Below are 115,343 nucleotides of genomic sequence, written 5' to 3'. Positions count from 1 at the left end.
GCGAGGGCGCAGGCCCGTCGCCCGTGCGCGGGCACAGCAACGTACAGGGCAACCGGACATGCGGCATCGACCACCGCCCCACCACCGAATTCCTCGACCGGCTGGCCCATGTCTGCGAATTCGATCCGCCGCGCGAACACGGCCTCGACACCGTCTCCGCGATCGATGCGATGCACGCGGGGAAGGTAAAGGTTTTCGTCGGAATGGGAGGCAACTTCGCCATTGCCGCGCCCGACACCGCCTACACCTTCGACGCGCTGCGCACATGCGACCTCACAGTCCAGGTCAGCACGAAACTCAACCGTAGCCACCTGGTGCACGGCACCCGCGCGGTGATCCTGCCGTGTCTGGGCCGCACCGAGAAGGACGAGCAACGCGGCGGAATCCAGGAGACCTCGGTCGAGGACTCGATGAGCATGGTGCACCTGTCGAGGGGCATGCGGAAGCCGGCCTCCCCCCACCTGATGTCCGAACCGGCGATCATCGCAGGTATCGCGCGGGCCGCTCTACCCGACAGCGCGACCCCGTGGCAGTACTACGTCGAGGACTACGACCGGATCCGCGACACGATGGCCCATGTACTCGACGGATTCGAGGATTTCAACCGGCGCGTCCGGCTGCCGCTCGGCTTCCGGATCCGCCAGCCCGCGCGAGAACTGGTGTTCCTCACCCCGTCCGGGCGCGCGGAATTCTCCACCGCCGCACTGCCCGACCTGACCAGGGAGCCAGGAACACTGACATTGACGACAATGCGCTCGCATGACCAGTGGAACACCACCATCTACTCCGACAACGATCGCTATCGGGGAGTGAAGAACCTGCGCACTCTGATCTTCATGAACGCGGAGGACATGCGCGAGCGCGGACTCGACCAATTCGACGAGGTCGACATCACCAGCATCGCACGCGATGGCAGCACCCGGTCGGTGCACAATTACAAGGTCATCCCCTACCCCATTCCGCTGGGATGCACCGCCGGCTATATGCCGGAGCTGAACGTGCTGTGCGCGATCGGCGACTACAGCACCCAGAGCGACCAGCCGATCATGAAAAATCTGACGGTCACCGTGCAGCGTTCGAACCGACTGTCCGACAAAGAACTTTCGTAACGAGGTCAGGCATCAGCACGGAAGGAATTCCTTTGCGGAATTTGGCCGAGATTCGATGAATTGACCGCAGCACCGAATTCGTCCACCGATACTAGACGGCGTATATCACGATCTCTCTCGATCGACTCGAGGACCCGCCGACATGCATACCGATCACGCCGGGCTACAAGAAAAATCTGGTCGATATACACGCAGGTCGGAGCGTCGCCGCGACACGGCGGACGAGACCGATAACAATGCAGCCCATGACTGCCACGGTCAGCGGGTTGAGAAATCGGCGGGCAGACCGGGATCACAATGCGTCGCCGCAGCAAGGATTTCGGCCAGATATCGAGGGACTGCGAGCGGTCGCGGTACTGGCCGTTCTTCTATTCCACGCGGGTGCACCCGGGGTCGCAGGCGGTTTCGTCGGTGTGGACGTCTTTTTCGTCATTTCCGGCTATCTCATCACCGGAATCCTCTACCGCGAAGCGGCGGCCACCGGCACTGTCGACCTGATCCGGTTCTATGGTGCGCGGGCACGGCGACTGCTGCCCGCCGCGGGTATCGTGCTGGTGGCCACCGCGATCGCCACAGCGGTGCTGCTGCCGCCACTGCAAGCCCGCCAAGTCCTCGGCGACGGAATTGCGAGCGCAGTGTATGCCGGGAACTATCGGCTCGCGCTGCACGGCACCGATTACCTTGCCGGTGACGCTCCGGCGTCGCCATTCCAGCACTTCTGGTCACTCGGTGTCGAAGAGCAGTTCTATCTGCTGTGGCCTGCGCTGATCATCGCGACGGCCTGGTTCGTGCGGCGGCGCCGAGCCGGCTCGGGCTCGCCGCTGCCCTATCTGATCGTCCTCGCGGTCGTCGCCGCGCTCTCCTTCACGATCTCACTGATCTGGACCAGGACGCTGCCGCCGTGGGCGTTCTTCTCATTGCCTGCACGGGCGTGGGAGCTGGCCATTGGCGGCGTGCTGGCACTCTCGGCCGCCGTGTGGCGCCGGATACCGAAATCAGTAGCCGCTCTCGCCGGATGGGGCGGGCTGATCGGGATCGGCGCGGCATGCGTTCACCTGGACGAGAAAGGACCGTATCCGGGCACCGCGGCACTGGCGCCTGTCCTGGGCGCGGCCCTGGTGATCGTATCCGGGTGTGCCGAAACACGATTCGGTGCAGGTCGAATGCTGGCCGTGCCCTGGATACGGGCGGTGGGCAAAGTTTCGTACTCGTGGTATCTCTGGCACTGGCCGGTGTTGGTGCTGGCTCCGTATGTCCTCGACCACCCGCTCGGGCCGGTCGGCTCGCTCGGAGCGGTCGGCATGGCCGGCGGACTCGCGATGCTCACCCAGTGGTTGGTCGAGGATCCGGTTCGCTTCGCCGCCCCGGTACGGCGTTCGGCCACACTCAGCCTCGCTTGTGGCGGCGCGAGCACCGCGGTCGCCCTGTCCGCCGCGCTGGTCCTGCTCGTGCTCGTGCCCACTCCGGTCGGCCACGGCACGGCGGCGCAGGCCCTCGCTCTCTCGGTACCCCATGCACCGGCCGCTCCCGCCACCGACTCTCGTGACGAGGCGATCCGGCAGTTGATGGCACAAACACATTCCGCGGTAGCGACGTCGGCCGAAATCGGTGCTGTTCCTTCGAATCTCACGCCATCGCTCGCCGCCGCACCCGGCGACAAGGCAGACGTGTTCGTCAATGGGTGTGTGCGGTCTTGGCGCGACGTGGGCCAGGACGAGTGCGCCTCCGGTGATCCGGACTCGGCCACCACGGTCGCGTTGGTCGGCGACTCCCATGCCGCGATGTGGGATCCGGCGTTCGAGCAGGTCGCCGTCCAGCGACACTGGCGGCTGGAAACCATGGCCAAGGTCACCTGCCCACTGCTCGATTTGCCCATTACCAGCCCTTATCTGGGCCGGAAATACGCCGAATGTGAGCAATGGCGCGGCCAAGTCCTCGCTCGGCTGGGCATCGAACGCCCGCGGCTGATCGTGGTGAGTATGTCCAGGCGCTACGGGGGCGACTTCGGCTTCGTGTCCTATGACCGGGCATGGATCGACAGCCTCAACCGCTTGGTAGCTCACCTGCGGACGACCGGATCAGCCGTCCTCGTCCTCGGCGGGATTCCCGATCCGCATGCCACGGTGCCGACGTGCCTGTCCGCGCACATCGATGACGCGTCGGCGTGCGCTCCCACGCGGTCCGAGGCGGTGAACGACGTGGGCATCGCGGCCGAGCGGGCAGCGGCCACCGTCGACGGCGCACAGTATGCCGACCTGACCTCGCTGTTCTGCACCGAAGCGCGCTGCCCCCTCATAGTCGGAAACAACCTGGTGTACCGCGACGACAACCACCTCACCGTCAGCTACGCCCGGACACTCGCACCGGTCATCGGCATGCTCGCCGACCGCGCGCTCGCCATGACCGAGCCGTAGCACCGTGCGTCCGGCGCGACCTGTCGCCAACCCGAATTACCCCGCACCATGGTGGTCAGTGCGGCGGAACCGGGAGCATCTCCATCGTCTGCCAACCGTCGACGGGAACCGTGGCGATGATGAGCTTCGGTGTATCGACTAACGCTTGCGGCCATTCTCGCTGGATCTTGCGGATGAGTGGCGAGGCGAGGTGGTCCTCGACCCCGGCCTCCCGATGCCCTTCCAGCAGAAAGAAGACGCAGGGGTCGTCAACGCTTCGCGACCACCAGCACCAAGCGTTGCTCTCCTCGGCACGAGTCGCTTCGGTGAATTCCTCGACCAAGTCCAGCCACCGCGTGGCCCACTCCGGGCGAACATGAAATCGGATGGCGATCGTCAGCACGATGCTCCTTCGGCGTTGGCACGGACAAACCAGGCGTCGAGCCGATCGCTGAGCGCCACGGATTCGTCGGCAACCGCGGCGACATATGCGTCCGGCCTGATCAGCAGAAAGCCTGGTTGCGCACGAAGATCGGCCGCGACATCCGCGTCGTGCCCACGCAGGTCCGGTTGGTCGAGGGCGACCGCGACATGACGGATGGTGAAAACAGCGCGCCACGGACCCAATCGCTCGGCCAAGACGGCCGTGTCGATGCCGAGATCGGTCACGACCAGGGTGAGCTTGCCGAGGTCGAGAAGTTCGTACAGGCGGGCCGACACCGGTGGACGGTCACCGAGGACAACGACCTCGATATCGGGTATTCGGTCGCCGCTGCGCAACCTGCCGACGCGCCCGCCACCGTGGGCGATCGGGCTGTCGCGGTAGTTTGCGCTCACCTCCCCCAGTACCGCGGTCGCCATATTCTGCACTCGGTCGGTGCCAAGGGCGATCGGTGCGATATGGGTGAGCAGGTGGTAGACGATCGGGTTGGTGGAGTTGAACACCTTTGTCGCGGTCTCGGTAGCGCGGACCAGTTTGCCGATGAGCGGGAGTCGCTCGGTCTGATAGGTATCCAGCAGCGAAGGCTTGGCGTCGCCGGTGCGCACCAACGCAAGTTTCCAGCAGAGATTGATCATGTCCTGGATGCCGGTGTTCATGCCCTGCCCGCCTGCGGGACTGTGCACGTGGGCGGCGTCCCCGCCGAGGAATACGTTGCCGACACGCAAGGTCGCCAAGTGGCGGCTGTTGATGACGAACCAGGAACTCCAGTTCATGTCACGCAACCGGGCCGGCATGGACACGACGCCATCGCAAACACTCTGCAGGTCCTGCAGTGTCGGTGCGTCAGAATCGCGCGACAGCATGTCGGGCGCAGTGGCCATGAAGCGACAGCGATGCTCGGTGATCGGGAAGATCGCCACGAACCCTTTGGCGGACAAAAAGATCGATATCTCGTCCTTCGGTATGTCACCGTCGAGGTGCAGATCAGCCAGAAGATAGCTCTGTGCCAACGAGGTGCCCGCGAACGGAAGCCCGAGAGCGTGCCGGATGCTACTGTGCGCGCCGTCGGCACCGATGAGATAGGCCGCATCGAGTGTCTCCCGAGTGCCGTTGCTGTTCTCGAGCACGGCACGGACCCCGCCGTGCGGGTCGGACGCGTCCTGGGTGAAGGAGATGAGTTCGACACCGCGTTCGACGTCGACGCCCTGCCGGTGGAGTTGCTCGGACAGCAGGCGTTCGGTCTCCGACTGCGGCAGCAGGAGAATGGCTTTGAAGCGCCCCGGTATGCGCTCGAACTCGACCGTCGCCAGCTTTCTGTCTCGACCATAGATCGAGGTTGCGGTGCATTGCTTACCTGCCCGCAGCATCGACTCGCCCACCCCACGTGGTTGCAGCAATTCCACCGTGCGAGCCTGTACCGCCAGCGCCTTGGACGTGGTCGACGGTGCGGGCGACCGATCGATGACGCGGATATCCACGCCCAGTCTCGACAACTCGACGGCCGCGGTCAGCCCGGTCGGCCCGGCACCGACGATCAGGACGGGACGAGCGGGTCTCGATTGATTCATGGTCAGGCTCCCTGCCGGTAATCAACAGCCGGTGGCTTCGACGGTAGCGAGCGGAGCCGGACCTCGTCTTCCGCCGGCACGGTCCGACGGCCCACGAGCGCTCCTGCTCGACCGCTCCGCAACGGTCAAGGCAGTGGACAGCTCGGTCGCCGGGCGATTCCTGTTTGTATCAGGAGACGAACTGCTGTCCGCCGTCGATGTCGTACGTCGCGCCGGTGAGTGCCGTATTACTCATGATGTGGACGGCGAGCGCGGCGACATCGGCCGGTCCGACGACCCGACCGATCGGTAGCGTTGTTCGTAGTTCATTGCGGCGCTCTTCGAGCCGATCTCCGAGCAGCGATGCCGACAACGGGGTGTCGACGAATCCGGCGGCGATCAGGTTGACGCGAACGGGCGCGAGTTCGAGTGCGAGTGCCGCTGTGAACGGCGGCAGCGCGGCGGTGGCGGCGGAAACGATCCCGAGGCCGTGACCGATGCGTCGCCCGCCGGTGCCGCCCATGAGTAGCAGCGTGCCGCCGGGCCTCATCTTGCCGACGGCATTGCGCGCGACCTCGAGCGCCAGCACCACGTGCCCACTGAGTACCTCGCGCACTTGGGCTGAGTCCATCTCGAGCAGCGGTGCGTATTTCGGGCCACCGGCCGTGACCATCACATGGTCGATCTGTTCTGGCAGGTCCTGGAAAAACCGTTGCAGCGAACCCGGGTCATTGGCGTCGAACGCCGCGAAGCGCTGCGCGCCGAGCTCCAGCGCCGCGCGCTCGAGCCGATCGGGATTGCGGCCGACGAGAATGACCTCGGCGCCTTCGGCCCGGGCGCGGCGAGCTGTCTCGAGTCCGATTCCCGCACTGCCGCCGATGACGACGACGGACTGTCCGACCAGATCCGGTTCGTGTCGGGTGGAAACCGAAGAGGTTGCCCTGGTCATGATTCCTCCGATGGATGAGTGCCAGCGGCTGATCACCGGCCGGCGGCGACGCTTGCGAGTAGATATCTCACATTGCCCTGTTCATCCTCATCCCGACAGGCGCGCCATCAGCGTGTCCACCGGTCCGACCTGCCGCTACTCAGGGCAACAGATCGAGAGTCGACCTCTGAAATCGATGGTAGGCGCGGTGGACGGTGACCGCCTAACGACATTGCCGCTACCTGCGTGTCCTAAACGGGCAGCAGGGACTTTCTGTCTGATTCGCGGTGATCTCACGCGAGCGACAGACACGATGCCGCGAATGCGGCAGTTGCGCCGAGCCGCGACGTGGTGGAAGTCCTGGCTTACGCCCACTTCCACCACGTCGCGGCGAGGCATCGAGAATCCGTGTTCAGTCGTTCACGGCCACGTCGGGAGCCTTTTCCGGAGGTGCTGCTTTGGACAACGGATCCGCAATGTCCTCGAGTGCACGGCCTTCGGCGTTCACGCCGAAGAACCAGGCGACCAAACCACCGAAGACCATGGCCACGGCGCCGATGATGTAACCCACCGTGAGCGGGAACCGGTCGGGGTTCGGGTTGTCGGCGCCTCCCACCAGGTGACCGAAGAGGAACGGCGCGATGACGCCACCCGTGCCCTGAGATATGGCGAAGAAGAACGAGATAGCTTGACCGCGCAGTTCGAGTGGGAAGATCTCACTCACGGTGAGATAGGCCGAGGACGCACCGGCCGAAGCGAAGAAGAAGATCGCACACCAAACGGCGGTCTGGGTGGTGGCGTTGAGCATGCCCGCCGAGAACATCCATGCGGAGATGAACAGCAGCACCCCGGATCCGACGTATGTCGCGCAGATCATCTTCCGCCGACCAATGGTGTCGAAGAGCGGACCAAGTACCAACGGGCCAATCAGATTACCCAAGGCGAACGGGAAGAAATAGTAGCCGGTGTGATCGGATGGCACGTCGTAGAAATTGATCAGTACCAGGCCAACGGTAAAGAAGATCGCGTTGTACAAGAAGGCCTGGGTGGCCATCATCGTGAATCCGAGGAAGGAACGGGATGGATATTGTCCGAAGAACACCCGGGCCATCTGCCGATAGGAAAGCCGCACCTCTTCGACGATGTCGAGCGCCTTTCCCTCGTCCACCGGGGGCAGTTCGACGCCCTGACTGCGAACCTGCGCTTCGATTTCGTCGACGGTTCGTTCGGCTTCGGCTGCCCGACCGTGCGTCAGAAGCCAGCGGGGGCTTTCGGGGATGTGCCGACGCAGGAAGATGATGATGAGCCCGAGCACTGGACCGATGAAGAACCCGAGTCGCCATCCCCAATGGGCCGGAATGAGGTCCTCATTGAACAGGAACAGGCTGGCTACCGCACCCAGCGCCGCCCCGCCCCAGTAGGTGCCATTGATCGCGATGTCGACCCGGCCCCGATATTTCGACGGCATGATCTCGTCGATCGCCGAATTGATCGCCGCGTATTCCCCACCGATCCCGGTGCCTGCGATGAAACGGAACAGGTACAGCGACCAACTATTCCAGGCGAAACCCGCCAATCCACTGCCGATCAAATAGATCGCCAAGGTCAGGATGAACAGCTTCTTCCGGCCGAGTTTGTCGGTGAGTCGACCGAACACGAGTGCGCCGACGACCTGACCGGCCAGGTACCAAGACGCCGTGGCGCCGACCTGACCACTCGTCAGGTGCAGACTGTCGATGCTCTGCAGGGCGCCGCCCATGCTACTGACGATCTGGATCTCGATCCCGTCCAGGATCCAGGACACGCCGAGACCTACCACGATGAGCCAGTGGAATTTCGTCCACGGAAGCCGGTCCATCCGAGCGGGGACCAGACTTCGAATGACTTCAGGTTGCATTGCTGTCAATTTGCGATCACCTCAGTTGTCGAAAAATGCTATTTCATCCATGCGCCTATGGGTATCGGATACGACCGTATCGATATTCAAGCCCTATTCTTGATCCTCTCCGCTGCGGCCAGATTTTCGCTCGGACGGGTCCATCGAATTACGGGTGGCGGTTCGATTCAGCTGCGCTGTGCCGCCGGGCTCAGAGAATTCCGCCACTCCGGCGGCCGTGTCGTGCGTATTCCCTCTTCGGGTGCGCCGCCCCATCCACCTCTCGGCGGTCTCGATCGGGGCAATTTCGCCCCAGGCCAGGCACCGCCTCGGCAGGACGCGCTGCGCGCTGCGGACCGGTGCCGCCGGGCTCGGTCCGGAGGGACCTGCCCCGGACTCGAGTCGCGACATGCGCACTGATATCGCCTCTCACCGGTGCTGTGGACCGAGGTTGCGTTCGGGTTACCTGGACGTTGGCTCGCTGTGAATTGTGCCACCGTTTGACGGCACGATACAAGTGTGTCGAGCAGTAACATCTACACCGAGAGCGGGTGGGCGGAGGGCCACGAGATCCGTGAGTTGTGCGAACTGCCGAACTCGAACGACTTGTGATGAAAGGGCTTGTGGCGTACACATGCCGCGCAATCCGTCCGGATTCGGGCGCACTGCGCCCGTGCGCGAGATGATCGAATGCGAGCGGACCCATCCCGTCGAATCTGCGGCTACCGCGCGGCTGAGGACGCTGCCCGTTGCCTCCAGGCCGAGTCCGCAGCCACGCCGAGCGAGAGAGATCCAACAGTCGGCTGGAACAGCAAGTGGTACGGCGGACGGTGGTGATGCGGCCGCTCGAGCCGCCGCTACGAGATCTCCGCCGCCGAGTACAATTTCGATCGACGCGGCAGCCGGCGGATAGACCGCGGGCCGATCACAGGCCCGTAGTCACACCGAGTTCCGTTGCCAGCGTGCGGCCGTCCTCGTCGGCGAGGGCTGCGGCCTGTAGACGTGCCAAACGTCCGGCTGCGTCCGGTTTCCCGGCGAGTTCTTCGGCCGCGCTCATGAGCTCGGCGAAGCTGTCGCTGCCATGCTCGTACGTCGCGCCGTAACCCTTCAGCACCCGTTGACATTCGACGATTTCGCACGCCAGGTCCGCGTCGACGGCGGCGACGGACAGCGCCCTCGCCATCCACTCCTCGATGGCCGCCTGTTCCCGCACGAAGCGCAGCGAGCGTGGGCGCAGCGGGCGCATGCGCGCCATGACCGACAGCGCCGTATTACCGGTGATCGAACTGGTGTTGACGATCATGCCCTTGTGCGTCACCTTGCGCACCAGTCGCTGGAATGCGGTCGACCGGCGTAGTGTCGCGCCGAGCCAGGTCGGCAAGGTGTCGGTGATCTCGTCGATTTGCGGGTGCAGGTACTCGCGAACCTGGATGAGCTGATCGGGCTCGGCGCGGGCCTCCGCACGGATACGGGACATGCGATGCTGCCGGATCTTCTGCTGCGCGACCTGGATCGTGTCCTGGTAGCACATCCATAGGGCGAGGTGCCGGGCGCCCTCGGTGGTCAGCCGGGCCGCGCCGTCGGTGTCCGGGTCGACGGCGGCGAACTTACCGACCCGCTCCAAGTACCGCCGCGCGTACGCCGGATTCTGGTACACCGCGGTCCGGACGAGGCCGTGCAAAATCATCGACCGCGCCGCGGCGGGCAGGTCTGCGACATCGGCGGCGAGCGGTCGAAGTTTCCGGCCGACGAGAGCACCCGGATCGGTGGCCGCGATCTCGTTGCGGCGCTTCTCCTCTCGCGCTTTGCGCTCCTGCGCCGACAACGGCCTCGGTGTCAGGGTGAGTTCCACCGGCTGGGATGTGCGCGAGGGATCGGCCGGGCGGGCGGCGGCAGCGAAGCCGCCGGCGAACGCCTTCAGCGACTGGTCGACGCCTTTGCCGAAGTCACGGATGGGCCGCTCGAACTGCTCCCTGGTGAAGGGCAGCGCACCCGATCCGGCCAGCGCCCCGAACAGTGCGGCACTGATCACGCTGCGCGCGTCCTCGGCCATCGCCATGAACTCGGCGGAGATCAACCGCTTCGATCCAGTTCGGGCAGCGGAAAGCAGCGCCTCGTTGTCGACCCGACCGTCGCCGAGCGCCATACGCTCGTTGATCGAATACACCCGGTGCGTCGACGTGATCAGGGTGGTCCGGTCCGGGGTGGCGAAGCCGCGCTGGACGGCGCGCCCGGCCTCCATCAGCTCAGAGGCGATGACGACATCCACCTCACCCGGTGTGGGGAACACGCTGAGAATGGGCTCGGTACGTCGGGTGCCGGCGGCCTCGCGGGATTCGGTCCCGACCGGCGTCGGGGGGAAGAGTTCGACGTAGTACACGGTGGAACCGGTGCGCTGGGCGACACCAGGCACCGATGTGGTCTGCGCGAAGTAACCGGCCTGCTCCGCGACGGCCACGACCCAGTCGGCGAGGACGCCGCCCCCCTCGCCGCCCATCGCCAGGATCGCCAGCGTCAGTGGGCGTTGCCCGTCATACCAACTCGACATCACAGACCTCCAACTCGGCCGCGCGGCGCTCGATTCCCCACACGAGCAGTCCGATCCACCAGGTGCGCAGTCGCGCCAGCAGGCGGTCCTTGCGGGTGGGGTTGTAGACCACATCGGTGCGATAGAACGACGGGCACAGCACGGCGGCGTGCGCGTTCGCGCCGCAAACCCCGCAGCCGACGCAGCTGTCCAGCACGGTCGCGATGGGGTCGGTGCGCATCGGGTCGGGGTTGTCGCTGATGGTCAGCGACGGGCAACCGGAGACCCGGATACAGGCGTGGTCACCGGTACAGGTCTCAGGGTCGACGCCGAAGCGTTCCCGGACGACCCGTTTTCCGTCCTTCAGCGCCTTCGTGCGCTTCGTCTTCTCCCGACGTTGCGCGTTGAGCTGGCACTCACTCTGCATCACCAGGACCTTGGGCCCCGGTTCGTCGGTGGTGAGCGCCTCGATGAACGTATCTCGGACTGTGGTGACGTCGTAGGTGTGGTCGATCGTCTTGGCCCACTTCACCCCGATGGCGCGGACCGCCTTCTCGATCGGGTGCCTGGTAGATCGCATGGGGAGGTCGGCGTGCGAGGACAGGATGTCCTGCCCGCCGGTGGCCGCGGCATAGTCGTTGTCCACGACGACCGTCAACTGGTCGTTCTTGTTGAACACCGCATTGCCGATTCCGCTGGTCAGCCCGTTATGCCAGAAGCCGCCATCGCCCATCACCGCGATCGTTCTCCGGTCGGCGCCGGTTGAGTTCAGCGCGGCCGCACCGGCCGACCCGAGCCCGTAACCCATGGTCGTGGCTCCGAGGTTGAACGGTTCGTTGATCGCGAAAAGATGGCAGCCGATATCCGCGCTGATATGGTGCTGACCGGTTTCGCGTTCGGCGAGCTTGAGCCCGGCGAAGATCGGCCGTTCCGGGCAGCCGGTACACAGACCGGGCGGGCGCGGCTGCACGATCTGTGGCTCGACTCGGGCGGCGAACGGGCTGGTCGGATCGTCGACCGGGCGCAGCAGTGCGGGTTCGGCGGTGATGACCTCCGGCAGGTACTCGCCGAGAAAGGCGTGCAGTCCGCGAGTGACGACCAGGGAGGTGTACTCACCCCCCGCAGCCAGCAAGTCCTTGCCGTGCAATGCGGTTCGCACATCCGCGCGACGCAGGATGGTGTTGATGTTCTGTTCGATGTAGTCGGGCTGGCCCTCCTCGACCAACAGCACGGCGCGCTTGTCCCGGCAGAAGTCGATGACTTCGGAGTCGATCACCGGGTAGGCCACATTCATCACGTACATCGGCACCTGGGTGCGGCCGAACGCATCCGAGCAGCCAAGCAACTCCATCGAACGGTTGACCGTGTTGTAGAGACCGCCCTGAACGATGATTCCGACATCGGCGAGATCGTTGCCGAACACCTCGTTGAGCTTGCGCTCGGTGATGTACTTCACCGCCGCCGGCCAGCGGTCTTCGATCTTTTCTCGCTCATGCTGGAAGCTGGCCGGCGGCAATACGATTCGACTGACGTCCCGTTTCGGCTGCTGCGCCGCCTCGGTCACCGTCATCGGCGGCCGCTGGTTGTCCTTGGCCTCGAACCCACCGTGCAGGTGGCATGAGCGTAACCGCAGTAGCAGGAAGACCGGGGTGTTGCTGGCTTCGGAGAGTTCGAATCCTGCCTCGACCGCGTCGACGATCGCCGCGACGTTCGGCCGCGGATCCAGCAACCACATCTGGGATTTCATGGCGAACGCGTGTGAACGTTCCTGCATGATGCTGGAGCCCTCGCCGTAGTCCTCCCCGAGGATCACCAGCGCACCGCCGGTCACGCCGCCGCTCGACAGGTTGGCCAGCGCGTCGGCGGCCACATTCGTACCGACCGTCGACTTGAAGGTGATCGCGCCGCGCAGCGGATAGTGTACCGACGCGGCCAGCATCGCCGCGGCCGTGGCCTCGGAGGCACTGTTCTCGAAATAGACGCCGAGTTCGTCGAGGACTTCCTTGGCGTCGCCGAGCACATCCATCAGATGGGAGATCGGGGCGCCCTGGTAGCCGCCGACGTAGGCGACTCCCGACTGCAACAGCGCCTTGGTGACCGCCAGAATGCCCTCGACGTGCAAGGTGCTCCCCGCGCCCTGCCGTAGCTTGCCGACCTCGTTGGCGAATGACCGTTCGGCCATGGTTGTCCTCCTTGCGGTGGCTTATTTCTCGATCTGGCCGAGCACGCGCGCTGGGATTCGGGAGCCGACGACGATTGGCAGCGCGGGCCCCCGCGTCGGCGCCGACGGTCTCCGCACGCCGAACCCGGTCGGCGACAACTGCTCGATGGGCCTCGTCACGCAGCCGATGGACACCGGAGTGTGACCTTCGTTGCCCTCAGGCGCGCCGGTATCCCTCGAGGATCGAGTCGTCGACGTCCGGCAGGTTGACGACGATATTGTCGGGCGTGCGGCAGGTCAGCCACACCAACTTCTCCGTGGTGCTCATATTCACTTCGACGTGCGGCATGAACGGCGGCACGAACACGAAGTCGCCTTCGCTCATATCGACGTATTCCTCGTAGTTCTCGCCGAAGTAGATGCGCGCCACCCCGGTGAGCACATAGCCGCCGGTCTCCGCCTCGCCGTGGTGGTGCGGCAGCGACCGGTAGCCGGGATCGTTGGTCACCTTGCCGTACCAGATCCTGGTGGCCGGCGTGTGCTGCGGGCTGACGCCCGATATCCGGACGGCGCCGCCGGACTGGGCGGTTCCGGTGTCTTCCTGTCCGGCCCGGGTGACGATGGGAACTACCCGGGTGTTGGCAACGTCGGTCATCGGGTTTCCTTTCCGTTCCGCTCTGCGGAGTTGATCTCGGTGCGATGCGGGGTGATGCGGTTGCGAAGCAAGCCGATTCCTTCGATCTCCGTCTCCACCACGTCATCTGCGCGCAGGAACCGGGGCGGTTCGGCGGCGATGCCGACGCCGCCCGGCGTTCCGGTCAGCACGACGTCACCGGGTCGGAGCGTGGTGAATTCGGAGATGTAGGACAGCAGATGTGCCGGAGCGAAGACTAGGTCGTCGGTGGATCCGACCTGTTCGATCTCGCCATTGACCCGGCAGGTGATGCGCAAACCGGCGGTGGGATCGATCTCGTCGGGCGTGACCAGGTCCGGACCGAGCGGCGTGGTCGCGTCGAATGCCTTGCCCTGCAACCACTGCGAGGTCCGGCGCTGCCAGCCGCGCACGGAGAAGTCGTTGGCGACGGTATACCCGGCAATGCCCGCCGACGCGGTTTCGGGATCGGCATCGCTGAGCACCGCTCCGACGACCACCGCGAGCTCGGCTTCCCAGTCGAGCCGCACGGCATCGGCGGGGCCCGGAAGAGCGATGTCGGCGTCCCACGCGGTGAGGGTGTCTGCGAATTTCGCGAAGAGGGTGGGGAATTGCGGGCTCGACGCGCCCATCTCGGCGATGTGGGCCCGATAGTTGTGGCCGCAGCACACGATCTTGGCCGGCGCGGTCACCAAGGGCGCCGACCGTCCCTCACTCGCGGGCTGGCGGGCGGCGAGCGTCGGCCCGGACCGCCAGTTCGGCGCGGTGACCAGTGTGCCGACATCCCGAGCAAGGGTCGCGCGCCACCTCCCGTCGAGTTGCACTTCGGCGCGACTGCCGCCGTCGTCGGAAAGAACTGTGCGCAAACGCATCGCAGGTGCACTCCAGGGGTCGATCAGGAACGCGTAATATAGCGCTCAATTGACGGCAGTCAGGATATCACCATATTCTGCACGGACCAACCCTTCGAAGAATCGGCTCGCCATGTGCGGGTCCGCTCGAGAAAGAGGCGCCATGACCATTGAACGGATCAACCCGCCCACCCTGGCGAAGCCTTCGGGATTCGCGCATGCCACGCGCTATCGCGACATCGTTCACCTGGCCGGTCAGACGGCCCTCACGGCCGAGGGGATGATCGTCGAAGGTGGACTCCTCGCACAGTTCCGTCAGGCGTTGTCCAACGTGCTCACCGCACTCCAGGCGGCCGGCGGCAAGCCCGAGAACCTCCTCAGCGTTACGATCTACCTGTTGGACATTCCGGAGTATCAGGCCAACGGCAAGGAGATCGGCCGCATCTGGCGCGAGCTGGCCGGTACCGAATATCCGGCGATGGCCGGCATCGGCGTCACGTCGCTGTGGCAGCCCGACGCGTTGGTCGAGATCCAAGCCGTAGCCGCGCTGACCGCCGCGTCGGACTGAGCCTGGTCCAGGTTCCGGTACGACAGCCGAGTCCGTTCGCAACCGCTGTCGGCCGACCAGGTCGGTGAGCGCGTGACCGGGATCGATACGGCGCAGCCCGGCAGCGCCGCCGGCCATCGGATGTCGGCCCGAGACGCCGTGCCAGGGCCGCATACGCCGATATCAACGGAATATGTCCATCAACCTCAATACCGCGCCCTACCCCTGACATCCCGGGCTGGTCCGATGAACCAACATCCCGACCATGCGACGGTCGTCGACAAAATGCGATGCCAATGGGAGCCTTCCTGGTTCCACAGTTCCGAAAGCGCTCACCCTATGCTCACACCTTCCGCCTACACGGATACCTTTTGCCGGGACAATCTCCCGCCCGCCACAGATTGGCCCGATTTCGTCTTCGACCTGCCCGGGCTGCACTACCCGGACCGGCTCAACTGCGCGACCGCCCTGCTCGATACCACGGTGGCCACCCACGGGCGGGAGCAACCGTGCCTGCACACCGCCGACCAAACGTGGACCTACGGCGACCTGCTGGACCGCGCGAACCAGATCGCGCACGTGCTCACCAGCGACTTCGGCCTGGTTCCCGGTAATCGGGTGCTGCTGCGTGCCCCCAACACCGCGTGGCTGATCGCCTGCTGGTTCGGGATAGTGAAAGCGGGCGGGGTGGTGGTGACAACCATGCCGCTGCTGCGCGCACCCGAGTTGACGAAGCTGATCGAGTTGACGCGCCCCCTGCTCGCACTCTGCGACAGCCGGCTGCTCGACGAATTGTCCGCCGCCGATCCCGCATTGCCGGTTGTCCCGGTCGGCGGGCCGACCGCCGATGATCTCACCGCCCGCGCCGCGACCAAACCCACATTGTTCACCGATGTCGAGACCGCCGCCGACGATGTCGTACTCCTCGCGCCGACCTCCGGCACAACGGGCATTCCCAAGGCGACGATGCATTTTCACCGCGACGTGCTCGCCAATGCCGACACGTTCTCGGAGTATGTGGTGGCGCCGCGGCGCGATGACGTCTTCATCGGAACACCGCCACTGGCGTTCACCTTCGGCCTCGGCGGGCTGATGGTTTTCCCGCTCCGCGTCGGGGCATCGGTGGTGCTGCCCGAGAAGACCGACCCGGACACGCTCGTCGACGCTATCGAAAAGTACGCGGTCACGGTGCTGTTCACCGCGCCGACCACCTACAAGGCGCTGCTCAAACGTGATGACCTCGAACGGGTGAAGTCCCTGCGCCGCTGTGTCTCGGCGGGCGAACACCTCCCGGAGGTCGTGTACACGAACTTCCACGAACGCACCGGCCTGCGGATCATCAACGGGATCGGTGGCACCGAGTTGCTGCATGTCTTCATCTCCGCTGCGGACGACGATATCCGGCCCGGTTCCACCGGCCGAGTGGTTCCGGGCTACCGCGCCGAGATCCAGGATGAGCAGGGACACCCGGTCCCGGATGGCACACCCGGGCTGCTGGCGGTCAAGGGCCCGACCGGATGCCGGTACCTCGCGGATCCGCGTCAGCGCGACTACGTCCGCAACGGCTGGAACATGACCGGGGACAGCTACACCCGTGACGCCGACGGATACTTCTGGTATCACTCGCGCAGCGACGACATGATCGTCTCGGCCGGATACAACATCGGCGCCCCGGAAGTCGAGGCCGTCCTCGACCAACACCCGGACGTGGTCGAAAGTGGCGTTATCGGGATACCGGACGCCGATCGCGGCATGATCGTGCACGCCGCGGTCGTGCTCCGGGCCGGCGTGCGTCCCGATCCGGACAAGGCTCGCGAATTGCAGGGCTTCTTCAAAGCCACCGCGGCACCCTACAAATATCCCCGCAGCATCGAGTTCGTCGACAGCCTGCCGCGCAATCAGAGCGGCAAGGTGCAACGGTTCAAGATCCGCGAACGCTGGAGTGCCACGCGATGACCCGGGCCGTTATCGAACGCCTGGTCGACTGGCAGGACACCGACGCGGCCGGGCACTATCACCACGGCACCGTTATTCGCTGGGTCGAGGCCGCGGAGGCCGCGCTGCTGAACCGCTTCGGCCTCCAGTGGCTCTTCGGTCAGATCCCGCGGGTTCGCTACGAGGTCGACTATGTCGACCGGTTGTGGTTCGGCGACACCGCGTCGATCGAATTGACCGTGGGCAAGTTGGGCACTTCATCGGTGCGCTACGACTTCGTCGTCACCAGGATTCCGGCGGCCGGACAGGCCGAACCGAGTCCCGCGACAATCGCGGCGCGGGGCACTTTGATCGCGGTCTATGCACCCGACCCCACCGCCGGCGCCCAACCATGGCCGACGAATGTCGCTGCCGCGCTCCAGGAAACGTGGACGCCGCACACCGGATGAAAGACCGGTGCTCACCCGACCGAAATTCCACCGAATTCCATCCCACAAGCGTGAGGCTCCCATGCGCATCGCAGTAATGGGCGGAGGACCCGCGGGTCTGTATTTCTCCGCCCTCATGAAACAGCTCGACCCCACCCACGACATCACGATCTGGGAGCGCAATGCGCCCGGCGACACCTTCGGGTTCGGTGTCGTGTTCTCCGACGAAACCCTCGGCGGTATCGAACACGCCGACGAGCACATCTACCGGACGATGGCCGACCAGTTCGCCCGCTGGAGCGATATCGACATCCACTTCCGCGGTGCGGTCCGCACCTCCGGCGGGCAGGGCTTCGCGGCGATGAGCCGCAAGGAACTGCTGCACATACTTCAGCGGCGATGCGCCGATCTCGGCGTGACGATTCATTTCAGTACGGCCGCACCGGATGTCGAGGACCTCGCGGCCACGCATGATCTCGTCCTCGCCGCCGATGGAATCAATTCCGCTGTGCGCTCCCGATTCAGTGAGATCTTCGGTCCGAACCTGGATCCCCGGCCCAACAAATACATGTGGCTGGGCACCGATCGGGTGTCCGAGGCATTCGAGTTCTTCGTCAAGCACACACCGTACGGAATCATGCAGGTCCATGCGTACCCATTCAGCGCGGGCCAGAGCACGTTCATCGTCGAGATGCACGAATCGGTATGGCGCAGCGCAGGTCTGCACGATTTCGCCGACCGGGACTACGCCCCCGGGGAGAGCGACGAGAAGTCGATCGCGCTGCTGGCGGAGATATTCGCCGATGAACTGGACGGGCACACGCTGCACGCCAACAACTCCAAATGGATCAACTTCACCACCGTCCGCAACGAAACCTGGCGGCACGGCAACATCGTGCTCATCGGGGATGCGGCGCACACGGCACACTTCTCCATCGGGTCGGGTACCAAACTGGCCATGGAGGACGCGCTCGCGCTCGTCGCGTGCCTGCACGAAAACCAGTCCGTTGCCACGGGACTCGAAGCCTACGAAACCGAGCGACGGCCGGTGGTCGAATCGGTGCAACGCGCCGCGCAGGCCAGCCTGGAATGGTTCGAATCCATCGCCCAGTACACCGATCAACATCCCGACCAATTCGCCTTCAACCTGCTCACCCGCAGCCGCCGAATCACCTACGACAACCTGAGGCTGCGCGACGACAGTTTCGTCGACGCGATCGACGGATGGTACCTGTCGGCGCAGGCCGCCGATGTCGAGTCCGCTCGCCCACCGATGTTCTATCCACTACGGCTCAAAGATGTCGAATTGCCCAACCGCATCCTGGTCTCGCCCATGGACATGTATTCCGCAGTCGACGGGGTGCCAACGGATTTCCACCTGGTTCACCTGGGCAGCAAGGCGCTCGGTGGCGCGGGCCTGGTGATGACGGAAATGGTGTGCGTATCGGCCGAAGGCCGCATCACGCTGGGATGCGCTGGTCTCTACACCGAGGAACAGGAGCAGTCCTGGGCCCGCATCGTCGATTTCGTCCATACCAGGACGCGCTCGAAGATCGGTGTGCAACTCGGACACTCCGGTCGCAAGGGTGCCACCAAACTGATGTGGGAAGGTATCGATGAGCCCTTGGAGACCGGTGAGTGGGAGACCGTCGCCCCGTCGGCCATTCCGTACGGGCCCGACAGCCGCACGCCCCGTGAGATCACGGTCGCCGAGCTGGACGAAATTACTGCGCAATTCGTCGAATCGGCCAGGGCAGCAGCACGCGCCGGTTTCGATCTACTCGAATTACACTGCGCTCACGGGTATCTGCTGTCGTCGTTCCTGTCACCGCTGACCAACCAGCGCACGGATGAATACGGCGGGTCACTGCAGAACCGGTTGCGTTTCCCGCTGCGAGTCTTCGACGCGATCAAACAGGTCTGGCCCGCGGACCGCCCCCTATCGGTGCGGATTTCGGCTATGGACTGGGCGGCAGGTGGCAATACGATCGACGACGCCGTCGAGATCGCGCGCGCCTTCGCCGAACACGGCGTGGACGTCTTGCACGTATCGTCCGGGCAGGTGGTCAAGCACGAGAAGCCCGCCTACGGTAGGAGCTATCAGACGCCGTTCGCGGACCGGATCCGACAGGAGATCGGCGTGCAGCACGGCATCGCGGTTGTCGCCGTCGGTGCGATCTCCTCCTACGACGACGTCAACTCGGTGTTGTTGGCCGGCCGCGCCGACCTGGTCGCCATCGGCCGCGGGCACCTGTGGGATCCGCAGTGGACGCTGCACGCCGCGGTGGAGCAGGGTTACCGCGGCGAGGCCGCCGAGTGGCCGGCCCCCTTCCGCGCCGGTAATCGGAAGCCACCGACCGGCCGCACCGACGGCCCGCCGCCGCGCCTGCAGTTGGTGCGCGACACCGCCCACCCGAGCGCGCCGAGCCAGCGGTGGCAGCCGAGGAAAGCCGTCGCCAGCCGCTGAGTCGGACCGAGAACCGCTGAGGGGTCACCCGGATCGCCGTCGCGACATGGCCCCCAGCGGTTTCGGCCATGGACGCAGGAGTTCTACGTGCGCTTCCCATGGATCACGGTGAGAGCGTGTTGCTGCGCGAGCGAATTCAGTGCCTCGTTCAGTTGGTCGAACAGCGCGCCCGCAGCCTCCCCGTTCCAGGCCGGTGGTAGCAGCGTCAGCGGGATGCCGGGATCGCGGTAAGGGAGCCGTCGCCATTGGGTGAGCATCGGAACGTAGATCTGGAACGCCTCCAGCGGTGTCATCCGGCCGGCCGTCGTCTGATAGAGCACCGGACGGTAGGTCGTCAAGAAGTCCGCGTACAGCGCGGTGAGTTCGTCCAGGTCCCACCACATGTGGATCTTCGAGCGTAGATCACCGAACGCGATGTGCTGGCCGGTGAACATGTCCACGTAGGTGGACAGACCGAGTCGTTCCAGTGTGTGCCGCGCCTCCCTGGCCAGGTTTCCCGGCGCCACCCAGACGCCGGGGGCGGCCGTCCCGAAGCCGAGGCGCGTCAGACTCGACCGCAGCGCGTGCCGCTTGTCGCGCTCGGACTCCGGGACCGAGAAGACCGCCACCACCCAGCCGTCCTCCTCTATCGCGCGGGCACGGTGGAAGATGCGCACGTCGCCCTCGGCGAGCACCTCCAACGTCGGATCGGACAGCGAGTAGCCGGCGGCGCCGGCGTGGCGCCCGCTGGTGAGCACGCCGCGGCGCTTCAGACGGGAGATCGAGGATCGCACGGCCTGCCCCTCGGACCCGAGGTCGGCCATCAGCGCCACGAGAGAGGCGACCGAGAGCCAATTGCCTTCTGCCCGTGCGCACACGCCGAATAGCGTGATGATCAACTGAGCGAGGCGAGTGTCCCGGCCGACTTGCGACGCTGCGAGCTCTGTCGTCATATTTGCACCATACGTCACGGTAGTCGTACCGAGGAAAGGCCACTCATCGGCCGCGAGCGCGGTACACGATCGTAGTCTTGGAACCGCAAGCGCAGCTCCAGTGTTCGATCGAACGTGTACCGCGATCGCCGAAACCAATCAGGTGCTACTCGACCGTCACCGCCTGCCTTCTTGTCGCTTGCACGGGAGAGCGATGCCGCGGTACCGCGATCGCCACCAGCGCACCGAGGACCGCCACCGCGGCAAACACGTAGAAGTTCACCTCGAAGCCCAACTTCCGCGCTGCGATCAAACCGCCGAGCGTCGGACCGGTGATCGCGCCGATACGCCCGATGCCGAGCGACCAAGCCAGTGCCGTCGGCGCCAGATGCTGCGGATAGTGCGTGGCACAGAACCCTCCGTTGAGTATCTGGGTACCGACACTGCCCAGCCCGGCAAGTGCGACCAGCCCGAACAACACTCCCTGCGGCATGTGCAGCGCGAGCATGAAGACCGCTACCGCTGCCAGCAAGAAGCAGGCCACGACCACGCGCTTGATCCCGACCCGATCCGCGATGAAAGATGCTCCGATCGCGCCGAGCACAGCACCGGCATTGAGTACCAGAAGGAAAGCCAGCGACGAGCCGAGTGCGTATCCGGCGCTGCGCATGATCTGCGGCAACCAGGTGTTCAACCCGTAGACCAGCAGCAGTCCACAGAAGTTCAGGCCGGCGAAGAGCAGGGTCGACAGCAGCCAACGCGCCCGGAACAGCTGCACGAACGCATGTTCCGAGCCGTCACCGGCTGCGGAATCGCGCGGCGTGGATTCCACCACGTCGTCGTACACCACGCCGTAGCGGGCCGCCGTCGCTCGTGCCTCGGCTGTTCGGCCGTGCGCGGCGAGATAGGAGATCGACTCGGGTAGCAGCCGATACGCCAGCGGGAGGAGGGTGATGAGGGGAAGCGCGCCGATGGCGTAGAGGACTCGGAAATCGGTCTCGGGCAGCAGTGCGATTGCCGTAATCGCCGCGATCACTCCGCCGACGGAGTATCCGCTGAACATCACCGCGTTCGCGATCTGGCGACGCGATCTGGGTGCGAACTCGACGGTGAGTGCGATGCACGTGGGAACGACACCGCCCAGACCGATGCCGGTCAGAAACCGCAGCGCACCGAACACGATCTCGTTCGGCGCCGCCGCCGTGGCGAGCATGCAGGCCGAAAACCAGGCGATGGAACCGAGCAGGATGCGCCTGCGACCGAGTCGCTCGGTGACCGCCCCTACCGTCAGCGTCCCCAGCAGCATTCCCACGAGTGCCGCACTGCCGATCACGCCCGCGGTGGACGCATCGAGATCCCACCTGTCGTACGCGATCAGGGTGGGCAGGGTCGAGCCGTATACCACCAGGTCGTACCCATCGAACAAGATGGTGGCGAAGCACAGCGCGAGTATCGGAAAGCCGGTGCGGCGCTTGGTGTTGTCGTTCATGATTTCCCTGAGATCGAAGAGTTCGCCTGATCGGTCGATCGTCGCGATGAAGGCGGGGGTCTGGCTGCGGGCTGACGGCGACTACGCGGCGACGGCGCCGAAGGCGAACGGGTGGAGCTGGATGCGGATAGTATTGCGCATCCTTTACCAACGTAAGGGATACGCAATAGACATTTAACACAGCAACCGTTCGGCGCGCGGTGGAATCCGAGAATTCCCGCAGGCGACATTGCGTGACGACAGCCCACGTCAGCCATGTCGGCTATCGCTGGATGTGCACGTTCGACGATCCCGGAGGCTCCGGGACTTCGTCGACAGGATGGCGAAGGTCAACGCTGGAGTCGACAACACCCCCAGAGCGGCGATCAGCTCGACGCCAACCCCCGCCGCCACCGCCATAACATTGACGATATTTTACGATCGTGAAGAATGCGTGATAAGCGCGGGGCTTTCTGCCCGACCCGCCACGACCGAACGGAGCCGAACCATGGGCCCTGAGCTCAGCAAAAACCTTCTCGACAGCGACCGTCGCCGGGGCACACGGCCCGGCGTCCGCACCCTGCACGACAGGCTGGAGCGCTGATGATCGACACCACGCAGACCTCCGCGACCTTAACCGCCGCCCTCGCGCTGACCCCGACGGAGCCGCAACACTTCGACCTCGCCTTCACCGCCACGACCCAACCGTGCCCATGGCCCAAGGCATACGGCGGTGACCTGGTCGCTCAGGCGGCAGCAGCGGCGATGCGGTCGGTGACCGACGGCAAGACCCTGCACTCGATGCACAGCTACTTCTTGCGTCCGGCGGACATCGGAGCGAACATTCGCTACGAGGTCGAGTTACTGCGGGACGGACGCGGCTACAGCACGCGGCAGGTCCGCGGTTTCCAGAATGGCAAGCCGATCTACACCTGTCTGGCCAACTTCGCCGCCGGCGAACCCGGCGAAACGTTCACGGCCGAGTTCGACCGGACCATCCCCAGGCCGGACGAGTTGCCCAGTGCGGAGGAATACCTAGCGGACCGTACCGGTGGATCGATGACCGAGGAGTCGAAGGCCTACTGGTCCCGCGGTCGCAGCTTCGACATGCGGCATGTGCCCGGCCCCGTCTATCTCGCCGTCGAGGGGGAGCAGGTCGCGCACCAGGCGGTATGGGTGAAGCCGTTCGATCCGTTGCGGCGCGTCGACGGTCTGACCGACGCCCAGCGGGACCAAGCCGCGCTCGCCTATGTCTGTGATTACACGATCCTGGAACCAGTGCTGCGCGTCCTCGACCTACCCTGGGCCAAGCCCGACTTGGTCACCGCCAGCCTCGACCACGCCATGTGGTTCCACCGTCCGGGACCGGTCGACGATTGGCTGCTCTATGTCCAGGAGGCGGTCACCGCCGACGCGGGCCGCGGCCTGGCTTCCGGCCGCTTCTTCACTCGCGACCAACGACACCTCGCCACGGTGCTCCAGGAGGGAATGATCCGCACCCCCTGAGCCGTTGACGGGATCGACCCGGCGGAGGCGAACCCCGCCGGGTCGATGGTTCGGAGTCCACGCCGCGGATCAGCCGATGATGGCGTTCATGATCGTGCCCGCACTGGTCGCCACCGCGCCGCCCGCCATGGCGCCCGCGACCATCTTGGGCGACTGAAGGCCGCCGCCATTCCACTTCTCCCACGCGAATCGGCCGCCGCCATAGGTGATCGCGGTGATACCGGACAGCTGAACCATCCAGGTGAAATACCGGCCCATCTGCTCCAGCTTGTCGGCTAGCGGCGGCGCTTCCGCAGTCGGATCTTCGAACTGCGCGATCACAGTGTCGTGTAGCGCGGCGAGAATCATGCTCACGTTCGTACTCCTTTTCGCATGCTCAGGTGATGCCGGAGGCAGTTCGAGCGAAAGATCGCGCAGCCGGGAATTCGGCGCGCCACGGGTACTGCGACGCTATCTACGGACTCGACAGTCTCGTGTCATGGGCGTCTCCTGCTTTCCACATGGACCCTGGGAAAACTCGTGACAGGCTCGATTGAACCTCATCAGGGGGGAGTAATCCCGGCGACACACCGCTGTCCCCCACGACTCGACGCACAGCCGCAGACACTGCCACTCCGATCGCCCGAAATGCGCCGCACCGAGGCAGGGTCTGACCGAGAGGCAACCGATCGCGACACACCGAGGTTTCGCCGGACTAGCATTAGAGAGGAAACTTATAGTGCAAAGTCGATAGTCGGGACGGCTCAGGTGACGCGCGGGCAGCACACGCGGCGCCACTCAGGAGGGAACCGGATGCCGAACAGCAATGTACAGGTGACTACCGGGTCACCGCCGAGAATCGATACGAGCGCCGCCCACGAGGCACGTGTCTTCGACTACTGGCTCGGCGGCAAGGACAACTATCCCGCCGATCGCGCACTCGGTGACGCAATCGCCACGCATATTCCCGCCATCCGCGGTATGGCCCGCGCCAATCGCGCATTCCTCGGCCGGGCGATTCGTCACCTGGTCGACGCGGCAGGGGTCGACCAGTTCCTCGACATCGGAACCGGTATGCCGTCCGCGGGCAACACCCATGAGATCGCCCAGCGCGTCGATCCGTCCGCACGCGTCGTCTACGTCGACAACGATCCCGTGGTGCTCGCGCACGCGCGCGCCTTGATGGCGAGCCATCCCCGCGGCGAAACCGCGTTCATCCAAGCAGACTTGAACGATCCGCGTTCCATCCTGGGCAACGCCACCCTGACCAGCACGCTCGACCTCGACCGGCCGATCGCGATCATGCTGGTAGCGATCATGATGTACTTCCGCGACGGCGACGATCCGCACGGCATCATCCGCACACTCCTGAACGCGGTACCCTCCGGCAGCTATCTGGTGATCACCCATCCCACCGCCGATTTCGACGAGCGTGTCATGGCGCGGGTCGTGGCCACCATCGAGCAGGCGGGTATCGTCTTCCGGCCGCGCACTCGTGCAGAGACCGAATCCCTGTTCGCCGGAACGGACATCGTCGAGCCGGGTGTCGTGCCGGTGACCGCTTGGCGTCCGGACTCTTGCGACCGCGTCGATCCGGATCCGGCCTGGTTTTGGGCAGGTGTCGGCCGGAAGCCTTGATCGTCGCGCCGTGGGCGATCCGCCGAACCGTCGATCGTCCTGCTGATCGGCGGTGTCGGCGCCGTCGTCGAGCAGCGGACCGGACCGACCGATCCAGACCAACAAGACCTTTCAGTCGGCGACTTTCACGACGAGTTTGCCGAAGTTGCGGCCCTCGAGCATGCCGATGAACGCCTCGGGCGCGGCGGCCAAACCGCCCACCACGTCCTCGAGATAGCGAACACGGCCGGCGGCGACCCATTCACCCATCTCGCGCAGGAAGTCCGGATACAGATCGTCGACGAACTCGGACTGGATGAATCCACGCACGGTCAGACTCTTGGTGAGAATGCGGCCGTAGTAGGCGGGGAGCCGATCCGGCCCTTCGGGCGCCCCCGACGCGTTGTAATTGGCGATCAGGCCACAGACCGGCACGCGCGCATAGGTATTCAGCAGCGGATAGACCGCGTCGGCCACCGCGCCGCCGACATTCTCGAAGTAAACATCGATGCCGTCGGGAACAGCCGCCGTCAACTGCTGCACGAAATCAGGGGCGTGATGGTCGAGCGCGCTGTCGAAGCCGAGCTCGTTCAGGTAGGCGACCTTGCGCGGCCCGCCCGCGATACCGACGGCGCGCGCGCCCTTGATCTTGGCGACCTGTCCGACGGTCGACCCCACCGGTCCGGTGGCGGCGGCGACCACCAGCGTCTCACCCGGCTGCGGTCGGCCGATCTCGCGCAGGCCCGCGTACGCGGTGAATCCCGGCATACCGAGGACGCCGAGCGCCGTCGAGACCGGAGCCGCTCCGGGGTCGAGCTTGCGCACACGGCGAGCCGACACGACATCATGGGTCTGCCACCCCGAATAGGCCAGCACCACATCGCCTTTCGCCAGCGCGGCGGCACGGGATTCGAGCACTTCGGCGACGGTCGCCCCGACCATCACGGCACCGACCTCGACCGGTTCGGCGTAGGACTTCGCCGAACTCATCCGGCCGCGCATGTAGGGATCGAGTGACAAGTACAGCGTGCGCAGCAGAACCTCGCCCTCGACCGGAGCCGGAAGCCTGGTGGTCTCGATACGGAAGTTCTCCGGGGTAGGCGCACCCACCGGCCGGGAAGCAAGCACGATTCGCGTCGACTCGACCATGCAGGTCACCCTAGCCGGTGCGGCGGGCACATACCGCACCCCGCACTCGCTCGCGCGTTGGGCGATCACCAGGGCGACGCCATCGGCCCGAGAACCAGGCCCGCCGTCGTCCCCAGCGTCCGACCGGTCACCCGACCGCTATCGCGGCGGACAAGAACGACAAGCGTCGGCGATATCCGCGCCGAGGCCGATTGTTCGCTGCGGGCGTCTACAGGACCCCGGGCATCGCTTCCTGCCGCGCGCGTAGAAGGCGCGAGATCGACTCGCGCGCGACACATCTGACCGAGGACGAGCCAGCGGATCGGCATGAGTGTCCGGGACATCGAGATGAGTTGTCCGAGCATTGGCATGCTCGCCCGACGTTCGTAGCGTCGAGGACATGACCTTGGAAATCGGTGCCATTCTGCCCACCTCGACCCCTGACCCCGCGCATCCCATACTCGGCGACGTGCGGGCGAGCGCCCGGTTCGCCGAGCAGATCGGGCTCGACTCGGTGTGGTCCACCGATCATCTCGTCGCCAGCGCACCGATCCTGGACAGCACCGTGGTGCTGGCGACCGCCGCCGCCGCAACCGAGCACATCCGCATCGGCTACAGCGTCCTGCTGCTGGCGCTGCGCCCCACCGCCTGGGCCGCCAAACAGATCGCCGCCTTGCAGTACGTCTCCGGTAATCGCCTTCTGCTCGGCGTCGGCACCGGCAATCCGGCGCACGGGGATATCGGGTGGCGGGCAGCCGGGGCATCGTTCGCCGAGCGCGGCCGTCGGACGGACGACGCACTGCGGGTACTGCCCGACCTCGTCGCAGGGCTGCCGACGGCATTGTCGGACGGGACCGAGGTCACCCTGTCGCCCGGGGCGCTCATGCCGCCGATCCTGGTGGCGGGCGACGGACCCCGGGCACGGCGTCGGGCCGCCGCCTACGGTTCCGGTTGGGTTGCCATCGGCCTGGAGCCACAACAGGTACCCGCGTGCGTGGTCGAACTGGCGGCGCTGGCCGACGAGTACGGGCGACGCCCAGCTGCTGTCACGATCGTCGCACCCCCGCTGGCGACCGATCCCGGCCACGCGGCCGAACGGCTGGCCGCGTATGCGGACGCGGGCGTCGCGCGAGTCATCCTCGCTCCGACCGGCGCGGACTGGCGTGCCGACTACGAATTCGCGGCTGAGGTCAAAGCGCAGCTCTGAACGCGCCGATCACACGCTGCACAACAGCCCGATGCCGAGGGCCAGCAGTGTCATAGCGATCACCGAATCCAGCACCCGCCAGGCGAGCGGATTGACGAACAGCGGTCGCAGCAGCCGAGCGCCGAAACCCAGGGTGGTGAACCAGAGCGCGCTGGCCAGCATCGCCCCCGCGCCGAGAAACCAGCGATCCGGGCTCGCATAAGTGTTGGCGAAGGAGCCGAGCAGTACCACGGTGTCCAGGTAGACGTGCGGATTGAGCCACGTCAGCGCCAGGCAGGTGACCACGGTCGCATCGAATGCGACGGTGGCCCTGGCGGATTCCGCGATCAACGTGGCGGAGGTAAACACCCGCCGCGCGGCGAGCGCCGCGTACCCGATCAGAAATGCCGCCCCCGCGTAGTGCGCCACGGCGACAACTTGCGGAGCAGATTCGACGATGAGACCGAACCCGCCGACCCCGGCCGCGATCAGCACGATGTCCGACACCACGCACACCGTGACCACCGCGGGGACATGCCTGCCGCTGATTCCCTGGCGCAGCACGAAGATATTCTGTGCACCTATCGCCACGATCAGCGAGAGGCCGAAGCCCAAACCGGACGCAGCCGCGACCGCCGCGGAAGAAACACTCACGCGCATGGACGTTAAAGCTGGGTAGATACCCAGACAAGCTGAAGGTTATTCCCAATCATTACGATTTCTAAGCTTCGTCATTACCAATACTTACTGTGGGCGTTCGACTCGACCGGCTGCGCACTCGATGTCGCGATCACCGACGGGACCTTCGAGCCGGCCGCGCGCTCAGTGAAGCTTGGTTGCGGCCACGCCCATGCCACGCGGGCAATACCATCCAGGGAGCAGCCGTCCGATTCGTGTCCGCCCGAGAAGCGTCCTCTGACACACGTACCGCACGTAGTCCCCACCAGCCCGAGTGCACACCGCCGATGCCGCACGGCCCGCCGGCGGTCCCACTCATGAGTGGGACCGCCGTGGCCGAACCAGTCAGTGCCCGAGTCGATCCTCAGACCCCGACCTCGAAAGAGATACTGCCACATCGGCTCCGCCACGTCGCATCGGTGCACGCACATCTCTGCGTACATGCGCTTTGTACGTGTGTACGCACTGCCCGCCAGTGACAATCACGAAATCGGGAAGTGAAAAACGCCCCCTGGTGACGACATGGCTTCGAAAGGCGGCCGCCGATGCCGAAGTGCTGCGCCGATGAAATCGGGACGCGCCCAATTAGTTTCGGCAGCAACCACATTCACAAATAACCCAGGCGGTGGACGCGCGGCGCGGCCGCGCATCCGTCCACATCACCCTGCCGTCTGCGATCGATTCCGCATGACGCGCCACCGACCCGACCCCTGTGCCGGATGCTGGCTTCCACCGACCTGGCGGTCCGCACCGAGGCGTCGAGGGTCGTCGGGCGCAGTAGTCACACTCCCGGCCAGCGGACGACGACTCAGGCGATCCCCTCGCCCGAGCGCATTTCCGAGAGCAACTCCCTGAGGAATTCCACGCTCCTGGCGGGCGACAACGCCTCCACACTGAGCCTGTTCATCACCGACATGTACAACTCGACATCGCGGCGCTTGTCCAGATAGAGCGAGCTGGTGAGTTGCTCGGTGTAGACGATGTCGAGCAGCTCGGTTTCCGGAAAGCGGAGGATACTGAAGGGTCCACCCGCGGCGGAGTGTCCTCCGGCCGAGTACGGCAGCACCTGGATTCGGACATTGGCACGTTCGGCCACCTGGACCAGATGCTCGATCTGCTCCCGGAGCACCACCATCCCGCCGACCGGCCTGCGCAGCGCGTTCTCGTCGATGACCGCCCATAGGGTCGGAGCGGCCGCGCGGCTGAGAATCTGCTGGCGGCGCATCCGGATGGCGACCCGACGCTCGGTCTCGTCGGTGTTACCGAGCTGGATCACCGCGCGAGCGTAATCGGCGGTCTGCAGCAGACCTGGAACGAATTGCGCCTCGTAAGTACGGATGGTGGTCGCGGCTTGTTCGAGTCCGATATAGGTTTCGAACCAGGCCGGGAGCAAGTCGCTGTAGTGCTGCCACCAACCCGGGTCGTTCGCACGACGAGCCAGCTCGAGGTAGGTGTCGCGTTCAGCGGGGTCGACAACGCCGTAGAGGCTCAATAGATCGTTCAGGTCGCGTTCTTTGAATCCGGTCCGCCCCAGCTCCAGGCGGCTGATCTTGGCGTGCGATCCGCGGATGGCATCACCCGCCGCCTCCCTGGTGATCCCACTACCCTCGCGCAACTGACGCAGCCGACTGCCGAGCGCTATCCGGAGCACGGTCGGACCACGCTCGGCCGCAAGGAATCCCGCATTCCCACTGTTGTCTTCGTCGTTGGTCATGGATGCCTCCGGCCGATAGGGGGGGTAGACCGCGGAGCGCAGTGCCTCCACCATCACAGATCACCTGACGTCGGTAGTCGATCCTACTCGGCCGCGAACGCAGCTCGACGACGACGCGAGCGCGAGTCGAATTATGATTCCGCAATCATGGATTCACAAGAGCGACAACGCAATAACTTCGGGCAATCCTGGGCGGGTCCGCAGCCGACTGCGTAGAGTCGCCCCCGATGATGGCCGAGCGGGGACAGGAGCAGTCATGGCTTCGGCAGACGAGGCGACTCGGCTCCCGGGTGTGGACCCGGACACCCCCAGCATCGCGCGCGTTTATGGCTACGCCCTCGGTGGCGCGGACTGGTTCGACGTGGACCGCAGGGCGTACGAGCACCTGAAGAAGGTCGTCCCGCACCAGGACGCCGTCGGTGCGGCCAACCGGCGTTGGCTCGAGCGCGTGGTGCGGTACGCCACCATAACGGCGGGCATCGACCAGATCCTCGATCTGGGTAGCGGTCTGCCCACCAACACGAACACCCACGAGGTCGCGCAGGAACTCGGTGCCGAGGTCGTCGTTGTCTACGTGGACAACGACCCGATGTGCGTCGCCCGGGGCCGAGAACTACTCGAGGCGAACGAGCACACGCACTTCCTGGATCTCGACTTCACCCGGCCTGCCGAGGTGATGGACCATCCCGACCTCAACGCTCACCTGGATCTGAGCAAGCCCCTCTTGCTCATGCAGTGCGGAACACTGCATCACGTCGATGACGACCGAAATCCCGCGGGAATCATGCACGAATATGTCGAGCGCCTCGCGCCGGGCTCCTACGCGATGGTCAGTCACTTCTTCGACCCGGCCGACGAGAACGAGCACATGCACGCCCTGGCCCGGCAAGCCGAGCAAACCCTGCTCGAGGAGGGCCTCGGCACCGGGCGGTGGCGCACCCGCGAGGAGATCGAGACGTTCTTCGACGGCCTGGAACTGGTCGCGCCGGGAGTGGTGGAATTGCACGACTGGTGGCCGAGCGGCCCCGCTCTGCGCACACCCTGGCCGGACGAGCGTCTCATCGTCGGAGGCGTCGGCCGCAAATCCTGATCCGCACCAAGAAGGGAGTTCGATATGGTGTCGAACGACACGCAGATCACCGACGAGGACATCCGAGCCACATTGTCCGACATCCTCGCCTGCACCAACATCGACCTCGCGACCTCCAAGGACGGCATCAACTGGTCCTCGAACGCGTTCTTCGCGGAACTGGACGAAGATCCCTTCCGCCTCACCCTCGTGCTCGAATCCGGCGGCAAGACGCTCGATAGCCTACGAGCGAATCCGAACATCGGCGTCAAAGTCGTCCCCGCGGGATTCCGCAACCCGTTCGCGCAAGGACTCGGAACTGCGGTGGTGCGCGAGGACCACAGCGAGCGGGATGAGACATTTCGGACACTTCTTCGCAAAGAGCCACAGATCGAACCGTTCCTGTCCACCCCCATCGAGGCACTGATCGTGCACATCGACTGGTGGCGGGTCACGCACGTGCAGCGCGGGCTACTGCCGGGACGAGTGCTGCACCGGCCGAACAAGCCGTGAGCCGGCGTGCCGGGTCCACCCAATGAATACCGGACGGTATTCACTGCGCGGTGTTGGTCGAAATCGCCGGCAGTCGATCACATGAAATCATTTCCAGCCGAGCGCATCCGACATTCATTGCTGTGGAAATCGGTGGACTCTAGGCTGGTGAGCCAACCGCACAGAGAGGTCCTCCATGTCCGATCCCACCCCCCGGACCGGTGTCCGCGCACCGGTCGGTGTGGACACGACACGAGCGAGCATCGCCCGCGTCTACGACGCCACCCTCGGTGGCAAAGACAACTACGAGGTCGACCGCTACGTCCGTGACAAGGTTGCCGAGGTCGCACCGCGCCAGAGCGACGTGGCCAGGATGAATCGACGCTGGCTGCACCGCGTGGTGCGATATCTGGCCGGCACGGTCGGTATCGACCAGTTCCTCGATATCGGCGCCGGTCTACCGACCGTGGGCAACACTCACGAGATCGCCCAGCAGCAGCAACCGGATGCGCGTGTGGTGTACGTCGACAACGATCCGGTCTGCAACATCCATGGCCGAGTGCTGCTGGAACGCAACGAGTACACCCGCTTCGTGCCCGGCGACCTGACCGAGCCGAGCACCCTGTTGTCGCATGCCGAAGTCACCCAGCATCTGGACCTCTCCCGCCCGCTGGCGCTGATCCTCTGCGGCATCCTGCACCACGTCGACGACGCACTCGATCCGGCGGGCATCATGCGCAAATACATCGACGCGCTGCCCGCCGGATCGTACGTCGCGATCACGCATTTCCACGACCCCTCCGACGGCTCCGAGGCCCACGACATGGCCATTGAGTTGCAACGACGCTTCACCGAAATGGGTTTGGGCTCCGGCTGGTACCGGACCCGTGCGGAGATCGCCTCGTATTTCGGTGATCTGGAACTGATCGAGCCCGGCTTGGTCGAACTCGACGACTGGTGGCCGATGGGACCCGCACTCCATCCGCGACTGACCGAAGAACGGCTACTACTGGGCGGCCTCGGCTACAAACCCGTTCCCGGCGTGGTGACCTCACTGCACCGCAGGACCGGAAGCAAGGACGGCCGACTCGGTTCCCGCAACGGCGGCTCGGCGAAAAGGTGACGCGATGATTTACGACGACCTGAACGGACCGCACCTGCGGGAGAACCGGTGGCGCTTTCTGGAAGTGCCGCTCGGCGTGGACCAGACCTGGCGCTACGCCGATCCCGCAGCTCAGACCGATATCGATGATGGCACCGTGTCGGTCCGAATCGACGCCTTCACCCGATCGAACTCGGATGTTCAGATCCTGGACAACCCGAAGCACCTACTGGTGTCGGTCGAGGAATTCGACCTCACCGGTGGACCGCGGACCTTCGCGGTGGAGATGGCGGCGCAGAACATCGGCGCCACCGGCGAAGACTACCGGGACGGTTTCGCCGCGTTCAACGTCCTCGATATGAACAGCGCCCAGGTTTTCGACCTGATCGCGACCAGCAAGCACGCCTACGCGATCCACGAACGTCTGTTCGTGCCCGGTGTGGTCGACAAGGAACTCGCGTTCACGCATGTCGTGCACGCGCCGCTCGCGGGCGTCGACATCAAGCCCGCCCAGTTCCACCGCTACGCGGTCAGCATCGACCGGGGCACCGGCGCCGTCGGCTGGTCTGTCGACGACTTCCCGGTCTACACCACGCACGCACCGAACCTGCCGGAGAAGATTCAGATCGGATTCGGCATCATCACCCTGCATCCGATCGAAGACGGACACAGCACCTCGCTGCGCGGACAGGGCCTACACGCTCGATGGCGTCAATTCACCGTCGACTAGCCGGTACCCGGCCGATCGAGGTCACGGACGTCCCCGGGATCCGGTCGAGCGGCCCACCATCTTACGACGCGGTCGGCCACGGTCAGTCGATCCTCAGCTGGTCATCGACGATCGCAGTGATGACGCCGAAGCACGCCACGACTCAACTAGTTTCGTCGACGTGGTCAGCGTCCGCGCCCGGATACACGCGCCTGGCCAATCGCCGTTCTTCGGAAGAAGCATGGCGCCCAGCGAAATTCGCCTGGGCGCCATCCGCCCCATCGACATGGGGAACTACAGTCCGCGGATACGGGGCCGCCGAGCGACCTCGCCCATCCGCACCTCGGTTGAATATATTCGACGTCACCACGCAGGCGCGGACCAGATGCCACCGTTCTCGTGTTCGGCGAGGCGGCGGCCGCTGGCGGCACGGCTCAGATCATTTCCTTCCGTGGCCACTCGGCACTGCGGGCCTGGGAGAAATCTTCTGACGTATCGTCACTTTCGGCCAGATCCCATTCGAACTCACTCATGTCGTCACGACGGCGCGGATCCCACACCATTGCCGCGGCCGCCCCGACCAACAACGTAACGACAATGGCCGCTACGACTCCATACAGCACGTTTCCAGCCTCCTGAGAACCGAATCGATGACGCGGCTATGGCGGATATGCAACGCGCACAGCTCCTTTCACGCCGCACGCATAGTAGACCCCGGGCGCGGATCAGGACGCTCAGGTCGCCGACTTTCCCGGGCCGGCGGTGTGGATTCGCGCCGAGCGATCGTGCGCACCGATTCCGCGGAAACCCCACCGCGAATCCCCAGCGTCGCCTACGCTCATCCGATGTCCCGGTGGCCCCGGGACATGCAGCGCGGCAACGGTACGCCCAAGCCGACCGCGATCGCTGGTGGTAGCGGTGAGGTTCGATCGTTCGATGAACCTCACCGTCACACCTGAATCGCAGCAATTCCTGCGGACATCGGCCCGGAATCACCCGCATCTGGCATCCTCCGGGCTACCGTCTTGAGTCATGGACGACATCGAACTGCAGCCACCGACCGTCGCCTCCGCCAAGCAGACCGGACTGGTCCTGGACATCGCCGCCCTCGACATCCACAACCCCCTCGCCGGTCCCGGCGAGATCACCTACCCGTACATCCGCTGCACCGACCACCGAGTTCTGCGCCTACCCCAACCACTGCACCGGTGGGCGACCGACACCATCGCGCTCAACCACGCCCAACGCGCCACCGGCGCGACGCCGCTGTTTCCTGGACAGATCGAATTCGGCATCCTCGACGGCACGATGTACGCCGAACTGCTCTGACCGCCACACGCCGCGTCCAGCTCCGACCGCTCCGGCCGGACTGTCGCCGCCAGTGGATGTCCCGGTCCCTGCTCCGCGAGATGACCAGCACCAGGTGAACTGGCGCGCCGACGCACGCTCGGCTGCCGACGCCACGATGCCGCCCGAACGGCCGGGCCAAGTCTTCGCGACGGCCGGCGTCACGCGGATGTCCGCGTGATCAGCAAAGCCGGGTGACACTGCTCGATCGCACGACGTGATGGTCTGGGGCGGCACACTGCGACGGTGGACGCGCCGTGTCACCAATGACGGTCGGTCGATCTGTGACTACTCGTCGAGCGGGTGCCAGAGCAGATGTCGGTGCCGCGCATCACGACACAGACCCGAGACAGATTTTCCTGGAGACCGTGTGCGCACCGGGACTGTCGCGAGCCGCGATCAACGGCGCGCGTGGTGAACTCGTGACCTGAGGGGACCGGACCTGCCTCGGTAGCGAACGCACCGGCGGCACGACACACTGGAGGCCGTGAATCGCATGTCATTCCACCGACGCGTCCGCGCCCTGGACGGCCTGCCGTGACCGAACTCGCCCGCGGTGAGAACCGCCCCGCGCCCGGCGATCGGCTCACGGTCACCGTCACGTGCTCCGCTCCCGTCGATGTGTCGGCCTTACTACTCAGCCCGGAAGGGCGTGTGCGGTCCGATGCCGATTTCGTATTCTTCAACCAGCCGACAGCGCCCGGCGTCATCTATCGGCACGGCCGCGGTGCCGGTGACGTGGTGGACATCCAGACCGGCGCGCTGCCTGCCGACGTCGACCGGGTCGTTGTCACCGCGAGCCTGGACGGCAGTGGGCCCGCCACTTTCGCCGGCGTCGGCTCGCTGCGCGCGAGCATCGCGGCCGAGGCCGGCACGCTGACTTTCCCGATTACCGGGCTCAGCACCGAGGCCGCCGTGGTATGCGTGGAGATCTACCGCCGCGGCGGCGGATGGAAGATCCGCGCAGTCGGGCAGGGTTACGACAATGGTCTTGCCGGAATCGCGACCGCGTTCGGCGTGAATATCGATGACGAACCCGCCGCACCACCACTGCCGCCCGTCGCCCCGACTCCCCCGTCGAACTATCGAGCGTCCGGTCCGGCGCCCTCGCCACCGTCGTATCCTTCGCCACCGGCCTACCACTCGGCGCCCGCCGTGCCACCTTCACCACCAATGCCCTCACCTGAGCAAGGAGCGCTGCCGATGCACAGCGAACTATTCGCCCCGAGCCACGCCGAAGTCACCGGTGTCGGCATCCAGAAGCAGGGCGGCAAGATGATCAAGGTCGCCGTCAATGGCGAGATCATGGCGCGCGCCGGGTCGATGGTCGCCTACCAGGGGGATCTGCAATTCCAGGCGCTCGGTTCGGGCGGCATCGGGCGGGCGATCCAGCAGCGACTCACCGGCGAGGGCGTTCCACTCATGAAGGTGTCCGGCCGGGGCGATCTGTTCGTCGCCAACGGCGCCGCCGACGTACACACCATCGATCTCGACGGCACCGACGGCCTGACCATCAATGGCGCCAACGTCCTCGCCTTCGATTCCACGCTGACGTACAACATCCGGATGGTGCAGGGCGCTGCCGGATTCGCCAGCAACGCCGGGCTGTTCAACTGCGTCTTCACCGGCCGAGGGCGCATCGCGATCACCACCCACGGCACACCGGTCGTTCTCAACGTCGACCAGCCCACCTATGCCGACCCGCAGGCGGCGGTAGCCTGGTCGTCGAGTCTGCAGACCGGGATCAAACGCAACGATTCCTTCGGACTCGGCAGGCTTATGGGGCGCAGCACCGGCGAGAGCATGACGCTGTCGTTCTCCGGCCACGGATTCGTCATCGTGCAACCTTCGGAACTGCCGCCGGGGGGCTTCCTCGGCGGCACCGGCGGCGGACAAGAGGCCGGCCAGAGCGGCGGGGTACTCGGCGGGTTGTTCGGATAGCGGAGGCGATCGTGGTCACGCTTGCCGCGACGCGAGTTCCACGACGGTGATGTCCGACGGTGCGCCCACGCGTACCGGCGGGCCCCACGCCCCGGCGCCCCGGGTGACGTACAACTGTGTGTCACCGTACCGCTCCAGCCCGGCGACCGTCGGATTCACCAGGCCCACAAGATAATTGACCGGCCAGAGCTGGCCGCCGTGCGTATGCCCGGACAGTTGCAGGTCGACGCCGTGGCGGACCGCCGCGTCGATGAGTACGGGCTGGTGCGCCAAGAGGACAGCGGCACGCGAGCGGTCCCGGTCGCCGAGCGCCGCGACGAAGTCGGGCCCCTGCCCGGTCCGCTCGCCCTGCACATCGTTCACGCCCGCCAGGTCGAATCCGGGTAACTCCGTGCGGGCGTTCGCGAGCAGGTGCATGCCGAGTTCTCGAACGTGGTCGATCCACCCGTCGGCGCCGGAGAAATACTCGTGGTTACCGGTCACGAAGAACGCACCGTGGCGTGCGCGCAGGCGCGCCAGCGGTTCGACGGCGGAGCGCAGGTGCTCGACGGTGCCATCCACCAAGTCGCCGACGACGGCGATCAGGTCGGGCTGGGTGTCGTTGATGGTGCGGACCACCCGCTCAGCGAAACCGCGGCCGAGAACGGGGCCGAGATGGACGTCGCTGACGACTGCGATGCGGAACCCGTCCGCACGACGGGGCAGTTTCGCCAGCGGCACCACGACGTGCTCGACACTCGGTCCGTCGAGAACGCCGTAGGCTCCAGCACCGACAGTCGTCGACGCGACAGCCACGGCCGCGCCGCCGACGACGCGGGAAACGAAGATTCTGCGTGGAATTCGCAGGATTGGAGGCGCAGCCGTCGCAGGTTGCGGCGCACTATCCATGTCCAGCAGAGAGTTCGGTGTCGGCACGAATTCGGCGGACGCGGCAACAGCGACCGTCTCGGACACCGATTTCGCACCGAACCGCAGCAGCACGAGCCGAATCGGCTCAACCACCAGTAGCGCCAGCAGCAGATACCCGAAAAAAGCGGCCCACAGATAACCCGGCCAGGCGATGATGCGGACCAACGGGAAGGGCGCCGAGGCCAATTCGGCGACACTCGCGCCGATCAGTAGCAGCGGGCCCGCCACGACGACGGCGGTGCCAGCCCGCCGCGCGCGGGACTGCGCCACGGTGGCGTCCCGTACGAGTCGCCGCCACACGTACCAATGCAGCCCGACGAACAGCACCGACATGACGATCACGACAGCTACGACAGTCACGACGAGAACACTCACTACGACCACGGCCGCACGCTTCGTGCACAGTCCGACTTCGCGGCGCCGACGCGCGACACGCCATCGATTGCGCGCGCCGCGTCGAGTTCACGCAACCCGCTCAACTCATCCGGTCGATGACGCCGCGCAGATACGCGGCCTGACCCGCGTGCTGTAGATCGTCCGAGATCACGCTGACCAACCGCACGCCGAGCGTCACCGGCGGATCCCACCGGATGTCGACGATCCGTTCGAGGTCGCTGTCGCTCAGCTTCCGGACGAAGCGCACCGCCTGGTCGTGCACCGCGTCGTAGTAACCGGTGAGCAGTTCGGCCGGTGCACGAACGACAGCGACGTCGACGGGGCGGTCGCCGTAACCGGTCGCGCCTACCTCGATCGGCAGTCCGAATCGTTCGTACCAACCGTGCGCGGTCCACACCTGCTCGGTACCGGCCACGTCCGCCACATGATCGTCCTGCACCCGGGTCAGATGCCAGACCAGCCATGCGATCGAGTTGGCGCCGGGGTCGATTCGGTAGACAAGGTCGTCCTCGTCGAGTCCGTCCACCACCTCGTGCACTACCTCCCGGATCCGCCCGAAGGCGTCGGTCAGCACATCGCCACTTCTCATTGTCTCGGCTCCTCCCTCGCGGTCAGATGCTGTCGACGGTACCGATCCGCGCCCCGAACCGGGCCCGATACCGGATGGGTCGATCTGATCGGCGCGGGCCCCGACCCACGTCCATGTGGCCGGCCGATTCCGAGCAGCCGGTACCCGGGACCGTCGAATTCTCGCACGGCCGAACCACATTGAACGTGCCATTCTTTAACGGTACGATATTTGTTGGCTAGATAATTCTGATCCGACCGGCCGATTTTGGTTCCCGACCGGACGATACATACCGAAGTGAGGAAGCACCGATGATCCACGACGTCGACACCGGACGTACCCGCCGAGCGATAGCCCGCGTGGCACTGGCTGCCGCGCTCACGCTGACCCCTATCACCATCGCCGCGGCGCCCGCGATGGCAGAGCAGCCGGCCGTCGCTCAGGTGAGCCAGGGCGAAGAGATTCACGGCGGCTGGGGGCACGGCGGCCGGCATCGCCACGGCGGCTGGGGCGGAAACGGTTGGGGTGGCAATGGTTGGGGTGGCAACGGCTGGGGCGGGCTCGGCGGCTACGGCTTGTGGGGTAGCCCGTTCGGCTACTGGGGCAGCCCGTTCGGCATCTGGCCTGGCTTCTTCCTGCCTGGTACCGGAAGCGCGTTCTGACTATCCACGAGCGCACCAACCCACCCGGCCAGATGACTCTCGCTCGACGGTGGTGCGCGGTCGCACCGCGCACCACCGTCGAGCGGCACGGCGGAGCCGGGAAATCCTCCGCACAACCGTGTGCGGCGAATAGCGAACGGCAATTCGCCACACGATGGTCGGCTCGGATCGTGGTACCGCACAGGCCGACTACCTGATCGAATGATCGGACCAGCGAGGAAGCTGGGTCGCCCCCTGTTCCGCCTGTTTTCACCCGTTGTTTTTCGAGGTGCGGCACAGCACACTTGGAGAGCGAATCCTGCCGCCAACATGCGGCGCTTTGCTTCGACCCCGTGGGCCACAGGCCATCTCGGCTCGACCAGCGCGCGAAGCCCACTATCAGCGCCCCGACCGACAACCCGGCGTCGCGGGTGTCCGACCACCCAAGATAAGCCGACCGACGCCGGGCGGGTCCGTCACAGCACGGTCACACCGAGCTGCCCTCCGGTTCGGTCGATCGAAATTCGACATTCAGATACACCGGGACAAGGTGGGTTCGATTCCGCAACCCAGCGAGAGCTATGACTGCCGTGCAGACCGCGACGAGAGCACACAGCAGTGCCGGAGTTGTCAGCACCGCGGTGGCAGCCTGTTGCGTTGCCTCGGGGCTCGATCCCCCGGTGCCCCCGACGAACGTCTGCATAATGTCGTCGAGTCCAGTGAGGCCGTCCCGGTGTCTTGTCATATCGCGCACTTCCGGCGCTTTGCCATGCAAATAAAGCAAGGCCGCCAGAACGAATACCGCGGTAGCCACACCGCTGACGGCGACGAGGCGCGACAACGCCTCGATACCCATCGCGAGAGATAGCATCGCCGCGATCATGGTGACCGCCGCGGCGACGCCTGCCATCATCCCCCATCCATCGCTGATGGTGTCGGCGTAACTGGCCGGCCGATACCCGAAGCCATCGAGCCCGGGGAGCGAGCCTTCCATCCACCCGAAGGCATTGATGCGCACGTCGCCGTATGGCCCCGACGCCACCAGCCACGGCTGGAAGAGCAGCACAACAGTGAGCAGACTCGATGCCGCGACACACCATCGCTTCCAATCGGTCAGAGACTTGGAGCGGTGCGGCGGCACTATGTATTCGAATTGTTCGTAAGTTGAATTTATTTCTTCGTAAGTTGAAGTTGCCATTAGGCTCTCCATTTTAGTTTTACGATCTGCGTTTGTCGTAAATCTTATACACCTTTCCAAAATATCCGATTCCGTCTCGAATCAGAGCATGATACCGAACTACCCGGGATTGCGGCGCCCAAACATGCCTCCGCTCGTATATGAGCGCCGTTCGGCCATTCATTGCGTATGTCAGTTATGTTTCGCGCGCGCTTCGATTATCATAATGACTCGTTTGATATCGGCACTCTGTCGGATGGGCCGCCATTCAACGGCACGTTGCGGACCAGAACTCGAGTGATAGATTGCGAAGCCGGAGCGGTTGACGCGGCACTGCATTCTGCCAGTGCATGTTTCGCCTTGCAGGTCGACCGAACCCCGAGGTGCGCGCGTGGCGCGTGAAAGACACCTTCAGTATCCGGTCAAGTTTCGCGGTATACGGCGATCGCCCGGTCGGTTCGAGCGCAGTCGAACTGCATCGCGGATCGCTGCTCCCCGGCGCGCTACGCGCCTGAGCCGCCTTCAACCTTTCATCAACCCGCAGCGGGCATAGTGACCTTCATCCGCGGCCGAAACAGCCGTGCGCTTCACGTCCGCAACCAGCGAGGAGCCACCCGTCATGAGTTATGCCAAGCCGGGAACCGAGGGCAGCGTCGTCGAATTCGCCGACCGCTACGAGAATTTCATCGGCGGTGAATGGACCGCCCCGGTCGAAGGCCGTTACTTCGACAATCCGTCCCCGGTGGACGGGGCGACGTTTTGTTCGGTGGCACGATCCTCGGCCGCCGATGTGGATCTCGCTTTGGACGCCGCGCACCGCGCGGCCGACGGGTGGGGACGCACCTCCACCACCGAGCGCGCGAATATCCTCAACAAGATCGCCGACCGGATCGAAGACAACCTCGAAGCGCTCGCGGTCGCCGAGACCTGGGAGAACGGGAAGCCGGTCCGCGAAACACTCGCCGCTGATCTGCCCTTGGCAGTCGACCACTTCCGCTACTTCGCGGGCGCGGTCCGGGCGCAGGAAGGCGGCATCAGCGAGATCGATGCCGACACCATCGCTTACCACTTCCACGAGCCGCTGGGCGTGGTTGGCCAGATCATCCCGTGGAACTTCCCGATCCTGATGGCCACCTGGAAGCTCGCACCCGCGCTGGCAGCAGGCAACGCCGTGGTACTCAAACCCGCCGAGCAAACCCCCGCCTCGATCCTGAAGGTGGTCGAACTCGTCGCCGATCTGCTGCCACCCGGAGTGCTCAACATCGTCAACGGCTTCGGCGTGGAGGCGGGCAAACCGTTGGCCTCCAGCCCGCGGGTCGCGAAGGTCGCCTTCACCGGCGAAACCACGACCGGCAGGTTGATCATGCAGTACGCCAGCGAGAACATCATCCCGGTCACCCTGGAATTGGGCGGCAAGAGCCCCAATATCTTCCTGCCCGACATCATGTCCGCCGACGATGCGTTCCTGGACAAAGCCGTCGAGGGCTTCGTGATGTTCGCGCTCAACCAGGGGGAGGTGTGCACGTGTCCGTCCCGCGCCCTGATCCACTCGGCCATCTACGACGAGTTCATTTCCCGGTGCCTCGAACGCACCAAGGCGATCCGCGGCGGAAATCCGCTCGATGAGGCCACCATGATCGGCGCCCAGGCCAGCAATGACCAATACGAAAAGATTCTGTCCTACTTCGACATCGGCCGCCGCGAAGGCGCGGAGGTCCTCACCGGCGGCGGCACCCGCAAGGTCGAGCAGTTCCCGGGCGGCTACTACGTCGAGCCCACGATCTTCAAGGGTCGCAACGACATGCGAATCTTCCAGGAGGAGATCTTCGGCCCGGTCGTCTCGGTGACCACGTTCGATTCCATCGACGAGGCGCTGAAAATCGCCAACGACACCCTCTACGGCCTCGGCGCGGGCGTGTGGACCAGGGATATGAACACCGCGTACCGGCTCGGCCGGGAGATCAAGGCCGGACGCGTCTGGACGAACTGCTACCACGCCTATCCCGCACACGCCGCCTTCGGCGGCTACAAGAAGTCCGGCATCGGCAGGGAGAACCACGCCATGATGCTCGACCACTACCAACAGACCAAGAATCTCCTGGTCAGCTACTCGCCGGACAAGCTCGGATTCTTCTGATGCCGGATCCGGTGCACCGCGTCGAGCTCACCGAGCAGGCGGAGGCGTTGCTGCACACGCTGATCGGGCAGCATGGCGCGGTCATGTTCCATCAGTCCGGCGGCTGCTGCGACGGCAGTTCACCAATGTGTTACCCGCGCGGCGAATTCCGGGTGGGCGCATCGGACGTGTTGCTCGGATACCTCGACGCGGATACCCCGTTCTGGATGAGCGCCGACCAGTTCGAGTATTGGCGCCACACCCACCTCACCGTCGACGTGGTGGCGGGACGGGGCAGCGGATTCTCGCTCGAAGCGCCAGAAGGCGTGCGTTTCCTCATCCGCTCGCGCCTGTTCACCGATGAGGAGACCGCCTACCTCCAGGCACAGCCGCCGCCACGAACCGGGGCGGACTCGCCCCATTGAACGGCGCACCGGCCGATTGTGGGGTAAACCACGTACCGATACTCCGACCGGGCTGCGCACCGAGCTGTCGCTTCGGTGCGCAGTCCGATTTCCGTCCGGGTCCGGCGGACGAAACAATTCAGTGTGGGAATAGTTCGGGCATGGATATGTTCGTTCGAGATGGTTAGACGAACGAACGAAAGGGTGCCCCGGTGATGACCGAGACAAGCGAACTAGCCGTCGGCCTCCGGTCGGAGCGCGGAGCGATCCTCGGTTCGCTGATGCTGGCGACAGCACTGGTCGCGCTCGACTCGACCGTCATCGCCACCGCGGTGCTGACGATCACCGACAATCTCGGCGGCTTTGCGCAGTTTCCCTGGCTGTTCTCCATCTACCTGCTCGCCCAAGCCGTCACGGTCCCGATCTACGGAAAACTCGCTGACACGGTCGGCCGCAAACCGGTAATCCTGTTCGGGATCGTCATGTTCGCGCTGGGGTCGCTGCTGTGCGGCATCGCGACGAGCATGCTCGGCCTGATCATCTTCCGCGCTGTGCAGGGTATCGGCGCCGGGGCGATCCAGCCGATGACGATGACGATCGCGGGCGACCTCTACACACTGTCCGAGCGCGCGAAGGTGCAGGGCTACCTGGCCAGCGTGTGGGCCATGTCGAGCGTGGCCGGCCCGCTGCTGGGCGGCATCTTCGCCGAGTACATCAGCTGGCGCTGGATCTTCCTGATCAACCTGCCGCTGTCGGCGCTCGCCGGATGGATGCTGGTGCGCAACTTCGCCGAGAGCGCGCCGCGGCGTAGACAACGCGTCGACTATCTCGGCGCGGCCCTGCTCACCGTCGGCGCGGGCGCACTGATTCTCGGACTGCTCGAAGGCGGGCAGGCGTGGGCCTGGGCCTCCCCCACCGGCATCGGCGTATTCGTCGGCGGCGCGGCACTGCTCGTGCTGTTCGGAATGGTGGAGCGCCGCGCGGATAACCCGATTCTTCCGCTGTGGGTGTTCACCCGGCGCGTAGTCATCGCCAGCGGCCTGGTGGCGGTGCTGATCGGGGCAATCTTACTCGGGTTGACTTCCTACGTTCCGACGTACACCCAAGGCGTGCTGGGCACCGGCGCGTTGGTCGCGGGCCTCACGGTGGGCGCGCTCACACTCGGCTGGCCGCTGGCCGCCTCGCAGGCCGGAAAGGTGTACCTGCGCATCGGTTTTCGCACCACCGCCGTGATCGGCAGCGGACTCGCCGCACTCGGCGCCGCCAGCACGCTACTGATCACCGTGGACTCGACGCTATGGCAAGTCGCGGCGTCCTGTTTCGTCATCGGCACCGGGATGGGGTTGGTCGCCACCCCCACCCTGATCGCGGCGCAGACCAGCGCCGAGTGGACCGAGCGCGGCGTGGTCACCTCGGCCAACATGTTCGCCCGCTCGATTGGTAGCGCGGTGGGTGTCGCGGTCTTCGGCGCGATCGTGAACTCGAGGGTCGGCGGCACCGGCCACCCGCTGCCCGCCACGTTGGCCTCGTCGGTGCATCTGGTGTTCATCGCGGTGGCAGCGATGGCCGTGGTGCTGGTGGTGGCTTCGGCCACGATGCCGGGTCGGGAGGTGGCGCACGCCTGACCGGAAGGCGATCGGGCGCAGTGGAAGCGAACCGCCCGGCTTGGTCGGTGAGGGCACAGCGGGTCGCGCCGTGACTGGCCAGATGGCCCGAACACCGGTCGTTGCGGCGGGGACAACTCTGGTCGGCACCAGTCCTGGTGGGGCATTTCCGGAGCGGCCGGATCAGACCGCACGGTAGTGCGATGAACAGCCGGTTTACGGAAGCAGTCGCCACCGCAGAAGCGCATGCTCGGATTCTGACCAGACCAGTGCCCTGGAGGAAAAAGTGGCTGCCGCCGTATGCGCGATCATCGGGATGTTCTTTCTGGCGATGGGCAGCTACGCGCTGATCGCGCCTGCCGCTCTGATCGGGCCGTTCGGCGTCCGACTCACCGCGGCAAGCGCCCGCTACGAAGTACGCGCCGTCTACGGCGGCTTCGGGCTGGCCATGGCAGCCGTGCTGGGCGTTGCCGCGCTGGATCTCGGCTCGCTGCGCATCGGGATCATGGTCGCGGTCGGCGCGGCGCTGGCGGGTATGGCCCTGGGACGGGTGCTGTCCGCGGCGCTGGATGAACGAACAGCCTTCTACCCCACGTGGTTCTACTGCGTGGTGGAAGCGCTCGCGGCCACCGCCCTATTGCTCACGGCCTGACGGCGACATTCGTATCGCGGCCGACCGCTCGCCGTTATCCTGCGACCGACTAGCGTCGCACGGAGTCCGCTGCCGCACCGGACTTTCCGAGCCGGTTCAGCGCTAGGTAGCCGACCGATACCAGAGCCGTCCACACCGCGCCGACCACGATCGCCGTTCGCCCGCTGTCGGTGCAGAACAGCAGCACGACCACCAGACCGAGGAAGGCCAGCGCCAGCACCGTGGTGTACGGCGCGCCGGGCAGCCGGTAGTCGGAAGCGGGGAGCTCACCACGAGCGACCTTGGCCCGATAGAGCAGATGACAGACCAAAATGACACCCCAGACGAAAATGATGCCGATGGTCGACACCGAAGTGATGTAGGCGAACGCCTTGTCCGGGGAGATGATATTCACGATGACGCCGATCACCATGGCGCCCGCCGACGCGATGATGCCGACATAGGGCACCGCGCTCGCACTCAACTTGTTCAACCGGGCCGGCGCCTCACCACGCAACGACAGGGTGCGCAGCATCCGGCCGGTCGAGTAGATGCCCGAGTTGCAGGACGACAGCGCCGCGGTGAGCAGCACGAAGTTGATGATGCCCGCCGCGCCGGGAATGCCGATCTGCTCGAACACCTCCACGAACGGGCTCTTGCCCGCGTGGAAGGTACGCCAGCTGGACACCGACATGATCACCACGAGCGCGCCGACGTAGAACAGTCCGATACGCAGTGGCAGCGTATTGATCGCTTTGCGGAGCGTTTTGCGCGGTTCCCGTGCCTCCCCCGCCGTGACGCCGACCAGTTCGACGCCCACATAGGCGAACAGCACGATCTGCAGCACCAGCAGCGACTGGCCGATGCCTTTCGGGAACACGCCACCATCGGCCCACAAATTGGTGGCGGTGGGGTCGGCCGCGTGTCCGAAACCGAACAGCAGCACGCCGATGCCGAGCAGGATCATGCCGATGATCGCGGTGACCTTGATGGTGGAGAACCAAAACTCGCCCTCGCCGAACAAGCGCACCGAGATCAGGTTGGCGCCGAACATCACCGCGAGCACCACCAAGGCGGTGATCCACGATGCGATGTCGAACCAGTACTCCACGTACTTACCCGCCACGGTGATCTCCGCCATACACGTGGCGACCCACACCGCCCAATACGACCAGCCGGTCACGAATCCGGCGAAACGGCCGAGGAATTCGTGCGCGTACTCGGCGAAACTGCCCGAGATCGGGCGATAGGTCAGCAACTCGCCGAGTGCCCGCATGATCACGAAGATGGCCGCGCCCGCCACCAGGTAGGCGAGAATCAGCGCGGGGCCGGCCTGCTCGATCGCACCACCCGCGCCGTAGAACAAGCCGGTACCGATCGCGCCGCCGATGGCGATCATCTGGATGGTGCGAGGGCTCAAGCCGCGTGCGTAACCCTCCGAGTTGCCCGCGCCCGCCGGGCCCTGTGGTCCTGCGCCCTGTACCTGACGGTCGGCGGCTGTCATAGTGCGGTCCTTCCCTCTTCGGCAACGACGCGACATCAGGATCGTCGGTCGGTGCGCCGAACACGGTCTCGAATCACCGCACGTTCGGCGCGATCAGCTCGTCACGCTACCGGCCTCTGCCGCTACCCGCCCGAGGTTGCCGCCAGTACCCCGGACCGACTGCCCGGCACCGTTGCCTTCCCGATCGACCGTCCAGCGTGTCATCATCGCTCACAGCACCGACGATGTCGGCGAGATCGGGCGACAGCAAATGACCGGCACACGGGTGCGGACCGGAGCGAGCGCCTGTCATGACTGAACAACCCACTCGACCGACACGGCTACGCCGATATGCGCTGCGCACGGTAACCGCAGTCGTCATCGTCGTCGCCCTGGTGATCGGAGCGTCGTTCGCGGCAACGGCGGTGCTGCACATCCCGTCGCCACCGACGCTGCTCGGCCTCTTGCTGGACCCGCCATCCACCCAAGGCCTGCTGTTCGCCAGTCGGACCGTGGCGGCCTCCCCTACCCCCCGTCCACTGCCCGTCGCGAGCGAGTCGCTACCGGCCACGGTTCCCTGGCGAGGGTCGCAGATCCCGGTCGCCCAGTTCCTCGGCGACACGCACACGAACGCGTTCCTGGTGCTGCGCGATGGCGTGCTGACCACCGAGTGGTATGGCGAGGGTGTCGAGCCGACCACACCACAGTCTTCCTGGTCGGTCGCGAAATCGGTGGTCTCGCTCCTGACCGGTCAAGCCGTCGCAGCCGGAAAGTTGCGCGAGGACGACCGCCTGACGCGCATCCTGCCCGAACTGGCCACCGGCGGCGGGTACGACACGATCACCATCCGGGACCTGCTCGACATGACCTCGGGCATCGATGTCCCGGAGAACTACCACAGGTACCTGCCGCTGACCGGCACCGCCCGGATGTACCTGACCGAGGATCTGGGCGGATTCGTCCGCGCGCACCGCAGCCTGCGGTTCACTCCCGGCAGCATGGGCGACTATCGCAGCGTGGACACCCAACTGCTCGGTATGGCGGTGGCGAAGGTCCAGGGCCGGTCGGTCAGCGAACTGTTGCAGCGCGATATCTGGGGGCCGATGGGCGCGCAGGATGACGCGCTGTGGAACCTCGATACCGCGGACGGACAGGAGAAGGCCTTCTGCTGTCTCAACGCCACCGCACGCGATTTCGCCAAGATCGGCCAGCTGGTGTTGGCGGGTGGACGGGCCGGCAGCACGCAGGTCGTGCCGCCCGAGTGGCTGGAGCGCATTCGCGTTCCGGCGCCGCACCCGGTGGGCGCCTGGCACTACGGCGCGCAGTGGTGGCACCCGAGCGGCGGAGACGGTCAGGACATCTCCGCGGTCGGGGTCTACGGCCAGTACATCTATCTCGACCCGCCGAGCGGTACGGTCATCGTGAAGCTCAGCGACCATGGGACCACTCAGGACCGACAGGAGACCATCGATGTCTTCCGTGCGATCGCCGGGCGATGATATGGCGGCACGCCGTCAACGGTTGTGCGCGGCCCGAGCTGAAAGACAGGTAGGGTAACTAAGGCAATCCTACCTGGAGGTCAGCTATGGCACGACCCCGCACTTCCCTCACCGTGCAACGCACCGAATGGCTCACCCCGCACCTGATCCGGGTCCACCTCGGCGGCCCCGGTTTCGCCGGGTTCCGGCCCAGCGAATTCACCGACTCTTACGTGAAGTTCATCTTCCCGCGGGACGGGGTCGAGGTGCTGCGCACATACACCGTTCGCTCGGTGGACCAGCTCGCCGGCGAGATTGCCGCGGATTTCGTCTTCCACGGCGCGGAGGGAATAGCGGGACCGTGGGCGGCCTCGGTACAACCGGGCGAGATCATCGATCTGTACGGACCCGGCGGGGCCTACTCCCCCCGCTCGGACGCCGACTGGCACTTGCTGGCCGGTGACGAGGCGGCCCTGCCGGCCATCGCGACCGCGCTGGAGGCGATGGACGTCGAAGCAACCGGAATGGCGTTCGTCGAGGTCGCCGGACCTGACGACGAGCTGCCGCTGAAGAAGCCGGACGGTGTCGAGTTGACCTGGCTGCACCGCGGCGTACGCGCGCCGGGTGAGCTGCTTGCCGAGTCCATCCGGCAAGCGCCGTGGCCGCACGGGCAGGTCCAGGTCTTCATCCATGGCGAGGCGAGGTCCGTCATGCACGACCTGCGCCGCTACGTGCGCCGCGAACGCGAGGTGTCCGCCGAATGGGCCGCGTCGATCTCCGGCTATTGGCGACTCGGTCGCACCGAGGAGGGTTTCCGCGAGTGGAAGGCCGAACTCACCGCGAGCGAATCGGCGGCGGCCAACAGCTGAACTGCTACCGATGGGCTTCGATCGACCCGGGGCAGACCCTGTCACGCCGGATCGATGCCGATGCCCTCCATCGCGATCGAGACTCCGCAGGCGCGCGCCGAGTGAATCGATACGGCCGGGCCGTGGCGTCCCAGCTCCCGGAGCACGTCGACCTGACGTCGATGCGGCCGAATCTCTGAGGATTCGCCGGTAGCAGTGATGCTCCGGCAGCACCGGGCCACCCGAGGGCGACAAAGCCGCTCGGGCGGCGCAGCGGGTCGTCGGTCCGACGCTACTGCTGAGTCGAGCGCAATGCCTCCGCGACGAACTGCGTCGTATACGTCTTCGACAGATCGATGTGGTCGCGAACAGGACGGACGTTCGTCGAGTACTTGCCAAGGATCTTCAGGACATTCAGGGCACCTTCGGTTTTCATCAATCCGTCGCCGTTGAACATCCCGATCGAGTCGCGGATGGACTGGATATACAGATCCTTGCCCGCGCTCGCGTACTGCGAAGGCATCTTCGCCGCGATCTCCTCCGGCGTGTGCGCCTTGATCCACTGCAGCGTCTGGACGAACGCCGCGGCGAGTTTGCGCACGATGTCGGGGTGCGCGTCGACGGTGGTGCAACTCATATACAGCGACGAGGACGGGTAGAGGCCGCCCAGGGCGGCACGCGTACTCGCCTCGGTGCGCATGTCGACCAGGATCTCGGCCTCACCGGAGTTCACCATCTGTGCGACGGTCGGGTCGGTGGTCATTCCCGCGTCGATGCCATCGTGGTTCATTCCGGCGATAAAGGTTTGTCCCGCACCGGCTTTCACACGAGTGTAGTCCGCGGTCGACATCCCCTCCTGACCGGTGAGCGCCTGAGTGAGGAAGTCGGTCGACGAGCCGAACGACGTGACACCCAGCTTCTTGCCGCGCAGGTCGGCCACCGACCCGATGGTCGGCGCGTCCTGCTTCGACACCAACTCGACCTCACCCGGCACGTCCGCCAGCTGAACAACCGAGCGGATGCACTGGTCCTTGGCCTGCAGGTCGATGGTGTGGTCGTAGAACCCGACCACACCCTGCACATCACCGGTGAGCAGCGCGTTCTCGGCGTTGGCGCCGGACTGCTCGCCGAGCAACTCGACATCGATGTCGTTGCGTTCGAAGTTGCCGAGCTGCTTGGTGAGCATGGCGGGCAGGTAGATCACCTTTTCCAACCCGCCGACCATGATGGTGATCTGCGGACGCCCGTTCGCGGTCGGAATGTGCCGGGAATCCCGACATCCCGTGGCGAGTAGTAGTGCCGCGACGGCCACGACGACAACGGCCACATGCTTGCGATACCTCATGTCAGATCCCGTGGCTCGGGGTCGCCTGCGACGGACGCCATTTCAACAACCGGTTCTCTGCCATTCCTATCCCCCATTCGGCGACCAGCGCGATGACGGTGATGAGGATCATGCCCGCATAGATGCCCGCGGAATCGAACGTCCCCTGGGCGTTGCTGATCAGCAGACCCAACCCTTTACTGGCACCGGCATACTCACCGACCACAGCGCCGATCAGGGCGAAGCCGAACGCGGTGTGCAAACTGGACAGAATCCAGGTGGTCGCGCTGGGCAGCACGATCGACATCAGTACCTGCCGCCTGCTCGCACCGAGGATGCGCGCGTTGTTGATGACGTTGCCGTCGACTTCGCGCGCGCCGGTGAACGCGTTGAAGAACACCGCGAAGAACACCAGCACGACAACGGTCGCGACCTTCGAACTGAGTCCCAAGCCGAACCAGATGATGAACAGCGCGGCGAGCACGATACGCGGCACCGCGTTGAGTGCTTTGATGAACGGCGCGAGCACCTCGGCCCAGTACCGGCTGCGCCCGAGCAACACACCGAGCACGACACCGGCCACGGCACCGATCACGAAGCCGAGCACCGCCTCCTCGACGGTGGTGTAGATCTGCAGCCAGAGGGAGCCGAACTGCGTTCCTTCAGCGAACCATTCGACCAGTCGCTCCCAGATCAGCGACGGCTTGGAGTAGAAGAACGGGTCGATCCACAGTGAGGCGGTCAGCTCCCACGAGCCCAGCCACAGCGCAACGAGAGCGAGGCGCAGTCCCCACGTGCGGATCCGGGCCCGCTGGGCGTTGGCGCGTACCCGGGCGAGGATCTGCTCCTCGGACTCGTTTTCCACCGCCGGTTGCGCGGCGGTACTTCTTTCGACGACGTCATGCGACATGGGAGGCTCCCTTGGCTCGAGCCGCCTCGACCTGGTCGCGCAGCGTTTCCCAAATTTCCTTGTAGATGTCACGGAACTCGGTGGTCAGCCGCACATCCTCGACGCTGCGCGGCCGCGGCAGCCCCACGGTGAAGTCGCCGCAGACCGTCGCCGGGCTCGCTGTCATGACGACCACCCGGTCAGCCAGCACGATCGCCTCCTCCAGGTCATGGGTGACGAAGATGACCGCGGCCCGGTGTCCGTTTCGGCGTTCGCGAGACTCTGCTCGGCGGGGCAGGCTGTCGCCAGCGGGCGCGTCGCTCACGTCGGTACCCGCCCAGACGCGCAGTAGCTCGTCCTGCATCAGCTGGCGCGTCTGCACGTCCAGCGCGCTGAACGGCTCGTCCATCAGCAGGATCTCCGGCTCGTTGACCAACGTCTGCGCCAGCGCGACGCGCTTGCGCATACCGCCGGACAGCTGATGGGTGTAGTAGCCCTCGAACCCGGCCAGGCCGACCTTGCGCACCCACACCGCCGCCTTCTCCCGCGCCTCGGCTTTCGACGCGCCGCGTAGGCGTGGGCCGAGTGCGACGTTGTCCAGCACGCTCTTCCACGGCAGTACCGCGTCCTGTTGGAACATGTAGCCGATACCGTCGGGAATGCCGTGCACCTCGGTGCCGTGCACGAACGTCTGCCCGGCCGACGCCGGTTCCAGTCCGGATACCAGGGAAAGCGTGGTCGACTTGCCGCATCCGGTCGGGCCGACGACTGCGACGAATTCGCCGGGGGCGACCGTCAAGTTCAGGTTCTTCACGGCAGTGTGAATGCCGCCGCCGGTGCCGGGGAAGCGCTTCGTCGCGCTCCGCAGTTCGATGAGTGGTTCGGTCATTGCTTCCTACTTCTGCGAGATCAGATAGGGCGAACGTACGTGTCCCCAGTCACACGGCGGAGTTTGTGCGCACAACCGCCACAAACACGGGATTCGCAGGTTTTGCGCATTTCGCGCACACCGTGGCGTGGTGGGACGGGCGCTGCCGAGCAATCCGCCGCTGGACCGCGCCGGGTCGAGCGGTGTCGAGGCAGCCGCCTATGCTGCGGCCATGGCCACTGAGCGCATACGGGCCGTGCGGTTGCGAACCCAAGTTCTGCTGTTGCAGATCGTGGTCGTCGCGCTAACGCTCGGTGTCGCGTTCGCGGTGTTCGGCTACATCAGCGATCAGCGGCTGCGCGATGCCTATGGGCAGCGCGCACTGGCCATCGCTCGCACCGTCGCGGCCGATCCGGTGGTGCGCGGTGAGGTCAGCAGGTACGCGCCCGGCGTCGTCACCGCCGACGCGCGGCTGCACCAGGAACTCGCCGCGGGTCCGCTGGAACAGATCGCGGTCGATGCGACGCAACGCAACACGGCGCTGTTCGTGGTGATCACCGACGACGCGGGCATCCGTCTGGCGCATCCGGACCAGGGCCGCCTCACCGAGCACGTCAGTACCGACCCGTCCGAAGCGCTGGCCGGACACGAGGTGATCGTGCGGGAACGTGGCACGCTCGGTGACTCGGTCCGCGCGAAAGTACCTGTACTGGATCTCGGTTCGGACCGGATCGTGGGTGCGGTGAGCGTCGGCATCTCCACCGAAGCGGTGCGCGATCAGTTGCTCGACGATCTGGGTACCGCGGGCGCGTTGGTCGGGGCCGCGCTGCTGGTCGGTATCGCCGGCTCGGTCCTGCTCGCCCGGCGCTGGCGCGGTCTGACCCTCGGGCTGGAGCCGGACGAACTCGCCGAACTCGTCCGCGGCCAGGCCGCGGTATTGCACGGCATCGGCGGCGGCGTGCTCGCCGTCGACGCGTCGTGGCGCACGACCTTCGTCAACGACGAGGCGCGCAGGCTGCTGGGCATCGGCCCGGACATCGGTCGATCGGTGGACGAGATCGGGCTGACCCCTCGGGTGCTGGAGGTGTTCCGCGGCCTGGACGAACAACCCGCTTCGGCGACGGTGGGTTCACATATCGTCATCGTCTCGGCGCGGCGGGTCAGCCGCGACGGGCGCGATCTCGGCGCGGTACTCACCGTGCGCGACCGCACCGACGTGGAGTCGCTGACCAGGCAACTCGACGCGGTGCAGTCGATGAGCACGGTGCTGCGCGCGCAGCGGCACGAGTTCTCCAACAAGATGCACCTGATCAGCGGCCTGCTGCACCGTGGACGGGTCGAGGAGGCGTCGCGATCGATCGACGAACTGGTCGGCGCGGGACCGCTCGGCGCCGCCACACCGGGTATCGACGCCATCCATGACGCCTACCTGCAGGCATTCCTGGCCGCCAAGGCCGCACACGCCAGGGAGAGCGGCGTCGAACTCCTGCTCGGCCCGAACACCTGGGTCGACGGCAGCCTCGCCGATCCGGTCGATGTGACGACCGTCCTGGGCAACTTGCTCGACAACGCCATCGAAGCGGTGCGTGCCTCGGATCGACCGGTGCGACAGGTGGAGGTCGAGCTGGTACAAGAGAATTCGACCTTGCACAGCACGGTCACCGACAGCGGTGACGGTGTCGCGCCCGATGTGGTGGATTCGTTGTTCACCGAGGGCACTTCGACCCGCGAGGACCACGGGGTTCCCGGCGGGCGTGGGGTCGGCCTCGCGCTGATCCGCCAGATCGCCCGCGCGCACGGCGGCGATGTGCGCCTGTCCAGTCCCGGCGGCGGCGAACCACCACTCACCGGCGCCGAATTCATCGCTCGCATGCCCGGAGTACTCATCGACAATGAGGTGCCATGGCCGCAGCAGATCTGAGTATCCTCGTCGTCGACGACGACTTCCGGGTGGCCAACCTGCACGCCGGAATCGTGGACTCCATCGCCGGTTTCACCATCGCGGGTACCGCCAATACCCTCACTGCCGCACGGCACATCGTCGTGGCGGAGTCGATCGATCTCGCGCTGGTCGACGTCTATCTTCCCGACGGTTCCGGCATCGATTTCGTGCGCGAACTCTACTGCGACACCATGATTCTCACCGCCGCCACGGACAGCGACACGGTGCGGGCGGCCATCGCGGCGGGCGCCATGGCCTATCTTGTCAAGCCATTCCCGCCCACCGAGTTGGCCGCCCGGCTGGCGGCGTACGCGCGCTACCGGCGCATCCTGTCCGCCCCGCAGGTCGACAACGCCCGGGTGGCGGCGGCGCTGCAAGCACTGCGCCCCACCAGCGCGACGAGCGCTCCGGCAGCGGCCGCCTCCCCCACCAAAGACCTTGTCCTGCACTCCATTCTCGAAGCGGAGATTCCGCTGTCCGCCGGCGAAGTGGCCACCGCCATCGGCATCTCCCGCGCCACCGCACAGCGCTACCTGGCTGCTCTCGTTGCCGGCGGCGCGGTACGCATGAGCCTGCGCTACGGCAGCACCGGCCGCCCCGAACAGGAGTACTCCGCCGTGGCCCAGCGCTGAGCAGGTGGCGCCGAGGCAGTTCGCGGGTGTCGGCGGTGTCGTGGAGCGCCGTGGCGGGCGGCACGCACAACCACGCCGTCATTGTGCGTTGACCAGCGAGTTCACCGTCGATAACGCGGGCGTAGCCGAACGCGCCCGTGATGGCTCGGTTCAACCGTGTCCCGTTCGGCTCTGCGCCGCGGTGGCGGTAGCGTCGGATTATGAGCAGTCTCGAGGTCGCCGTCGTCGGGTATGGCTTGGCCGGCTCGGTGTTCCATGCTCCGTTGATCGCCGCCGAGCCACGGATGCGGGTGGCCGCGGTGGTGACGTCGTCGGCAGAACGTGCCGAGCGCGCCCGGCGCGAGCACCCGGGCATCCGTGTGGTGGCGCGTGCCGACGAACTGTTCGCCGAACCAGCGCGAATCGACCTGGTCGTGATCGCGACACCCAACCGCACGCACGCGCCGCTGGCCGCGCGAACGCTCGACGCCGGACTACCGGTGGTGGTCGACAAACCGATAGCGGTGTCGGTGAGCGACGCCGAAGCCCTGGTCGCGCAGGCCGAGCGCTCCGGTCTCGTGCTGTCGGTCTTCCAGAACCGCCGCTGGGACGGTGACTTCCGGACCGTAGGCGCACTCGTCGAGAACGGGAAACTGGGTCGGGTACGACGTTTCGAGTCCCGGTTCGAACGCTGGCGGCCGGTACCCAAAGGCGGCTGGCGGGAAGTCGGTTCCCACGACGACGGCGCGGGGATCCTGATCGATCTCGGCAGTCATCTGGTCGACCAAGCCCTGACACTGTTCGGCCCGGTGCACTCGGTGTACTGCGAACTGGATCGTCGGCGTGCGGGAATCCGCACCGATGACGACGCGTTCGTCGCGCTCACCCACACCTCCGGCGTCCGCTCGCATCTGTGGATGAGTGCTGTCGCACCGCAACTCGGCCCGCGATTTCGGGTGCTCGGTTCCGAGTCCGGATACGTCAGCTATGGGCTCGACCCACAGGAGGACGCGCTGCGGTCCGGCCGCCGCCCCGGAGACGGCGCGCCGTGGGGCACAGTCGAACCCGAGCGCTGGGGTCTGCTCGGCGCTGAACCCGACACCGTACCGACACCGACCGCAGCGGGCGACTACCCCGCGTTCTATGCCGAGATGGCCGCGGCCCTGCTCGACGGCGCCCCCGCTCCGGTAGACCCGCGCGACGCCGTCACCACGCTGCGCCTGCTCGGCAAGGCGCGCGAATCGGCCGCTTCGGGTGTGATCATCACCGCCTGACCGGGGCTGGTCACCTCTACCGCGACTAACTAACGTCGACACGTAGCGTCGGCCGCGTCGCGCCGATCGCGTGGCGGAGAGGAGATCCGAATGGGTTCAACGGTTTTCGCGGTGTGCCTACCACTGGCTCTCGCCGTGGTGATGTTCGGGCTCGGATTGACGCTGACGATGGAAGATTTCGCCAGGGTGCTGCGGTTTCCGAAGGCGGCGGTGATCGCGTTGGTGTGCCAGATGGTCGTGCTGCCCGCGATCTGTCTCGGCCTGACCTACTTGTTCGGTCTCGATGGCGCACTGGCCGTCGGCATGATGCTGCTGGCCGCGTCACCGGGCGGACCGTCCGCCAACCTGTTCAGCCACATCGCCGGGGGCAATGTCGCGCTGAACATCACTCTCACCGCGATCAATTCGGTGCTCGCGGTGTTCACCATGCCGCTGATCGTCGCGCTGTCCACCGCGTTGTTCCTGGACGACGCGGGATCACTCGGGCTGCGACCGGACAAGTTCGCCCAGGTCTTCGCCATCGTGCTGGCGCCGGTCGCGATCGGCATGTGGGTACATCGGCGGTTCACGTCCTGGGCACAGCGCCGGCGTGGCACCGTCAAGATCCTGTCCGTCGTGATGCTCGCACTGGTGGTCGCCGCCGCGGTGGGCAAGAATGTCGACACGCTCACCGAGAACATCGGCAGGCTGGCCGCGATCTGTCTGTTGTTCGCGATCGTGAGCCTGACCATCGGATACTTCGCACCCCGCGTGTTCGGGGTACCCGCTGACCAGGCGATCGCCTCGGCGATGGAGATCGGTGTGCACAATGGCGCGATCGCCATCGCCATCGCCGCTTCAGTTTTGCGCGACGACACCATGGCGGTGCCGGGGGCGGTGTACGGCGTGCTGATGAATATCCCCGCGGCTATCGCGGCATTTCTCCTCGTCAGGCGCGCGCGGCAGGACCAGCCCGCAGCGGAGCCGAGCGCGGTGTGCTGACCGCGATAGATTGCTCGGACACTTTCCCACCGGATCTGTAGCCTTTCGGATGTTCGACGCCATTCGAAGGGAGCCGGCGCGCGATGCAACCGCTCGGTGCGAGTGATCCGACGCGGATCGGGGACTACCGCCTCTTCGGCGTGCTCGGCGCGGGTGGCATGGGCCGGGTGTACCTGGGACGCAACGCGGGTGGGCGTACCGTTGCGGTCAAGGTGATCCGTCCGGATCTGACCGATGATGAATTCCGCGAGCGCTTCCGGCGCGAAGTCGCCGCGGCCCGCCGGGTCGACGGGCGATTCACCGCCCCGGTGCTCGACGCCGATGTCGATGCGGATCCGCCGTGGCTCGCAACGGGCTATGTGGCCGGGTTCGCACTGTCGGAAGCGGTCGCGCAGTACGGTCCGCTCACCGAGAACTCGCTGCTCGTGCTGGCACACGGGTTGGTCGAGGCGCTACTGGCGGTACACGCGGCCAATGTGGTGCACCGCGACCTCAAGCCGTCCAATGTGCTGCTCACCCTCGACGGCCCCAAGGTGATCGACTTCGGTATCGCCCGCGCAGTCGAGGACAGTGCGCTCACCACCACCGGAAAGGTCATCGGTTCACCAGGATTCATGTGTCCGGAGCAGGTGACCGGCGATCCGGTGGGCCCGCCCGCGGATGTCTTCGCGCTGGGCGGCGTGCTGGTATTCGCGGCGACCGGGCACGGACCGTTCGGCGTCGGCGAGGCGATGCAGATGCTGTGGCGAGTGGTGTATGAGCAGCCCCAACTCGACGACGTGCCACCGTGGCTGCGCCCGCTGGTATCGGCCTGCTTGATCAAGGATGTCGCGGCACGCCCGACGCCGGAGCAACTTCTCACCGAACTGACCGCGCTCGGCATCCCCGCTCGTAGCGGCTGGCTGCCCGGCCCCGCGCTGGAGGAAGTGAGTAGGCGCGCGGTGCGCTTGCTCGACCTGGACTCCGAACCCGTTCACCAGCTCGAATCCTCGACACCCGTCCCTCTCGCGCAAGGTGCGCAAGAGTCGGATTCGGTGAGCGCCGCGGACACGACGGTCCGTTCAACCTCGCCACAGCAGTACGCGCGGGGGCACACCGACGCGAATCGGTTGGCGCCGACCCAGGTCTGGTGGCCACCCGCTCCGCCGGACCAGTCGCCGGTGGGCGAGCAGCAGTATCCCGGACAGCTCACCCACGCACCCGCCTCGACGTATCGACCAGTGCGACAGCTCGCCGAACCGGGCACGGGTCGCCCGGGGTCGGCCGACGCTGCGGTCGCTCCACGCCGTCACCGCGCCGTGCTGATCGCCGGCGCACTTGCGATCTGCATCGCGATGGTGCTCGCCACCTTCATGATCGGCGACCGGTTCCGGAACGACGGCACCGGGAGTGGGTCCACCGCGACCGACAGCGGCCCACCAACGATCACGGCAACCTTCGGTGGCACCGGGTCGGCGACCGGCACAGCCGTGCCGAAAGCGTTTGTCGGCGAATGGAAAGGGGTCGCGAAAGACGGCCTGGGTAGCTACGACATCGTGCTGACCATCGATCCTGGCAATGTCGGCGAACGGATCGGCAGGTCGACCAACACCGGTCAAGTGGTCGGCGTGACATGCGAGCGGTCGGAATCACTCACTTCCGCGACTGCGGACAGCGTGGTCTTGACCGCCGAACTCACAGTCGACGGTGGCGGCTGCAACGACGAGGGCACGACTTCACGATTGGCCCTGCGTCCCGACGGAACATTGTCCTACCGGACTCGAGGTGTCCTCGGCGATATGACCGGAATCCTCAGCCGAACCACCTGAATCGGTGCGCCGCCGCGATGTCGTTCTCGCCGCGCTTACTACGCTGTCGCCGCTGGTGCCGGCGCCGAGAAGGCGTGCCCGAGCGCGCTGTGCCGGCGGCGGCTAAGGTGCGGCGGTGGACAGAGCCGAATTCGTCGAGCGAGGCGCCTCCATCGCCGACCGTCTGACGACAACCCAAGCGCAACCGCCGTGGTGGCTGGTTGCCGCGGCCGCGGTGGCCGCACTTGTTCTGGTCGGATACGCCCCGGTGTGGCGGTTGACCCGCAATATCGTGACCATCGCGCACGAAGGCGGGCACGCCCTGGTCGCCTTGCTGACCGGCCGCAGACTCGACAGCATTCGATTGCATTCGGATACGTCGGGGCTGACGGTATCGAGCGGAAAACCCTACGGTTTCGGGATGATTCTCACCACGATGGCGGGGTATCCGGCGCCGCCGCTGCTCGGTCTCGGGTTCGCCGCCCTGCTTGGCGCGAGCCGGATCACACTGATGCTCTGGACCGCCATCGCGCTGCTGGCCGCGCTGCTGATCAAGATCAGGAACATTTACGGCGCCATCACTGTGCTCGGGCTCGGCGCGGTGGTCTTTGTGGTGTCCTGGTTCGGAACCGACACGCTGCAAGCAGGTTTCGCGTATCTGGGCGCGTGGTTTCTGCTGTTCGCCGGCGCGCGTCCGGTAGTCGAACTGCAGCGCGGCCGCTCCCGGCAACAGCGGTCCCGCCACCACGACGTAGCCTCCGATGCCGACCAGCTCGCCAAGCTGACCCATCTGCCCGGCCTGCTGTGGGTGCTGGTGTTCGGGGCGATCGCGGTGGGCTCGCTGGCGCTGGGGGCGGGGCTGCTGGTCTCCGACGCCGCCGAGATTTGCCTTCCGCCCGTGTCATCGGACTCCTGCCCCGCACGCTGAGGGTCTGCGCGGGCGAGTAGGTCTCGTGGCGCCGCGCGGCAACGGCCACTCGCCCGAACGGCCACATCGGAACAGCCCGAACTACACCTGGGCCAGGGCTGCCATCGTGGCCGTCACCAGGTCATCGGGCGCGAGGGACGCATCGGCGGTCCTGCCGATCTCGTCGGCGGCCAGCGGTTCCAGCGCCGCCAGCTGCGAGTCGAGCAGGCTCGACGGCATGAAATGACCGCGCCGCCCCGTCATACGACGGGCGAGTTCGTCCTTGGGCGCGGCCAAGTGCAAGAAAAATGTCTCGGGAGCGGACGTGCGCAGCCGGTCCCGGTAGATCCGCTTGAGCGCCGAGCAACTGACAACACCGCCCCGATCGGCGTGCTGGGCCAGCCAGGCCGCCACGGCGTCCAGCCAGGGCGCCCGGTCGGCGTCGTCCAGCGGCGTCCCGGCCGTCATCTTCGCGATGTTCGCGGCCGGGTGGAAGTCATCTCCTTCGGCGTATTCGACGTCGAGCGCGGCGGCCAACCGCGCACCGACAGTCGACTTACCGGAACCCGACACACCCATCACCACGATCACCGGTGTACCGGCCCGTTCAGACATGTCGCATTCCTCCGCTACGGTCTCGCGACCGGACCGATCGGTCACTGGTCCGGTAGATCGCCTCTCGACCTTATCGGCGAAGTCCCGAGCCGGACCAGCCGCCATCGTGGCACACCGAGGGTTTGCCCTGGAAAGCTGGGAGCACCGGCACGGGACCCACACCGACGCCCGGCTCAGTACGCGATGAACAGGATCTGCTCGCGCGAGTACTCGTGGCCCGGATGATTCTCGGCCAGGTGGGCCTGCGTTTTCGCCACAAGATCGTCCTCGTCGGATCCGACGAGGGTCTCTCCGCAGGGGCAGTTCAGGTTTCGCTTCATCGAGCGGTCCTTTCTTCTCTACTCGATCGGCAGTCTAAGCCGTAAGACTCGACCGGTGCGAAAACAACCACGGACGCGGCCGTGGTCCCGTTCATGGTGGTGTGGGCGTGTGGACGCGCCATGTTCCTCGACCTGGTTGGCGACTGCGGTGCACCCCCCGGCACCCAGTCGGCTGGGCGGACCGTACTCGGACACGATGTCCGGTATGGAACTACGCATCTTCACCGAGCCGCAGCAGGGTGCGAGCTACGACACGCTGCTGACCGTTGCCAAGGCCACCGAGGACTTGGGCTTCGACGCGTTCTTCCGCTCCGACCACTATCTGAGCATGGGCGAGGTCGACGGTCTACCCGGTCCCACCGATGCCTGGAGCACCCTCGCCGGGCTGGCCAGGGAGACCGAGCGGATCCGCCTGGGCACCCTGGTCACCGCCGCCACGTTCCGGTTGCCCGGCCCGTTGGCCATCCAGGTCGCTCAGGTCGACCAGATGTCTGGTGGCCGTGTGGAACTCGGTCTCGGCAGCGGCTGGTTCGCCGACGAGCACGCCGCGTACGGCATCCCGTTCCCCGTGGACAAGTTCGCGCGTCTGGAGGAACAACTGGCGATTATCACCGGGTTGTGGGCCACCAAGTCGGGCGACACCTTCGACTACGACGGCAAGCACTATCAGCTCACCGATTCTCCCGCGCTTCCCAAACCGGTGCAGGAAACCGTCCCGGTGCTGATCGGTGGCCTGGGCGCTACCCGAACGCCGCGCCTGGCCGCGCGGTACGCGACCGAGTTCAACGTTCCGTTCGCCTCGATCGAGGACAGCGCGCGGCAGTTCGGCCGGGTCCGCGCCGCCGCCGAGGCCTTCGGCCGCAGGGCCGACACCCTGGTCTACTCCAACGCGCTCGTGGTGTGCGTCGGCGCGACCGACGCCGAGGTGGAGCGCCGCGCGGCCGCGATCGGTCGTGACGTGCACGAACTGAAAGCCAACGGGCTCGCGGGGTCGCCGGCGGAGGTGGTGGACAAGATCGGCGGGTATGCCGAGATCGGCGCACAGCGCATCTACCTTCAGGTACTGGATCTGGCCGATCTCGATCATCTGGAATTGATCTCCGCGCAGGTGCAGTCACAGACCTGAGGTCCGCCACACGAGCGCACGGTCGTCCGGAGGTGTCGTGCGCCGTGTGTCGCGGGTGTGGCATCGAATCCCGGTGCCACCCGCTAGTCGACCGGCAGTTCGGTTTTGGTGAGCCGCTCGGCCTCGTCCCACAGCCGTCGACCGTCGGCCGTGTTGCGTGCCCGACGCGGAATCGAGGCGACACCAGTCGGTCCGACGAGGCCGAAACGCCCACTGGGGCCGTAATATTCGCCATTGCGCGCGGCCGGGTCCACGGCGGCGAACAGAATCGGCTCGGCACCCTGACGCACCTGCTGCGTGGGCAGGAAATCCAGACTGTTGAGCAGCGAGCGCTTGGGCCGTTCCCGGCCGAGGCTCGCACCTGCGCTCTGCAGGTTCGTCAGGGTATAACCGGGATGGGCGCCGGTGCTGAGCAGATTCCAGCCGCGGCTGTCGGCGATCTCGGCCAAGCGCACGGTGAACATCAGATCGGCCAGTTTCGATTGGGCGTAGGCGAAATTCGGGCTGTACCGGCGCTCCCACTGCACATCGTCGAACCGTATGCGGCCGTAGTGCGCGGTGCCGCTACTCATGGTCGCGACCCTCGGGCTCGGAGCGAGCCGAAGCGCTGGTAGCAGGAGCATGGTCAATGCGAACGGTCCGAGAAAGTTGCTGCCGAACTGCAATTCGAAACCGTCGGCGGTGACATGTCTGGTCGGCGGGGCCATCACGCCCGCATTGTTGACCAACACGTCGATCGGCTGAGCCTCGGCCACCAGGTCGGCGGCGAACTGTCGAACCGAGGCCAGATCCGCGAGATCGAGCCGCCGCACCTCCAGCGCGGCGCCGGGGTGCTCCCGCAGGATGTCCGCCTGGGCCCGCTCGCCCTTCTCCGGCGTGCGGACGGCCATGACCACCCGTGCGCCGGCCGCGGCGAGGCGGGCGGCCGCTTCTTTTCCCGTACCACTGTTGGCGCCGGTGATGACTATCGTTCTACCCGTCTGATCAGGCACTTCGTACATCTCGAAACTCCTTCGAACATAAGAGACCATCGGTCTAATACCTCGGAGTGACGGTAACGAACCACCGGTCCTTTGTCAATAGACCATCGGTCTGAAATACTGGAGCGCATGGTCGGATTCCAACGCGCACGCAGCGAAGAGCAGCGGGAAGTTCGGCGGCGAGCCATCCTCGACACCGCCGCCGCGATGCTCGCGCAGATGCCCGTCGCCGAGGTCGGCCTGAACGAACTGGCCCGGCGCGTCGGCCTGGCGAAGTCGAACGTGCTGCGCTACTTCGACTCCCGCGAAGCAGTGCTGCTCGAACTGCTCGACGACTCCTATCGGAACTGGCTGACCACCCTCGCCCCCGCTCTCGCCGACACCTCGGGCGAGCTGTCCGCCCGCCGCAACCGCCTGGTCCGCGCGCTGGTTACCACGCTGGATCGGGATCCGGTGCTCTGCGATTTGTTCAGCGCCCAGGCCGCGGTTCTGGAACGCAACATTTCCGCGGACGTCGCCGCGCAGTTCAAACGCAATTCACTGACCGCCACCGCCGAGTTGGCGGCCATGGTGGCCGCGATCATCCCCGAGTTCGGCCGGGAGCGTGCCCTCCAGTTCTGCGCGGCCGGCCTGCTGTCGGCCGGGGCGCTCTGGACGCACACGCACCCCTCGTCCGCCATGCTCGCCGCCTACGAACAGCACCCCGAGCTGGCCGCCTATCGGCTGAACTTCACCCAGAATTTGACCGAACTGCTCACGGTCCTGGTCAACGGAATCCTGATCACCGACGCCGAGCCTTCGGATCGGGAGACACCGCCCGCCACAGCCGATCCGGCATAACGTCCACGTCCGCGGTACCCCGAGTCCGGACCTATGGCGCCGCCACGGCGCTACCCACGGACGATACCGCCACCGATCATGTTGATGGCATCCTCACTGGACGCGAACCATGGCATCGGCTGACGTTCAGCCACAAGCCGACTCGCGACTCGGTGATCGAGTCGGCGCCGCCGACCCCGACCTCGGCCCCAGCCGCACCGCGGCGCGCACAGTTCCGACGCCGACGTGGTCAGCGCGGATCTCCAGGTCCGAGGAGGTGGCAGGCGACAGCTCGGGTGAAAGCGCCGGAGCGCAGCAAGGATTCGGCGGCCGCGATATCGGGGGCGAGATGGCGGTCGGGACCTGAACCCTCGACCTGGGTTCGCAACAGTGCCACGGCCGCACCGGTGCTCGGCGCGGGACGCAGCGGAGCGCGCAGATCGAGCGCGCGTGCGGCGGTGAGATATTCGATCGCGAGCACCGTCGTCAGTCCATCCACCGCTTTGCGCAGCTTGCGGGCCGCCGACCACCCCATCGATACGTGATCCTCCTGCATCGCGCTGCTCGGGATCGAGTCGACGGACGCGGGCACGGCGAGCCGTTTGAGCTCGGATACCACCGCGGCTTGGGTGTACTGCGCGATCATGTACCCGGAATCGACTCCAGGATCAGCGGCGAGGAAGGCCGGGAGCCCGTGCGAGCGCGCGACATCCAACATGCGGTCGGTGCGGCGCTCGGCCATACTCGCCACATCGGCGACCGGGATCGCGAGGAAGTCGAGCACGTAGGCCAGAGGTGCGCCGTGGAAGTTGCCATTGGACTCCAGCCGTCCGTCAGCCAGCACAACCGGATTGTCGATGACCGAGGCGAGCTCCCGATCGGCGACCATTTCGGCATGGGTCACCGTGTCCCGCGCGGCGCCGTGCACCTGCGGGGCGCACCGCAGCGAGTACGCGTCCTGTACCCGGTGGCAGTCGGGACCGCGATGGCTCGCGACGATCTCCGATCCGTGCAGTGCGGCGCGCATCCGCGCTGCCGAACAGGCTTGGCCGGGATGTGGTCGTAGCGCCTGCAGGTCCGCGGCGAACACCCGATCGGTGCCGAGCAGCGCCTCGACGCTCATCGCGGCGGTGATATCCGCGATGTCGAGCAGGGCACGCAGATCAGTTAAGGCCAGCACCAACATGCCGAGCATGCCGTCGGTGCCGTTGGTCAGTGCCAGGCCTTCTTTCTCGGCCAGCGTGACCGGCTCGATTCCATTGGCACGCAGCGCATTCCCAGCATCCAAGAGCGTGCCGGAGTCGTCGGTCACCGTCCCCTCGCCCAGCAGCGCCAGCGCCACCGCGGCCAGCGGCGCGAGATCACCAGAGCATCCGAGCGAACCGTACTCGTGTACCACCGGTGTGAGTCCGGCGTTGATCAGTGCGGCCAGCGTCTCCGCCGTCGCGGGCCGCACACCGGAGTGGCCGGCAGCGAGCGTACGCAGGCGCAGCACCATCAGCGCGCGCACCACCTCGCACTCGACGCCGGCACCGGCCCCCGCCGCGTGCGATCGAATCAACGATCGCTGCAACACACCGCGGCGCTCGCGCGGAATGTGCCGAGTCGCCAGCGCGCCGAATCCGGTGGACACCCCGTAAGTAGGGACATCGCTCGCGGCGAGCGCGTCGACATGCTCGCGCGCGGTGCTCAGGCGCCGCAACGCCGCTCGACTCAGCCGGACCTTCGCGCCGTGCCGCGCGACCGCGACGATCTCATCCCGGGCGAGCGGGCCGTCGAGGTCCAGGATCGGTAGTTGCGCAGTGTCCAGCATGGATCCATTCCACCGCCACGACGGGCGGTGCAGAATGAGGCCACGGCCGATTTTGTCTGAGATCCCAGACTCATCGAGGAGGTGGCGTGGGAACAAGCAGCGATGTCCCGGCGTTGCGCCGCGGGCTCGCCGTGCTGCAACTGCTGGCGAGTCGAGCCGGGCCGATTTCCGCCACGACCATTGCGCGCGAACTCGGCCTCCCGCGCTCCACCACCTATCACCTGCTCGCCGAACTGGAAGCAACCCGATTCGTCACCCGAATTTCCGCCGAGCGGCGCTACGGCCTCGGCATCGCGGCGTTCGAACTCGGCTCGGCTTCACTGCGCCACGACCCGCTCCAGCGCCTTGCCCGTCCACTGCTGCGTGAGCTGGTGGAACAGGTCGGGCACAATGCCCACCTCGGCATCCTCGTCGGCAACGAGCTGCTGTATCTGCTCAAAGAGCAGCCCCGGCGGCCGGAGACCCTGATCACCGGCGTGGGCGTCCGACTGCCCGCCCATCTGACCGCCTGCGGCCGGGCGATTCTGGCGCACCTGCCTGCGGCGCAGGTGCGCGCCCTGTTCCCGTCCGCCGCCACGTTCGTCCGTCGGACCGACCGCGGACCGACCACCCTCGCAGCACTGCGGAGCACGCTGGCCACCGAACGCCGCCGCGGCTGGGCCTGCGAGGACGGTCACGTCACGCCCGGCTTCGCCTCCGTCGCCTACCCCGTATTCGAGCACAATCACCGCCCGATCGCCGCGATCAGCGTCGCAATGCGCCACCACTGCGCGACCATTCCGTGCACCGTCGACTGGACTCCGCTCGCCGCCCAGGTCTGCACGGTGGCAACCACTCTCACCCGTCGCATCGGCGGGGCATCGGACCGCACCTGACCCCGGCGAAGGCGTCTGAGCGCGGACGCGCTCCGCAGGCGGGCAACGCTCGGATGACCAGTAATGACCGCCGGCATCCGACCGGTCACGAACGATGCCTCGTGCGCTGCACCATCGGACGCGCGGTCTGTGACGAGCGACACCAGAAAATTAATTGTGCACAATATAATTGCCCACTACATTAATTTCATGACCGACAACCTCGCCCTCGACGAGCAACTGTGCTTCCCGCTCTACGCGGCGTCCCGGGCGATGACCGCGGTCTACCGCCCGAAGCTGGAGCGACTCGGCCTCACCTATCCGCAATACCTGGTGATGATGGCACTGTGGGAGCGTGACGGGCGCAGCGTCGGCGACGTCTGCCACGCGCTCGCGCTGGATTCCGGCACACTCTCCCCGCTACTCAAGCGGCTGGCGGCGGCGGATTTGGTCGAGCGGCATCGATCGGCGACCGATGAACGGCGCGTCGAGATCCAACTCACCGAACGCGGGCGCGCGCTGCGCGCCGAGGCGGGAAACATCCCGGCCGAGATGGCCGCCGCCAGCGGCCTGCCCCTGGCCGAGGTCGTCACCCTGCGCGAAACCCTGCAGAGACTGACGCATTCGCTGATGTCCGCACTGAATGACAATGAAGGAGACTAGACATGCAGGTCCTCTACACCGCCGAGGCATTGTCGACCGGCGACGGGCGCAACGGACACGCCCGCACCACGGACGGCAAGATCGACGTCGAACTGTCCGCGCCTAAGGAGATGGGCGGCAGCGGTGCCGGCACCAATCCCGAGCAACTGTTCGCGGCAGGCTACGCAGCCTGCTTCCATTCGGCGCTGCGACTGATCGGCAAACAAGCCGAGGCGAACATCGATGACTCCGCGGTCGGCGCGAAGGTCGGCCTCGGCACCAATGGCGCGGGCGGATTCGGACTGACGGTCACCCTCGAAGTCTCGCTCCCCCACCTGGCGGAGGAGCAGGCGCGGCAGCTCGCCGACAAGGCACATCAGGTGTGCCCGTATTCCAACGCGGTGCACGGCAACATCGACGTCGAGATCCGTATCGCCGAAGACTGATCGACCAGGAGCCGAGCGGGAAGCGAGCGACCGAATGCGCGGTCGGGTGGGCGCCGACGCGATGTCGCGGCTTGCGCCGAACGGGCATTCGATCGCTTTCGGCAGTGTCCCGAGACCACCGTCGCTCGACTTTCCCGCCGACCGCATCGTCGACCGGCGGTGCTGAAAAGCTTCCGGGGCGCCGAGCGGATCGAGGAGATCCGGGGCCGAGCGTCGTAGACAGCTGATCGGCAAGGTGGTCGACCGCACGACCCGCCGCTGATTTCGCAGCGAACTCCCTGGTGGAGTTCGCTGCCGATGCCGCAGCCGCCACCGAGACGCCAGGCTCAGCCGGACTGATCGATATCGAGCACCGCCATCGCCGCGTTGTGTCCTGGAATACCGCTGACGCCACCACCCCGGATAGCCCCCGCGCCACACAGCAACACGTTGCGATGACCGGTCGCGACACCCCACCGGGCAGCCGGGTCCGTGGCGTCGGCGTCCTCGGGAAGATAGGGGTAGGCCAGATCTCGATGGAAGATGTGGCCACCTGGTAACCCGACCTCGCGCTCGAGATCCGGCGGGGCCTTGGCCTCGAGACACGGCGCACCATTCTCGTCCGTGGCAAGACAATCTGCGATCGGTTCGGCAAGCACCGAATCCAGTTGCGCCAGAGTCGCTTCCACCAACGTTGCCTTAGCGGACGCTGGATCGGCGGCGAACAACCGCGCCGGTGTGTGAAGGCCGAACAGCGTGAGGGTCTGCGCGCCCTGAGCGATCAGCTGCGGCGACAAGATCGACTGGTCGGTCAATGTATGACAGTAGATCTCCGCGGGGGGCGCCGACGGAATTCGGCCGATCGCCGCCTCGCCGTACGCCTGATCGAGTTGCGCGTACGACTCGCCGATGTGGAAGGTCCCGGCAAACGCCGCACGCGGCCCCGTCTCGGCGTCGCGCAACCGCGGCAGCCGGCGCAGCAGCATATTCATCTTCAGTTGCGCCCCTTCCGGTTTCGTCGGCCGAGGCTGGCCGAGCAACCCCGCGAGCGCGTACGGTGCGGCATTCACGAGGACGTGCCGCGCACCGACCGTCCCGTCCGGATAGCTGACTTCGGCGGTGCTGCCGTCGCTGTCGAGGCCGGTCACCTCGCATTCGGTGACGATCTCGGCACCCGCCGAACGGGCGGCCACGGCCAATGCGTCGGTGAGTGTGCCCATGCCTCCGACCGGCACATCCCAGTCGCCGGTCCCGCCACCGATCACGTGGTAGAGGAAGCAACGGTTCTGTCGCAGCGACGAATCGTGCGCATGCGCGAACGTGCCGATCAACGCGTCGGTAAGCACCACACCACGCACGGTGTCATCGCGGAATGTCGACTCGATCGTCTCCCCCAGCGGGCGTTCGAACAACGCCTCCCAGGTGGCCGCGTCATCGACGACAGCACGCAGCGCCGCCTTGGGCTGCAGCGGCTGCGTCAGCGTCGGGAACACACGGCGCGCCAGCCGTCCGGTCGCGCCGTAGAACTGTTGCCACGCAAGGAAATCCTGGTCCGATCCGGTGAGTCGCGTGAAGCTCGCCCTGGTGCGCTCCTGAGACGAGGAAATGAGCAGTCCACCGGTCCGCACCGGCGTGTACGACGAGATCTGCCTGCGCCGGGTCCCGAATCGCAGGCCCAGATCGTCCATGATCTGCCGCGGCAGCAAGCTCACCAGGTACGAATACCGCGACAACCGCGCGTCGACGCCGGCGAACACCCGTTCCGAGACCGCGGCACCACCCGTGTGCGACTGCCGCTCGAGCAGCAGCACGGATCGCCCGGCCCGCGCCAGATACGCGGCGGCCACCAGCCCGTTGTGACCGCCACCCACGATCACGACCTCGTAGAACGACCGCGTCGGCTTCATCCGTCCTCGATAGCACGGATTCTCCTCGGCCGACAGCACCCGCACCGAATAGAATCCGCTCGACGGCGACCGGATCCGATCTCCCGCGAACGAGGCGGCTGGGCCTTTGCCACCACCGCCGGACGCTCTTGCCTGCTGCCCGTCAGGGCGCGAACAAGGTCGATCCCCAGTAGTCGTTGGGACCCAACCCTGGTGGAACTGCGAAAACCGCTGATCCGACGTGTTTGATGTACTCGTTCAGCGCGTCGTTGCGCGCGAGATTCTCCTGCATCGGCACGAATTGCGTGCGCGGATTACGGCAGTAGGCGATGAAGAACAAGCCCGCGTCGAGATGTCCGAAGCCATCGGAGCCGTCGGTGAAGTTATAGCCTCGCCGCAGGATCTGGATACCACCGAGTTCCTCGGCCGAAGCGAGGCGCACATGTGCGTCGGTGTCGACCAGCGGTCCGGTGGGCCCCTTCGATTGCAGATCCAACTCGTCGAATTCATTCTCGCCGCCGAGGGGAGCTCCGGATCCCTTCGTCCGTCCGATGACCCGCTCTTGCTCGTGCAGACTGGTGCGGTCCCAGGGCTCGATCAGCATCCGGATACGGCGCGTCACCAGATACGATCCGCCCGCCATCCACGACCGATCGTCCTGCGGGTCGACCCAGACGAACTGCGTGACCGCATCGTGGTCCTCCGCCTTGATGTTGCGCGTTCCATCCTTGAATCCCAACAGGTTTCGCGGTGTCACCTGGGTGGTCGAGGTCGACGACGTCCGGCCGAAACCCAGTTGCGACCACCGCACCGAGACCACACCGAATCCCGCCCGCGCCAAGTTGCGAATCGCGTGAACGGCGACTTGCGGATCGTCGGCGCATGCCTGGATGGCGATGTCACCCCGCGAGCGGGCCGGATCCAGTGCGTCACCGGTGAACTTCGGCAAGTCGACCAACGCGTCCGGTTTGCGGGCCGCCAGTCCGAACCGATCGGCTCCGGTCGGCGTAGTGAACAGCGACGGCCCGAAGCCGATGGTCAGCGTCAATCGCGACGGCGCCAGATCGAGCGCTTCACCGGTGTCGGTGGGCGGATTGTAGGCACCGGCGCCGATGGCGCCGTTCGGCACGGCCTCCTGGCCCGTGGTCATCCGTTCTGCCATGACAGTCCAGGTTCGCAGCAGGGCATCGAGTTCGTCGCGCGACTCGGTGTGTACATCGAACACCGCGAAGTGCAGCCGATCCTGAGCCGGCGTCACGATGCCGGCCTGATGAGCACCGCGGAAGGGCACCACACCAGCTTCGGGCGCAGCGGCATCCTGGCTCGACATACGGCCCGCAACTACCCCGGCGCCCGCTGCCAACACTCCTAGACCTGCCGAACCGATCAGGCCACGGCGCGACACCCCACCTCGGCCGGCGCGGCCGGCTTCGTGCTCAGGCTCCTGCGACAACGCCTTGCACCTGACTGACGACCGCGGACAACGCGTCGATGCGCCGCGCCAACGCGGCACGCTGCGGTTCGGTCACCGCCTCGTAGCCGACGTGCCCGTCACCGGCACGGTATTGCGCCAACTCGCTGTCCAGCTCGGCGAACCTGCGGTCGATCAGGGTGGCGAGGTCGCGGTTTCGCTCATCGAGGATCGGCCGCACGCTGGCGATCGCGGCCTGGGAACCGTCGACGTTGGCCTGGAAGTCCCACAGATCGGTATGGGAGAAGGTGTCTTCCTCACCAGTGATCTTGGTGCGCGCAATCTCGTCCAACAGCGTCTGAGCGCCACCGGAGACCTGAACCGGATCGACCTGGAAATCCGCGGCGCTCACCCCTCGCACCAACTCCCCCACATCGGCTACGAGTTGGTCGGCGATCCGAGTGGTGTCCGGCTGCAAACCCTGCGCCCACAGGTCTTTCTCGAGCCGATGGAATCCTGTCCACTTGTCCCCGGCGGCCACATCGGCTTCCCGCAGGTCAAGCCGCGGGTCGAGATCGTCGGGAAAGCTCTCGGCGACCGGCTCGATGCGCTCGTAGTAAGTGCGCGCCACCGGGTACTGTTTCTTCGCCGACGCGACGTCGCCGGACTTGATCGCGGCGACGAACGCACCCGTCGTTTCCTGCAGTGCGGTCACCTGCGACACCAGGTATCGCTTGTACCCGGACGCCGCGTCGGCCATCTTTCCGGTGTCGTCACGCGTCTGTGCCTGACCCGTGACGATGAAGTCACCGCGGATTCCTTCACCCACCATCCCCGGCTTACACGCGGTCTGATAGGTACCCGGATCCGACACCGACACGATCAACTGCCGCGACAGTCCGGGACCGATGTTCTCGACCTCACCGATGACACGGTCGCCGGCGCCATACACGTAGAACTCGGTGACCTTGGTGCCATTGTTGGTGATCCGGAACGTGGTGTTTCCCGCACTCGCCGAATTGCGCGACACCTCACATGAGTTGTCCGCGGCCGTCACCGCGATATCGCCGCCCTGCGAGGTCTCGGATTTGCTGGCGCACGAAGCAAGCAGCACCGGCAGCACGGCGACAGCAGTGATCGCCACGACAGTAGATCGCATGGGTGGAACCTTTCACGAATGCGGCTGAGCCGCTGCGGGTTTGGCGGGCGCATCGCCCGAAGAATCGCGGGATCCCGATATTGGCGCCGGGCGGAGAAACACGATCAACACGACGATCAGATATCCCGTCCACGCCAGCGCCTGCAGGAGCGTCGGATCGGCACGGAAGTTGAAAATCCCCTGGGCGACGGTGCCGTACCAACTCGACATGGTGAACCACGACGAGATATCGAAGGCGGTATCGTTCAGACCCGGCAACCAATCAGCGGTCTGCAACGCCCGGACCCCATATGCCAGGATTCCGGCGGCGACCACGATCAGCAGCACTCCGGTGTATTTGAAGAACATCGCGAAATTGATGCGGACCGCGCCGAAATACATCAGCACTGTCAGCAGCGCCGCGATCACGATGCCCAGTAGCAAACCGAGCAACGGCCACAGGCTTCCGGCGGTGTTCTCCGCGTAACCGACCATCAACAGCGCCGTTTCCACCCCCTCGCGGCCGACCGCCAGAAAGGCCAGTGCCAACACCGCGGCCGGGCCGCCGGCCACCGCCCTGGACATGCCGGCTCGCAGATCACCGGAGATCGATCGCGATGCGGTACGCATCCACAAAACCATCCAGGTCACGATCACGACGGCGGTCAGCGACGCGATCCCCGAAATCAGTTCCGCGGCCACCCCGGTGACGGTCGACGTGCCGTAATGCACACCCGCGAAGATCGCACCCACCATCGCGATCGCCGCGAGAACTCCCCCGACCACCCAGCGCAGCGCATCCCGGTGCCCGGATTTGACCAGGAAAGCGACCAGGATCATGACCACGATTCCGGTTTCGAGCCCCTCGCGCACACCGATCAATCCACTGCCGATCAATTGTGCCGCGATCGAGGGCGCGCCGGATGCGCCAGCAAGATCCGCCATCACTCACTCCCGCCTACATCCCAATGCGGCCTCATCGTATTCAGCAAGGCAAGGCTATCTTTACACACGGCATCAACCCTTGCGACCGCAACCTGCGGGCACACGGTGGTGTGACCGAGTGGGAAGTTTGCCAGGCCCTCCTCTGCTGCGCTCAGGCCGGCAGCTCATGGGAGACCGTCACCGGACTGTCATCTCACCCAGTTCGGACCAGCCGGTGTCGTCGATGGTCTGATTGATGATCCGCGGAGTCGATGCGAGCGCCTGCGGCAGCTCCGCCATGGCGGCCTTGAAGTGCGCACTGCCGACGTGTGCGGCGCCGGCCGCTTCGTCGCGGAAGGCCTCGACGAGAACGAATTCGCTGTGATCGTCGACGCTGCGGGACCAGTCGAACCAAAGGTTGCCTTCCTCGGCGCGGGTTGCGGCGGTGAAGGGGCCGACGAGCTCGAGCCACCGATCGGTCCATTCGGGCTTGGTCTTGAACTTGACGACGATGAAGATCATTTCGCTCCTCCTTGGTGCGAGCCGCCTTCAGCCGCTCCTGGGCTGGTGGGGGGCGCGTGCGTTGCGAACATCCCATTGTCTCCCGCTCGACCAGTGGATGGCCGCTATCGGTCGGGCACCGGACGTGTCGCTCGACCGGTCGAGCGACGGACATGATCAAATCAAGTAGAGGAATGGATCTCGCAGGTCGGGTTCGAATCGCTCATCGCAGATGGTGCCGCCAACCCGGAGGCCACAGTGGTCGAGCGCATCCGACAGTTGTATCGGACGACGAACTGAAGGTGCGGTATGCAGACGACGAAGCGTCTCAGAGTGCCTGAGGTGACGGGCATCGAGGTGCGCGAGCACCGCTTGCGATTTCGGCTATCCGACTCCGCGGGTCACGACGAGTTGATGCGCCTGGTGAGCATCTTCCACCGGCGCGGAATCGAGGTCGTGTCCCTGCATTACGACCGGGTGAGCGGTGGCGGCGGCACGATCGACGCTACCGTCATGAGTACCAGGCATGGCGCCGACATCGTCGTGCGAACATGCGCCGATACCGTACATGTCCTGGATGCTCGCGTCACCGAGCCCTCGGAGTGGAGCGTCTGAAGTCGACCCGGCCACCGGATTCGGCAATCGTCGTCGCGGTCACTTCAGCAGCGCCTTCCGGGTAGACAGCGGACACAGGACACGTAGCGCTGTCATCTCCTCGGCGGTCGGCAGACTCCGCTCCATCCCCGCGGGAGTCGAACGCGGCCGGCCCGTAGCGCCGTGACCAACTCCGCGTAGCCTTCCCGAACCTCGCCGAGGTGGAACCACGCCTCGTGCCGTAGTTCCGCGTCGCCGCTGTGGCGGACCGTCCACAAAACCTCGGCGTAGGTCTTGGCGACATGACTGATCACCTCGCCGAAGGAGTGCGTGTGTTTGCACGCGCCCACCGCGCGCGGCGGAGGGAACACAGCCCACGCATTGATCTCGCCGACGATACGTGCGATGTCGGCGTGGATACCGGGTTCGTCGAAATCGCAAGGACGCTGCGGTCGCCCGAGATGCACTGGAATCAGCGCAGCATGCAGATCTCCCAACGCTCGGGCCCACCCGATCAGCGGTGAACTACCTCTCAGGCCACCGCAGATGGCAGCCAGCAGTTGTTCGGGTTCGAGCAACGGCACTCGACCCGGGTTCACGACACGCCCAGACCACGCCGACCCCACCGAGGTGGGCGAATACCCCGCCGGGGCAACCCCGAGGTCTCTCGAGGCCCAGGCAGGCCGGTTGGCGTCCTCGGCCGAGTCCCGATCCATCGCCGCGGGGCCGACTACGGCATCGGAGGGCCAGGCGTCCATAGTCACATGGTGCGCCTGGCGCGTGTCCCCCGCCACGACCGGCTTGCTCCCAGGTAGTAAGCGCGGCCTCTTATCGCACGTAGCATGGCTGATCGTGGAACTGCGCCAGCTCCGGTACTTCGTCGCGGTCGCCGAAGAGCTGCACTTCGGACGGGCGGCCGAGCGCCTGTTGATCGCGGGGCCGTCGCTGTCACAGCAGATCAAGGCATTGGAACGTGACCTGGGCGTGCCACTTTTCACCCGCGACCGGAGGTCGGTCGCCCTGACCGCCACGGGCGCGGCGCTGCTGCCGGAGGCTCGGGCGCTGCTGCGACGAGCCGAGGATCTGCGCCGCCGCGCGGCACGGATGTCCGGTTCCGAAGCGGTTCATATCGGCTACGTCACCTGGTTGCCGTCGGACCTGACGGCCCGCATATCCGGTGTCGCCGCACTGCACATCGATACCTGGGTCGTGCCCTCGCACGCGCAGGCCGCACGAGTGGCCGACGGTAGCCTCGACCTCGCCGTGTGCTGGGTACAAGCGGCCGACCTGGCCAGGCTCGGCCTCGAGGCTCGGCTGCTCGGAGCCGACCGGCTGTACGCGGTGTCCTCCGGTGCGAGCACCAGTCCGGTGCGGCCGCGCGAGGTCACCGTGCTCGTCGATGCCGACGCCGCCACCTGGTCATCCTGGAACGATTTCGCCGAGCAGTTGGCGCGGGACACCGGCGCGCGAGTTCAGCGCATCGACGACGGCGGCATCACCGGTCCCGCCTTCTTCGACCACGTCCGCGCGAGCGACCGCCCTGTGGTCAACTCCCCCAGAGGACAGTCCCTGCCCCTGCCCGCGGACCTCGTCCAGCGCCCGATAGCTGCACCCGCGGTGTATTGGACCTGGTCACTTATTCTGCGCCACAACGAAATACGCCCTGGTGTGCTCGCTGCAGCGGATGCGATCAGTCGTGATATCGGTCAACTCGGGATCCACGACGCCGACGCTTGGCTGCCCGGCGACGACCCGCACCGCTAGTCGAACAGCGGATCGCGAGAAGCACATTCATCGCCCAGCGCTCTGGCCGCCGTCGACATGAAGGATCTCGCCGGTGACGAACGGAGCATTCTCCAGGTAGATGATCGCTTGGACCACATCCTCGACCTCGCCCATCCGACCGAGCGGGTGGACCGCACTGAATTTCTCATAGGACTCAGCCGGATGCATCGATGTACGAATGACGCCGAGCGCGACGGTGTTGACCCGGATGCCGCGAGCCGCGTACTCGATCGCCAGCTCCTTGGTGACTGCGTTCAGCCCACCTTTGGTCAGCGACGCGAGCGCAGAGATCAACTGTGAGTTGGCGTAGTCGACCAAGCTGGTCGAGACATTGACCACATGACCGCCCCTGTCGGTCTCCAACATCGCGGTGAGGGCACTGCGAGAAATCTCGAAGAAGCCTCGTAGGTTGACTCCCACCACAGCGTCGAAGTCTTCGTCGGAGTAGTCGGTGAATGGCTTGGAGATGAAGATTCCGGCATTGTTGACCAGCGTGTCGACCCGGCCGAACCGCGCCATAGCCGCGTCGACAACACGGGCGCCGACGCCGCGCTCGGCGACGTCCGCACGCACGGTCAATACCCCGGAATCGTCGGATTCGTCGATAGAACGGGCGGTCGCGACAACCGCGTAACCGAGGTTCCGGTATGCCGTGACCAGAGTCGCGCCGATACCCCGGGAGGCACCGGTGATGATGGCGACCTTCTGCACAGTGTTCACAATCGGATACTCCTTTCCAGCCGGGTGCGTACTTCGCTACCTGCAATGCGGGGAACTTCCGCCGCGATGCGGTAGCGGAAGTCTTCCGCCAAATCCCACCTCGCCGGTCGAGGCGCGCCGCGACCCGATTCTCCGCAGCTCGAGGCCTAAGAGGGCGTCTGAGAACTGAGGCGGGGCGGCGTGTGGCGCACGAAGAATGGGTGAACTCCCGGTAGGACTGGTGGTTCTCACGCCAAACCCGGTCCGACCAGGAGCTCGTGTGCCAGTGTCGCTTGCCTGCCAGTGTTTGTCATGCCCGACCCACCGCGAGTCGCCCGACAGGCCTTCGGAGCGCTCGTCGTACCCGTCCTCGTCGATCACCGACGCCCAATGGGCGGTGCTGGAGCCACTGCTCCCGCCGCCCGGCAACACCACCGGCAACGGCGGGCGACCGGAGAAACACCCCCGCCGCCTCGTGCTGGACGCGATCTTCTACGTCGTCCGCGGCGGGATCGCGTGGCGGCAGATGCCCCACGACTTCCCGCCCGCGACGACCGTCTACGACATCTTCCGCCGTTGGACCAAAAACGTTGTGTGGCACAAGATCCACGACACGCTGCGTGACCTGGTCCGGGTACGCGCCGGACGCGACCCGCTGCCGACCGCCGCGATCGTCGACTCCCAGACCGTACGCGGCGCCGACACCGTCCCCTCCGACAGCGCCGGCTACGACGCGGGCAAGAAGACCAAGGGCCGCAAACGACACATCGCCACCGACACCCTGGGGCTGCTCCTGGCCGTCGTGGTCACCGGCGCGCACATCCAGGACCGCGACGGAGCCCACCGGCTGCTGGTGGCGTTGCGTGCCCGTTTCTCCACCGTGTCGCACCTCTGGGTCGACGGAGGCTACGCGGGTCGCCTGGTCCTCTGGGCCCACAAGGTCCTGTCGTTGACCCTGGAGGTGGTCAAACGCACCGACAAGACCAGCGGGTTCCTGGTCCTGCCCCGGCGTTGGGTCGTCGAACGAACATTCGGATGGATCACCAAACACCGACGCTGCGTCCGTGACTACGAGACCCTGCCCGAACACCACGAAGCCATGGTCTACATAGCCATGATCATGACCATGTCCCGCCGACTCGCCCGTGCCGGAGACCACTAACGTCAGCATTCAGACGCCCTCTCAGAGAGGTAATTTCGATACGTCTACGACTACGTATATGATCGGCGCATGGACGTGTTGATCGTGGGAGCGGGACCGACGGGAATGACGTTGGCGTGCGGCCTGGCCGCGCAGGGCGTCGAGGTGCGGCTCGTCGACCGGGCCACCGGACCTGCCGAGACCTCGCGGGCGAACATCCTGCACGCACGCGGCGTCGAGGTCCTAGACCGGCTGGGTGCCCTCCGCGACCTGCGGGAACGGACGCTCGAGCCCGCCGGCATGCGGATGCACGTCGGCGGCAGGCCAATCGCCACTATGCGGTTCCTGCCGGACCGGCGGGAGCGCACGCAGGCGCTGTTCGTGTCGCAGGCCGCGATCGAGGCCGAGCTGCGCCGCCGGCTCACCGAGCTGGGCGTGCCCATCCACTGGGGGACCGAGGTCACGTCCCTCGACCAGGATCCGCCGGCCGACTGGGTGGTCGGGTGCGACGGTGCCCGCAGCACGGTCCGCGAACTCGCAGGGATCGACTTCCCCGGCGTGCCGGTCGCCGAGCGGTTCCTGCTCGCCGACGTCCACACCGACTGGGACCGCGACCGCAGTGTCTCCGCCGGCTGGTACCACCGGGACGGCATGCTGCTGGCCATGCCGATGCCCGGCAAGCCGGACCTCTGGCGCCTCATGGCTGACGTACCGCACGACGGCGAGCGGCTCGCCCCCGACCAAGTGGTCGACCGGCTGCGGCAGCTCCTCGTGGAGCGCGCGGGTCAGTCGGATATCGGCATCCGCGAGACCGTGTGGGCCTCGGTGTTCCGCATCCACCGACGGCTGGCGGCCGACTACCGCCGCGGCCGGGTCCTGCTCGCCGGCGACGCGGCGCACACCCACAGCCCGATCGGCGGTCAAGGCATGAACACGGGCATCGGCGACGCGGAGAACCTCGCGTGGAAGCTGGGCCTGGTGGTCCGCGGCCTGGCCGGCCCCGAACTGCTCGACACCTATGGGGCCGAACGCCGGCCGCTGGCGGCGGACGTCCTGCGCAACACCACGGCGAACACGCGGCTGCTGCTCGGCGAAACGGCGCTCACGCGGTTCCTCCGAGACCGGGTGGTGGTTCCGTTGCTCGGCAGGCCGGCCGTGCAGCGCCGCGCTACCCGGGTGGCGTCGCAATTGTGGGTCACCTACCGGCGCGGTCCGCTCGGTGGCCGCGGCCCGGCGCCGCAGCCGGGTGACCGCATCCCGGACGGCGAATACCAGCGCACCGACGGAACCCAGACACGGCTGCACGCGGAGCTTGGCCCGGAGTGGGCCTTGGTCGGCGGCTCGGCCGAACTGCTGGCCGAGGCCCGCACAGCGTTGGGCGAGGTGGTCGGCCTGCGAGGGGAGGGAGACGCGCTGCTCATCCGCCCGGACGCACACCTCGCCTGGCACGGCAACGACCCGGCCGCGCTGCAAGATCGGCTTACAGCGATGCTGCGGCCGCCGGGCGTTGGCACAATGCGCCCGTGACTTCCGCACGCACCGGTCCTGGCCGTCCGCGCGACCCGGAGGCGGACGAGGCGATCCTGCGGGCCGCCGTTGAGCTACTGATCCAGCGGGGTGTCGAGCGGACGAGCATCGAGCAGATCGCCCGGCGGGCCGGAGTGGCGAAGGTGACCGTGTACCGGCGGTGGAGTTCGAAGGAAAAGCTGTTCGCCCAGGCGCTCGAGTCCACGCGTGAGCAGGTCCGTGCAGTCGACAAAGTCGGCGGTCCGCTGCTCGACGTGATCGAGGAGCTGCTGCCTCGGTGGGGTGAGCTGCTGGCCGACCCCGGCGCGCGAGCGCTGACCGCCCGGATGATCGGCGCCGGGCCGGACCACCCGGAGCTGCTCTCCACGTACTGGCGCCACCACCTCGAGCCCCGCCGCGAGCGTGCCCGAAAGACCCTCGACCGCGCGAAGCGGGACGGCGTGCTGCCAGCCACTACGGATGTCGACATGGTGATCGACATGATGTGGGGGGCCGTCCTGCATCAGCTGGTGCTAGCGCCCGGCGACCGCTCGGCCACGGAGCTGACTGCCTACCTTCGCCGCATGCTCCGCCAGATGGGCTTCGCCCTACCGGAGTGAACCGGGGTAGAGGTATTGTCGGCCGGCTGCTCCTCGCCGTGGAACCAGGCCCATGGCTTCGCGGCGGTGGGCAGCGGGTCACGTCCGGTGTGGAGGCGGACCAGGTTGCGTAGTGCATCGTGAACTTGTTGCCACACAACGGTTTTGGCCCATCGGCGGAAGATGTCGTAGATGGTCATCGCGGGCGGGAAGTCGCCGGGCGTCTGTCGCCAGGCGATCCCGCCGCGGGCCACGTAGAAGATGGCGTCCAGCACGACCCGGCGTGGGTGCTTCTCCGGTCGACCACCTTTGCCGACGGTGTTACCCGGTGGTGGCAGCAACGACGCGACGAGCGCCCACTCGGAGTCAGACATCGACGAGGACGGGTAGAACGGACACGACACCGGTGTAGTCAGCGGCCCACCATGGGCTGGGCATGACAAACACCGGCAGGTAGGCAACACTGACACGCGAGCTCCTGGCAGACCGGTTGGCGTAGAGAACCACCAGTCCTACCGGGAGTTCGCCCACTTCCCGGCACACACGCCGACGCCCACCAAAGTTCTCAGACGCCCTCTAAGGCAGGACCTAGCCCCTGGTGGCGGGATCATTCGGGTGCGGGGACAGCGGCGTCACCGTGTCGTGTCGCCATACCCGCAGCGGCATAGACGCGAGTACCTTCTCCAGTTGCTCGGCGTCGTCCGCGTGGAAAAGCCCCCACGTGCGCCATTCACCAGGAGCGAGCGGAGGACGCCACAGTCGCAGCAGGGATCCCTGCGCTGCGAGTTCCTGTGCCCGGGCCGCCTCCCTGGCCCGGATATCCGCAACAGCCTCCTCGGATGTGCCCTCCGGAACAACGGTCACCATGTCGACCAGAAACTCCATCGGCGGCTTTCCTCCCTCGGTCATCCCGATTTCGAAACACTGCGAACACTGCAAACACCGAAGCCGGCTCCGGCCGGTGGACGAGCATGAATGCGGGCACAACCGCCCGCGAACAAGGTGTTTGGATCCCTCGTGACAGATCCGCCGATGATTCGATGGATGCGAGCGGGCGGGCGCTCATTTGTCCTCCGAGTATTTCATCGCCGAGCGAGTGTTTCGGCTCGACGACGGATCCGACCGCGAACAGAGAAACGGCGCGACCGCAGCGCCGCCGATCGCGATCGGTAGTGTGACCTGCGCACTGTCTGCCCGGGGGGACCATCTCGACCAGGTGGGTAGAAGGCCGCGCCTACCACATAGGAGCAAACCGGTCGTAGCCGCGAGATCGCCGTCGGGCACACGATGTCCTGATGAAAGCCCGACCTGAGCGCATTCCCGTCCACCCCACGATTCGATCGCCGTGGATGCACGTCGCTCAGGCCGCGGCGGCACTCGCGGCAGGCATGGGCGTCGGCCGCTTCGTCTACACCCCGATTCTGCCGCTCATGACTGCGCAGGCCGGGCTCAGCGCGGAAGCCGGCGCCAACGTGGCGACGGCCAACTACGTCGGATATCTCGTCGGCGCGTTGATCGGCATTCTGGCCCCTGGACTGGTCCGTTTTCCGGCCGCGAACCGGACCGCGCTCGTCCTGCTCGTCATCACTCTCGCGGGGATGCCGCTGACCCACAGCATCACGGTGTGGCTGCTCTTGCGGCTGTTGGCCGGAATCGCGAGCGCCATCGTGTTCGTCGTAGCCGTCAGTTCGCTGCTCAGTCACCTGCGCGACCATCCGATCCACCTGCCCGGCTGGGGCTTCAGCGGAGTCGGCGCCGGGATCGCGCTGTCCGGTGTGCTGGTACTGATCCTGCGCTCGGTGTCCGACTGGCGGGCGGCATGGTGGGCTGCTGCCATCCTGGCCGCAGTGCTCGCCGCGGGCGCGTGGACGTTGCGTCCAGAACTGCCGCCCACACCAGCCACCACCGCCACCAGCGTGCGAGCACCGAGAACGCGCCGCTGGTTCACCGCTCTGTTCGTGAGCTACACCCTGGAGGGCATCGGCTACATCATCGCCGGGACCTTCTTGGTCGCGGCGATCGACCAGACCGCACCCGGGTGGATCGGCAGCGGCGCCTGGGTACTGGTAGGCCTGGCGGCCGCGCCATCAGCGGTGCTGTGGGCGTGGCTGGGCCGCCGCTGGTCGCGCCCGGACCTCCTCCTGGTCGCGCTGGTCGTCCAAGCGGTCGGCATCGCGCTGCCAACCCTGGTCGACGGCGTCGCGGCAGCGCTCGTCGCGGCGTTCCTGTTCGGCGCCACCTTCCTCGGTATCAGCAGCATTGCGCTCGCCACGGGCACGCACCTGCGCTTCCCTCGTTCGGTGGCATTACTGACCGGTGGCTATTCCGCGGGACAGATCCTGGGACCGCTAGTCGTCACTCCGTTGCTGCACCACGGCTACCACCAGGCGCTCCTCCTCGGGGCGGTGGTCGTCGCCGTAGCGGCGCTCGGCGCGGGCGCGCTGCGCGTCGGGTTCCCGCATCACGCGCCGGACGAGCAACGCCTCCGCACGGCGGTCATGCCACATCCGACCTCCCAGCACACTGGCTCGATCGACTCCGATCACCTCATCCGGTCGTTACCCGCGCGGCGCTGACCGAAGTCCGTTCCACCCACCACAGCAGTCGACACACAAACAGCCGATCAACGGCCGAGGTGGCGGGCAGCGCGGCGGCGAATCCAGTTCCGCCGCTATCCGATCCATGGCGGCTGGGTAGGCCTCCGCAGCGGCCGGGTCCAGGTCCACGCGGGTCGGTTGCGATTCTGGCTGTCTCACGGTTCCCCTCGAAGTTCCCGCGTCGACCCTGGCGGTTGCCCTTGGCTGCTTGGACGTACCGAGGAGTTGTTCGGTCCCGCTCGAAGGAAAAACTCGCACAGCAAACGCGCACTCGACAAACTCCTGAACCATGAGGGGCAGCTCACCCGACGTACGAACCTGCCGGATGACGTTCTGACGCAATACCAACCAGGACACCAGATCACCGAGAAGCGTTTACCTCCAGCTCTACCGACCCGAACAGGTTCTCTGGGCCGATAGAATTTCAGATCGTATCCAAAACAGGTAAAGACGCATCGAAATACGCTCTCGTTTATTTGAATGAGGAATCCGAGGTTCTGTTCAAATCGGACGTAGGCGCCGCAGCCCGGACCACTGAGGCATTCTCTCTCCTCCGGACATTGCCATGATTGCCGACCTTCTCCACGACGGTGTCAGTTCTCCCTGATTCCGAGCAGGAGCTGACGGGTTCAGGCCCCACCGATCACAGTTTTGGAGCAATGGACTGGAGTTTCCATGTCATTCGTGCGTGGGTTCACGGCAATGGATACTTACCTACCCGGCTGAGGCGCATTCCCGCCGCGATTACCGAGGCGTGGCAGTGGGCGGACATCCGATCCGACCGACCACCTCGCCCTGCTGGTGACAGGCTCGCTCGTGCGGAGTTCGAGTAGGGAGGGTCTGCCGAACATTCGAGCAGGCCGCGACAAGGGCCGCGTTTCCACAGGTGCGAATGTTCGAAAACCGTTCGTTTCAGGTAGCGTCCCACCCAGTTGTCGAACACGTTTTCCGAACGTTCGGAGGGGTTGGAATGGCGTTGGTGGGCCTCGTCCGCGTCAGCACCAGCAAACAGGAGACCCGCCGCCAGCACAACGACCTCGATCCGATCTGCGTGAAGGTGTTCGAAGAGAAGATCAGCGGCAACCTCGAGCTCATCGACCGGCCCGTCGCGCAGACCGCACTGGACTACAGGCGCCCCGCTGACCTGCTCACAGTCCAGGAAGCCGACCGGCTCGGCCGCAACCTCCTCGAAGGCCTGATCGTGCTCAACGATCTATTCCAACAAAACTTCTCGCTGAAGATCCTGCCCGGCATCGCCGCCGGCGAGCACCCCGAGCGCAGTCCGATCCTCGACCTGGCGCTCACCCTGGCCGAGGACCGTCGCCGCGACATCATCCGCAAAACCCGCGACGGGTTGGCATCCGCCGCGGGACATGGCCGCACTGGAGGCCACTCCCGCGTCGTCGACGACGACAAACGCCGCGCGATCCTGACCAGCCGAGCCGCAGGCCAATCACTGCGTGAAACCGCCACCGCCACCGGCGCCGGCGTCGTCCATGGCCAAATAAAGGCCGCCGCAGCTGGTGTCGACGAACCCGGAACGGGCGTTTTGCGCGGCAAGGGCGCGGCACGGTGAGAGTTGTGGTCGGCGAACTGGACGCGGCGTGGCGGTCTGTGCGCGATGTGCTCGGCACGGCGGCCAGGGACTACGGCGCCGCGGTCGCCGCGGTGCCCGAGCACGTCGCCCGCGGCGTCACCGAGACCGTTGCCCGGGCCATGGACTCCGATGCGGCAAACGTACCGACGCTACGGACCGCGTTCTCCGACCTGTCCGGCGGTATCTCCACCACCGCAACGTCTTCCACCTACGTAGCCGGCCGCGATCTGATCGACGCAGTGGACTACAGCGCGCTGCGGCGGACGGGAGGAACCACGTCCTTAGGAAACAATCCGAGGTTCGAAGATATCCAACGGCTGCAAGGATTCAACGGCCCTCACACCATCACCACAGCGCACGAGGTCGACGCAGTCGTCACCGAGCGCAGGCCAGCGCTGTTCCGCGGGTTCGAGGAGGATCGCTACCTCGAGGCTTTCGTCGCCGGCCCGGTGCGACCCGGCGGCGGTCCCACCGGATCCGGAACCTATGCCACGCCACTGGAGCATGTCGCACTCCGCTACACCGATCCCACCCACAAACAAGACCTCGCTACCCGGCAGGCCCGGGTGCTGCGGATGGCACTACGACCCGAGGCCAAGATCACCACTCTGCGCACACTCGAGTCCGAACGTAGCCGCACCCTGGCACAAGTCGCCCGTGAACTACGGGCCCTGCGCGATATAGCGCACCCCACCATCGAGGAAACGGCTCGCCGCAACGCGCTGATGGACAAGGAGTTGACGTTGGCCGACATCGGCCAATACGGTGCCCTGCGCGGCTGGGACGCCATCGACGGATCCGACACCTTCTCGAACAAGGAGTGGAACATACTCAACCCGACCGCCCTATTGATCCAACGCTGAGCACCCACCGCCGAGTACGCCGGTGTGTCGGGACCGACTCGCTGGACAACACGCCAGTCGCAGGAATGCCAGTACCGGCCATCACTGACGTTCTCGAGCGCACCCACAGATCTCCCGAGTGTGTGGCGTGGCTTCGGCGAGGGTGTGTCGGCCGTCGAGTGTGCCAGAACTCGGGCGCATCCGATGGCGCGGCGGGCGGTCACGCCGTCGCGCAGGCCCGGGCGGGTGAGTTCAACGACGTCGTCGACCAGACCATCGGCGACCATTCGTCGTGTGCGTGTCGCGATCCGCGCGTCCGCCGTGTCGGTTGCGGGCGATGCCGATGATCATTGTGTCCCAGCGGGGTCCGCCGATTGTGGGGACGGCCGCGGCGTCACCTGGCGGCCCTATCGCGGGTCGTCGTCGGGTGGTCGCACGAGTTGCCGGTGGGGGCGGAGGGTTGTAACGGGCCGATGCGCGGCAGGCCTATGTCGATGCCGACGGGTGCAGTGGTGGGGGTGGTGCCGTGTTCGTGGGCGTCCCCGGCGCGGGTGCGGCGGTGACCGAGGATGGGTGCGTCGGCGAGCAGGTGATGGGGCGCGGCGTCGGTAACACGCACGATGACGAAATCGCCGGGACGTATCGGGTCGGCCGGGTCGGGCCGGAAGTGCGCGAGTCGTCCGTCGCGGGCGCGGCCGCTGCGGCGGGCCGTGGCCGTGTCCTTGCGGCCGGTGTCGGTGACCAGCAGTTCCACTTCGGTGCCGATCAGCGACCGGTTGCCTTCCAGCGAGATCTGTTCCTGCACTGCGACGAGTCGATCGAACCGTTCCCGTACGACGTCGCGGGGTATCTGGTCGGGCATGGTCGCGGCAGGGGTGCCGGGGCGGGGCGAGTATTGGAAGGTGAACGCGCTGGCGAATCGGGCCTGTTCGACGACGTCGAGGGTGTCGGCGAAGTCCTCGTCGGTTTCGCCGGGGAAGCCGACGATGATGTCGGTGGTGATCGCGGCGTCCGGCATCGCCGCGCGGACCTTGTCGATGATGGCGAGGTAGCGGGTCCTGCGGTAGGAGCGGCGCATCGCCGCGAGGACCCGGTCGGATCCCGATTGCAGCGGCATGTGCAGGTGTGGGCACACAGCGGGGGTGTCGGCCATCGCCTCGATCACGTCATCGGTGAACTCCGCCGGGTGTGGTGAGGTGAACCGGACCCGCTCCAAACCCCCGATCCCCCCGCACGCGCGCAGCAATTTCGCGAATGCGCTGCGGTCGCGCGGTGCGGCGGGGTCGGCGAAGTTCACCCCGTAAGAGTTGACGTTCTGCCCCAACAAAGTGACTTCGAGCACGCCTTGGTCGACCAGCGCCCGCACTTCGCCGAGCACGTCGCCGGGGCGGCGATCGATCTCCTTGCCGCGCAGGGCGGGGACGATGCAGAAGGTGCAGGTGTTGTTGCAGCCGACCGAGATCGACACCCACCCCGAATACGCCGACTCGCGTTTGGCGGGCAGTGTGGACGGAAACGCCTCCAGCGACTCGGCGATCTCGACTTGGGCCTGCTGGTTGTGGCGGGCGCGTTCCAGCAGCGCCGGCAGCGACCCGATATTGTGGGTGCCGAACACGACATCCACCCACGGCGCCTTCCGCGTGACGATGTCGCGGTCCTTTTGCGCCAGGCACCCGCCGACCGCGATCTGCATGCCCGGACGATCCGCTTTGATCGGGGCGAGGTGCCCGAGCGAGCCGTAGAGTTTGTTGTCGGCGTTCTCCCGCACCGCGCATGTGTTGAACACCACCACATCCGCGACCCGCCCCGCATCGACCGGGACATACCCGGCGCCCTCGAGCATCCCCGCCATGCGTTCGGAGTCGTGCACATTCATTTGACACCCGAACGTGCGCACCTCGTACGTGCGCGCATGGACGTGCGTGTCGTCTGCGTGTTCGGTATCGGTCATGGTCAGTCCTCCACCACTCTGCGCGATCGGGTCAGCAATCTCCCCCCGGTTCGAGTCAGCGTGTCGTACACGACGCTGCTGTGGGCGATCTCCGGCTTCGCGTCGGAACGGATCTTGATCTCGAGCAGGTACGCGGTCGACTCGATTACACCCCGGCCGCGGGGCGTCGGGTCGATCATCGACAGCCAGTGCCGGCGCTGGACCGGCTCCCCGGCACCGCGGTCCCACCGTCGCAGCGCTTCCGCGATCGCCGCCCGACCGACCACGACACCGGGACCTGGAACGTGTTCGAACGTCGCGTCCTCGGTGAACGTCAAAGCGTGGGCGTCGATGTCGTGGGTGTCGAGCAGTCGCATCTGCCGCACATAGAACTCGCGCACCTCGACCGACAGCGTCGGGCGGGAACCCGATGGTCGCATCGCGGAAAGGAAACGGCCCGCCAGTCCTGTCACCGATAGTCCCGTCATCCGGTCACCACCTTCAGGTGTCGTAGGCCGGACAACACGGTGTTGGCCTGCCGTTGCGGCAGGTGATCGGCCCCCACCGCGAGGCCCGGCAGGCGGTGCACGAGAGTCCCGACGGCGATTTCGCATTCGAGGCGGGCCAAGGGGGCGCCGAGGCAGTGATGGATTCCCCCGCCGAACCCGATCGCCGCGGTGGTGTCGCGGGTGATGTCGAACCGGTCCGGGTCGACGAACACGGCCGGGTCCCGGTTGGCCGCGCCCACGAACCCGATCACCGGTTGCCCCGCCCGGATCAGCGTATCGCCCACCGCGACGTCGTCGGTGGGTTTGCGGGCCGCCGCAGACTGCACCGACCCGTTGAACCGCACGCTTTCGTTCACCGCGCCCGCGATCAGCTCCGGACGCGCCCGCAGCAACGCCAACTGGTCGGGGCGGGCCAACAGATCACCGACCATGTTGCCGATCTGAGCGACGGTCGTGCCGTGGGCGGCGAACACGACCTGCACACACAACACCGACAGTTCCTCGCGAGTCACCCGACCGGCCTCATGCGCCGCAATCAACACACTCAGCAGACCCGGCCGCGCCGGATCGTGACCGGCGATGACGGTGTCGAAATACCTCAGCAATTCTGCGGCGGCCGCGCCCGCCTGCGCCATCATCTCGGACTGTTTGCGCAGATCGAACCCATTCCCGAACCCGGCGATCCACCCCGGCAACCGCGAATCGACCTCGGCTTCGGCCACCCCGAGCACCGCGCAGATCACCGCCATCGACACCGGTGCGGCATAATCGTCGATCACGTCGAAATCCGACAGCCCTCCGAGGGTGTCGATCAACCGGTCCGCGGCCTCGACCGCCACAGCCCGATACGACTCCGCCGCTATCGGTGTGAACGCAGGCGCCAGCACCGACCGCAGCCGCCGATGATCGGGCGGGTCGGTCGACAACAACAATCGCCCCGACAACTCCACAAAACCACGGTGCTCCTCGGGAACCCGCACGTCAGGCTTCCGCGTGCCTGGTGCCTGCCTGCGCCGGAAACGGCGATCCCTGAGCACCGACAAAACGTGATCGTGCCGGAACAGATACCAACACCCCGAACCACCGGGCGAATAGGGCAACCCCCAATGAACCGGATCTTGTCGACGATATCTCGCATACACCTTGTACGGATCGTCCAACAGACCCTCGTCGTGCGGATCGAACCGCAGCAACGACTCCGAAAACCTCGAGCCCACCATGCATGCGACCCAATCGCCCACCGTAGAAACTCGAAAGCGGAGCTTCCAAAAACTCCTTTTCAGGGAGGTTGGAAACTCCGCTTTCCTTGCTCGAAGCCTGAACCCATGCCCCCTTTTGAGGGGGGTACGAAATCTGTCACTTCGTTCCAGGGCCCCTCCGTCTCCGGCGAGGCGAGCTGTTAGACATCACTTTAACCTCACTTTTCGCTCGGCGCAATACCGAACGACACATCGAACATCGATTCATCACCGAACGACTCGTCGAACACCGAATCATTCGAAAACGGCGTATAACGCCAGGTGACCCTCCAGATGCCCGAGGTCCGCGACCGATCGCACTCGATGACATCCGGCCCCGCCCCCGCCGGACAGCAGCCTCATGGGTTGCCCGGGCCGTAGTCGCTGAGGTTCTGCGAGCCGACTTGGATGCTCGGCGTATGCAGCGGCATGGTCAAACGGATCTATGACCGGTTGATCGATGAGCAGGGCATGACGGGCATCGCGTATCAGACGCTGCGTTGACTATGTCGCTCATCGCAAGCCCAGGATCAGGGTCGAGGCCGGCCGGGCCGGCACAGGTGTTCATCCGGCAAAACCATAAGCCAGGTGAGGAAGTCGAGGTCGACCTCGGTGATGTGACGATCCGGCCGCGCGGCGAGCTGGTCAAGGTGTATTTGTTCGCGCTGCGGATGTCGTTCTCGGGCAGGTCGGTTCACCGCTGCTGTCTCTCTGACTCGACCGGCGCGGCGCCGAACTACTGCTGCAGGTCTTGGCCGAACGGCAGGAGATGAACTCCATCGCGATCGCCTCCAACGAGTCGTTGTCCGGCTGGACCAAAACCTTCACCGACGCCCACCTCTGCTCGGCGATCGTCGACCGGTTCACCTTCGGCGGTCACATCATCGAAACCGGCACCTACTCCTCGCACCGCCCAAGCCAAGCCGCCCCCGGGTGTCGCGCCATCGACCCGTTCGACGCGTCCGGACGAGGCGAGCACCGCGACCCCGATGAAACTTGGTGCACGCCACGGGATACCGCCGGAGTCCGCGCGCCGGCGCGGCGAATCTGTCGGTCGCCTCGCGTAGCTTCGACGCGAATCGACCGAACAGGTGAGGGAGTGCGATGGTCCGCAACGGGGGTGATCTTGCGTGGGAACGAGCATCCGTGGTGCCGGTGGTGGCAGGTGTCGCGCCGCGCAAGCTGGCAAAGGTGCCGTTCGTGGAATTGGCCGACGGCAGACTTCAGGGCGTGGTATCCAGCGGCTCGGATATCGCCCGGGTCTATGTGTCGTCGGTGACGGCGCGGACACACGGGCTCAGCTGCAGTACGAACAACAATCGACCGTGCGGCGGGTTGTCCGCGCGCGATTACGGTGGGAACATCACCCCCTGCAAGCACATCGACGCGCTGATGTCCGAGGCGATGCTGCAATACGGGTCCGAACGCGTTCTGCGCTATCTGGAAGCCGAAGTCGCCGAGGATAATTCGATGCGATTGAGCACGCAGAGCACGCTCGAGCCCACCCCTGCGGCGGTGGTGTTCAGCAGGTTCCTCCGGCATCTGGCCTACCTGGAACTGCCCGACACCGCCTTCGCGATCCCGGAGTTGCAGTGGTTCCCCGCGGTAGGAGGCCGCTGATGCTCGGCGTACAGCTCGCACAACTCCTCGACGCGCCGCCGTCCGGCGTGTCCGCGGCCATCGAGGTGGTCGCCGCATTCGACGACGCGCTCGTGCCCGGCCTCGCCCGGCTCGGTCCGGAGCAGACCGCCGCATGCACCGCGTTGAGCGATGCACTCGGCGGCTCGCCACTGGCGGCGCCGATGGCCGACGCGGTCGCGAAGCTCAGTGCCGGCGCGATCGGACCGGACGAGCTCGCGGCACTCGCCGGTGGCCGCGCCGCCCTGCTCGGCGCGGTCCACGATGCGCTGCTCGACGCATTCGACACCGCGCTGAGTCGTACCAGGAATGCCTGGAGTCAGGGCGTTTCCACACCCGAACCGGCGGCGAACGTCGCCGTAGCCTGCCGGTCGTGGCTGCAAGAGCTCGCCATCACCGGGTGGCACGGTGTCGATCACGAACTCGTCTCCGCGGTCGACCAGACGGTGGAAGCGCTGCTGGCTGATCCCGGTTCCCGCAGGCTTGCGTTTCTCCTGGACGGACTGGCAGGCGAACTACGGGCATGCTGCCCGGTCGCGACCATGGACCGGCTGCCCGTCCGCCGGTGGGCCGACCTGTGGAGTCGCGCGCTGCTGCTGTCCTGGCACGGCGCGGATCCCCCTGCTTACCCCGCGGTTTCGGGTCGTCTGCTGCCCCTGGTCGTCGATGTGCACGAGCACGGGACGGCGGTGCAGGTCCAAGTGCACGCCATGCTGGAGAATGCCGACGGCACCGTCCATCGGGTGCGAGTGAGCGTCGCGGCGGCGAAGGTGGACACGATCGTCGGCCCTGCCGTGTGGCAGTTGTTCGGCGCGCATCCGCGGCTGATGACCGCACTGGCGGAGCGACGCTATCTGGACCTCGCGCAGATGTCGCTGGCCCCGAGCGGTGACCTGGTCTGGCGAGACGACCACGCCGACGTCGGCGAACCCGCCGATCCGTTCGCCACCGCCCACGTCCGGTTGGCCGACGCGGTGGCACCGGCGGTGCCGCCCCTGAACCGCGATCCGGTCCATATCGCCGAACCGGTATTGATCGAGAATTACCGGATCACCGGCGACACACTGGAACTCGAGGACAACAGCGTCGCGCTCGAGCTGGACCGACTGCCCCGTTGCGGACCGCTCACTCCTGCGATGGTCACGTCCTCGACAGCATGCCTCGGCCTGATCCGCTGGGACGCGGGTCGCTGGAGCCTGCGTCCCCTCGCGGTACGGGCGAAATCGAAGGGGAAGATCGTCATGGTGCACGGCGGCGACTGGGCCTGCGGGCCGACCGACCCGAAAGTGGTCAAGGCACAGATGAAATCGGGTGACGCGTTGGCCGTGTTGCGCGAGCGGGCGGGACGGTTGCTTCGCGCATGACCGAGTCCGAGGAAACGCACCGCCAGATCCTCTACTGGCGCCTACTGTCGCAGCTGTTCGACAACGAAGCGCAGCCAACGCTGGAATCGGCGAGTGTCGCCATCGTCGAGGATCTGAACCTACCGCCCGCTCTGCTCGATCCCAAAGTGTCCGTCGACACCGTGGTCCAGCGGTTCCCTGACCTGGCCGCGGCCTTCGCCGGGCTCGCCGCGCGACAAACCTCCGATACCGAGGATCCGCGAGGTCGGGTACACAACGCCGCGTTGATGTCCAAGTTATTGCTCAACGTCTTCGCGTCCGGAGCCGACAACGTCTCCGCGACCCAACTCGCACACTGGCAGAGCGATGCGGGCTGGTTGCGCCGAGGGCTCGGCGACGAGCAGGCGGCCGCGACCAACGGGGTCCTCGCCGATCTGGAGGCGGATCTGGTCGCACGGATGCGGCTACGCGAAGTGCTCGCCGACCCGGCGCTGGCCAAGCAGCTCACGCCGAGTATGTCGCTAATCGAGCAACTGTTGCGGGACAAAGCCAACCTGTCCGGCGCCGCGCTGGCCAACGCCAAGAATTTGATCCGACGGTTCGTCGACCAGGTGGCCGAGGTGCTGCGCACCCAGGTGCAGCAGGCACGCACGGGCACGATCGACCGGTCGGTGCCGCCGAAACGAATCCTGCGCAACCTCGATGTGGACCGCACGATCTGGAAGAACCTGACCAACTGGAACCCTGACGACGAGCGGCTCTATGTGGATCGCCTGTTCTACCGGCACACCACCGCGCGGACGGCACCTGCCAGGATGATCGTGGTTGTCGACCAATCCGGTTCGATGGTCGACTCCATGGTGAACTGCACCATCCTCGCGTCGATCTTCGCCGGACTACCGAAGGTCGATGTCCACCTGATCGCCTACGACACCCGCGCACTCGACCTGACGCCGTGGGTACACGACCCGTTCGAGGTGCTGTTGCGTACCGAACTGGGTGGCGGCAACGACGGCCCGGTCGCCATGGCCATGGCACAGCCGAAGATTGCCGACCCGAACAATACTGTGCTGGTCTGGATTTCGGATTTCTACGAGTTCGAATGCTCGCAGCCCCTGTTCGAAGCCATGACGGCGGTGCACCGTTCCGGCGTCGAACTCATCCCGGTGGGCTCGGTGAACAGCTCCGGCCATCAGGACGTGAACCCATGGTTTCGCGAGCGCTTCAAAACTTTGGGCACACCCGTGATCTCGGGCCACATCCACAAGCTCGTGTTCGAGCTCAAACGCTTTCTCGACTGAGGAGAATCCCATGACAGACGACCTGTTGCGCGCCCCCGCCGAAGTCAAGTTCGCTGAGGAACTCGACTGGCTCGAGTCGATCGATGATGGTGCCAAGCCGTTCTCCTGGCGGTTGAGCCCGAAGATGGTACGGCTGTTCATCCTCGGCTCCGAACGCGCCGACGACCTCGACCGGCAGATCGACCAGAAGTGGTTCGGCGACCGCAGTTTCGTCGAACGCAGCATCGTCACCCTGGCCTCCGATCGTGGCCTGCTGCTCATCGGCGATCCCGGCACCGGCAAGAGCTGGCTTGCCGAGTTGCTCTCGGCGGCCATCAGCCGGAACTCGACCCTCGTGGTGCAGGGCACGGCGGGCACGACCGAGGACCACATCAAGTACTCGTGGAACATCTCCATGGTCATCGCGAAGGGACAGTCCAGGGAGTCGATGATCCCCTCCCCCATCATGACCGCCATGGAACAGGGTGTGATCGGACGGTTCGAGGAGCTCACCAGGTCGACCAGCGACGTGCAGGACGCGCTGATCTCCATCCTGTCCGAGAAATACGTCTCCATCCCGGAGCTCGACGACGACAACATCGTGTTCGCGCAGCCGGGCTTTTCCATCATCGCCACCGCCAACAGCCGTGACCGAGGCGTGAACGATCTGTCCTCGGCGCTCAAACGCCGGTTCAACTTCGTCCGCATCCCGGTCGTGACCAACAAGCGCAGCGAAGCGGAGATCGTGCGATTCCGGACGGCGGAGCTGTTGCGCAGGCACCGGATCGAACTCGACGTGCCGCCGACCCTGCTGGACATCCTGCTGGAGAGTTTCGCCGATCTGCGCACCGCCGCGGCCGCGGCCACCAGCGACGACGAGAAGTTGGAATCGGCGCTGTCCACCGCGGAGCAGATCGGCGTGCTCGAGGACGCGATCTTGCACAGCCAGTTCTTCGGCGACCGCACGCTGCGCGCGCAGACTCTCGCCGGATCGCTGGTCGGCTCCTTGGCCCGGCGCGCGCCCGAGGACCTGGCAATCCTGAACAAGTTCTGGCACGGCGTCATCGAGCCGCGCAGCAAGAAGACGGGCGGCGAGTGGTCGCCGTTCCTGGAAGGTGGTCGCGAGGCCATCGCGAGGCTGTCGTGACCTTCGACGCGCTGCGTGAGCAGCTGGCCGTGGCCGCCACCGCTTTCGCCGATGAACCAGGCTCGGCGCGGGAGATTCTCACGGGCATGGTCGATGATGTCGACCGAGCGCTGCGCGAAGAGCTGGAGATTTTCCCGGTCTGCCATCATTCCCCGGCCTCGGCGCTGGCGATGGTACGCAGGTTGCGCGACATGCGTCCCACCGTTATCTACCTGGAGCTGTGCGAGGATCTGCGGCCGCTGCTCGATGAGCTGCGTAATTGCCGGCTCCCGGTCGCGCTGCAGGCATTCGCGGGCGAAGTCCACGGTTTCCCGGCGGAATGGGCACCGCTGTCGGTGATCGCCCCGATCACCGAGGCGTCCGCCGAGTACCAGGCGATCGCGTACGCGCTCGACAACCCCGGTGTCGAACTGGTGCTGGTAGACCGCTCGGCCGACCACGTGTTCCAGTGGACACCGCCCGACCACCAGGACGCGCACATGGAGGCCGACACGACCAACGACGGCGACGCCTTACACGGTGACGCCGTCGGCATCGACATCGGTGACTTGCGACCACATTTCGCCGAACTGGAACAGCACCTGCTGCATCACGGCAAGGTGCGGCACTGGTCGGAGTGGTGGGATCAATACGTCGAACAGCCGCTGACGAACGCCGACTACGACAGCTATCGCCAAGTGATGGTCATGATCGGCAGTCTGTTCCGCCGTCTGCGTCGCACCGACGCCGACCGTGACGAGGACCGCGAGCGGTATATGTGGACCCGGATCCGCGAACACCTCGCCGCGACCGGCGCCGACCCGTCCCGATGTCTCTACGTGTGCGGCGCCTTCCACGCGGCGAGCCGGGTCGAGCAATTCGGCCTCACTTCCGACGCGGCGCCCTACGAGATCACGCCGCGGTCGGTGACCACATGGCAGTACGGGTTGATCCCGTCCAGCCACTCGGCGATCGAAGCACAGTTCGGGCTGGCCTCCGGTTCGGTCTCGATCGCCGCGTTGACCTGGTCGAAAGGGCTGCGCCGCAACAGAACTAAGCCGTTCCGGTTGAAGGGCCAGCAGGGAGCACAGACCGAAAGCGGACAGCGCGGCACGCCAACAATGGTGGCGACACCTGTTGCGGATCGACTGTCCGGCTTCTTGTCCCGGCCGCCGGCGCTGGACGATGTGGACGAGGCCGAGCTCCTGGAATGGTCGGTCGACATCGTCCGCCTCGCCCGCCGCAATGGATACCTGGCCAGCACCGCCGATGCGATCGCGGTGTTCGAAACCGCCATCCTGCTCGCGAGCCTGCGTGATCGGGCCCGACCGACCCCGTACGACTTCCAGGATGCCGCGGTCACCTGCCTCGAGAAGGATCATGTGCCAGGCCGGCGAGACGTGCGCAGGCTGTGCGAGATCATGCTCGGCGGCGACCGGATCGGCCAGGTCGGCTATGCGGCACTGCCGCCCTTGGCCAGGGACGTGCTCGATCGGCTGGCACCGCTCGCGCTCGACCCGACCAAGCGCACCGTCCAACGCGCGTTGCTCGATCTGCGGGCCGCGCGGCAGCTGCGGCCGGTTTCGGATCTGTTGTGGATTCTTCGGCAGTTGCTGCCGCCCGAGGCGGTGCGCCCGATCATGGGCACACGCTCGCTCGGTGACCGGCCCATCCAGGAGAGTTGGGATCTGGCGCTCGGCAAGCATCAGCGCGCGCTCGTCCAGCTCGGCTACGAAGGTGTCAGCGTCGAGCAGGTGTACGAGCGGCGGCTGCGCGCCACGGTCGCCGCGCCGGAGGCGACGGCCGCCGACGCACTGGTCGCTGTCGAGGAGGCACTGCTGTACCTCGGCGGGCAGCGGCTGGCGAACGACCTCGGCAACCGGGCCGTCACTCTGCTCGCCGCCGAGCGCACGGTCGATGACGCGCCGGAGGTGCTGCGTCGAATTCGGCGCCTGCTCGGCCATCTCCGGACCGTCGATGCCGCACTGCCGGAATGGTGCGAGCGCTTCGTCACGGCAGGGTACGCGCATTACTGCACCTTGCTGCCGACGGCGTTCAGCGACGAGGAAACGGGTGTCCGTCAGGTCGCGGCCATGCTCGGTTTCCTGTTCGGCATGGAAAATCTCGCGCTGTCGCTCGGCTGCGACCACACGCAGCTGGAGTTGGCGGTACGGCAATCGCATCCGGAGGCTCCCGCCAAAGTAGCGCTACTGTGGGCCACGCGCTGCCAGCTCGGCATGCTCGCACTGCCCGAATTGCGCGACCGCTGCGCGGAAATGTTCACCAATCCTCTTGTGGTACCGGCCCTTCCCCAGTATCTCAGTGGGTTCCTGCACGCGCTGGAGCCCGCACCGACACTGAAGCCGTTCGTCGTGGAGGTGCTGTCGAAGGCCTTCGGTAGCCTGCCCGACGCGGTGCTGTTGCCGTGGCTGCCCACGCTCATCACCACACTGCGCGACCAGGCCGACGACCTGGTGCCCACACTGGTCCGCGAAGCGGGCCGAACATTTCCCGCCACCCTCGCCGCCATCGACAACTGGACGCCACCTTGGACGGCCCAACCGACGCCCCCAGCCGCGTCGAAACCAGCGCCCACCGGTGGCGCGGAGAATGCGCTCCTGCGCGCACATCCGGCGACCTGCGACGCGCTGGCCGCGCTGCTGGGTTACGAGGCAGGTCGACGCCCGCCTGCTTCGGCCGCCGACCCTGAACTCACCGCCTTGCTCGACAGGTTCCCGGGCACGGTCGAAGCGCTCGCGACTCAGCCCTGGGCGGCTGGCTGAACCGGTCGATCTGCCACAGGGTCTGCGGAGATCGACGCCCCGGTTCGCGATCGGAAGCCCACCGCCCAGGACGGGTCCGATGGGTCACCTCGATTCGGGCATCCATTCGCCCAGGTCATATGCCGTCCGTTGGTGGCTCGTTCCGCTAATCTTCGCTATGTTGCAGACGAGATTCACCGAGATGTTCGGGCTTGCCCATCCGGTGATGTCGGCCCCGATGGCCCTGCACAGCGGCGGTACCCTCGCTGCCGCGGTCTCCGCCGCCGGGGGGCTGGGATGCTTCGGCGGCACGCATCCCTGGAAGGGATCCAACTGGATCCGGGCGGAGATCGCGACCATCCGTGCCACGACGGACCGGCCGTTCGCCGTCGGCTTTATCACGCCGTTCCTCCCGTTCACCGAGTCGCTGTTCGACGCCACGCTGGCGGAGCGGCCAGACGTCGTCGCGTTGTCGTTCGCCGATCCCCAGCCATGGCTCGGTCGCGCCAAGGAAGCGGGAGCCCGGGTGATGTGCCAGGTCCAGAACTACGAGGACGCCGAGGCGGCGGTTGCCGCAGGGGCCGATGTCCTCGTGGCGCAAGGAAACGAGGCCGGCGGTCACACCGGGGCAATGGGGGTGCTGCCGTTCCTCGCCGGAATCGTGCGGAGGTACCCCGATGTCCCAGTGCTGGCCGCAGGCGGCATCGGCGACGGACGAACGCTCGCAGCCGTCCTGACCGCCGGTGCGGACGGTGCCTTGCTGGGCACGACATTCCTCGCCACACCTGAGGCGGTTGAGGTTCACGACCTACACAAGCGCCTGATCGTCGCGAGCGACGGCAGCGACACCGTGTGGACCCGAGCCTTCGACATCGTGTCAGGGCTGCCCTGGCCGAACACGATCGCCGAACGCGTCCGCCGCAACCGGTTCACCGACGAGTGGTCGGAGCGCGAATCAACGCTGCGCGACCGTGCGGAGGAATTCAGACCCGCCGAAGGCACCAGCCCAGTCGGCGCACCGCCCGACCCCGACACGGGCGAGATCATCTACGGCCAGTCGGCGTCCTTCGTCGACGACGTACGCCCGGCCGCCGAGGTGGTCCGTGCGATCAGCGCCGAGGCCGAGGCGATCCTGGACACGCGGCCACGATCGCTGCTCGGCCGACCGGCAAGCTGATCGGCGTGGCCGCGGAACTACTATCCACCTGACCAACCGATGGCGACGGCGTCGAAGCGCGGCCTGGTCATACACCGCGGCTCACAGAGTGAGCGATCGCGGGGGACGTTCGGGGTCCAGGAAGCCTCACACAAATAAGTACCCGTCCACGATCGACGCCGTGCTCACCCGCTCATTTGCTGCATCGGCGTATGACATCGGTGGCGATGATTTCACCATCGTGGCCCCGTGCGAGGCCGACGCCTGCACAGCCATTTTCGGCCCGCACTCATGTGCCGAGAACACGATCGCGCCAGCGACCACAGCGTTTCACCACGGAATTGGGTTCCATGGACGAGCTTCCGACATTGCGCTGCGAGGGCCGCTGGATCGGCATCGCAGAATTCCGAGTCGACCGAGAACTTTCGGTCTGCCCGTCGCCATGGTGACAGCTGACCGAGTCTGGCCGCTCTGCGGGTGTGCTCCTCGAGCCAGGCGTGACCCTAATTTCATCATACGAATTCACGAACGTGAGGTCTCATGACGAGCCGGCGAATGTCACCAACGCTGGGAATATTACATATCAAGCATCTATTCCCGGATTGGTAGCATTCGCTACGACGACAGGAGCGGACTATCGAAAATACAAGTCGCAATATACCGAGCTCGACGAGCCGCGGGCGTTTCGGTGTCGATTAACCGCAGCCCAACACTTCCGATCCGATGGCGACCGAAAACCGTGATGGCGCACAAGGAGTGCATGTGACCGGGCATATGTCCTCGTCAGAATTCCGAAAGATCGGCCATGAGCTCATCGAGTGGGTGGCCAACTATTGGGAAAATATTCAAGATCATCCCGTCCTGTCCACCATCGAGCCCGGCGACGTCGCCGAACGCCTTCCGGTGAGCATCCCAGAGAAGGGCGACGGCCTGGGTTCGCTTGTCGCAGATCTCGATCAGATTATTATGCCCGGAGTTACCCACTGGCAACATCCATCGTTCTTCGGATATTTTCCCGCGAACACCTCTGGCCCCTCCGTGCTCGGCGATCTGGTGTCGGCCGGCCTCGGGGTACAAGGCATGCTTTGGACGACCAGTCCAGCATGCACGGAGCTGGAAACCGTCACTATCGAGTGGCTCGCGCAATTGCTCGACTTACCGGAACGCTTTCGAGCGAGCTCTACTGGCGGAGGAGTTATCGAGGACTCCGCTTCGTCCTCTTCTCTGATCGCCACGTTGGCTGCCTTGAACCGCGCCAGCGGCGGCACCTGGTGCCGCGACGGCCTGGCTGGCGCGGACTACGTCGTCTACGCTTCGACCCAGGCACATTCATCCGTGGAGAAAGCTGCTCGTATCGCGGGTCTAGGACTGATGGGCGTGCGATTGGTGCCCGCCGACGAGGTCGATCTGGCGATGGACGCTGATTTGCTGGCCAGCTGGATCGCCGAAGACAAGGCGGCGGGCCGAATTCCGGCGCTGGTCGTCGCGACGCTCGGGACGACGTCTACTACGGCGTTCGACCCGCTTCAGGAAATCGGACAAATATGTCAGCAGAATGGCATCTGGCTGCATGTCGATGCGGCCTATGCTGGGGCCGCTGCGATCTGTCCGGAATTTCGATGGATGCACGAAGGCATCGAATACGCCGATAGCTATTGTTTCAATCCACACAAACTATTACTCACTGGTTTCGACTGTAGCGCCTTCTGGGTCGCGGATCGCAGCTCTCTCATACAGACTTTGTCTGTGCTCCCGGAGTATCTGAGAAATTCCGCCAGTGAATCAGGTTCGGTCATCGACTACCGCGACTGGCAGATTCCGCTCGGCAGGAGATTTCGGGCGCTGAAATTATGGATGGTGTTGCGCTGGTACGGAGCGGAAGGTTTGCGAGAACATGTTCGCGCGACAATTCGGCTCGCAGAACAGTTCGACGATCTGGTTCGATCGGACGCCCGCTTCGAACGCGTCACTGCTCGCACATTGGGACTGGTGTGCTTCCGACTCAAAGCCGGCAATGAGATAAACAAAGACCTGCTCGAACGAGTCAACGCCGACGGGGCGGCGTTCCTGACCCACACAATGGTGGCGAAACTATATACGCTCAGATTCGCAGTGGGTTCGCCATTCACGAAATCATCGCACGTGTCCGCCGCGTGGTCACGTTTACAGAAATTTGCTACCGAGGTTCTGACGACCCGAGCGACGCGCCTCGACAACTAGGATAATCAAGTATCGTTCGCCGATATCGGCGCTGCTATTCAAAGGTTTTGCCAGATGAGCTATCTCTATATAGACCAGCGGATTCCGCCACGGTTGTCCCCATCTCGCCGACGGTGAAGCAGTCTACGCGGGGGAAGTACGAGCGCAGAAGGCACAGCGTTCATTTATTGACTTATCCGGATACGATCGCCGATCCCTCCGCATACCAGCACGCCGTCCATGAGCTGGACCCGATCTTCTGGGACGAGGTAGGGAAGGTCTGGGTTTGTGCGGGATACCGCGAATCACTGGCAGTCCTGCGCGACGCCACACGGTTCAGCTCGGCTCGACTGCACAGTCCGGGGGACCTGGCAGACCAGGGGTTCACCGACATAAGTCGAATAACTGAAATGCTCTCCCGTCAGATGCTCTTTCTGGATCCACCCGCACATACCGCGATCCGGTCTGTACTCAAGCCTGCTTTTAAGCCGGCGGCGGTGGCTGCCCGGAAAAATCAGGTACAAAAAATTGTGGACGACCTCGTTGCCGAACTCCCCCGGTGTGGCCGGGTGGATATTGTGGACCGATTGGCCGGGCCATTGCCGACCTTGCTGATCGCCTCCATGCTCGGACTGGACCATCGGATTGCCGATGTGTATGCCTGGTCGGAAGCCTATGAAACATTCCTCGGCGGGTTGTCGACGCTGCCGGACATTCGCGAGCAGACGATCATCCCGGTGCTGACGGAAGCGTACGAGGCATTGCGCTCGGAGGCGTCCAGTCGGCTCGGCGGAACCGGCGCCGACCTGATTACCATCCTGGCAAATGGACTCGTCGACCCCGAATTATCAGGCGAGGCGCTTTCTGCGGCGTTGGACCTGGTCGCCGCGAATGCTTTGGTGCTGATCGGCGGCGGCTATCAAACCTTGACACAGCTGATCGCCATGGGAATCGTACTGCTCGCCCGGGATCCCCAGTTGCTCGCCACGCTCAAAGCCGAGCCCGAGTCGATCGACAATTTCATCAACGAAGTCATGCGTATGGAGGGATCCAGCCAGTACGTCGGCAGGCGCGCCACCGAGGCGGTGTCATTGGGCGGTCATGAAATCTCCGAAGGCGAATCAATACTGGTTCTGCTCGCGGCAGCAAATCGCGACCCACGCCAGTTCTCCGATCCGGATCGGTTCGACATGGAGCGCAGAGAAGGAAATCACCTCGGCTTCGCCAGTGGACGACATCATTGTGTCGGAGGTATGGACGCACAGCAGGCTGCTCGGCTCGCGTTTCGCGCTTTTGTGGACAAGTACGAGTCGTTCAGCGTGGTCGACGAACCGGATGCGATCACCTGGGGTCCACATGCGAATACACGAAGCCCGCGCCAGGTCTTGCTGACAGTCGGTCCACACACAGGTCTCGAGCACGACATCGACCCAGGTCCTCCAGCCGAAGCCGGTGGGCTCTCGACCGATTCGGGCCCGAGCCACACTGGACGAGCGCGAGCGCGGCATCGAATGTCCGCTACCGAAGTCGACCAGTTGCGGTCACGGAACAACCGACCGACCTCGCTCGATGGCGAACGGCTGTGGATGGACGTGGTGGCCGACATCGCGGTCGACGCACCACATTCCGTCGCGCTGCGCCAGCGCGGGCGCGATATGTCCTACCGTGAGTTGGACCGCGGTGGCGATGTCATCGCGGGCCGTTTGCAGGCGGCGGGAGTCGAGGCGGGCACGGTTGTCGGGGTGCTCATGCCGCGATCCTTCGAGCAGTTCATGAGCACCCTCGGCACAGCCAGAGCGGGTGGTGCGTTTCTGATGGCAGACCGCGCATGTCCACGGGAGCGATTGCGCACCATGCTGGTCGAGGCCGGTGTCTCGGTAATCTGCACGCACGAGGGGTCACTATCATTGGCGCAGGCGGTGCTTCCTGCCGGAGGGCGCGTCATTGTTGTGGACGCAGCTGAAGTCGGCGATGCGGAGCGCACACGTGAGGTTGTGCCCGGCCTCAGGCTCGGTGACACCGCGTATGTGGTATTCACCAGCGGATCGACCGGTACACCCAAGGCGATTTCCATCGACCATGAGGCGCTGCTGAACCTGCAGGTCGCCGCGAGACAAGTGTTTCGAGCCACCCGAGCGGACCGGATACTGCAATGGTTTTCGTCGAACTTCGACGGATGGCATTTCGATATGATTACCGGCCTCACCTCGGGTGCGACACTTGTGCTCGCACCGGAAGCGAATGTCTGCACCGGCCCGGTGCTGTCCGGAATAGTTCGCGACGAGGCGATCACCATCGCGGGGCTCACACCGAGTGCATGGCAGACGGTCGCATGCGATCAACTGTCTGGATTGCGTATCGCCGCGGCTGCTGGTGAATCTTTTCCAGCCGCGCTGGTCCGACGGCTGGCCGCACCGAATCGGCGGGTGCTCAACCTGTATGGCCCAGCCGAGGGCGCGATCTGGAGTACATGGCACGAATGCCACGCCGACGAAGGTGATCCTCCTATCGGCGAACCGATCGTGAACAAGTACACCTACGTGCTCGATAGCGATGGCAGACCGGCGGTTTCCGGTGAAACCGGTGAACTGTGGATCGGGGGGCTCGGCATCGGGCGGTACCTGCACCAACCGAACCTCATGCGAGAACGTTTTCGCCCCGACCCACTCGCCGCCTGCGCGGGTCGACTCATGTACGCGACAGGTGATTTGTGCCGATGGCGTCCAGACGGACGACTCGAGTATGTGGGGCGCACTGACCGACAGGTGAAAGTTCGTGGTCAACGTATTGAACTCGAGGAAGTCGAGCGTCTTCTCCTGAGCACACCAGGCATTCGCCATGCTGCCGTGGCTATCGACGGCGAGCATCTTCATGCGACGGTGGTTACCGACGCAACTGAATTCGATGAGGCGGCAGTAAAAGCATACCTTCGGGGACGGCTCCACAGCGCAATGGTTCCGGCGACCTTCCGAGTGGTGGATGAGCCGCGATTGTCGATCAACGGAAAGTTGCGACTTCCCCAGGTCGACGTGGTGTCTCCAATAGTCGGTGCGGCACCAGCGGCAGCAACGGGTGCCGCGGCGAGTATGTCCGAGCGGCACACCACTTCGGTCCGATGGACCCATACCCGACTTGTGTGGGCTTTGGCCCAACTGTTCGCCAGCTGCCTCCAACTACCACAGGCTCAGATCCGAGACAATTCCGACTTCTTCGAGCTGGGCGGAGACTCGCTGTCGTTGGTCGAGCTGGTAGCCAGCATCGAGCAACAGTTGGACTTGATCGTCGCCGTCGACTCCATTCTGGAATCGTCGACACCAGCGGACTTGGCCGATCACCTACTGGCACAACGGGTTCAGGGAGCAGGATGACCGACCTGCAACTGCACACCAGAAAGGCCGTCGGCAGCGAAGCGTCGGCCCACCTTGTGCTGGTCCACGGTTCGCTCGACGATGGCAGTAGCTTTCGTCGTGTCTCGGATGCCCTTCCCGCGTATCAGCTGTCGTGGTACGACCGGCGTGGCTGGGGCAAGGCCGCCGAACTCGGAATCGGTAGCGTCACCGATCATGTCGACGACCTGACAGCGCTGCTGCCCCCGGAGCCCGTCATCTTGGTCGGTCACAGCTTCGGGGGAACTATCGCCCTATCTGTAGCGCAGGCACGCCCGGAGCGGGTTCACGCCGTGATCGCCTACGAGCCGCCGCTGCCGTGGCTGCCGTGGTGGCCGGATGTCGCGCCGTGGGAACAGGTGGTGTTCGGTGCGGGCTTGTCGGCTGAAGACGCCGCCGAGGCAATGATGCGCGCTGTGCTGGGTGATGCGATGTGGGAGCGACTTCCGGCGCGCATCAGGGAGAGGCGGCGTGCTGAAGGGGAGGCACTCATCGCCGAGATGAAGTCCGTGCGGGACATCGGCCCCACCTTTGATCCGACGACCTTGGTTCCCCTCATCTATACGTGCGCCGGAAGCGAAAGTTTGCCACACCACAAATTGGTGAGCGAACGGCTGGCCGAGTTGGCGCCTCGAGGCAGATTCCACGAGGTAGTCGGCGCAACTCACAGTGCGCACGTCACGCATCCGAAGTCCTTCGCTGAACTGATCGACAGCGTAGCCGGCGCAGTGAGGTCGACGTAGGGGTCGGAGGGACCAGTGCGACGCCGCTGCGTCCGCGCGACCAATCCCGGAAGTACGCCAGCCAGCCGGAACGGTTCGCACCAGAAGTTACTCGGACGCCGAGGAGTTCGCGATAGCTCGGCATCGACGCCAATGACGATCAAGGCGTGGACGTCGACCGCGCACCCGTTCTCGCGGATTCAGCACGAGCGCGTCGGCGACGAACATGCAGAGGTTCGGTCGAGAGGCCGGGTGCGGAATGCTTCGACAGGGCGTCGAGATCACCGACCGTCATCGACACCTGAGGCTTGGAAAAGTCCGTAATGCCGAGGGGTTCGACCATTCCGCCATCCGCCGAGTCGATACCCCAAAGAAACAGCAGGTCGCCACTACCGACGTCAGCGCCCGTTCGGCGCGCACGACGAGTTGTCGGGTAACACCCACTCGACCGAATCCGCGGTGTCCGCGCGGCCGGCACTTCGGCATTCGGCGACGCGAGGACGCTGTGCCTTCCGATGTAGCGCGGCAGCGGTGGGCGAATCGGGCACCGTGGCGGTCGTCGAACGCACGATGTCGTGACCGACCTGAACTACGAGTGGTCCACCTCGACAATGCCGCGACGCCCTATCGGCTCGCCTACCTCTTCGCCGCAGGCCGGCACCGAAAAACCGGTGTGACTGTATTGCTGAATCTTCGGTCGAACGCCCGCTCATACCGGTATAGTTCCCGGCCCGCCGAGCCCCAGTTGCTCGCCGGACTCGATTCTCGTGCGCGCGACCGGAACAGTCGTGTTGTACCGCGCCCCGATCGGTAGCAGTCCGGCCGCGGGATCCAGATCTTGATACAAGATCATCATCCCGGCGGAGGTTGATATTTCAGATATCGGGGAGCTATCTTGATGCGGCGCAGTCTGCTTGGGCTGAAAGAGAAATGGGTGTCGTCGTGAAAGGACCTACTCACGATGGACAGTGAACTGACCGTCGCCTCAGCCTTCGCCAAGCTGCATGCCGAGGATCCGCATCGCAAGTTGTTCGTCTTCGTCGACGAGCACGGTCGCGACGGGGAGCATCTCACCGTCCAGTTCCTCGCGGAGCGCGCTCAGGCCGTGCGGACCCTGCTGGAGAACGCGGGACTGAACCCCGGTGACCGAGTGCTGTTGTTGCACCTGCCCTCATTGGATTTCATCGTCGCCTTTCTCGGTTGCCAGGCCGCTGGCCTGATCCCGGTGCCGCTCGCGCCGCCGAACCCCTTCAAACTCGCGAACGAAGTCGGCGCGGTGTCCACGATCGCGAACAGCTGCGGTGCGCGGGCGATACTGACGCACACCGACTATCGCGCCGTGGTAGACGCGATCCCGCTTCCCGCGGAGGGACCGCAATGGCCCGATCTGCCATGGCTGTCACCTAACGACGCCGGACAACCGGACGGATTGCCTGAGTTCCGGTACAAGCCGGCCGATCTGGATGAGCCGGCTTTCCTGCAATACACCTCGGGTTCGACCGGCTTCCCGAAAGGCGTCGTGGTCACCCACCGCAACGTCCACCACGAACTCGCGGCCCTCGCGGCCGACTTCGAACTCGGGGACGACACGGTGGCGGTCAGCTGGCTGCCGCATTTCCATGACCTCGGGCTGGTCTGCGTCCTGCTCAGCACGCTTGCCGGAAATGCGGGCTGTACCTACTTGATCTCACCGCTGAGCTTCCTGCAACGCCCCGCAGTGTGGTTCGATGTGCTCTCCCGAGTCCGCGGCACGCACACCACCGCACCGAATTTCGCCTACGACCTCGTTGTCCGCAAGACAACGCCCGAACAACGCGCCGGCTGGGACCTCAGTTCGGTGCGCAGGCTCGGCTCGGCCGGAGAAATCGTCCAGCCGTCGACCGTCGATACCTTCTTCGCGACATTCGAAAGTACCGGAGTGCCACGGGAAGCGTTCCACCCCGGCTATGGACTCGCCGAGCACACTCTCAGCGTGACCGTCGCTACCAGCGGCGCCCTGGCCCTCGACCGTGATCAACTCGAGCAGGGCCGCGCGGTGCCTGCTACCAGTGGTTGCGCACGTGAGCCCGCGGTCTTCTACGGCAGCGGCTGGGTCACGAAGCCCAATGCTCGGGTTCGCATCGTCAACCCGGAGACGGCACAACCGTGCGAACCGGACGAGATCGGTGAGATCTGGGTCGACTCCCCCACCAAGGCACGCGGGTATTGGTCGCTCGACAAAGAGACTCGCCGAGCATTCCACGCCGTAGTCGCCGACGGCGACCCGCGGCAGTACCTGCGCACCGGTGATCTCGGTTTCCTGCGTGCGGGCGAACTTTTCGTCACCGGGCGATTGAAGGACCTGGTCATCATCCACGGCCGCAACTACGCGCCGCAGGACATCGAGGCCAGTGTGCGCTGCGCGCACTCCCGGATCCGGGCCGGCGGGATCGCCGCGTTCTCCGTGCCGCCGCTGCCGGAAACCACCTCGGGCGAGCGACTGATCGTGCTCGCCGAGACCACCGGTGCCGAGCTCGACGAGGTCACCGCCACGGATATCCGGCGCGCGATCCGTCGTCAGGTCCGCGACGACCACGGCGTCGCCTGCCATGACGTGCTCGTCGGTACCGGACTGGTGTTGAAGACGACCAGTGGCAAGGTGCGCCGCGCCGCGTGCCGTGCGGAATTTTTGCACCAGGAGAACGAGCGCCGGCTGGTGCCGGGACGGTGATGTGATGAGTAGCGGCCTGACCTTTTCCAACGGTGCGCAGGACTCCCGGTTATACGACGTCGACGACGACTTCCAGGAACTGCTGACGGACTTCGCACAGTTGACGGCGATGGGGAAACTGACTCGGTCGCGTGTTTTCCACGCACACGGGATCGTCGTTCGCGGACACATCGACTTCTTCGACACCCCCGGTGTGCCGGTGCACCCGTTCTTCGCAGGTGGCAAGCGATACCCGGTCTTGGCGCGTTACAGCAACGGTGTGTCGAGCGATGATCTCGCGCCCGGTATTCGCGGGCTGTCCTTGCGCTGGTTCGATCCGGACGGGTCCGACGGTTCACCGTTCAACCTGACGTTCAACACCGGCTACCGCGTGTTCGCCCCGAACGCCTGGACGTTCATGAAATTCTTCATGCTTCGCGACGACGCAGCTCGCGAAGAGCTCGTCCGTGCGACTCCGGGAGCATTACAACCAGCGGTGGACGCCATCCGGGACGCACATCCGTTCCACCGCTACCACCTCAATTCGCAGGTGCCACAACTGCACGTCGACGGCACCGGCCGCCCATGGTTGGTGCGCTACCGGTTGATACCCGACTCGGACCTGCCGGATGTCGGCCATCACACGCCGCGGGGGTGGGTGGTTCCTCCCATCGAGCGGCTGCTGCGGACTCCGGAGGAACGGCGTTCGTCGACCTTGTTGCGCGACGAAGTCCGCACACTGGCCTCGTCGGGCGACCTGCGTGGACTGTTTCAGATCCAGCTGCACCCCCTCGGCGACGACGCCGCGGCGAACCAGGCCGCGCTGTCACCCGCCGCTGACTGGCCCGTGGCGTCGCACCCGTTCCGGACCATCGGCGAGATCCGTTTGGACCGTGTGTGCGACGAGGATCCCGCCGCGGAACTTCCGTTCGATCCGGCGGACGCCCCGGAAGGCCTCGGTATCGCGCTCGCTCGTTCTCCCTTCGAGCCAGCGTCGATGAACCACGCTCGCTCCCTGGTCTACCGCTCGGGGCACGCCGCCCGTACCGCCCCGCCCGCTCCGGCAAGCCCAGGGCCTGCACGGATCTCCCACCGTCCGGCCCAATCGGCAGACGGAGGCCGCACGGTCTGTGTCATCGGCGCGGGACCCGGCGGGCTCGCCGCCGCGCACCACCTCGAGCGGCTCGGACACAGTGTCGTCGTCCTCGAACGGGAAACCGTGGTGGGAGGCAAGTCGGTGTCGATGGAGATCGACGGCCGTGTCTACGATCTCGGCGCGCACCTGTGCAATGACCGGTACGAGCACCTCATCGCCCTGGCCGATGAGTTCGGGGTGGATACCGAGGATATCGTCCCGCCGCATATCTTCGATGCGGAGACCTTCACGGCAAGAATCCCCAGGACGGCGTTCCTCACCCGCGAAAGCGTAGGACGCTACATGAGGGTGCGCGCCGAGAAGTTTCCGGACATCGGCCGTCCCGGACTTGCCCACTCCGCCCGCGCGCTGTCCCAGCCTGCGCGAAAGTGGTTGCGTGACAACGATCTCGACGCGATGGCCACGTCCTTCGAGACCGCCTACACGTCGGCGGGTTACGGCTATCTCGCCGACAACCTGCCCGCCCTGTATTTCCTCAAGGTCTCCGAGACGCTGAACCAGTTGTCCACCGAGCTGACCCGGGCCCGCCACGTCAACGCGTTCACCATCGCCGGCGGCTTCGGCGCGCTGTGGGAGCGGATCGCGGCGAGTCTGGCCGACGTTCGAACCGGCGTCGAGATCACCGCGATCGACCGTAGTGGCGACCGCGTGGCCGTACACACCACGGCGGGGACGGTGCACGCCGACGACCTGGTCTTGGCCGTTCCCCTCGACCGACTCGGCGACGTCCTCGACATGACGCCGGCCGAGCACGTGGTCGGGTCGAAGGTCCGGCGGCTGGACTTCTACACCGTGCTGTGCCGGATCACCGGGCTACCCCGCAACGGGCCCTACACCGTACGCAACGGTAGCGCGAGTCCTGGGCTCGGGCACTGCGTGTCCTATCACAGCCGGTACGCCGGGACGGATGTGTACGCCTGCTACTCCTATGGCGCCGAGGGTATCGGGCCCGACGACATTCTGGCGAACCTGCGTAACGACGTGGTCCGGTTCGGCGGTGAGCTCACCGAGGTCCTGTACGTGCGGCGTTGGCCGTACTTCCCGCACTTCGCGAGCGAAGACCTCGCCGACGGAATCTACGACAAACTCGAGGCGCTGCAGGGACGTCGGCGTACCTACCACGTCGGCGGGCTACCGGGCTTCGAGATGATCGAGACCACGATCGCGCACGCGCACGACCTGGTCACGAAACACTTCGCCCGCAGGGCAAACGACGCCACCGCAGGCGCTGACGACCGGCAGGCTCAGGCCTCCGACGGGCATCGCCACGACGAAATCAGCAGCTGGCTGATCAGACGGTTGGCCAGGGAATTCCGTATCGCCGAGGACGAGATCGACAAGGCTGCCTCGCTCGACGACTTCCCACTCGATTCGCTGGCCATCGCCGCACTGCACGTCGACCTTTCGGAGTGGCTCGGCTTCCGCGTCCCCCCTACCGTCCTGCTGGAGAACCCGACGATCGAGAGCGCGGCGCGACGGTTGGCGCAGGCAACGCCCCGCGCGCCGAGTACCGGCTCCGCTGCGGCGCCCACCCCGTTCCTGGCCGTCCCGCTGACCCCGCCACGTCCGATCTTCTGTGTGACCGGAGCCAACGGCCTCGCCTACCAGTTCCGGCCGCTGGCCGCCGCAATGGGCCCATGGTGCGCGTTCACCGCACTGCAGGCACCAGGTCACGACGGAGCCGAGCCGACGCTGAACACCGTCGAGGCGCTCGCGCAGCGTTATCTGCGTGACATTCGCGTGGTGCAGCCCTCCGGACCCTACTTGATCAGTGGCTATTCCCTCGGCGGGCTGATGGCCTACGAGATCGCCTGCCGTCTGCGGGCAGCCGGCGAGGAGGTCGGCGAGGTCGTGCTGATCGACAGCTACCTCCCATTGCCCGGGCAATCCACCCCGCCATGGGACGAAAGCGGCGCGCTGGACGAGTTGATGGCCATGCTCCGGGCGACGGGCGGTGCTTCGGGCCCGGCGCTCGTCCTCGATCCACAACTGTCCTTGTCGCAACGGCGCGACGCCGTGTGCCGGGAGTTGACCAGTGGTGGTCTCGCAGGAGCGCGCCGCCAACTGGAGTTCTTGTTGCGGGTATACCAGGCGAATCTGGAGGCGAATATCCGCTATCACCCGCCGCGGTCCGACCTTTCGGTGACCTTGTTGCGAGCGAGCGAGCAGCTTCCGATGGTGTTCAGCAACCCGGACCGGGCCCCCGCGATGCCGGTCGCCGACCGCGGCTACGGCTGGGGAGCGGTGCAGACCGGCCGATTCCGGATCATCGAGGTGCCCGGCAACCATTTCACCCTCGTCACCGAGGCCGGGGCCACGGGCTTGGCCGACGCGCTGCGCGAGGTGCTCACCGGCGGCCGTGCGCTGTCGGGGATGACGCGATGACCGTCTTCGCGCCTGCGGCGACGGTTGCCGAGGTAGTTCGGCAGGTCCGAGAACAGGTGCATGTCGTCTCCGAGGCGAACGGTGGAATCACCGCGGTGACCGGCGATCCCACCGGGCGCAGGGTGCTTGCCACACTGCCGCCGCTGTACCCCGAATGGCTGGGCGACCGGTCGTTCAACGAGTTGCACGGCACCCGCTTTCCCTATGTGGCGGGGGAAATGGCCAATGGCATCGCGACAACGGAGCTGGTTGTCGCGATGGGCAAAGCCGACATGCTGGGCTTCTTCGGCGCGGCCGGTCTTCCCCTGCCTCGCGTGGAGCAGGCCATCGCAACGATCCGTGCGGCATTGGGCGATCGCATGAACTGGGGTGTGAACCTCATTCACGCACCACAACACCCCGGGTGGGAACAGGACATGGTGGACCTGCTCATCCGCGAACGTGTCCGCGCCGTGTCGGCGTCCGCGTTCATGGACCTGACCCCCTCCGTGGTCCAACTCGCCGCCAGCGGTCTGCACCGGGACCGGGATGGGCGGGTCGTTCGCCCCCGGCATGTGTTCGCCAAGGTCTCCCGGCCCGAGGTCGCCGAGAAGTTCCTGTCGCCGCCACCCCAGGCGATCCTGGCCGCACTGTGCGCCCAGGGCCGGCTCACCGCCGCCGAGGCGGAGCTGGCCGCGCACGTCCCGGTGACCGAGGACCTGACCGTGGAGGCCGACAGCGGCGGGCACACCGACAACCGGCCTCTGGTGTCGTTGCTGCCACGGATGCTCGCGCTCGCGGCGCGGGTCCCTGAGCCTGCCGGATACCGTCGCAGCGTACGGATCGGCGTCGCCGGCGGGTTGGGCACCCCGCACAGCGTGGCAGCGGCATTCGCCGCCGGCGCGGCCTACGTGGTGACCGGTTCGGTGAATCAGACGTGTGTCGAGGCCGGAGTTTCCGCGGCGGCCAAAGAATTGCTCGCGCAGGCCGACATCGCGGACGTGATGATGGCCCCCGCCTCGGACATGTTCGAACTCGGCGTCAAAGTGCAGGTGTTGCGGCGCGGCACGATGTTCGGGACCCGCGCCAACCTTCTCTACCGGCTCTATCAGGACTTCGAGTCGCTCGAGTCGATTCCGGATGCCGAGCGGAACAAACTGGAACGGACGGTGTTCCGGGCGAGCATCGCCGACATCTGGGCCCAGACCCGCCAGTATTGGCTCGACCGGGACGTCGCCGAAGTCCTTCGCGCCGAGGCCGAGCCGAAACACCGGATGGCGTTGACCTTCCGCTGGTACTTGGGCAAGTCCAGCTGGTGGGCGATCGAGGGCGAGAACTCCCGGCTCGCCGACTACCAGCTGTGGTGCGGACCGGCGGTCGGCGCGTTCAACGACTGGGTGGCCGGTAGCTTTCTGGCCGATCCCGCGCGACGCGATGTCGTGCAGGTAGCCCGCAACCTGTTGGAGGGTGCGGCAGTGCTCACTCGAGCCCACCAGCTGCGCACCTACGGGGTGCCGGTGCCGTCGACGGCATTCGAGTTCGTGCCCCGGCCACTCGCGTAGCCAAGAAATTCGACTGAAGGAAAGCTCGACCATGTCCGAGATTGGTGCCAGGATCGCGCCGCCGGTGGCGATCGTCGGCGTGAGCGCGCTGCTGCCGGGACCTCCTGGTGCGGACGGGTTCTGGCGGACGATCGTGTCCGGCGCGGACCGAGTGACAGCAGTTCCGGCGACGCATTGGCTCGTCGACGATTACTACGACGCCGACCCCGGGGCGCCGGACAAGACCTACGCACGGCGAGGCGCGTTTCTCTCCCCGGTGCCGTTCGATCCGCTCTCCTTCGGCATTCCACCGAAAACGATCGAGGCCACCGACACCAGCCAGCTCCTCGCACTGGTCGTAGCCGAACAGTTGTTAGCGTCGCTCGAGCCGCACCGTATGTCGACCGTGGACCGGGAGCGGGTCAGTGTCATCCTCGGCACCTCCGCACTCGAACTGCTCACCACGATGGCCGCGCGGATGGAGCGACCGGTATGGCTCGACGCGCTGCGCGCGAGCGGAATCCCGGAGGATAAGGCCCAGGCGATCTGCGACCGGGTCGCCGAGCATTACGTGCCATGGCAGGAGGGAAGCCTGCCCGGCATGCTCAGCAACGTCGTCGCGGGTCGAATCGCGAACCGGTTCGATCTGCACGGCAGCAACTACACCACCGACGCCGCCTGCGCGAGTTCGTTGGCGGCGCTGTCGAGCGGGATCAACGAACTCGCGCTTGGCCAGGCCGATCTCGTCGTGACCGGCGGTGTGGACACGCTCAACGACCCGGTCACCTACACCAGCTTCAGCAAGACCCCGGCGCTCTCACCGACGGGCGACTGCCGCCCGTTCTCCGCCGCGGCCGACGGCATGGTTCTTGGTGAGGGCGTCGTGATGTTCGCGCTGCGGCGGCTCGCCGACGCCGAACGAGACGGTGACCGGATCTTCGCGGTGATCCGTGGCATCGGCACGGCGTCGGACGGCCGCGGCGGCGCGATCTACGCGCCGCAGTCCACCGGTCAGGCGCGAGCGCTGCGCCGGGCCTATGAGATGGCCGGCTACGGGCCCGACACGGTCGAGCTGGTCGAGGCACACGGCACGGGGACGGCTGCCGGTGACGCGGCCGAGGTCGCCGCCCTGCGTGCGGTCTTCGGCGAGGCCGGTCGCACCGATTCCGGGTGGTGTGCGCTGGGATCGGTGAAATCGCAGATCGGACATACCAAAAACGCGGCGGGCGCCGCGGGTCTGCTCAAGGCGACGCTGGCACTGCATCACCGCGTCCTTCCCCCGACGATCAAGGTAGACCGGCCCAACCCGGCGCTCGAACTGGCGGACAGCCCCTTCTACTTGAATACGAAGGCCCGGCCGTGGATCAGTGCCGGCAGCCACCCCCGACGTGCTGGCGTGTCCAGTTTCGGCTTCGGTGGCACGGACTTTCACGTCGCACTCGAGGAATATGTGCCCTCGGCCGGATCAGCATGCGCGGCTGCGTCCTTCCGCGCCGCAGGCAGCGAACTCGTGCTGCTGGCCGCGCAATCACCTGCTGCACTGGTGGCGGCGGCCCGTGCACTCGCCGACAGCACCGACCCGATCGTCGCCATAGCGAGGAGAACTCAGGAAGCCTTCGACCCGACGGCACCCGCGCGCCTCGGCGTGGTCGTCACCGACGCGGAGGATCTCGCGGTGCCCCTGCGTGCCGCCGCAGACCGAATCGCGGCCGCCCCGGCGAAGTCCTTCGCGGGGCCGGGCGGCGTGCATTACGGCGCGACAACCACCGAGCCCGGGCCGATCGGGTTCCTGTTCTCCGGTCAGGGCAGCCAATACGTCGACATGGGCGCGGAGTTGGCGATGATGGTGCCCGCGGCACGGGAGAGCTGGGACGCCGTTGCGGCACTCGACAGTTCCGAGGACGAACCGCTCCATCGGGTCGTGTTCCCACCCCCCGTGTTCACCAGCGACGAACGCGCGGCACAGCAAGCCAGGCTCACGCAAACCGAGCGGGCGCAACCTGCGCTGGCCGCGCAGAGCCTGGCCGCACTCGCGTTGCTGCGCACCCTGGATGTGCATCCGGATGCCCTCGGGGGGCACAGTTTCGGCGAACTCGTCGCGCTGCACGCGGCGGGCTGCTTCGACAGTGCCACACTGCTGACGCTGGCCCGGCGCCGGGGCGAACTGATGCGGGACGCCGCCACCGAGCCGGGTGCGATGGCCGCGGTGATCGGCAGCCTGGACGACATTCGGGCCTTGGTCGAATCCACCATCGGCGGTCGACTATGGGTGGCCAACCACAACGCGCCGAGTCAAGTCGTGGTGTCCGGTGCGACGAGCGCGGTGATCGCGTTCGAGCGGCGGGCGGCCGAGGCGGGTCACACCGTGCGGCGTCTCGAGGCGGCGGGCGCGTTCCATACCCCGTTGGTCGCGGCCGCCGCGGCTCCGTTTCGGGAGGCCCTCGACACGGCCGTGGTCCGAGAACCCGGCATTCCGGTGTACGGGAATGCCCGCGGCACGCGATACCCGGCCGATCCGGAGGCGGTGCGGGCCGGTCTCGCCGAGCAACTCACTGTCCCGGTCCGATTCGTCGATCAGCTCGAAACCATGTACGCCGACGGTATCCGGACGTTCATCGAGGTCGGCGCGGGCGCGACGCTCACCCGGCTGGTCGGGGAGGTCCTCGCAGGACGTGACCACTCGGCAGTGAGCCTCGACCGGGCGACGTCCCGAGGACTGGAAGCCGTGCACGACGCGTTGGCGCAGTTGGCCGTCGGGGGTCTGCGCCTGAACTTCAAGGCGTTGTGGAGCGCCTACGACCCTCGACCGGAAGAGAAGACCGTGAGCAACAAGCCATCTCCGGCGACCGTCGACTTGCTCGGCGCCAACTATGGCAAGCCCTACCCTCCTGCCGGCGGTTCCACCGCGCTGCCACCACCGAACCCGCCGATATCGATGACCCAGGTCGGTCACGGGCTCCCGCCGGCAGCACCGGTCAACGGGCTTCCGCCGACGGCGGCAGACAACGGACTCCCGCAAGCGCCGGGCAACGGGTTCTCGTCGACAACAAACGGGCTCTCCCCGACGGCAGCCCGTAACGGGTTCGCACCGCCGGCTGCCATCCCACCACCCACCGCGGCTGCCATCCCACCACCCACCGCGCCTGCCACCGCACCGCCGACCAACCGACCCGCCGCGGCCGGCCCCGACTGGCTCGACGCGCTGCGCGAAACGCAGCGGCTGGCGAGCGAAGCCCACAGTGCCTACCAGCGGATGATGGCTGAGTCGCATCTGGCGTTCCTCCGGCTGTCGGAGGCCGCGCTCATCGGGCTCGCAGGCGGCACGCCCGCACCGATACCGCCTACCGCGCTGCCGGACCCGGCGGCCATGCCGGCGCACCATTCGGCGACGAACGGCGCCGCCCCTGCCGTTGTCACGCACAGCGAGCCGGAGCCCACGATTATGCCGCCGGCGCCGCAAACCCGTTTCGCACCTGAGACCCCGGTCGTCGAGCCGTTGCCCGTTGCGGCCTTGTCGGCCCCGACCGCCGTCGCATCAGCGGATGTGACCAGCTTGTTGACCGTGGTCGCCGAAAAGACCGGATACCCCATCGACGTCCTCGACGTCAGCATGGAACTCGAAGCAGACCTCGGAATCGACTCCATCAAACGAGTCGAAATCATGTCCGCCGTCCGCGAACGATTCCCCCACGTGCCCCACATCGACGCACCAACACTCGGCGCCGCACGAACCCTCGCCCAGGTCGCCGAACTACTCGGCGCCACCGAACAAACACCGCACACCACCCCACCCACAATCGAACAAACAACCGACGTCACCGGCCTATTGACCGTCGTCGCCGAAAAAACCGGATACCCCATCGACGTCCTCGACGTCAGCATGGAACTCGAAGCAGACCTCGGAATCGACTCCATCAAACGAGTCGAAATCATGTCCGCCGT

The 115,343-nt window shown here is 66.0% G+C and carries 93 protein-coding genes and 3 pseudogenes (1 of these 96 cut by a window edge); 56 read left to right on the top strand and 40 right to left on the bottom strand.

The annotated features are described in order from the left end of the window. Both AB0C34_RS19675 and AB0C34_RS19670 read left to right on the top strand, forming a co-directional pair. Positions 1–1,109, top strand: the final stretch of a protein-coding gene (locus AB0C34_RS19675; protein ID WP_357074602.1) for an FdhF/YdeP family oxidoreductase. It extends 1,234 nt beyond the left edge of the window; the window shows 1,109 of its 2,343 coding nt (coding positions 1,235–2,343); its start codon lies beyond the left edge, outside the window; its stop codon occupies positions 1,107–1,109. 245 nt (positions 1,110–1,354) lie between these two features. Continuing rightward, on the top strand, positions 1,355–3,523 hold the full coding sequence (locus tag AB0C34_RS19670) for an acyltransferase family protein (protein ID WP_357074599.1): 2,169 nt from the start codon (positions 1,355–1,357) through the stop codon (positions 3,521–3,523). Positions 3,524–3,578: 55 nt separating this feature from the next. On the opposite strand, the gene AB0C34_RS19665 is transcribed toward AB0C34_RS19670, so the two are convergent. The 6 genes from AB0C34_RS19665 to AB0C34_RS19640 all read right to left on the bottom strand — a co-directional run bounded on the left by AB0C34_RS19665 (position 3,579) and on the right by AB0C34_RS19640 (position 13,004). Next, complete coding sequence (locus tag AB0C34_RS19665) at positions 3,579–3,905, bottom strand: putative quinol monooxygenase (protein WP_357074596.1); 327 nt, start codon at positions 3,903–3,905, stop codon at positions 3,579–3,581. Further along, complete coding sequence (locus tag AB0C34_RS19660) at positions 3,899–5,512, bottom strand: FAD-dependent monooxygenase (protein ID WP_357074593.1); 1,614 nt, start codon at positions 5,510–5,512, stop codon at positions 3,899–3,901. The genes AB0C34_RS19665 and AB0C34_RS19660 overlap by 7 nt, the downstream gene beginning before the upstream one ends. A 169-nt stretch (positions 5,513–5,681) precedes the next feature. Continuing rightward, positions 5,682–6,440 carry an SDR family oxidoreductase gene (locus tag AB0C34_RS19655; protein WP_357074590.1) on the bottom strand — a complete coding sequence of 253 codons (759 nt, stop codon included), beginning with the start codon at positions 6,438–6,440 and terminating at the stop codon, positions 5,682–5,684. Positions 6,441–6,831: 391 nt separating this feature from the next. Continuing rightward, a complete protein-coding gene (locus AB0C34_RS19650) occupies positions 6,832–8,316 on the bottom strand; it encodes an MFS transporter (protein ID WP_357074587.1) in 1,485 nt (494 codons plus the stop codon). Between the two features lie 904 nt (positions 8,317–9,220). Next, on the bottom strand, positions 9,221–10,843 hold the full coding sequence (locus AB0C34_RS19645; RefSeq protein WP_357074584.1) for an indolepyruvate oxidoreductase subunit beta family protein: 1,623 nt from the start codon (positions 10,841–10,843) through the stop codon (positions 9,221–9,223). Further along, positions 10,827–13,004, bottom strand: a complete 2,178-nt coding sequence (locus tag AB0C34_RS19640; protein ID WP_357074580.1) for an indolepyruvate ferredoxin oxidoreductase subunit alpha — start codon at positions 13,002–13,004, stop codon at positions 10,827–10,829. The genes AB0C34_RS19645 and AB0C34_RS19640 overlap by 17 nt, the downstream gene beginning before the upstream one ends. Between AB0C34_RS19640 and AB0C34_RS19635 the strand changes: the two genes are divergently transcribed. Continuing rightward, complete coding sequence (locus AB0C34_RS19635) at positions 13,003–13,188, top strand: hypothetical protein (RefSeq protein ID WP_357074577.1); 186 nt, start codon at positions 13,003–13,005, stop codon at positions 13,186–13,188. The genes AB0C34_RS19640 and AB0C34_RS19635 overlap by 2 nt on opposite strands. Positions 13,189–13,200: 12 nt before the next feature. Here AB0C34_RS19635 and AB0C34_RS19630 read toward each other — a convergent pair whose 3' ends face one another. Further along, entirely contained in the window at positions 13,201–13,638 is a 438-nt protein-coding gene (locus AB0C34_RS19630; RefSeq protein WP_357074574.1) for a cupin domain-containing protein, read from the bottom strand. Further along, positions 13,635–14,507 carry a fumarylacetoacetate hydrolase family protein gene (locus AB0C34_RS19625; protein ID WP_357074571.1) on the bottom strand — a complete coding sequence of 291 codons (873 nt, stop codon included), beginning with the start codon at positions 14,505–14,507 and terminating at the stop codon, positions 13,635–13,637. The genes AB0C34_RS19630 and AB0C34_RS19625 overlap by 4 nt, the downstream gene beginning before the upstream one ends. Before the next feature lie 142 nt (positions 14,508–14,649). Here AB0C34_RS19625 and AB0C34_RS19620 point away from each other — a divergent pair, with 142 nt between their 5' ends. From AB0C34_RS19620 to AB0C34_RS19605, 4 genes are all read left to right on the top strand, one after another. Further along, a complete protein-coding gene (locus AB0C34_RS19620; protein ID WP_357074568.1) occupies positions 14,650–15,054 on the top strand; it encodes a RidA family protein in 405 nt (134 codons plus the stop codon). Positions 15,055–15,372: 318 nt separating this feature from the next. After that, complete coding sequence (locus AB0C34_RS19615; protein ID WP_357074565.1) at positions 15,373–16,989, top strand: AMP-binding protein; 1,617 nt, start codon at positions 15,373–15,375, stop codon at positions 16,987–16,989. Beyond that, a complete protein-coding gene (locus tag AB0C34_RS19610) occupies positions 16,986–17,417 on the top strand; it encodes an acyl-CoA thioesterase (protein WP_357074562.1) in 432 nt (143 codons plus the stop codon). The genes AB0C34_RS19615 and AB0C34_RS19610 overlap by 4 nt, the downstream gene beginning before the upstream one ends. Before the next feature lie 61 nt (positions 17,418–17,478). Further along, entirely contained in the window at positions 17,479–19,863 is a 2,385-nt protein-coding gene (locus tag AB0C34_RS19605) for a bifunctional salicylyl-CoA 5-hydroxylase/oxidoreductase (protein ID WP_357074558.1), read from the top strand. An 83-nt stretch (positions 19,864–19,946) separates the two neighbouring features. Here the strand turns inward: AB0C34_RS19605 and AB0C34_RS19600 are convergent, their stop codons facing one another. Together AB0C34_RS19600 and AB0C34_RS19595 are read right to left on the bottom strand one after the other, a co-directional pair. Next, positions 19,947–20,795: a PaaX family transcriptional regulator C-terminal domain-containing protein gene (locus AB0C34_RS19600; RefSeq protein WP_357074555.1), complete on the bottom strand. Its 849-nt coding sequence runs from the start codon at positions 20,793–20,795 to the stop codon at positions 19,947–19,949. Between the two features lie 145 nt (positions 20,796–20,940). Continuing rightward, entirely contained in the window at positions 20,941–22,263 is a 1,323-nt protein-coding gene (locus AB0C34_RS19595) for an aromatic acid/H+ symport family MFS transporter (RefSeq protein ID WP_357074552.1), read from the bottom strand. Positions 22,264–22,845: 582 nt separating this feature from the next. On the opposite strand from AB0C34_RS19595, the gene AB0C34_RS19590 reads away from it, so the two are divergent. Beyond that, positions 22,846–23,748 (top strand): acyl-CoA thioesterase domain-containing protein, encoded by a 903-nt coding sequence (locus tag AB0C34_RS19590; protein ID WP_357074549.1) that lies wholly within the window; start codon positions 22,846–22,848, stop codon positions 23,746–23,748. Positions 23,749–23,817: 69 nt separating this feature from the next. On the opposite strand, the gene AB0C34_RS19585 is transcribed toward AB0C34_RS19590, so the two are convergent. Next, positions 23,818–24,096, bottom strand: coding sequence for a hypothetical protein (locus tag AB0C34_RS19585; RefSeq protein ID WP_357074724.1), 279 nt, complete (start codon positions 24,094–24,096; stop codon positions 23,818–23,820). Positions 24,097–24,540: 444 nt separating this feature from the next. On the opposite strand from AB0C34_RS19585, the gene AB0C34_RS19580 reads away from it, so the two are divergent. Continuing rightward, positions 24,541–25,365, top strand: a complete 825-nt coding sequence (locus AB0C34_RS19580) for an SAM-dependent methyltransferase (RefSeq protein ID WP_357074546.1) — start codon at positions 24,541–24,543, stop codon at positions 25,363–25,365. Positions 25,366–25,476: 111 nt separating this feature from the next. On the opposite strand, the gene AB0C34_RS19575 is transcribed toward AB0C34_RS19580, so the two are convergent. Further along, positions 25,477–26,493 (bottom strand): NADP-dependent oxidoreductase, encoded by a 1,017-nt coding sequence (locus AB0C34_RS19575; RefSeq protein WP_357074543.1) that lies wholly within the window; start codon positions 26,491–26,493, stop codon positions 25,477–25,479. A gap of 379 nt (positions 26,494–26,872) precedes the next feature. Here AB0C34_RS19575 and AB0C34_RS19570 point away from each other — a divergent pair, with 379 nt between their 5' ends. Continuing rightward, positions 26,873–27,679, top strand: coding sequence for an LLM class flavin-dependent oxidoreductase (locus AB0C34_RS19570; RefSeq protein ID WP_357074541.1), 807 nt, complete (start codon positions 26,873–26,875; stop codon positions 27,677–27,679). 9 nt (positions 27,680–27,688) lie between these two features. Here the strand turns inward: AB0C34_RS19570 and AB0C34_RS19565 are convergent, their stop codons facing one another. Together AB0C34_RS19565 and AB0C34_RS19560 are read right to left on the bottom strand one after the other, a co-directional pair. Next, on the bottom strand, positions 27,689–28,318 hold the full coding sequence (locus tag AB0C34_RS19565; protein WP_357074538.1) for a LysE/ArgO family amino acid transporter: 630 nt from the start codon (positions 28,316–28,318) through the stop codon (positions 27,689–27,691). 826 nt (positions 28,319–29,144) lie between these two features. Continuing rightward, positions 29,145–30,050: a helix-turn-helix transcriptional regulator gene (locus AB0C34_RS19560; protein WP_357074721.1), complete on the bottom strand. Its 906-nt coding sequence runs from the start codon at positions 30,048–30,050 to the stop codon at positions 29,145–29,147. A 256-nt stretch (positions 30,051–30,306) separates the two neighbouring features. On the opposite strand from AB0C34_RS19560, the gene AB0C34_RS19555 reads away from it, so the two are divergent. The 4 genes from AB0C34_RS19555 to AB0C34_RS19540 all read left to right on the top strand — a co-directional run bounded on the left by AB0C34_RS19555 (position 30,307) and on the right by AB0C34_RS19540 (position 33,443). Beyond that, the gene (locus AB0C34_RS19555; RefSeq protein ID WP_357074535.1) at positions 30,307–31,140 is read left to right on the top strand and encodes an SAM-dependent methyltransferase; all 834 of its coding nucleotides are present in this window, start codon (positions 30,307–30,309) and stop codon (positions 31,138–31,140) included. Positions 31,141–31,164: 24 nt separating this feature from the next. Beyond that, entirely contained in the window at positions 31,165–31,632 is a 468-nt protein-coding gene (locus AB0C34_RS19550) for a hypothetical protein (RefSeq protein ID WP_357074532.1), read from the top strand. Positions 31,633–31,807: 175 nt separating this feature from the next. Then, positions 31,808–32,734, top strand: coding sequence for an SAM-dependent methyltransferase (locus AB0C34_RS19545; protein ID WP_357074529.1), 927 nt, complete (start codon positions 31,808–31,810; stop codon positions 32,732–32,734). 4 nt (positions 32,735–32,738) lie between these two features. Continuing rightward, complete coding sequence (locus AB0C34_RS19540) at positions 32,739–33,443, top strand: DUF6081 family protein (protein WP_357074526.1); 705 nt, start codon at positions 32,739–32,741, stop codon at positions 33,441–33,443. Positions 33,444–33,856: 413 nt separating this feature from the next. Here the strand turns inward: AB0C34_RS19540 and AB0C34_RS19535 are convergent, their stop codons facing one another. After that, positions 33,857–34,045, bottom strand: a complete 189-nt coding sequence (locus AB0C34_RS19535) for a hypothetical protein (RefSeq protein ID WP_357074523.1) — start codon at positions 34,043–34,045, stop codon at positions 33,857–33,859. A gap of 409 nt (positions 34,046–34,454) precedes the next feature. Between AB0C34_RS19535 and AB0C34_RS19530 the strand changes: the two genes are divergently transcribed. Continuing rightward, positions 34,455–34,751, top strand: a complete 297-nt coding sequence (locus tag AB0C34_RS19530) for a hypothetical protein (protein ID WP_357074521.1) — start codon at positions 34,455–34,457, stop codon at positions 34,749–34,751. A 555-nt stretch (positions 34,752–35,306) separates the two neighbouring features. Then, positions 35,307–36,710, top strand: coding sequence for an AIM24 family protein (locus tag AB0C34_RS19525; RefSeq protein WP_357074518.1), 1,404 nt, complete (start codon positions 35,307–35,309; stop codon positions 36,708–36,710). 15 nt (positions 36,711–36,725) lie between these two features. Here the strand turns inward: AB0C34_RS19525 and AB0C34_RS19520 are convergent, their stop codons facing one another. Then, entirely contained in the window at positions 36,726–37,979 is a 1,254-nt protein-coding gene (locus AB0C34_RS19520; RefSeq protein ID WP_357074515.1) for a metallophosphoesterase, read from the bottom strand. A 115-nt stretch (positions 37,980–38,094) separates the two neighbouring features. Further along, on the bottom strand, positions 38,095–38,604 hold the full coding sequence (locus tag AB0C34_RS19515) for a DUF664 domain-containing protein (RefSeq protein WP_357074512.1): 510 nt from the start codon (positions 38,602–38,604) through the stop codon (positions 38,095–38,097). 290 nt (positions 38,605–38,894) lie between these two features. Here AB0C34_RS19515 and AB0C34_RS19510 point away from each other — a divergent pair, with 290 nt between their 5' ends. Beyond that, positions 38,895–39,245, top strand: a complete 351-nt coding sequence (locus AB0C34_RS19510; RefSeq protein WP_357074509.1) for a hypothetical protein — start codon at positions 38,895–38,897, stop codon at positions 39,243–39,245. Positions 39,246–39,711: 466 nt separating this feature from the next. Here the strand turns inward: AB0C34_RS19510 and AB0C34_RS19505 are convergent, their stop codons facing one another. Beyond that, positions 39,712–40,422 (bottom strand): hypothetical protein, encoded by a 711-nt coding sequence (locus tag AB0C34_RS19505; RefSeq protein ID WP_357074506.1) that lies wholly within the window; start codon positions 40,420–40,422, stop codon positions 39,712–39,714. Between the two features lie 598 nt (positions 40,423–41,020). On the opposite strand from AB0C34_RS19505, the gene AB0C34_RS19500 reads away from it, so the two are divergent. The 4 genes from AB0C34_RS19500 to AB0C34_RS19485 all read left to right on the top strand — a co-directional run bounded on the left by AB0C34_RS19500 (position 41,021) and on the right by AB0C34_RS19485 (position 45,177). Continuing rightward, the gene (locus tag AB0C34_RS19500) at positions 41,021–42,538 is read left to right on the top strand and encodes an aldehyde dehydrogenase family protein (RefSeq protein ID WP_357074503.1); all 1,518 of its coding nucleotides are present in this window, start codon (positions 41,021–41,023) and stop codon (positions 42,536–42,538) included. Next, on the top strand, positions 42,538–42,942 hold the full coding sequence (locus AB0C34_RS19495; RefSeq protein WP_357074500.1) for a DUF779 domain-containing protein: 405 nt from the start codon (positions 42,538–42,540) through the stop codon (positions 42,940–42,942). The genes AB0C34_RS19500 and AB0C34_RS19495 overlap by 1 nt, the downstream gene beginning before the upstream one ends. Before the next feature lie 191 nt (positions 42,943–43,133). Then, on the top strand, positions 43,134–44,546 hold the full coding sequence (locus tag AB0C34_RS19490) for an MDR family MFS transporter (RefSeq protein ID WP_357074497.1): 1,413 nt from the start codon (positions 43,134–43,136) through the stop codon (positions 44,544–44,546). Positions 44,547–44,811: 265 nt separating this feature from the next. Further along, a complete protein-coding gene (locus AB0C34_RS19485) occupies positions 44,812–45,177 on the top strand; it encodes a DUF4345 family protein (protein ID WP_357074495.1) in 366 nt (121 codons plus the stop codon). Positions 45,178–45,226: 49 nt separating this feature from the next. Here AB0C34_RS19485 and AB0C34_RS19480 read toward each other — a convergent pair whose 3' ends face one another. Continuing rightward, the gene (locus tag AB0C34_RS19480; protein WP_357074492.1) at positions 45,227–46,660 is read right to left on the bottom strand and encodes an amino acid permease; all 1,434 of its coding nucleotides are present in this window, start codon (positions 46,658–46,660) and stop codon (positions 45,227–45,229) included. Between the two features lie 290 nt (positions 46,661–46,950). Between AB0C34_RS19480 and AB0C34_RS19475 the strand changes: the two genes are divergently transcribed. Continuing rightward, entirely contained in the window at positions 46,951–48,138 is a 1,188-nt protein-coding gene (locus tag AB0C34_RS19475) for a serine hydrolase (RefSeq protein WP_357074489.1), read from the top strand. 86 nt (positions 48,139–48,224) lie between these two features. Next, a complete protein-coding gene (locus AB0C34_RS19470) occupies positions 48,225–48,986 on the top strand; it encodes a siderophore-interacting protein (RefSeq protein WP_357074486.1) in 762 nt (253 codons plus the stop codon). Positions 48,987–49,257: 271 nt separating this feature from the next. Here the strand turns inward: AB0C34_RS19470 and AB0C34_RS19465 are convergent, their stop codons facing one another. From AB0C34_RS19465 to AB0C34_RS19455, 3 genes are read right to left on the bottom strand one after another with little or no spacing between them, the layout of a single operon-like run. Beyond that, the gene (locus AB0C34_RS19465; RefSeq protein WP_357074483.1) at positions 49,258–50,310 is read right to left on the bottom strand and encodes an ABC transporter substrate-binding protein; all 1,053 of its coding nucleotides are present in this window, start codon (positions 50,308–50,310) and stop codon (positions 49,258–49,260) included. 1 nt (position 50,311) lies between these two features. After that, positions 50,312–51,199, bottom strand: coding sequence for an ABC transporter permease (locus tag AB0C34_RS19460; RefSeq protein ID WP_357074480.1), 888 nt, complete (start codon positions 51,197–51,199; stop codon positions 50,312–50,314). Beyond that, positions 51,189–52,067, bottom strand: a complete 879-nt coding sequence (locus tag AB0C34_RS19455; RefSeq protein ID WP_357074477.1) for an ABC transporter ATP-binding protein — start codon at positions 52,065–52,067, stop codon at positions 51,189–51,191. Before AB0C34_RS19455 ends, AB0C34_RS19460 begins: the two co-directional genes overlap by 11 nt. 211 nt (positions 52,068–52,278) lie before the next feature. Here AB0C34_RS19455 and AB0C34_RS19450 point away from each other — a divergent pair, with 211 nt between their 5' ends. From AB0C34_RS19450 to AB0C34_RS19425, 6 genes are all read left to right on the top strand, one after another. Next, the gene (locus tag AB0C34_RS19450; protein WP_357074474.1) at positions 52,279–53,967 is read left to right on the top strand and encodes a sensor histidine kinase; all 1,689 of its coding nucleotides are present in this window, start codon (positions 52,279–52,281) and stop codon (positions 53,965–53,967) included. After that, positions 53,949–54,620 carry a response regulator gene (locus AB0C34_RS19445; RefSeq protein WP_357074472.1) on the top strand — a complete coding sequence of 224 codons (672 nt, stop codon included), beginning with the start codon at positions 53,949–53,951 and terminating at the stop codon, positions 54,618–54,620. The genes AB0C34_RS19450 and AB0C34_RS19445 overlap by 19 nt, the downstream gene beginning before the upstream one ends. 200 nt (positions 54,621–54,820) lie before the next feature. Next, positions 54,821–55,873: a Gfo/Idh/MocA family oxidoreductase gene (locus AB0C34_RS19440; RefSeq protein WP_357074469.1), complete on the top strand. Its 1,053-nt coding sequence runs from the start codon at positions 54,821–54,823 to the stop codon at positions 55,871–55,873. Positions 55,874–55,963: 90 nt separating this feature from the next. Continuing rightward, the gene (locus AB0C34_RS19435; RefSeq protein WP_357074466.1) at positions 55,964–56,854 is read left to right on the top strand and encodes a bile acid:sodium symporter family protein; all 891 of its coding nucleotides are present in this window, start codon (positions 55,964–55,966) and stop codon (positions 56,852–56,854) included. 83 nt (positions 56,855–56,937) lie between these two features. Continuing rightward, positions 56,938–58,662: a serine/threonine-protein kinase gene (locus AB0C34_RS19430; RefSeq protein WP_357074463.1), complete on the top strand. Its 1,725-nt coding sequence runs from the start codon at positions 56,938–56,940 to the stop codon at positions 58,660–58,662. Between the two features lie 115 nt (positions 58,663–58,777). Further along, positions 58,778–59,569 carry a M50 family metallopeptidase gene (locus tag AB0C34_RS19425; RefSeq protein ID WP_357074460.1) on the top strand — a complete coding sequence of 264 codons (792 nt, stop codon included), beginning with the start codon at positions 58,778–58,780 and terminating at the stop codon, positions 59,567–59,569. A gap of 81 nt (positions 59,570–59,650) precedes the next feature. Here the strand turns inward: AB0C34_RS19425 and AB0C34_RS19420 are convergent, their stop codons facing one another. Together AB0C34_RS19420 and AB0C34_RS19415 are read right to left on the bottom strand one after the other, a co-directional pair. After that, complete coding sequence (locus tag AB0C34_RS19420) at positions 59,651–60,163, bottom strand: gluconokinase (RefSeq protein WP_357074457.1); 513 nt, start codon at positions 60,161–60,163, stop codon at positions 59,651–59,653. A gap of 173 nt (positions 60,164–60,336) precedes the next feature. Further along, positions 60,337–60,483, bottom strand: a complete 147-nt coding sequence (locus AB0C34_RS19415; RefSeq protein WP_357074455.1) for a DUF1059 domain-containing protein — start codon at positions 60,481–60,483, stop codon at positions 60,337–60,339. 205 nt (positions 60,484–60,688) lie between these two features. On the opposite strand from AB0C34_RS19415, the gene AB0C34_RS19410 reads away from it, so the two are divergent. Next, positions 60,689–61,609, top strand: coding sequence for an LLM class F420-dependent oxidoreductase (locus AB0C34_RS19410; protein WP_357074452.1), 921 nt, complete (start codon positions 60,689–60,691; stop codon positions 61,607–61,609). 83 nt (positions 61,610–61,692) lie between these two features. On the opposite strand, the gene AB0C34_RS19405 is transcribed toward AB0C34_RS19410, so the two are convergent. Further along, positions 61,693–62,610 carry an SDR family oxidoreductase gene (locus AB0C34_RS19405; protein WP_357074449.1) on the bottom strand — a complete coding sequence of 306 codons (918 nt, stop codon included), beginning with the start codon at positions 62,608–62,610 and terminating at the stop codon, positions 61,693–61,695. A 108-nt stretch (positions 62,611–62,718) separates the two neighbouring features. Between AB0C34_RS19405 and AB0C34_RS19400 the strand changes: the two genes are divergently transcribed. Beyond that, positions 62,719–63,429, top strand: a complete 711-nt coding sequence (locus AB0C34_RS19400) for a TetR family transcriptional regulator (protein ID WP_357074446.1) — start codon at positions 62,719–62,721, stop codon at positions 63,427–63,429. 229 nt (positions 63,430–63,658) lie between these two features. On the opposite strand, the gene hutH is transcribed toward AB0C34_RS19400, so the two are convergent. After that, positions 63,659–65,221: a histidine ammonia-lyase gene (gene hutH, locus AB0C34_RS19395; protein WP_357074443.1), complete on the bottom strand. Its 1,563-nt coding sequence runs from the start codon at positions 65,219–65,221 to the stop codon at positions 63,659–63,661. A gap of 86 nt (positions 65,222–65,307) precedes the next feature. Here hutH and AB0C34_RS19390 point away from each other — a divergent pair, with 86 nt between their 5' ends. The 3 genes from AB0C34_RS19390 to AB0C34_RS19380 all read left to right on the top strand — a co-directional run bounded on the left by AB0C34_RS19390 (position 65,308) and on the right by AB0C34_RS19380 (position 67,163). Continuing rightward, a complete protein-coding gene (locus tag AB0C34_RS19390; protein ID WP_357074440.1) occupies positions 65,308–66,096 on the top strand; it encodes an IclR family transcriptional regulator in 789 nt (262 codons plus the stop codon). Between the two features lie 189 nt (positions 66,097–66,285). Further along, positions 66,286–66,738: a MarR family transcriptional regulator gene (locus AB0C34_RS19385; RefSeq protein ID WP_357074437.1), complete on the top strand. Its 453-nt coding sequence runs from the start codon at positions 66,286–66,288 to the stop codon at positions 66,736–66,738. Between the two features lie 2 nt (positions 66,739–66,740). Next, entirely contained in the window at positions 66,741–67,163 is a 423-nt protein-coding gene (locus tag AB0C34_RS19380) for an organic hydroperoxide resistance protein (protein ID WP_357074434.1), read from the top strand. A gap of 326 nt (positions 67,164–67,489) precedes the next feature. On the opposite strand, the gene AB0C34_RS19375 is transcribed toward AB0C34_RS19380, so the two are convergent. The 5 genes from AB0C34_RS19375 to AB0C34_RS19355 form a co-directional block, all read right to left on the bottom strand. After that, the gene (locus tag AB0C34_RS19375) at positions 67,490–69,049 is read right to left on the bottom strand and encodes an NAD(P)/FAD-dependent oxidoreductase (RefSeq protein WP_357074431.1); all 1,560 of its coding nucleotides are present in this window, start codon (positions 69,047–69,049) and stop codon (positions 67,490–67,492) included. Positions 69,050–69,191: 142 nt separating this feature from the next. After that, on the bottom strand, positions 69,192–70,481 hold the full coding sequence (efeB, locus tag AB0C34_RS19370; protein WP_357074428.1) for an iron uptake transporter deferrochelatase/peroxidase subunit: 1,290 nt from the start codon (positions 70,479–70,481) through the stop codon (positions 69,192–69,194). Beyond that, complete coding sequence (gene efeO / locus AB0C34_RS19365) at positions 70,465–71,598, bottom strand: iron uptake system protein EfeO (protein ID WP_357074425.1); 1,134 nt, start codon at positions 71,596–71,598, stop codon at positions 70,465–70,467. Before efeO ends, efeB begins: the two co-directional genes overlap by 17 nt. A gap of 12 nt (positions 71,599–71,610) precedes the next feature. After that, positions 71,611–72,522, bottom strand: a complete 912-nt coding sequence (efeU, locus tag AB0C34_RS19360) for an iron uptake transporter permease EfeU (protein ID WP_357074422.1) — start codon at positions 72,520–72,522, stop codon at positions 71,611–71,613. A 177-nt stretch (positions 72,523–72,699) separates the two neighbouring features. Further along, the gene (locus AB0C34_RS19355; protein WP_357074419.1) at positions 72,700–73,023 is read right to left on the bottom strand and encodes a putative quinol monooxygenase; all 324 of its coding nucleotides are present in this window, start codon (positions 73,021–73,023) and stop codon (positions 72,700–72,702) included. Between the two features lie 288 nt (positions 73,024–73,311). Between AB0C34_RS19355 and AB0C34_RS19350 the strand changes: the two genes are divergently transcribed. After that, complete coding sequence (locus AB0C34_RS19350; protein ID WP_357074416.1) at positions 73,312–73,617, top strand: hypothetical protein; 306 nt, start codon at positions 73,312–73,314, stop codon at positions 73,615–73,617. Between the two features lie 92 nt (positions 73,618–73,709). On the opposite strand, the gene AB0C34_RS19345 is transcribed toward AB0C34_RS19350, so the two are convergent. Next, positions 73,710–74,354 carry a hypothetical protein gene (locus tag AB0C34_RS19345; RefSeq protein ID WP_357074414.1) on the bottom strand — a complete coding sequence of 215 codons (645 nt, stop codon included), beginning with the start codon at positions 74,352–74,354 and terminating at the stop codon, positions 73,710–73,712. Positions 74,355–74,448: 94 nt separating this feature from the next. Between AB0C34_RS19345 and AB0C34_RS19340 the strand changes: the two genes are divergently transcribed. Beyond that, positions 74,449–75,360, top strand: a complete 912-nt coding sequence (locus tag AB0C34_RS19340) for a LysR family transcriptional regulator (RefSeq protein WP_357074411.1) — start codon at positions 74,449–74,451, stop codon at positions 75,358–75,360. Positions 75,361–75,387: 27 nt separating this feature from the next. On the opposite strand, the gene AB0C34_RS19335 is transcribed toward AB0C34_RS19340, so the two are convergent. Next, complete coding sequence (locus AB0C34_RS19335; RefSeq protein WP_357074408.1) at positions 75,388–76,101, bottom strand: SDR family oxidoreductase; 714 nt, start codon at positions 76,099–76,101, stop codon at positions 75,388–75,390. 286 nt (positions 76,102–76,387) lie between these two features. Here AB0C34_RS19335 and AB0C34_RS19330 point away from each other — a divergent pair, with 286 nt between their 5' ends. The 3 genes from AB0C34_RS19330 to AB0C34_RS19320 all read left to right on the top strand — a co-directional run bounded on the left by AB0C34_RS19330 (position 76,388) and on the right by AB0C34_RS19320 (position 79,347). Next, positions 76,388–77,242 carry an IS5 family transposase gene (locus AB0C34_RS19330; RefSeq protein ID WP_357074405.1) on the top strand — a complete coding sequence of 285 codons (855 nt, stop codon included), beginning with the start codon at positions 76,388–76,390 and terminating at the stop codon, positions 77,240–77,242. 69 nt (positions 77,243–77,311) lie between these two features. Beyond that, a complete protein-coding gene (locus AB0C34_RS19325; protein WP_357074403.1) occupies positions 77,312–78,748 on the top strand; it encodes an FAD-dependent monooxygenase in 1,437 nt (478 codons plus the stop codon). After that, the gene (locus AB0C34_RS19320) at positions 78,745–79,347 is read left to right on the top strand and encodes a TetR/AcrR family transcriptional regulator (RefSeq protein WP_357074401.1); all 603 of its coding nucleotides are present in this window, start codon (positions 78,745–78,747) and stop codon (positions 79,345–79,347) included. Before AB0C34_RS19325 ends, AB0C34_RS19320 begins: the two co-directional genes overlap by 4 nt. Here the strand turns inward: AB0C34_RS19320 and AB0C34_RS19315 are convergent. Together AB0C34_RS19315 and AB0C34_RS19310 are read right to left on the bottom strand one after the other, a co-directional pair. Beyond that, the gene (locus tag AB0C34_RS19315) at positions 79,299–79,700 is read right to left on the bottom strand and encodes a transposase (RefSeq protein WP_357074398.1); all 402 of its coding nucleotides are present in this window, start codon (positions 79,698–79,700) and stop codon (positions 79,299–79,301) included. The two genes, AB0C34_RS19320 and AB0C34_RS19315, sit on opposite strands and share 49 nt — an antisense overlap. A 217-nt stretch (positions 79,701–79,917) precedes the next feature. Further along, positions 79,918–80,211, bottom strand: a pseudogene (locus tag AB0C34_RS19310) (muconolactone Delta-isomerase family protein); the annotation flags it as partial. Positions 80,212–80,621: 410 nt separating this feature from the next. On the opposite strand from AB0C34_RS19310, the gene AB0C34_RS19305 reads away from it, so the two are divergent. The 3 genes from AB0C34_RS19305 to AB0C34_RS19295 all read left to right on the top strand — a co-directional run bounded on the left by AB0C34_RS19305 (position 80,622) and on the right by AB0C34_RS19295 (position 84,383). After that, the gene (locus AB0C34_RS19305) at positions 80,622–81,902 is read left to right on the top strand and encodes a YbfB/YjiJ family MFS transporter (protein WP_357074395.1); all 1,281 of its coding nucleotides are present in this window, start codon (positions 80,622–80,624) and stop codon (positions 81,900–81,902) included. A gap of 991 nt (positions 81,903–82,893) precedes the next feature. Then, the gene (locus AB0C34_RS19300; protein WP_357074392.1) at positions 82,894–83,499 is read left to right on the top strand and encodes a recombinase family protein; all 606 of its coding nucleotides are present in this window, start codon (positions 82,894–82,896) and stop codon (positions 83,497–83,499) included. Further along, entirely contained in the window at positions 83,496–84,383 is an 888-nt protein-coding gene (locus AB0C34_RS19295; RefSeq protein WP_357074389.1) for a hypothetical protein, read from the top strand. Before AB0C34_RS19300 ends, AB0C34_RS19295 begins: the two co-directional genes overlap by 4 nt. 161 nt (positions 84,384–84,544) lie before the next feature. Here AB0C34_RS19295 and AB0C34_RS19290 read toward each other — a convergent pair. The 4 genes and pseudogenes from AB0C34_RS19290 to AB0C34_RS19275 all read right to left on the bottom strand — a co-directional run. Next, positions 84,545–84,761, bottom strand: a pseudogene (locus tag AB0C34_RS19290) (tRNA (adenosine(37)-N6)-dimethylallyltransferase MiaA); the annotation flags it as partial. Continuing rightward, a complete protein-coding gene (gene miaB / locus AB0C34_RS19285; protein ID WP_357074387.1) occupies positions 84,757–86,313 on the bottom strand; it encodes a tRNA (N6-isopentenyl adenosine(37)-C2)-methylthiotransferase MiaB in 1,557 nt (518 codons plus the stop codon). The pseudogene AB0C34_RS19290 and the gene miaB, both read right to left, overlap by 5 nt. Before the next feature lie 2 nt (positions 86,314–86,315). Further along, positions 86,316–86,780: a nuclear transport factor 2 family protein gene (locus tag AB0C34_RS19280; protein WP_357074384.1), complete on the bottom strand. Its 465-nt coding sequence runs from the start codon at positions 86,778–86,780 to the stop codon at positions 86,316–86,318. After that, the gene (locus AB0C34_RS19275) at positions 86,777–88,021 is read right to left on the bottom strand and encodes a cytochrome P450 (protein WP_357074381.1); all 1,245 of its coding nucleotides are present in this window, start codon (positions 88,019–88,021) and stop codon (positions 86,777–86,779) included. The genes AB0C34_RS19280 and AB0C34_RS19275 overlap by 4 nt, the downstream gene beginning before the upstream one ends. A gap of 727 nt (positions 88,022–88,748) precedes the next feature. Between AB0C34_RS19275 and AB0C34_RS19270 the strand changes: the two are divergent. From AB0C34_RS19270 to AB0C34_RS19225, 10 genes and pseudogenes are all read left to right on the top strand, one after another. Beyond that, positions 88,749–88,952: pseudogene (locus tag AB0C34_RS19270) on the top strand (ATP-binding protein); the annotation flags it as partial. A gap of 191 nt (positions 88,953–89,143) precedes the next feature. Then, on the top strand, positions 89,144–89,659 hold the full coding sequence (locus tag AB0C34_RS19265; protein WP_357074378.1) for a hypothetical protein: 516 nt from the start codon (positions 89,144–89,146) through the stop codon (positions 89,657–89,659). Continuing rightward, positions 89,659–91,041, top strand: coding sequence for a hypothetical protein (locus AB0C34_RS19260; RefSeq protein WP_357074375.1), 1,383 nt, complete (start codon positions 89,659–89,661; stop codon positions 91,039–91,041). The genes AB0C34_RS19265 and AB0C34_RS19260 overlap by 1 nt, the downstream gene beginning before the upstream one ends. Continuing rightward, positions 91,038–92,321: a VWA domain-containing protein gene (locus tag AB0C34_RS19255; RefSeq protein WP_357074372.1), complete on the top strand. Its 1,284-nt coding sequence runs from the start codon at positions 91,038–91,040 to the stop codon at positions 92,319–92,321. Before AB0C34_RS19260 ends, AB0C34_RS19255 begins: the two co-directional genes overlap by 4 nt. A 10-nt stretch (positions 92,322–92,331) precedes the next feature. Beyond that, positions 92,332–93,447: an AAA family ATPase gene (locus AB0C34_RS19250; RefSeq protein WP_357074368.1), complete on the top strand. Its 1,116-nt coding sequence runs from the start codon at positions 92,332–92,334 to the stop codon at positions 93,445–93,447. Further along, positions 93,444–96,209 (top strand): DUF5682 family protein, encoded by a 2,766-nt coding sequence (locus tag AB0C34_RS19245; RefSeq protein ID WP_357074365.1) that lies wholly within the window; start codon positions 93,444–93,446, stop codon positions 96,207–96,209. The genes AB0C34_RS19250 and AB0C34_RS19245 overlap by 4 nt, the downstream gene beginning before the upstream one ends. Positions 96,210–96,366: 157 nt before the next feature. Then, positions 96,367–97,365: a nitronate monooxygenase gene (locus AB0C34_RS19240; protein ID WP_357074361.1), complete on the top strand. Its 999-nt coding sequence runs from the start codon at positions 96,367–96,369 to the stop codon at positions 97,363–97,365. 741 nt (positions 97,366–98,106) lie between these two features. Continuing rightward, positions 98,107–99,564, top strand: coding sequence for a pyridoxal-dependent decarboxylase (locus tag AB0C34_RS19235; RefSeq protein ID WP_357074357.1), 1,458 nt, complete (start codon positions 98,107–98,109; stop codon positions 99,562–99,564). Positions 99,565–99,731: 167 nt separating this feature from the next. Continuing rightward, a complete protein-coding gene (locus AB0C34_RS19230; protein ID WP_357074354.1) occupies positions 99,732–102,911 on the top strand; it encodes an amino acid adenylation domain-containing protein in 3,180 nt (1,059 codons plus the stop codon). Continuing rightward, positions 102,908–103,672, top strand: coding sequence for an alpha/beta hydrolase (locus AB0C34_RS19225; protein ID WP_357074351.1), 765 nt, complete (start codon positions 102,908–102,910; stop codon positions 103,670–103,672). The genes AB0C34_RS19230 and AB0C34_RS19225 overlap by 4 nt, the downstream gene beginning before the upstream one ends. A gap of 688 nt (positions 103,673–104,360) precedes the next feature. Here AB0C34_RS19225 and AB0C34_RS19220 read toward each other — a convergent pair. After that, positions 104,361–104,507, bottom strand: coding sequence for a hypothetical protein (locus AB0C34_RS19220; RefSeq protein WP_357074348.1), 147 nt, complete (start codon positions 104,505–104,507; stop codon positions 104,361–104,363). A 105-nt stretch (positions 104,508–104,612) separates the two neighbouring features. Between AB0C34_RS19220 and AB0C34_RS19215 the strand changes: the two genes are divergently transcribed. From AB0C34_RS19215 to AB0C34_RS19200, 4 genes are all read left to right on the top strand, one after another. After that, positions 104,613–106,361, top strand: coding sequence for a fatty acyl-AMP ligase (locus AB0C34_RS19215; protein WP_357074345.1), 1,749 nt, complete (start codon positions 104,613–104,615; stop codon positions 106,359–106,361). 4 nt (positions 106,362–106,365) lie between these two features. After that, the gene (locus AB0C34_RS19210) at positions 106,366–109,881 is read left to right on the top strand and encodes an FAD-dependent oxidoreductase (RefSeq protein ID WP_357074342.1); all 3,516 of its coding nucleotides are present in this window, start codon (positions 106,366–106,368) and stop codon (positions 109,879–109,881) included. Next, a complete protein-coding gene (locus tag AB0C34_RS19205; RefSeq protein ID WP_357074339.1) occupies positions 109,878–111,422 on the top strand; it encodes a PfaD family polyunsaturated fatty acid/polyketide biosynthesis protein in 1,545 nt (514 codons plus the stop codon). Before AB0C34_RS19210 ends, AB0C34_RS19205 begins: the two co-directional genes overlap by 4 nt. A gap of 31 nt (positions 111,423–111,453) precedes the next feature. Further along, positions 111,454–115,343, top strand: a 3,890-nt coding sequence (locus AB0C34_RS19200) for a beta-ketoacyl synthase N-terminal-like domain-containing protein (protein WP_357074336.1), incomplete at its 3' end; no start/stop codon positions are given.

It is taken from the genome of Nocardia sp. NPDC049220 (assembly GCF_040647855.1).
Taxonomy (GTDB): domain Bacteria; phylum Actinomycetota; class Actinomycetes; order Mycobacteriales; family Mycobacteriaceae; genus Nocardia.
This window is presented reverse-complemented; position numbering and strand designations above follow the sequence as displayed.

Excerpts from the sequence above, each read along its gene's own strand:
- AB0C34_RS19670 (WP_357074599.1), top strand. The coding sequence starts at position 1,355 with ATGACTGCCACGGTCAGCGGGTTGAGAAATCGGCGGGCAGACCGGGAT.
- AB0C34_RS19660 (WP_357074593.1), bottom strand. The coding sequence starts at position 5,512 with ATGAATCAATCGAGACCCGCTCGTCCCGTCCTGATCGTCGGTGCCGGG.
- AB0C34_RS19655 (WP_357074590.1), bottom strand. The coding sequence starts at position 6,440 with ATGACCAGGGCAACCTCTTCGGTTTCCACCCGACACGAACCGGATCTG.
- AB0C34_RS19650 (WP_357074587.1), bottom strand. The coding sequence starts at position 8,316 with ATGCAACCTGAAGTCATTCGAAGTCTGGTCCCCGCTCGGATGGACCGG.
- AB0C34_RS19645 (WP_357074584.1), bottom strand. The coding sequence starts at position 10,843 with ATGTCGAGTTGGTATGACGGGCAACGCCCACTGACGCTGGCGATCCTG.
- AB0C34_RS19635 (WP_357074577.1), top strand. The coding sequence starts at position 13,003 with ATGGTTGTCCTCCTTGCGGTGGCTTATTTCTCGATCTGGCCGAGCACG.
- AB0C34_RS19640 (WP_357074580.1), bottom strand. The coding sequence starts at position 13,004 with ATGGCCGAACGGTCATTCGCCAACGAGGTCGGCAAGCTACGGCAGGGC.
- AB0C34_RS19630 (WP_357074574.1), bottom strand. The coding sequence starts at position 13,638 with ATGACCGACGTTGCCAACACCCGGGTAGTTCCCATCGTCACCCGGGCC.
- AB0C34_RS19625 (WP_357074571.1), bottom strand. The coding sequence starts at position 14,507 with ATGCGTTTGCGCACAGTTCTTTCCGACGACGGCGGCAGTCGCGCCGAA.
- AB0C34_RS19620 (WP_357074568.1), top strand. The coding sequence starts at position 14,650 with ATGACCATTGAACGGATCAACCCGCCCACCCTGGCGAAGCCTTCGGGA.
- AB0C34_RS19615 (WP_357074565.1), top strand. The coding sequence starts at position 15,373 with ATGCTCACACCTTCCGCCTACACGGATACCTTTTGCCGGGACAATCTC.
- AB0C34_RS19610 (WP_357074562.1), top strand. The coding sequence starts at position 16,986 with ATGACCCGGGCCGTTATCGAACGCCTGGTCGACTGGCAGGACACCGAC.
- AB0C34_RS19605 (WP_357074558.1), top strand. The coding sequence starts at position 17,479 with ATGCGCATCGCAGTAATGGGCGGAGGACCCGCGGGTCTGTATTTCTCC.
- AB0C34_RS19600 (WP_357074555.1), bottom strand. The coding sequence starts at position 20,795 with ATGACGACAGAGCTCGCAGCGTCGCAAGTCGGCCGGGACACTCGCCTC.
- AB0C34_RS19595 (WP_357074552.1), bottom strand. The coding sequence starts at position 22,263 with ATGAACGACAACACCAAGCGCCGCACCGGCTTTCCGATACTCGCGCTG.
- AB0C34_RS19590 (WP_357074549.1), top strand. The coding sequence starts at position 22,846 with ATGATCGACACCACGCAGACCTCCGCGACCTTAACCGCCGCCCTCGCG.
- AB0C34_RS19585 (WP_357074724.1), bottom strand. The coding sequence starts at position 24,096 with ATGATTCTCGCCGCGCTACACGACACTGTGATCGCGCAGTTCGAAGAT.
- AB0C34_RS19580 (WP_357074546.1), top strand. The coding sequence starts at position 24,541 with ATGCCGAACAGCAATGTACAGGTGACTACCGGGTCACCGCCGAGAATC.
- AB0C34_RS19575 (WP_357074543.1), bottom strand. The coding sequence starts at position 26,493 with ATGGTCGAGTCGACGCGAATCGTGCTTGCTTCCCGGCCGGTGGGTGCG.
- AB0C34_RS19570 (WP_357074541.1), top strand. The coding sequence starts at position 26,873 with ATGACCTTGGAAATCGGTGCCATTCTGCCCACCTCGACCCCTGACCCC.
- AB0C34_RS19565 (WP_357074538.1), bottom strand. The coding sequence starts at position 28,318 with ATGCGCGTGAGTGTTTCTTCCGCGGCGGTCGCGGCTGCGTCCGGTTTG.
- AB0C34_RS19560 (WP_357074721.1), bottom strand. The coding sequence starts at position 30,050 with ATGACCAACGACGAAGACAACAGTGGGAATGCGGGATTCCTTGCGGCC.
- AB0C34_RS19555 (WP_357074535.1), top strand. The coding sequence starts at position 30,307 with ATGGCTTCGGCAGACGAGGCGACTCGGCTCCCGGGTGTGGACCCGGAC.
- AB0C34_RS19550 (WP_357074532.1), top strand. The coding sequence starts at position 31,165 with ATGGTGTCGAACGACACGCAGATCACCGACGAGGACATCCGAGCCACA.
- AB0C34_RS19545 (WP_357074529.1), top strand. The coding sequence starts at position 31,808 with ATGTCCGATCCCACCCCCCGGACCGGTGTCCGCGCACCGGTCGGTGTG.
- AB0C34_RS19540 (WP_357074526.1), top strand. The coding sequence starts at position 32,739 with ATGATTTACGACGACCTGAACGGACCGCACCTGCGGGAGAACCGGTGG.
- AB0C34_RS19530 (WP_357074521.1), top strand. The coding sequence starts at position 34,455 with ATGGACGACATCGAACTGCAGCCACCGACCGTCGCCTCCGCCAAGCAG.
- AB0C34_RS19515 (WP_357074512.1), bottom strand. The coding sequence starts at position 38,604 with ATGAGAAGTGGCGATGTGCTGACCGACGCCTTCGGGCGGATCCGGGAG.
- AB0C34_RS19510 (WP_357074509.1), top strand. The coding sequence starts at position 38,895 with ATGATCCACGACGTCGACACCGGACGTACCCGCCGAGCGATAGCCCGC.
- AB0C34_RS19505 (WP_357074506.1), bottom strand. The coding sequence starts at position 40,422 with ATGGCAACTTCAACTTACGAAGAAATAAATTCAACTTACGAACAATTC.
- AB0C34_RS19500 (WP_357074503.1), top strand. The coding sequence starts at position 41,021 with ATGAGTTATGCCAAGCCGGGAACCGAGGGCAGCGTCGTCGAATTCGCC.
- AB0C34_RS19495 (WP_357074500.1), top strand. The coding sequence starts at position 42,538 with ATGCCGGATCCGGTGCACCGCGTCGAGCTCACCGAGCAGGCGGAGGCG.
- AB0C34_RS19480 (WP_357074492.1), bottom strand. The coding sequence starts at position 46,660 with ATGACAGCCGCCGACCGTCAGGTACAGGGCGCAGGACCACAGGGCCCG.
- AB0C34_RS19475 (WP_357074489.1), top strand. The coding sequence starts at position 46,951 with ATGACTGAACAACCCACTCGACCGACACGGCTACGCCGATATGCGCTG.
- AB0C34_RS19470 (WP_357074486.1), top strand. The coding sequence starts at position 48,225 with ATGGCACGACCCCGCACTTCCCTCACCGTGCAACGCACCGAATGGCTC.
- AB0C34_RS19465 (WP_357074483.1), bottom strand. The coding sequence starts at position 50,310 with ATGAGGTATCGCAAGCATGTGGCCGTTGTCGTCGTGGCCGTCGCGGCA.
- AB0C34_RS19460 (WP_357074480.1), bottom strand. The coding sequence starts at position 51,199 with ATGTCGCATGACGTCGTCGAAAGAAGTACCGCCGCGCAACCGGCGGTG.
- AB0C34_RS19455 (WP_357074477.1), bottom strand. The coding sequence starts at position 52,067 with ATGACCGAACCACTCATCGAACTGCGGAGCGCGACGAAGCGCTTCCCC.
- AB0C34_RS19450 (WP_357074474.1), top strand. The coding sequence starts at position 52,279 with ATGGCCACTGAGCGCATACGGGCCGTGCGGTTGCGAACCCAAGTTCTG.
- AB0C34_RS19445 (WP_357074472.1), top strand. The coding sequence starts at position 53,949 with ATGGCCGCAGCAGATCTGAGTATCCTCGTCGTCGACGACGACTTCCGG.
- AB0C34_RS19440 (WP_357074469.1), top strand. The coding sequence starts at position 54,821 with ATGAGCAGTCTCGAGGTCGCCGTCGTCGGGTATGGCTTGGCCGGCTCG.
- AB0C34_RS19435 (WP_357074466.1), top strand. The coding sequence starts at position 55,964 with ATGGGTTCAACGGTTTTCGCGGTGTGCCTACCACTGGCTCTCGCCGTG.
- AB0C34_RS19430 (WP_357074463.1), top strand. The coding sequence starts at position 56,938 with ATGCAACCGCTCGGTGCGAGTGATCCGACGCGGATCGGGGACTACCGC.
- AB0C34_RS19420 (WP_357074457.1), bottom strand. The coding sequence starts at position 60,163 with ATGTCTGAACGGGCCGGTACACCGGTGATCGTGGTGATGGGTGTGTCG.
- AB0C34_RS19415 (WP_357074455.1), bottom strand. The coding sequence starts at position 60,483 with ATGAAGCGAAACCTGAACTGCCCCTGCGGAGAGACCCTCGTCGGATCC.
- AB0C34_RS19410 (WP_357074452.1), top strand. The coding sequence starts at position 60,689 with ATGGAACTACGCATCTTCACCGAGCCGCAGCAGGGTGCGAGCTACGAC.
- AB0C34_RS19405 (WP_357074449.1), bottom strand. The coding sequence starts at position 62,610 with ATGTACGAAGTGCCTGATCAGACGGGTAGAACGATAGTCATCACCGGC.
- AB0C34_RS19400 (WP_357074446.1), top strand. The coding sequence starts at position 62,719 with ATGGTCGGATTCCAACGCGCACGCAGCGAAGAGCAGCGGGAAGTTCGG.
- hutH (WP_357074443.1), bottom strand. The coding sequence starts at position 65,221 with ATGCTGGACACTGCGCAACTACCGATCCTGGACCTCGACGGCCCGCTC.
- AB0C34_RS19385 (WP_357074437.1), top strand. The coding sequence starts at position 66,286 with ATGACCGACAACCTCGCCCTCGACGAGCAACTGTGCTTCCCGCTCTAC.
- AB0C34_RS19380 (WP_357074434.1), top strand. The coding sequence starts at position 66,741 with ATGCAGGTCCTCTACACCGCCGAGGCATTGTCGACCGGCGACGGGCGC.
- AB0C34_RS19375 (WP_357074431.1), bottom strand. The coding sequence starts at position 69,049 with ATGAAGCCGACGCGGTCGTTCTACGAGGTCGTGATCGTGGGTGGCGGT.
- efeO (WP_357074425.1), bottom strand. The coding sequence starts at position 71,598 with ATGCGATCTACTGTCGTGGCGATCACTGCTGTCGCCGTGCTGCCGGTG.
- efeU (WP_357074422.1), bottom strand. The coding sequence starts at position 72,522 with ATGGCGGATCTTGCTGGCGCATCCGGCGCGCCCTCGATCGCGGCACAA.
- AB0C34_RS19355 (WP_357074419.1), bottom strand. The coding sequence starts at position 73,023 with ATGATCTTCATCGTCGTCAAGTTCAAGACCAAGCCCGAATGGACCGAT.
- AB0C34_RS19350 (WP_357074416.1), top strand. The coding sequence starts at position 73,312 with ATGCAGACGACGAAGCGTCTCAGAGTGCCTGAGGTGACGGGCATCGAG.
- AB0C34_RS19345 (WP_357074414.1), bottom strand. The coding sequence starts at position 74,354 with ATGGACGCCTGGCCCTCCGATGCCGTAGTCGGCCCCGCGGCGATGGAT.
- AB0C34_RS19325 (WP_357074403.1), top strand. The coding sequence starts at position 77,312 with ATGGACGTGTTGATCGTGGGAGCGGGACCGACGGGAATGACGTTGGCG.
- AB0C34_RS19315 (WP_357074398.1), bottom strand. The coding sequence starts at position 79,700 with ATGTCTGACTCCGAGTGGGCGCTCGTCGCGTCGTTGCTGCCACCACCG.
- AB0C34_RS19305 (WP_357074395.1), top strand. The coding sequence starts at position 80,622 with ATGAAAGCCCGACCTGAGCGCATTCCCGTCCACCCCACGATTCGATCG.
- AB0C34_RS19300 (WP_357074392.1), top strand. The coding sequence starts at position 82,894 with ATGGCGTTGGTGGGCCTCGTCCGCGTCAGCACCAGCAAACAGGAGACC.
- miaB (WP_357074387.1), bottom strand. The coding sequence starts at position 86,313 with ATGACCGATACCGAACACGCAGACGACACGCACGTCCATGCGCGCACG.
- AB0C34_RS19280 (WP_357074384.1), bottom strand. The coding sequence starts at position 86,780 with ATGACGGGACTATCGGTGACAGGACTGGCGGGCCGTTTCCTTTCCGCG.
- AB0C34_RS19275 (WP_357074381.1), bottom strand. The coding sequence starts at position 88,021 with ATGGTGGGCTCGAGGTTTTCGGAGTCGTTGCTGCGGTTCGATCCGCAC.
- AB0C34_RS19265 (WP_357074378.1), top strand. The coding sequence starts at position 89,144 with ATGGTCCGCAACGGGGGTGATCTTGCGTGGGAACGAGCATCCGTGGTG.
- AB0C34_RS19260 (WP_357074375.1), top strand. The coding sequence starts at position 89,659 with ATGCTCGGCGTACAGCTCGCACAACTCCTCGACGCGCCGCCGTCCGGC.
- AB0C34_RS19255 (WP_357074372.1), top strand. The coding sequence starts at position 91,038 with ATGACCGAGTCCGAGGAAACGCACCGCCAGATCCTCTACTGGCGCCTA.
- AB0C34_RS19250 (WP_357074368.1), top strand. The coding sequence starts at position 92,332 with ATGACAGACGACCTGTTGCGCGCCCCCGCCGAAGTCAAGTTCGCTGAG.
- AB0C34_RS19240 (WP_357074361.1), top strand. The coding sequence starts at position 96,367 with ATGTTGCAGACGAGATTCACCGAGATGTTCGGGCTTGCCCATCCGGTG.
- AB0C34_RS19225 (WP_357074351.1), top strand. The coding sequence starts at position 102,908 with ATGACCGACCTGCAACTGCACACCAGAAAGGCCGTCGGCAGCGAAGCG.
- AB0C34_RS19220 (WP_357074348.1), bottom strand. The coding sequence starts at position 104,507 with ATGATGATCTTGTATCAAGATCTGGATCCCGCGGCCGGACTGCTACCG.
- AB0C34_RS19215 (WP_357074345.1), top strand. The coding sequence starts at position 104,613 with ATGGACAGTGAACTGACCGTCGCCTCAGCCTTCGCCAAGCTGCATGCC.
- AB0C34_RS19210 (WP_357074342.1), top strand. The coding sequence starts at position 106,366 with ATGAGTAGCGGCCTGACCTTTTCCAACGGTGCGCAGGACTCCCGGTTA.
- AB0C34_RS19205 (WP_357074339.1), top strand. The coding sequence starts at position 109,878 with ATGACCGTCTTCGCGCCTGCGGCGACGGTTGCCGAGGTAGTTCGGCAG.